Source organism: Paraburkholderia sp. IMGN_8 (assembly GCF_038050405.1).
Lineage (GTDB): Bacteria > Pseudomonadota > Gammaproteobacteria > Burkholderiales > Burkholderiaceae > Paraburkholderia.
Genome location: NZ_CP150901.1, coordinates 4,250,792 through 4,366,134 on the forward strand (window position 1 = coordinate 4,250,792; position 115,343 = coordinate 4,366,134).

Below are 115,343 nucleotides of genomic sequence, written 5' to 3' on the forward strand. Positions count from 1 at the left end.
GCTTCTGCATTTCACCGAACGGGACGGCGGAATAGAAGACCACAGCACCCTGTGAATCGCGGGTCAACTGCTTTGCCGCCTTCTTCAGGTCGTCCGCAAGGTCTGCGACTTTCCAGGAATCAAAGTCCGTCTGGTTCTTCTTACACTGGCAGTACGTCCTCTTGCCGTTTCGGCTTGCGACCACGACATCGTCAACGACGACAAACTCACCCGATACATCAAGTTCTGTCGAGTCTACGGTGACCCTTTCGATGTCGACGCCTGAAAGCATCCTGATTGCCCAGCGAGCCGCAATCAAAATTTCATAGTTGTCGCCACGGCTTGAGCGAACACTGGCCAGACTCATCGTTACCCCGGATCTTTCTTGATTATCGGACGCACCGTGCGCCACTGCGCGTGTTTCGATCTTGCAAGAGTTTATGTTACCGCCAAATATCGGCGTTAATCCTATTTAACATCATGCTACCGCAAGCGACATAGCCGGCAGTGGACTAGTCAACCAACGGCCGTACTACCGGTCGTCGCCGCCTGACGGAAACGCATCTCGGCAACCGTAAGCGGACCGAGCGACAGTTGGAGAAACCGAAAGGGGGCAATTAAGGAAAATGCGTCATGGGACAGTTGCAAAGTACCAGCGGCCGTTGAAAGAAACACACTCAAGGTTCTCCGATATCGCATTTCTGCTGACAGGCCAACCTCCGAGCTCCATTTTTCCACAAGCCGTTCTGGACCGGCGTCACCTTTGGCCTGTGCTTCTCGGTGAGCTGCAAGCGTTCTTTGAATCAATGGCCGTTGGCGCTCGTATGAGGTGCCTACTCCTCGTCTTCTGGAAGTTCGTCGATATAGAGAAGCGTGACGCTATAGCCGCCGAGCTGATGGAGCGTTTGTTCGAGGATTGTCTCGGGCAAGACCAGCCGTCGTTTTTCTTCGAGCCAGAGGTATGCAGGAACGTTGTCCCACACGATATCTCCGGCTTCCGCAGCGCTTTTGCGCGGAAGCGATTGGCCTTTTCGGACGCAAAGTGAATACGGGAACTCGGGTCCCTTGGTCCAGTAGCGCACGACGTTATTGTGTGCAAAGACGAACGCGACCGGGTAGTCCGACAGCGATTTGTATCTCCAGATGGTCGCCTCGACGCTAACGTCAAATTTTGAACTCAAGTCTACGACGTGCTCAAGCTCGGGTTCGCCGTAGGCGATCATCATCCGCTTGAATTCACGACGAGGCATGAGAAGCTCCGATGCGAACGTATTTGCCTCGACCTCTATGCCGGGTAGCTTTGAGCTCTGACCCATGGCCGACGAGGAGATGCTCATGTCGGCGGGCTTACATTCAAATCGCTCCTGCTTGTGCCAGGGAAGAAGAAAGTGCCCCAATTCGTGGCCAATCGTAAATCTGCGACGGCGAGGATCAGTTCCCGCGCGCACAAAGATTGCTCCTCGAGATTTCTCCGCGTTGGTGACAAGCATTCCGGCGAATCCGTCGCTATCAAGCTCGCTGATTGACTCTATTCCTGCGAGTCGCGAGAACTCTTCTAGGGGTACAGGGAATGGCACCGCTGGATTCTGCCGAAAGATTTCATCGGCGAGAGCATCCGGGGTCGCTTTGCCGTCGAGTTCCATCAAATCTAGCGTCACCGGGGAGGTCATCTTTGGTCTTTGTTGTCTTTGAAGTGCCTGATCATCTGCTTGACTGTGGCCCGATCTCTTTCTGAGAGGTCCTGGAGATCCCTGAAAAACACGGCCGCCTCGTCATTTTCCGATGGCGTTTCCCGGCCGGCGTCGAGAAGGAAATCGACGGTTACCTCAAAGTGCGCTGCTAACCTGCCAAGCAACTCGGCAGTCGGGTTGGAGCTCTTGCCTTTTTCGAGCTCCCATATGTGGGTTTTCGTTATCCCGACCGCGTCCGCTGTTGCCTGCAACGATTCGGCTTTTCGCAGACGTAACGTATTCAATTTTGCCCCAAGGGACATGGCAGCATCTCCACAGTGCTTTGGGTTGTCGGAATTCTAGTCATTATCCACCGTAAGATACATCCGAACGAATCCGTTGTCACCAGTTGCACGCTCGTGTCGTTAGATGTATCTTACGGAAATGGCCGGTTCATCCGCACGAACACCCACGTAAAAGCGGGTCTGGTGAGCCCCGAAGACCGATTCTCCGCGAATGCCCAGTTTTTATAAGGGTCATATCATCGTCGAGCAAACAGTCTTCGGAAGGATCTTTTCGAGAATGTGGCTTTCCCACTGGATCGTGTACCGGTGTGGCCCTGCAAACCTGTACAGGAGTTACCAGTGGCACAGCGTGTATTGTTTTATCCGGTGGGGAACGGTGATACCAGCCAGATTATTCTGGAGAACGGTAAGCGCCTGCTGTTCGATTTCCGTCATCTCTCGAAGACGGAAAGCGGCGAAGGGCCGGAAATCAACCTCAAGAAGCGCCTTCTCGATGAACTGAAAGAGGCAGGCCGCGATTACTTCAACGTGGTCGCGTTCACTCACGGCGACAAGGACCATCTCGAAAACAGCACGGAGTTCTTTGAACTTCGCCACGCTGCGAAGTACCAGGGCGGCAATCGGATCAAGATTGATACGCTCTGGGTACCCGCAGCGATGATTCTCGAGTGCGGCACCAACGACAATCAATCTTCCGAATTCGTCATCTGGAGGCAGGAGGCGCGGCATCGCCTTCGTGAAGGCAAAGGTATTCGCGTGTTTTCGAAGCCTGAGAAGCTCAAGGGATGGCTGGAAGAAAACGGCCTCACGCTCGAGTCTCGCAAGCACCTGATTACGGACGCGGGGCAACTCGTACCTGAGTACACCCTGGCGCAGGACGGTGTCGAGTTCTTCTGCCACTCGCCCTTCATCAAGCATGTCGATGAGGGTGATGACCTGCGCAACGAAGCGTCGCTGATTTTTAATGTCCGCTTCGTCAAGGGCGGCGAGCGGTACGACTATCTCGCAGTCGGCGACTCGACGTGGAACGTGCTCGAAGACATCGTGGCAACCACGAAATTCCACGGCAACATGGACAGGCTCGAGTGGGACCTGTTCAACATCCCACATCACTGTAGCGCTTACGCGCTAAGCGACGACAAGGGGGATTTCGAGACAGCACCCAAGCCGGGCGTGAAAGAGTTGTTGCTCAAAGGTAAGCCGGGCGCGTACATCGTCAGCTCAAGTTGCCCGATCTCCGATACGCGAGGGGGGCGCGAGCAGTCGCAACCGCCGCATATCCAGGCGAAGAAGTGTTACCAGACATACCTTCGCAAGGTCGGTGGGGCGAAGTTCCTTGTAACCATGGAAGAGCCCAACGGATTCAAGCCGGAGCCGATCGAATTCAAGATCGATACCTACGGCATGACGTGTAACGTTGCAAAAGCGTCCGCTGCAGCAATCGCGACGGCTGTGGCCGCACCCCGGGCCGGTTAGATGGAGACGGTCTACGCTGAGTTCGGCGCGCTCCTTCCGGGCACGGATGCCGGGCAGCTTCATACTGAAGGTGCCCGGCGGCTTCTTGCCGCCTCTGAGAAGAGCGATGCGTTCGATGTTATCGCGCTGCGTTCCTTTGAATGCGAGCAGGATGGAAAAAGCGTGCGTATCGCCGAGGGGATTGTCGTCGACTGTTGCGACGGGACCGTTCCGTCGCGCAATCCCGTCGGCATCAGGAACCGCGAGCGACTCCTTCTGATGTATCGGCAGGGAGGGGACATCCCGTACGAGGTTCGCGCATTGCGGACAGATTTTCCAGCCACATTGCATCAGAACCATGTTGGCCCTGGCGAGCCGCGCTCCTTGTGTCTGTACTTTGAACCGTGGAGCACGGTTGAGCGCGCGTGGACGCCTGAACGGCACCTCGCCCGCGTCGCATGGTGGCTCAGGGAAACGTCGCTCGGCACGCTGCACCGCAATGACCAGCCGTTGGAGCGGATGTACTTCGTTACTCCCTGGCATCTGGTGTTACCGCCGGATTTTTGCGAGCGGTCGCTTTCGTCGGACGAGGTGCTGTCGCTTCACGCGGCCCCATCGGAATCGGATAGAGTCGAAGTCATCATCGGGCAATTCCGGCCGAGGCATAGCACCGGGGAACCCGGGAACACTTTCACAGATGTTGTGCCGGTGGCCATCGCGCCGGTCGTTCACAGGCCCATTAGTGATTATCCTTCCAGTCTGGGAGCGCTAGAGGACCAGTTGGCCGAGCGCAGCTCCAGCGTAATCAGCGAACTGACGCGCGCAATCGAGAGCCACACGCCTACCTCGGGTCTGGAAATAAAAGCCAGGGGGATCGGTACCGTCATCGTGATACGCATGCCGGTTATCCCATCGGTCGGTGCCGAGCCCGAGCGCATTGACCTGCAAGGGGTCGTCGTCCGGGCCAGTCTTGCGCAGCTGGGTATTGCGTGTGGCGTACTTATCGACGGGAAAGACGGCAAAGCCTACGTTGACACAGTGATGCGGCTCGCATCGGCGACAGGTACGGCTCAGCCGGTTAGCGAAGCATGGCGGGATCTCGTTGTCGAACCGCTGGAGGTTCGCGTCGCGCCGACCAAGACAGACGCACGCGCCATGTCAGGGGTGAAGGATGGTGGCGCCGAGTTCGACGGCCTCATTGCGGGCGTCGGCGCCTTGGGTAGCGCGCTGGCGGACATGTGGTCGCGGGCAGGATGGGGTAGATGGACGCTGGTCGATGATGACGTACTGAGGGCACACAATATCGTGCGGCACCTTGGTCAGTATGAACACGTCGGACGGTCAAAGGCCGCTACCGTAGCGGGCCTGCTACACGGGAATTTTTTCCACGGTGTGGATCGAACGGCCGCCATTCATGCGAAGGTAACGGCAGGGGACGCGCGGGTTCATGCCGCAATCAAATCGGCAACCCTGCTGGTCGATGCTACGACTTCACTCAATGCGCCCCGGGACCTTGCCAGTAATGACGAGACGCCTCGCTCGGCGTCAACGTTCCTGACGCCATCAGGTCTCGGGTCAGTTCTACTGTTAGAAGACGGCACGCGCAATGTGCGGCTCTCGTCGCTGGAGCCGCAGTACTATCGCGCCGTGCTGATGAGCGATTGGGGCGCGGAGCACCTTGCCGGTCATTATGGCCAACTGTGGGTTGGAGGTGGTTGTCGAGACATTTCGGCGGTAATTTCGAACGAACTTGTGACACTGCATGCGGCGACCCTCGCTCGGCAATTGCGCCTGCACGTAGCAGCGCCCGATGCCCGGATGTGTGTCTGGAGTCTCGACGATGCGACAGGTCATCTTGCGGCAACTGAAATCCCAGTAAAAAAACCACTCTATAGCGATAGTGGCGGATGGCGGGTCGTTTGGGATGAAGGTCTGCACGAAAAATTGCGCACAATGCGCGATACGCGACTTCCTAACGAGACAGGGGGCGTTCTGTTGGGATACTGGGATCTGAAACTTGGTGTCTGCTTCCTCGTTGACGCGCTGTCAGCGCCCCTGGATAGCGTTGAGCAGCGGGCCGGCTTCATACGTGGGACCGCAGGACTGAAAGAGGCGCTTGAAGAATGTCGCCGTAGAACCGCCAACATTGTTGATTACGTCGGCGAATGGCATTCGCATCCTGATCGCGTTTCCAGTCGTCCGAGCACCGATGACCATGCGCTGCTCGACCATCTGGCGACCATCATGGAAAACGACGGATTGCCGAGTGTGATGCTTATCGTAGGCGACAGCGACACGACCATTTTGACGAACCCGGAGAAGCGTTGACTACGAGCACGGAAGGGCCGACGAAGCTCGGTCTAGCATTGTCAGGAGGGGGTGTCAGAGCCGCTGCATTTCACGCCGGTGTATTGCAGTATCTCGCTGAGCAGAGGCAGCTTGAGTACGTAAGCCACGTATCGTCTGTTTCCGGCGGAAGTCTATTCGTTGGGCTTGTGATGAGCCGCTCAAAATACGAATGGCCAACATCAGCGGCTTATCGGAACCACGTGTTCGGCGAAATCAGGGAGGTGTTGACGACAACCTCGCTGCAAACTTCGTCGCTTGTCCGCTTGCTCGCTAACCCACTGAACTGGCGATACTTCATGTCGCGCGCCAACATCATCGAGCAGGCTATCAGGTCGGTGTGGAAGATCGACGTATTGATGGGCGGGCTGAAACACACCCCGGTCTGGTCCATCAATGGCACTACAGGCGAGACAGGGGTGCGGTTTCGATTCAAAGGCGGGAGGATGGGGGACTATCAATCGGGCTATGCGTCGGTTGCGCACCTGAATCTGGCATCTGCGCTCGCTGTTTCGGCCGCATTCCCAGGCTTGATAGGGCCGCTTGCCATCCGACCACGGGATTTTCGATGGATGAAGCGCGAGCATTGGGATTCAAAAGATGGCGAGAAACCCTACGAAGTGCCACACGAACGTCTGCATCTATACGATGGTGGAATTTACGACAATCTCGGCATTGAACCTCTTTTCGACGTCGGCAGACAACAACTCAAGAAAAATGGTGACGAGAGTATCAATCGGCTGATTGTTTCCGATGCAGGTGCGGCGTTCCCTCGAAAGCAGATCCCACATCCGTTGAACCCGCACCGCTTCAGGCGGATTGCCGACATCGCGTTGGAGCAGACCCGAGCGCTGCGTGTCCGATGCTTTGCGAATTTCCTCCAGGCGAACGCGGGCGCGGGCCTGTATCTGCGCATTGGGGACGACGCCGAAACAGCCCTCGAGAAATGGAAAGAACGAACAAGCGCGGCGCTCTTGCTGGAACACAAGTGGCTCAGCAAGGAGTTCACGACTCGAGCCGCATCTGTACCGACTACGTTGGACAGACTAGACGAAACGGTGTTTGATCTCTTGGCTCGGCACGGCTACGAGACTGCCAGGTGGAATAGCGAACTCTGGAATTAAAAAGTGACCGCGAGAATACTCGCGGCTTTCGCATACGGGGATTGCAAGATGGATATCGAGGTCTTCTGCAAGCTGGCGATGGTCGCCGTCGGCGTCGCCGGGAACGTGAAGTTTCTCTATGACCGGTGAACCGGGAAGCGCGGGCGCCTGCGCGATGAATACAAGTTCGCTAAGGAATTCCTGGCGGATGCTTTGGATAAGTCCATGCATCCATTTCTCCGAGAGAAAGGCTACAAGGCACTGGCCGGCGATGAGCGTCTCATCGCAGACGAAGTGGAATACTAGCTGGAACCAAGGACGCGGCGCAAACGTATTTTCATGAGCGCGGCACCCGCTCCTGAAAATCGGGCAGCGTTGCGGGCGCACAACCCGCATATCCTCGCCGGTCGGCGGGGCTGTTCGTTCCGTTCTTCCCACCCGATTCGGAACGATGGGTTTTCAATACGGCGACGCCCAACATTCCGACGCGAATTTAGATGCCGAGGTTGCTGGCCCAGATGTCCGTGAGGACGCGAATTGCGAGGTCAACGCTATAGCGTTGAGGGTTGCTTACCAACTTGCGACATGCCTGTTGTAACGCGCCGACGAGAAGATCTGCGCGTAGCTGCACCTCCTCAATCTGCATTTCCTGTCTGCTCTTCATCATCCGGCAAAGCGCATCTGTTGCCAATCTGATTCCGACATCAATTTCTCGATACAGCTCTGGCTCGCTCGCGAGTGCCTGAAAACCGACAAGAAAGCGATCGCCGTTTTCGATCCAATGGCCGATGAATCGTCGAAGCCAGGACTCAAGGAATTCCCTGGTCGGGCTCCCGCAAGCAACGAACTCGTCGATGATGCTCTCGTTCTGGCGCTCCACCACCCGGATTAGGGAGCGCATGACTTCCAACTTGCTTTTGAAGTGAAGGTAAAAGGTCGCTCTTCCTACTCCGGCTTCCGCAACGATGTCGTCGGTAGTGGCCTCCGAATAGCCTCGGGCAAGGAAAACGCGAACGGCAGCGTCAAGCAGTCGCTCTTGGGTCATCAATTTTTGCTGCTCTCGTATCGATTGCTGCTTCTCGCCAGACGACATCTCACCGCGTCCCATACGTACGCGCCCCTTAGTCACACTGCCTCCTCTTGCGCCAGCCTATGAACGGCGCACGTTCGATTGAAAAAAAGAATAATGGACAATTAAGCCATTCGATATACACTTTGTCCATCAACGGGATTGAATGACTACTCAGCAGTCAGTCCGGCTATTGTAATCGAACTCGAGTATTGCCCCATCGTCAGCAAATTGGAGGAGACAAGGCGTGCATTTCACTCTTTATATCAACCCGCAGACTCCGGGCCCCGAGATGGACGGCGCAATCATGGATGCCGCCGTGGAGAATGCTATCCGGGCAGATCAGGCCGGATTTCGCGGCATCGCCCTGACGCACCATCACTTCAGTAACTACAACACCTACGGCAATTCGTTCGTTTTTGGCGCGTATCTGGCCAGCCAGATCAAGCGCGCCTGGCTATTGATGCAGGTCGCCGTTGCGCCGCTCATGCATCCGCTCGAACTCGTCGAGAACGCCAATCTGCTCGACCAGCTCTGGCGCGGACGCTTCATCATGGGCATTGGCAGCGGTGGGTCGCCACTCGAATTCGAAGGAATGGGCCGTGATCCCGCTTTACGAGGGAATCTCACAGAGGAAGTCATGGCTGTCGCGAATCGTGCCTGGGAGCACAAACCAGGAGATCCCCCCCTTGAGTACCGCACGCAACACAGCAGCGGTGTCATGAGAGGGCGCATCATGCCCGGGCCTTACCGGGAAGGCCGGCCTTTGATGGCGCGCGCGTCACTCAGTGACCATGGCTGGGCGGACGCAGGACGCCGAGGACAGCCGCTGTTTTTCGGTCGCAGCCCCGTGGAACGGGTCACACAGGCGATGAAAGTTTATGACGCGTCTCTCGCGGAAGCCGGTTGGAGCAAAGAGCAGGTGGAGTTCTGCAAGGATTGGACGACGATGCAGAAGACCGTGCTGATCGCCGATGACGACGACACCGCTCGCCAGTTGATCGAGGAGCCGCTCAGCAATTTGCACCGCCTTGGACAGGCTGCGTTCGCTGCCTACGGAGCCGAGCAACAAAAAGCGGTTACGGGCATCAGCAGCGACGATCCGGCGGCCTTCCGTAAATCATTCGTCGAAGGCGCCACAATCATTGGGTCGCCAGAGACGTTCATCGAAAATCTGAAACGATACGAAGATGCCGGTGTAAGGCATGTCGCTTTGCACATCAACTTTGGCTTCATGCGCCCCGAGATAACCCGTCGCACGCTCGACCTGTTCATCGACAAGGTCATGCCTAGATTTTCGTGAGGGAGGTGCAGCCATGCAAACCAATGAGGAGCTCCGCAACATCGAGTCTTTCCGTACGATCATCGATCGAATCATCAACGATGGCAACACGGACCTCTGTGAGCGCTATTTGCATCCGGACATGGCGATTCGGCGCTATGGCCTGACATCGCTGTCGGCTTTGCTGATTCCGAATCCTCCCCCTCCGGCGGCTGACGCAATCGCAGGATTTAAAGCCGGCCTCGCGCAGATTCGCGCTGCGTTCCCGGATTGGAGCCACACCATAGATCACGTCGTCGCAAAAGATGATTGGGTCTCCGGCACTTGGACGCTCAACTGCACGCACCTCGGCACCTTCATGGGGCTGCCTCCAACGCAGCGCTCCGTCAAAATGAATGAAGCGGGTTTTATGCGATTTGTTGATGGGCGGATGGTGGAGGGTTGGTTCATCGGCGACGAACTCGGGATGGCTCGGCAGCTTGGGGTGGAGTGCAGCGTACCCAAAGATTAGCTCGGGCACGTCATCAAAGATGGAAGATTCGTAGATTCTGAAATGAGGTTAATTGACTATCATGACCGGTAAAAATATTCTCGTCCTCGCGGGCTCGACGCGCCGCGAATCGTTGAACAGGAAGCTCGCATCGGCGGTGGCGACACAACTGATCGGAAAAGGGATGCACGTGACATTTCTTGACATAGCCGAGCACGATCTGCCGCTGTATAACGGCGATCTCGAGGTGCAGCATGGCATTCCTGATACAGCACATCGATTGCATGAAGCTTTTCGAACGCACCAAGGTGTGTTCATCGCAAGTCCAGAATACAACGCCAACGTTTCGCCGATAGTATCCAACGCAATCGCCTGGGTCTCGAGGGTGCAGAAGGACGGCGGTATCCAGTCTGCATTCGGCAATCCGGTATATGCGCTCGGAAGTGCTTCGCCGGGTGGCTTCGGAGGCTATCGCGGCTTGATGGCGCTGCGAAACATGCTTGAGTTGGGGCTTGGCGCGCGAGTACTGCCGGCCATGGTGACGGTCGGCATGGCACACGAAGCAATCAACGAGCATGGTCAAATTATTTCTCCCATGCCCCGTCAAATGCTCGATCGTCTGGTCTCTCAGCTAGATGAAGCGCTTGCGCACTGCGTGACGAATAACAGCCCGACGTCCGCGATCGCTTGATCCTATAAACCTCTCGCAACCAGTCGATGCGACCAGCGGCGGTACCACATGCCGCCGGTTCCAGATACCCGCTGCCTACCAGTCGCATAGTCTGCGCTAGCAATTTGTCTAGAGTTGCAGCCCCTGTCCTGCAGAGACATTTCCTTTGGGGCGCGGGACTGCAGCACGAACACAAAAACCGAAGTGGGTTAGCAGCCCCAATCTAGTCATTTTTTGGTGCTTTTAAATCGCAGCTTCGGGCAAAGTTATTTTGGCATATGGGCGTGCGGTTAAAAGGAGGCAGGCAGCGTTATCTTCATAGTATTTAGTACTACTACTAATATAAATGAGGCATAGAATGAGAACCAAGATCATCATTGGAGGCATGGCGCTGGCGGCAGGGCTATCTCCCGTAGCCGCGTGGTCATCGGAAGGCAATATATTCGGTGGCCCCGTAGGTGGGACGGATATTCGGAACGCAATGTTGCCCACGACGTCAGGTTTTTATGGAGCACTTGTCGGCGCGTATTCTTTCGCGAACCATCTCTATGGCGACAACTGGGCACAAAATAGTAAAGCCAAGGTAGACGCGCACGTATGGGGGGGTGCAGCAACTCTGATGTATGTGTATCCGTTTAAACTGTGGGGAGGTACGCTGGCGTCGAGCATACAGGGCCAGGTGACGTACGGTCACATGTCCGCGTTCGGGAAAAGCCAGTATTTTGAGGGGACCGGCGACATCTATTCGGAGCTCATTTCCTACAGCAAATACATCGGTCCGCTCTGGGGCGAACGCCCGGCCAATGGGCTGCCTTATTTGCCATACGGCCTGACGGTGAAGGCCGCTTACTCGATGATTTTCCCCACCGGGAAATACAACACCACCGACCTCCAGACAACAGGGCACAACGATTACTTTTACATCCCTAACTTCGCGGTGACCTACCTGACCGGCCCCAATGGTTTGGGAGATGGACTTGAATTCAGCGCCCACGTTTTTCTCGACTTCTCCTCTAGAAATAATAAAACAAAGTACTCTTCCGGCCCAGTAAATGATGTCGACATCGCAGTCAGTGAGCGCGTTGGACGCTGGCAGGCAGGGGTGGCGGGCTGTTACGCCACCCAATTGTCGGATGACACCATCAACGGTATCCAAGCGCCCCCGAACGGTAAGCGCTTGGCCTCAGTGGCGCTCGGTCCTGTATTGGCGTATGACATTCCCGACTGGAAGGCGAGTGTAAAGATCAAGGTGCAGTTACCTGTCGCGCAAAGAAACGCGTTGAACCTGACGAAGGTCATTGTTTCTTTTTCGAAGGCTTTGTAACGCTAAATGGCAACTGGCTCAAAGTTACGGGCCAGTTCATTGAGCCGATGTATCAACAGCCGGTGCATCGATTGCTATGTGCTCGCAAGAGTGTTCGTCGACGCCTTCTGCCTGCCGAAGTTGCCACCCTTCGCGCGAAGACATCGAAGTGCCCAGTAGCCTCTACGTAAGCGGCCCGCAAATCCGTCCTGACGGATTGGGTTGGGCGATGGTCCCAGGCGGGTGCCAGCGATGCGGCAGGTGCGTTTCTGGGCATCACAACGGAGCAATGTGTCGGTGCTTATCTTTGCAAGTCCCTATGATCCAGCAATTCGAATTTATATCCGTGTATAAATACTACTAATCCTTTGCAATCTTGATGCGTCTTTAAATTCATGCAAGCATCTTGACTTGTTCAGAATTGGCATGAGTGCGACTGTACGCCGATGGGTACGTATTGCTGTCGGAAATTTCTGCCGCGCCACTAGTCATGCTCTTGTGGCCGCTGGCTGCGACGTTGGCTCTTGCAAGCGGGCAAGCCAAATTGAGATCGTTGCGCTGAACACCGAGCGATTTTTGGGAGGCAGTAGTACGGCTGACCGCCGACCCATCTTGTCTCCGGGAGTGCGCCGTTACTTTCGGTTTCAGTGCCCGCAGAGAGTTGGCTCCCTGTTGCGCTATATCAACGTGTTGTCGTGGGAACAGTACGGGCGGATCTCAACTCCGCTTAAGCTTGATGGGGCCTCATGCGCTTGTCGTTGCCGTTTTTTATCCGTAGTCCGCATTCGGCCATTCCGCGCATTCTATCGCCTGTCGGAGTCGTCGTCGGAGCCGTTCTTTTGGCGCTCTTTATGTGCCTCGTCACGTCGTGGGTGCTCCTTGAATCCCGCGCTGACGCGCATAGTCGAGCCGAAGAGAACGCAAGAAACCTTGTGCTTGTAATTGATAGGGATATCTCACGCACCATTGAACTGTACGATCTGTCCTTACAGGCTGTGGTTGACGGTACTGCAGACCAGCAGGTTATGGCGTTACCACCTGCTTTGCGAAGCAAATTGCTGTTCGACCGGGCAGCGACAGGAAAATACCTAGGTTCCATTTTTGTTCTGGACGAGCACGGTAGCGTCGCTCTCGACTCGAAATCCACCGTGCCGCCGACCGGCAACTTCTCTGACCGGGACTATTTTTTGGTTCATCGTAGTTCTGCAGAAGCCGGCCTATACGTCAGCAAGCCCTACGGCTCGCGGTTGCGAAACGGCGCGCTTACCATTGCGCTAAGTCGAAGGGTCACGCGTCCTGACGGCACATTCGGAGGGATCGTCGTCGGTACATTGAGTATCGACTATTTTCGCGCGTTGCTTGATGGGCTGGCCGTGGGGAAGCATGGCACATCTGCGGTATTTGAGGCTAATGGGTCCATGATTACCCGCCTGCCGTACGATCCCGCACTTGTCGGGCGGGACATCCGAAATGCGCCAGCGTTTGCTAAGGCGATGTCGGCGCCTCAGGGAGCGTTTGCCGAAACGGCGTCTATAGACGGAGTTCGCAGGCTCTACGTCTATAAACATCTCTCCGGGCTTCCCATAATCGTTGCTGTTGAGCCAGCCGAGGCAGATATTTACGCTGAATGGCAACGGCGCGCCAGGCGCATAGCGGCGCTCGTGTTGGGTTTCACCATAGTCCTTATCATCGGTTCGATGCTTCTGGCAGGGGAGCTGGGACAACGACGGATTGCTGAATCCGAGTTGCAGCGGTTGGCGCACACGGATGCTCTCACGGGCTTGAACAACCGGGGAACGTTTGATGAAACACTTCAACTAGAGTGGCATCGGGCAGCGCGTACAGGACGCGAACTGTCGCTTCTCTTCGTCGATATCGACCAGTTCAAGGCATACAACGATTACTACGGCCATCCAGCTGGCGACGTTGTGCTGAAGGCGGTCGCGCGATGCGTGCTCGGCTGCGTAAGTCGGCCGGTCGATCAAGTCGCCCGATACGGTGGCGAGGAGTTTGTTGTAACGCTTCCCGACATGGGCGCAGCTGGGGCGATGTACGTAGCAGAGAAGGTCCGCAATGCTGTCTACGACCTCGGCATTGAGCATGCGCAGAGCCATTACGGGCGTGTGACAGCGAGTATCGGTGTGGTCAGCTCGCGAAATCGAACTTTCGACGAAGGTACCGCTCTGCTTGATATGGCCGACTCAGCGCTATACAGGGCGAAGTCGGCGGGTCGCAACAGAGTTTGTGAAGCAGAGCGCGTGTAGCTCATCCTCGGGATTGGCTATGGCGCCATAATCCTGCTTTACGGGTCATTGTCGCGTCGCCGTACCGGTTTCCCGACTGCAACGCTGCGGAGCGAGCTGCGCAGGAGGCGACGACATTGCCATTGGCGGCTACCGCGCGGTCCACGCCAGGAGGCCGAGGCGCGGGCATATCGCCGTTCGCACACCCCACCCCTATTGAAAACACACTTCAAGGTAACGATGGAAACCTGCTACTTTTGTGATAAGCCCTTCGACGGCGTCAAAGTGAAACGCCATGACGAGCACATCATCCCAAACGCAATCGGAGGCAAGCTGAAGTCATCGGAGTTCTTATGCGAAGGCTGCGGGGGAGAGCTATCCGTTTCAATCGATTCAGCATTCAATGAGCATCTACAGGTGTTTTCCGTTTTGCACGGGGTTTCGCGTGACAGAGGTGAGTCGAAGAAGGCTGCTGTAGAGGTGATTTCCCGCGTCACTCCGATGGGCGGCAAGAAATCGGTGACGTTCTCGTTGAATAGCGATTTCACCATCACCCCAGACCGTCCCATCTATTTTGTCGACGAGGACGAGCGACTGGCCACAATCTGCTGCTCAATTCCGAAGCAGGCGCAGACCTTCATGCAGAGCGCGGAAATAGGAAAACTACGCGATGACGGGTACAGGGTCGTTGTCGCGAGTGATATGGCGCAATTTGTCGTCCAATCAGCTTTGAGGGTCGACCTCGAAAGCATCGAAGTATTACGGGGGCTGGCGAAGATAGCCATCGAATACGCAATGCATTGCGGGGTTTCTATCGACGACCTTGTCGACTTCAGGGACCGGTTTATCAAGACCTGCGATGACGCGAAGTTGCGCAGAGCGGTCACGCAATACTATCCGACAACCGACGAGGAAAAGCTCTACGAGACGGGTAAATATCACCACGAGGATTGGTTTCCCAATCACCAGCTCTTCCTGTTTTCAAGCGGAAGAGACCTCTACTGCTACGTCGAGTTGTTCGGAGCAGTCCAGAAATATGTCCACCTGTCGTCCACGTATTCTGGAAATCTGGACGTCGAGAAGTACTTACAAAGAATCACTAGCTGGAATTTCGATCCCGCAGCCTGGCAAGGTGGACCGAAAGACCTCCATATTATGGCAGGCCAGTTTGACGTACCTTACGAGGGCAGATCGCTAGAGCAAGTGCAGAAGGACGTGCTTCACATGGCACAGACCCGGCCTTACGAATTGGATTCCGAGGCTCAGCTGGAAAAGGTCGAGGCGCTGGTGCACACGCTGATCGCCTACGCGATCTCCGACATTAAGGGGTTCGACGCAGTGGATGAGATGTTGCGAAAAGCTGCCGAAGCGAAATCTGGTTTGGGGTTCATGTTGGTGGATCGTCTAAAGCAAGATCAATTGCACGCCATGAAGTGGATCCACAAGGACTTCTCGTCGTTTCGTATCCAGTCGGAGGCCGATTCATGCCCCGCAGTGGCAGCGACCATCTCGCCGGAGAACCTTCAGCACTATGCAGCCTTCAGGCTGTATGAGACGCTATGCAGCATCGGTCGAGAGAATCAGATTGAATTTCTTTTGGAAAACTCGTGACACATGTGCCGGTTGGGCGCCGGCGCATGGTTGCGGCAACAATGAAGCGCACGCTCCAGCACGGGTAGCCGTCTGGCAGCAGCGAGAAACTAAGGCTCATGTTGCCAGAGCATCCTAGTGGATCCGACTCGCAGCGATGCTAGCGTCAGCACGCTCCTTTTGGCTGAATGTCATCACCGTGCGCGGCACCAAGCTCCAGGATACGGGCGATGTCTCGTGCGAAATCCTCTGCGCTTGAAATCCACTCCGGCGAGCCTACCCGGCTGTCAGACGGATTTCGCTTGCCCTGTGCCCTTCGGATTGTGGCGATACTTTGAGACAGGGCCTGGGCCTCGTGGTAAAGCGGATGTCCCGTTCCAAATGTAGTGTTTGTCATTTCTCTGATGTCGGCGAATCGCGGGAAAACTTTAGGGCGCAAGTTGCCTACGAAACTGGGCGTTTTGCATCTTAAATTTGCACGCTGAAGTGTCCGCTCATCTTCGAATTGGGGCTTCCAGCGATTCGCTCACCAGTGTCCCGGGTCTGGCACATGTTCGAATCGAGAGCGCGCTAGATGGACCGACGACGGAACCGCTCTGAGGGAGTAGTTGTTGACTGTCCGGAATCGGCAGAAAGCCGCCTCCGTAAGCTAGCGGATACCCCGCTGAGTTCCGTTCCGCCGTCGTACACAATCCGCTTTTATCAGCTCCCATTCAGTCCGCCGCATTGCGTATACGAGCGGAACGATCTGTTACCGTCGCAGTATCTATTCGCTTGACATAGGACAGCATACGATTCTACTCAGCGGCGCGTATGTGCGAGATATCGCAATGCGCGCAACTGCGCCGGGCAGCGCGAATCTCGCCTCAAGTGGCGTCCGGCGCAAAAACAGCAATCTCTTCAGGAGCGCATCGCGCGCGCTCTAACTTCAGCAAGCTATCACCAGAAGAATAGGTGGTAGCACACGTTTGTTCAAAGGAAATAGCATGAAAAATTATCTGGTCGCTGGAGCGACTGCGTTGGTGGCGTGCGTGTCGATGAATGCGCTCGCGATGGACACGTATCAGCTTGATCCGACACATACTTACCCGAGTTTCGAGGCCGACCACTTCGGTGGCATCTCGGTGTGGCGCGGCAAGTTCAAGACGAGCGCGGGCACGGTAACCCTTGATCGCGCGGCAAAGACCGGCACCGTCGACGTGACGATTGACACGACTTCGATCGATACCGGCAACGAAAAACTGGACCACCATCTGCAGACCAATGAATTTTTCGATGTGGAAAAGTATCCGACGGCTGTTTATAAGGGGACGAAGATTCGCTTTGCTGGCGACACGCCAGTAGAGGTAATCGGCACATTGACGATGCACGGCGTCACCAAGCCGCTCAATCTGAAGATTCAGTCTTTCAAATGTTTCCAGAATCCGATGCTCAAGCGGGAAGTGTGTGGAACAGACGCCTCAGCGACGTTTGATCGTGGAGACTTTGGAGTGGCCTATGGTAAGGACTATGGTTTCAATCTGAAAACCACGCTTCGTATCCAGGCTGAGGGCATCAAACAATAAGATGGCCCGCGTTGACAGCATCTTCCGGTAGTGGGTGAGGCGGTCGCAAATCTCGCGGCCGCTTCAGACGGAAGACGCGCCCGAATTGGCGCTCGATTCCTCGTCGGCTACGGGCACGCCGGAAACTGGTGCAGGCGTCGAATACCCGAAGTATCCGCATCAACAACGCTTCGCGGGTCGACGCGAAGCTGAGACATAGATGGCGCGCGCACCGAACTTGCTATCGAGCGGTCGTGGCCCGTCCTTCGGGTTTTTCCCGGACGATTACACCGTACCACCCTAGGCCGCGATAGCTCTCATAGCCGGGTGTCACCGCGAACGAGACCATGCGCCCGTCTAGAGCCTGGTAAAAGCCACTCTTCTTACCGTCAGTCTCGATTTTTAGATGTTCACCTAACGTGGCTTTGTCATCCGATGTTGCGATGACCCGGAAGGCCGAATCGACGATCATGCAGCGGGTTCGTTTCCATTCTTCGTCGGTCAGACGCACTCCCTTCACTATTGAGGAAGCTTGCGGTCCCCAGTCGAAGAATATTAGCAACGCTCCCAGCACCTGACCGTTCGCATCTCCATTCGCTCGAATTGCAGTTGCATACGTCGCGACCCGGGCACCCCTTAACATGGCCATGGCTTCGACGTCTGCTGCGATATAGTCGTCGCCATTCTGTGTTTTCATTGCGGCCTTAAGGCTAGCCATCTCTGCGACGCTCTTGCCTACTACTCCGTATGTCTCGGGGCGACCGTTGGCCACCACGGTGCCTTTCGCATCTACGATCCATAGATCCCGATAAACGGTGTAGCTACCGAGAATTACCGAGAGCCTTTGCGACGCGTAGCGCTGAACAGATACCTCCGGATTCGCAACGCAATCGACGATTGCCGAATCCGTTGCCCACCAGCGAACATCACACGAGCGTTCGTATAGGTTGCGATCAATGACGTCAATCATATTTAGCGCAAGGTCAGCGTATCGCTGACCTTCGTGCGAGCGAAGTCGCTCGATCATGCTATCTCCAAGGTCGGTCAACTTGGACAGTGACCCCGCCAGCTCCTTGTTCAATATTCCAGTTATTTCGGAGATGCGGTTGGAGACATGCTTCACCTGGTTGGCGACTACCGCGAATCCCTTGCCCGCATCGCCCGCACGCGCCGCTTCAATCAATGCGTTGAGGGCCAGGAAGGTCGTTTCCCGGTTGATGTCGTTAATGTCCGATATCTTGCCAATGGCAAGCTTTTTCACTTGATATGTGAGATCAACTATCTCTTGTGGATCCGACATGGATGCCCCGTCTAGGTTGCTCGTGCCTGCGAATAAGTAAGCTTTGATCCGGACGGGCAGGCCCCGTCACTTTGGTGACCAACACTCCAAGGTCCTCAGGTGCCGCAACGATGATGGAGAGCCAATTGTCTACGGACCAATTCAACGTCACGGCTTCAAAAAAATTCGCTCATGCCGGTCGGACCTCTGCCATACGGCGAAAACGCGTGGGGCGTGCGTTCCGAACCATACTATCTCTGCGAGCTCGCGACATACGTCTAGCAACTGCAGGCCCAACGCGGACATATGGAAAAAAGGTGCCGTAGCAATTCACATCGGCAGACGTATGCGTAGTGTATCAGCGGCATTTGACTTACAACGGGAAATGTCAAAATTCCCGGAAAAAACAACGATGAATGCCGTGCGCAGAGAATGAAGTTACCCGACATCGGCTGCACTGCGCTCGAGATTTCGTGGTGTTCAACGCGTGTCGGCGCCAGCAGATATTTGACGCTGGTAATCACAAGGCGAGCCTACGCTGAGTACGTTGAACGTAGAAAGTCATCGTTGTGATTGTCAGACTCATAGACGTAACGAACATTCTCAAGCACGCACTCTATTGGGTCGGCGGTGGGAAGTTAGCTTGCTCATGGTGCAACTTAGCTAAGCAAGTATCGATAGCATTCCAAACGTCTCTGTGGAGGATGCACACGACAAGGCATGCGATTTGTTGAATCTATCAGATGGTCTGGAATCGGTTCCGGGCCTGATGAGACGAGTGTATTCGCGCCGCGTGGGCCGCGATTGATAACGCAAACCACACATCTTCGAGGTTTGTTGCTGATTGATTGGCATGACAGTTGCTCTGTGTGCCCCGGCTTAATTGACGCAGGGCCGACAAGCACGTCGGGTCAAAGGTCAGCAATCAAAGAGGAGATTTCATGAAGCTCATCACCGCGATCATCAAGCCGTTCAAGCTGGATGACGCCCGCGCTGCTTTGTCGGCTGTTGGTGTCTCCGGCGTTACGGTGACGGAAGTCAAAGGATTCGGCCGTCAGAAAGGGCACACAGAGCTGTATCGCGGAGCCGAATACGTCGTCGATTTCCTGCCGAAGGTGAAGATCGAGGTTGCAGCCTCGGACGACATCGCCGACCAGGCAATCGAGGCGCTCGAACGGGCGGCACGCACTGGCAAGATCGGCGACGGCAAGATTTTCGTCACCCCGATCGAGCAAGTGATTCGGATTCGCACCGGGGAGACCGGCGCGGACGCTCTGTAACACCAAAAGATAGCGACACAGATAGCGATAAGAGGAACCGAAGATGCGTAAATTATTGATGTCCCTTCTAATGGCCGGTTCGTTGCTCGCGGGCGGTATCGGTGCCGCCCTCGCGGACGACGCTTCCGCACCCGCAGCCGCCTCGGCACCTGCCGATACGACCGCGAGCGCCCCGGCGCCTGATGCGTCTGCAACCGCTGCAGCAGCATCGGCACCGGCAACTGACGCGTCTGCGCCGGTCGCAACCGCCGCCGCCGCACCTGATGCATCGGCCGCATCCGCTGCCGCCGCACCGGCCGCCCCGACCGCGCCGTTCTCGGTCGACTCGTCGAAGATCAATTCGGGCGACACTGCCTGGATGCTGACCTCCACCGCGCTCGTGCTGTTCATGACGATCCCGGGTCTGGCGCTGTTCTACGGCGGCATGGTCCGCAAGAAGAGCGTGCTCGCGATCCTGATGCAGAGTTTCGCGATCACCTGCCTCGTGTCGATTATCTGGGTCGTGATTGGCTACAGCCTCGCCTTCACGCCGGGTAACTCGTTCATCGGCGGCCTCACGCGCTTCTTCATGGCGGGCATGAACTACATTCACGGCGACAAGGCGACGACGCTGACCGTCAGCCACCTAGCCCCGACGATCCCGGAAACGGTCTACGTCGTCTATCAGATGACGTTCGCGATCATCACCCCGGCGCTGATCACGGGCGCGTTTGCCGACCGGATGAAGTTCTCGGCGATGCTGATGTTCATGACGCTGTGGTCGATCATCGTCTACTCGCCGATCGCACACATGGTCTGGGAACCGAGCGGCTGGCTGGCTAGCGCGGGCATCCTCGACTTCGCGGGCGGCACGGTGGTGCACATCAACGCCGGTATCGCGGCGCTGGTCTGCGCGCTGGTGCTCGGCAAGCGCGTCGGCTACGGCAAGGAAGCGATGGCGCCGCACAACCTGACGCTCACGCTGATCGGTGGCGCGATGCTGTGGGTAGGCTGGTTCGGCTTCAACGCGGGTTCGGCAGTGGCGGCAGACGGCCGTGCCGGTTTCGCGATGTTCGCAACGCAAGTGGCAACCGCAGCAGCAGCACTCGCATGGATGTTCGCCGAATGGGCAACCAAGGGTAAGCCGTCGGTACTCGGTATCGTGTCGGGTGCCGTGGCAGGTCTGGTGGCGATTACGCCGGCTTCGGGCTTCGTCGGTATGGCGGGTTCGCTGGTGATCGGTATCGCGGCAGGCGTGATCTGCTTCTGGTCGGCAACGTGGCTCAAGCACAAGCTCGGTTACGACGATTCGCTCGACGCGTTCGGCGTGCACTGCATCGGCGGTATCGTGGGTGCGCTGCTGACCGGCGTGTTCGCGGTCAAGGACATCGGCGGCGCGGACGGCAGCGTCATCCTGCAAGCCAAGGGCGTGCTGACGACGCTGGTCTACAGCGGCGTGGTGAGCTTCGTCTTGCTGAAGGTCATCGACATGGTGATGGGTATCCGTGTGACCGAAGACGAAGAACGCGAAGGTTTGGATGTCGTGCTCCACGGCGAAGCTGTCGAGTGACAGTCTCGTAGCGTCCAGAAAGAAAGTAATTGACGTACGCGATGGGCGGTCCTTAAGCCTGATAGGCTTCAAGGATGGTCCATCGCCATCCCTACGCAGAAGCACTTTTTTGAGCCCGAACACTTTCGCACGGAAAGTGGACTGGGCGTTGCAGAGGTGGCTAGTCCGAATTGCTCTACGCGCGGATGAGCTCTCTACGGCAGCGGCGCAAGCATAATGGTCAGCACTTCGCCCAATGTAGCAATTGCAATGGCTAAATAGACCGGATTGGTACTGAGAAACCTGTGCAGATCAACTTCGGACTTGAACCTAAGCCAGACACCAAAAAATCCCAACGACAGTATCAAACCGGCGACGAGGCTAGATCCTAGCAGGATCCCCAGCCACTTTTCATGATACGACGCGGTTGTATTCCACGAGAATTCCGCGAGACAAATGAGCTGACAACTCAATGTCGTCAATACTCCAGGATGATACTGACGGAGTTTGTACATGGATGAAGGCGACCCCAGTGACGGTTGTCTGCATGGTTTTCGAACCGATCCGACGCCCCAGCTCGTGTCGTCACTAGCGGGCTTTCCGCACTCACTCGATGTTACGGCCTCTTCCAACCGAACTTGTCAACCATGTACGCATGGGCGATTTTTTGGTTGAAATCGACAGGCGAATTGAGAGGGAAATCTTGCCGTTTTTTATGCTTGCGTGGCTTACTATACCAGCCCGAAACGCTTACGTGAGCCTATCGCCTTTCGACCCGCTTCACTTGCAGCATTGAGGCAACGCACCGGAATCCGCGTGTAGCCGGACAACATTCCGAAGTGCGCGGTCGATCAACTCTCTAGCCGGCAACACTTTCTCGCTGCGCCGCCCGCTACCAATCGATATCCGCGCACAGGATTTTCAGCTCACCGCGAATAGGTACGGCAATTGAAAGAGTGACGCAAAAATGCGCGCCATTGCTTGAAAGATAGGGCTTGGTAATCTGTACCACACCCGGGTGTTCGACCGCGTTTTTAAAATATGGCCGCCGTTCCCAGCATGCTCCGCGTGGGTCAATCAAACCGAGAGATAGGCCGGGGGAGGATGCGCCTGGACCATTCACGTTTATGTCGCCGCCTATCTGTTCGCCTTGGGCGTTGAGTATGAAACATCGTACCGCGCCGTCGAGTCGCAAGAGGTCCTTGCAGGTAGACGAAATGTCTGCGCCTTCGATAGAACGGTCGGCCGCCGATTGAAGCGCGGTTGCGTAGGCTTCCAGCAGGACGGCCTGCTCGTTGTTCTTTTCCTCAGCGTGCGTCCGATAAGACTGCCACAGGTTTTCTATCACCGTTCGGGATTTGGCCTTGTCCACGCCACCCGGGGCCGGGGGAGCGAAAAAGAATCCTTGTGCGAAGTCGGCGTCGCACTCCATCGCGAGGAGAGCCTCCTGAAGCGTCTCCACGCCTTCAACTAATACCAACGCGCCAGCTTCATGAAGAAGGGAGATCAATGTAGGAAGAAGGCGTGCAACATGTGCTAGCCGAGCCGCTTGCTCTATCACCCTGCGGTCCAACTTGACAATGTCGGGCTGAAGTTGCCAAACCCGATCGATATTTGAGTGACCGGCTCCAAAATCGTCTAGAGCGATCAGGAAACCCTTTTGTCGAAAGGATGCGATGCCTTCAGTCAGCCGCTGCAAATTGCCATTTGGGGTCTCGAGCACTTCGAGAACAATGCGCTCTGGTGACAGGTGAAGATGTCTCAGACTGTCTTCGATCAGATGACGGTAAGCATCGGAGACTACAAACCCGTCAGGGCGAGTGTTGATGAAAAGCCATTCGTGGGCTGTCGCGACCCGCATGAAGTTTGACGCGTGCATCAACTGAACGCCGCGTTCAAGGTTATTCCAACGACCAAGGGAGGAGGAACGTTCGAATACCTCCAGCGGAGACACGCTATCGCCGGAACCGTCGCGCGCACGGAGAAGAGCCTCATATCCAATCGAGCAGCGGTGAGAAAGGCTGAAAATCGGCTGAAAAGCGCTTGTGAGTGTTAAATCGCCGAAATGTGCGACGGAGTGGTCCGAGGATTTGCAACCCCCAGGAAATTCCAGCAGATTGGAAGATGTCAATTTGATCATCTCTGTAGCGGCGGCTGGCGCAGAGCAGTTATGCACGGAGCCGGAGTAGTGAGCCCTTCTTTGTCCGAGCAATTTCCTAAACTCGGCGGCAGATGGGTCTTGTCGTCGGATGCGATGAGCGGCTGGTCTGACCGTCCATGTATCGAAAAAATGCCAAACAGAAAAGCGAGAACGTGATTCGTTCAAGCGCCCGCTACGCCTTCATGTTTCGATAACGATGTAGTGTGTTCTACAGTTTCCTAGCCCGCAGCCCCCGGCGCAGCACTTCCGTATTACCCGACTTTTCTCTATGTCGAATCAACTGGCCTTTACAGGCGAAAAGCGCGCCTGAGTTGGCTACTTATCAGCAGACCTTTCTTGGCAACCTTCGTGCCATAGGCCTCAGCCGTATCCGTGAACCTCGGGAGGCTTTGTCTGCCATAGCCTTCTAGGCCCCAAACGGATGTGTATTTTCAATCTGAACTTTTTTGGGCGTGGTTTGCGCCAATGCAATGCACCTCGCGTGCTGCAAGCTTCGTGGCAGCACGTTTAGAATCCTCACCAAATACTTCTCTCGTCTTGTCCAAGAACAGGAATGCAGCTCTGTCCCAGCCAAATCCCTCGCATAAATGCTGCCTGAGCAACGCTGTTGGCACTAGTCGAAACCGAAATTAGCTGCTAACTGAAGACACACCCATGACTGGCCGCGCAATGTCTGGCGGAAACACGCGCCACTTGCCGTCGTTGTGGAGGAAGAAATATAGCTCCAACGGACCTGCGGGGCGCAGCGCCTCTACGCAAACATAGCGCAAGCGGTTGGATGACATGCGACCGAATCGCGCCACTCGAGCTGGCATTGTCGAGGAGGGAGATATCCATTTTTCGACCATCAAACGCAATGAGTTGTTCATCGTGTACATCAGCTTCTCCACTTTATTCCTTAAAAACGATTCGTTGCAGTCCATCATTCGTTGCGACTAGTCGTGCTTTGAGGAACTTGGGTGGTTCCCTTCATGAATTCTGTACGGGGCAGCGCTATGACTGCGGTTCTTCTGGTCCGTTTCGAATCGCCGAGGAAAAGCGGATCGCGCTTGATAGGCAGCGCCACGTCTGGGGATAGCGGCGCTGGCGACGGAGTATGAAAAGGCGGTTCGGCGATAGAGGCAGTTAGCGGATCCTTCCCTCAGCACGTAGCTGTTCGCCGATTCTCGCAATTCCAGCTTCGCCGATGCTGAGGGCTTCCTTCGATGTATGTACGGAGTAATAGCCCAACACTAGATCGTGCGGATGCGGTATCGCTGACGCAACGATGAAATCAACATCATCCTCTGCGACAAATTCCAGCGGCCCCTCTGAAGCAGCGAATGCGGCAAACTCGTTTTGAAGGCGCGTGCCTGAGGTGACGAGAGTGCCGTTGTTGACGTGCGCCCAGGCGACGGTGTGTCCGACTGGTGGCTCGTAGCGCCACTGTTGTCCTGCATATAGGCGGACGTGCAGCAGGTTTATGCCTGGCGGAGCGCCGATTTCACTACGGCTATCCCCGTATTGTCCCAGGATGATTCTGGCGGGGCCGACATTCGGAACGCCCTCTGCCGGCAGGTATTGGCTGCAAGGTGTGCCATTTTCGAGGTTGTGCGGCAAGGCCGCCCAAATCTGATAGCCCCTAAATCGCTCCCGCCCGCTAGGGCCACCTTCGTGCCAGACACCGTTGCCCGCGCTCATCCATTCGACACTACCAGCGGAGAGCATCCCTGATGCTCCCGTCGTGTCCTCATACCGCAAATTTCCCGATAGAAGCACAGTGATTGTCGCGATACCCGAATGGGGATGAATCGGAAACAGCGAATCGTCGTTGGGCACTATGTCGAAATAGTCCAGGAACACGAATGGCTTGATGAGTGCGCCAATGTCAGATGGACTGACGATCCGCGTAACGGGACCGTGTCGACGTCCTGTTGAACGTGCCACAACGTTACGCGATTTCGAAGTAGGTGCATCGACGGTCAATTCACCTATCGAGCGAGCTTGCTCGGCGGCCGTGCGTGTCATTTGGGAAAGGGTAACAGGCGCCTCTAGGACGCCGCTCACAGGATGTTCCATGGATATTCGTTCAGAAGATGGAATTGGCCCAAGGTTAGGCGCCTGGTTTATTCGCGGGAGGCCTATATCTTTCGATGCTTAACCTCGTCGCGGGCGATAGATGCTCAAAGAAATATCCTTGGGCGAACTGAAGACTTTCAATTCTGCTGCGGATGAGGCACGTTTCTCCGCTGCCGGCCGAAAACTCCGGCGGGCTAAATCTGTCGTCAGCCAGACTCTCGCCGATCTGGAAGCGCAAGTCAATGTGCAGTTATTTGACAGGGGCAACCGTTATCCGCGACCAACAGAGCAGGGTTCCGCACTTTTCGTCGAAGCTCTGGAGCCGGACCGTTCAGTCGTCGGAAAAGCTATGCACGCCGATGGCGTCGCTCACGGGCGCTGCCGGGTCGTTTCGGGAGGTTTTCCCGCATACACCGTCAAGGCTGTACCTGGAAGTGCATGGCACAGTAGTTCAGTCACATATAGATCACGTTTGTAGAATTAAATTCTTTGTATTTATGCCTGACGTACCGGATACCCGCCACCGGCGCGACGTACCCAACGGCCTCAAAGACAGGCGTTATTTGCATGAGCGAGCTTGAACAGCTTGTGCAGCTAGTTCTGACGGATCGCTCGAAACTCACAGATGGCGAGGCGTTCGGAGTCTACTCACCACTGACCCGGTGGCCGGCTGACCTCGGTGCGAAGCACGCATTTCTCCGAACAGGATTCGGGTGGGAGCACATGCCGCTTGCAATGGTGCAGACCGATCTAGAACCCGGTGATTTGGTGCAGACTCGAGTCGAGAATCTGCAGCCACCCGCCCCGTTACTGGGAATGTTCGCGGTATATCCGAAGGACGCGACACCCAGGCCCGCCGGTCGTTGGTTCCTGGATCGGCTTAAACAGTGCAACTCCGAATAGCGCGGAGCAAGGTTCGCGGCGAAGAAGATAGACGCAAGCCTGATAGCCTGCCTCAGTAGATGTTGCCAGTTCAGACATTCGCGAATGAATTGAGGAAGTCGATGTAAAAAAAAAGGCCCTGTCCGGGAATCGGACGGGGCCTCACTAAGCTCGCTTCTCTTGGAGAGTTGCGTTGCTGACCTTAGCAAGCCAAATCGTGTCCATCAAGCCAAAAAAATATTCGCATTGTCAGGTGCGATCGTATTTTTACGCTTTCCTCTCGCATCTCTTTAAGACTACTCGCACGAAGAAATTCAGAACTCCGGTCGGGCAAGTAGTCCCACAATCGAACTCTACGCTCGACTTTTCTCAGTCAATTCCTCCGGCTCAGGCCTCGTTTGACAACGCTTTGTGACCCATGTGCGATGCGAACTCATCGGTGCGCATCCCGATTTGCCATGTCATCGTGCGTTATCAATACATCGGACTACAGGTCGAATCCACCGATAGCCGAGTCGATGCCCACCAACGCGATTGGGCAATGGGGCGGGGAAAGCGGCCAAACGCCGCGCCGCGTGCGTTGCTCACGGTGTCCCGATGTATGTAGGGAGCAAATAGGTCGACGGACTGCTGTGTTTGCATGTGTCGAAGTCGGCGCAGTAGCAGGGGGAGGCATTGCGAACGCCTGGCAAAAGAGTGAAGTAGTGGCAGGGTTTTCGATTTGATGTTGATTGGATAATCAAGATTGATCAATAGAAAGCGCAGTCCTATATTCGATTCCGTCAGGACGGGTACGCGAATCCCGTCCTTAACGACGGAGCATGGAAAGTGACTGAGAACCATGAAATTGGCCGCTCAATCGTGGCCAACGGCATCAAGACGAACTATCACGACATCGGCAAGGGGGACGTGACCTTACTGATTCATGGCTCTGGTCCGGGCGTGACTGCATGGGCAAACTGGCAACGAACGATTCCTGCGTTGGAGCACCAAGGCCGCGTCGTCGCGCCAGACATGGTTGGCTTCGGTTATACGGATCGGCTGGAAGACGGTACATACGGGCTCGACAAATGGGTCGAACACGTTTTCGCCTTCATGGACGAATTGGACATCGAATCGGCGAACGTCGTTGGCAACTCGTTTGGCGGCGCACTTGCGCTCGCGATGGCGTCGCGCAAGCCGCAACGCGTGAAACGGCTTGTGTTGATGGGAAGTGTTGGTGTGACGTTTCCGATTACCGATGGTCTCGACGCCGTGTGGGGCTACAAGCCGTCGCTCGAAAACATGCAGGGGATTCTCGAGTACTTTGCTTTCGACCGCTCGCGTCTTACCCCGGCATTGGCAGAAATGCGTTACCAGGCAAGCATCCGCCCTGGCTGCAGTGAAGCGTTCGCACAGATGTTTCCGGCGCCGCGCCAACGCTGGGTCGACGCGATGACGACCCCCGAGGAAAGCCTGCGTCAATTGTCCCACGAAACGTTGATTGTTCACGGTCGTGAAGACAGGGTTATCCCGACCAGCACCTCGTTGAGGCTCCACTCGCTGATCCCTAATTCGCAATTGCACATCTACAGTCAATGCGGGCACTGGACACAGATTGAGCAGGCGGACCGCTTCAACAGGCTAGTCGCCAATTTTCTGGCCGAAAAGTAGATGTAGTTCGCGTTTGCGCCGTCCACAGGGCGCTGCGTTAGGCAGTACAGGCCTCACAAAACCATATCAATGTCGGCGGACGCCCGTCCGGACGACAGGAGACCCAAAATGATTGACCTCCTCGACGTTTCATACGTTCGTCTTGGCACGTCGGACCTCGACAGTTCGGTTCGTTACGCTACAGAGGTTCTCGGCCTTCAGGTTGCACGCCGTAGCGGTAAGAGTGTGTATCTTCGCTCGGATGCCAGAGACCATACGCTTGTCTACACGGAAGGGAATCCAGGCGATCAGGTCAGCGGCTTTCAGGTCCGCACACCGGACGAACTCACGAACGCCGCAGCCGTGCTCGAAGCAGCAGGTGTCGCTGTCAAACAGGGGAGCGTTGGCGAGGCCGAGCAGCGGAGCGTCAACGACTTCATCACCTTTTCCGACCCTAGCGGAAACCTCATCGACCTGGTTGTTGCGCCACATCACAGCGGGCGCCGCTATTTTCCTTCGCGCGATGCGGGAATCACCGGCTTTAGCCACATCGGATTGTGTACGACCAATGCAAAGCGTGACGAAGCCTTCTGGACCACGGTGCTGGGGGCGCGCGTCAGCGACCGGATCGGTGACGCGGCTTTGCTGCGTATCGACGGTGTGCATCACAAAGTCGCACTGCTGCCGGCGCCGAAGGGCGGCGTTCAGCACATAAATCACCAGGTCCAAAGCATCGACGACATCATGCGCGCCTGGTACATCCTGCGGGAAAAGAACGTTCGGATTCGCTTTGGTCCCGGACGGCATCCGACATCCGGCGCCATGTTCCTTTATTTCGAGGGTCCGGATGGGATGGTGTTCGAGTATTCAAGCGGCGTGCGGGTTCTGACCGAGGAAGAGGATAAGACTCACCAGCCCCGCCAGTTCCCGTTTGAGCCGATCTCATTCTGCATGTGGGGTTCGAAGCCGGAAGGCATGGAGTTTCACTCGTGAATCCGGGACCGGCGGAAGCGAGCGATGCACAGCAACGGCTGCTGCGTGTTGCCTCGCGGGCGTTGGGGCGGGCCAATCTCGTCCACGCTTATGGCCACTGCAGCGTCCGGTTGGATGATGAGCACCTGCTGGCATGCGCCGCCATGCCAATGGGATTGGTGACAAAGGAGCCGGGAGTTGTAGTCCCCATCCGGGGGCCGCTACCCGCTGGAGTGCTTGGCGAGGTCTGTGTGCATCAGCAGATATATGCGCGACGACCTGAGGTGGGCGCTGTTGTGCGAAGCATGCCGCGTTATCTCATGAGCTTGTCGGCCGCCTCCATCACCCCTATCCCGCGCCACGGGCCTGGGTCATATTTTGCGCCAGGTGTTCCTCTCTGGAAGGATGTCCAGCTTGTGCGTTCGGCGAGTCAGGCACAGGGTGTGGTCGATACGTTAGGGACTTCCCGCGCCGTTGTAATGCGTGCGAACGGAGTCGTAGTCGTGGGTGTCACGCTTGAAGAAGCAGTCGCCATGACGTGGTTTCTGGAGGATGCGGCGCGGGTTGAGTACGAAGTGCGGGCGATAGGTGCAGTGGACAGCGCGGTTTTCAGTGAAGAGGACTCCCGCCAGCGCGCAACGACAGCCGGCCGAATCATTGAGCGCATGTGGGACTACCTGACAGCGGGCGATGCTGAAGTGGATGCAGGCACCTTGTGATCCTGATCAGAGAACGAAAAGAGATATGAACACACACGAAATCGGCACTGCGGCGAAGGCGCTCTATCAGGCTCTCGTTACCCGGAAACCCATTGCCCCGCTCACGGATTCCGTTCCGGAAATGAGCATATCGGACGCCTACGAGGTCCAGCGATTGATGATGGAACTCCGCCTTCGGGAGACTGGAGAACACATCGTCGGCAAGAAAATCGGCATTACGAGCCAGGCAGTGATGGACATGCTCAATGTGCGTCAGCCTGACTTCGGCCAACTCACTTCCGGCATGCAGTTCGCAAACGGCGCAACGATTCCGCTCGATGGATTGATCGCACCCAAGGCGGAGGGCGAAATTGCTTTTCTGCTCGGGCAAGACCTGAGTGGCCCCGGACTGACGAGCCAGGACATTCTCGACGCGACCGAATGTGTCATGCCTTGCTTCGAGATTGTCGACTCAAGGGTTCGCGACTGGAAGATACGGATTCAGGACACCGTGGCCGACAACGCATCTTCGGGCGCCTTCGTCATCGGCGAAGGACGCGTTGATCCTCGCTCGCTGGATCTCGCCGGAGTCAGGATGACGTTCGAACGCAATGGCGAAGAAATCGGGCGCGGGCTGGGTTCGGCCGCGCTCGGCCACCCATTGAATGCGGTGACATGGCTTGCAAATCAGCTGGGAGAACTCGGTGTTTCGCTCCGGGCGGGTGAGATCGTGCTGTCAGGTGCGCTCTCCGCAATGGTGGTGGCCCGAGCCGGTGATCGGATGCGAATCGAGCTGCAAGGCATTGGAAGCGCGGAAGTGGCATTCGCATAGGTGGTTCCGAAAAACGCGGCGTGCGGCTAAACAGCCGACGCTGACGAGATTCGAATTCCAGTTTGGAGTGGAGACAAGATGAACCAGCAAGAAAGAAAGCTGAAGGCGGCCATTATCGGTTCGGGAAACATAGGGACCGACCTGATGATCAAGATCCTTCGTCACGGAAAGCACATTGAGGCAAGCGTCATGGTCGGCATCGACGCGGCTTCGGACGGACTGGCGCGTGCGCGCCGACTCGGTGTCCAAACTTGCGACACTGGTGTTGAGGGTCTCGTTGGTATGGCGGTGTTCGAAGATGTCGATGTGGTATTCGATGCGACTTCGGCTGCCGCGCATTTACAGAACGAGGCGCTACTGCGGCGGGTGAAGCCCGGCATTCGCGTAATTGACCTGACGCCAGCCGCCATCGGCCCGTACTGTGTTCCGGTCGTCAACCTGGAAGAACACCTCCGGGCGCGGAACGTAAACATGGTCACCTGCGGTGGCCAGGCGACGATCCCAGTGGTAGCAGCGGTTTCGAGCGTCTCTCAAGTCCACTATGCCGAAATAGTTGCGTCCATCTCGAGCCGTTCAGCCGGACCTGGAACGCGGGCGAACATTGACGAATTTACCGAGACGACCTCGCGCGCGTTGGAAACAGTCGGAGGCGCGCGCCGTGGGAAGGCGATCATCGTGTTGAATCCCGCAGAGCCTCCACTCTTGATGCGCGACACCGTTTTCACGCTTTCAGAGGGCGGTAGTGAGGAGCAGATTGAGACCGCGATCACTCGTATGGTCGAGCGAGTGAATAAGTACGTTCCCGGTTATCGCCTGAAACAGCGCGTCCAGTTCGAACACATTCCAGCCGACCAGCCGATTAACGTCCCCGGCATTGGACTATTGAGCGGCCTTAAGACTTCGGCGTTTCTCGAAGTGGAAGGCGCCGCGCACTACCTGCCGGCCTATGCCGGCAATCTGGACATTATGACCTCAGCTGCTTTGGCCACGGCAGAGGCAATGGCCGCGCACTTGAGCAATAGCGGTGAGGCCAGCACGAAACAGGACGCCGCCACGGTGAGTACGCAATGAAAGACAAACTCTACATCTCCGACGTGACTCTGCGCGACGGCTCCCACGCTGTCCGGCACCGGTACACCATCGAGCAAGTCAGGAAAATCGCCAAAGCGCTCGATGCCGCGAAAGTCGATTCCATCGAAGTTGCACACGGCGACGGTTTGCAGGGCTCGTCGTTCAATTACGGCTTTGGCTTGCACTCGGACGTCGAGTGGATTGCGGCAGTAGCGGAGGAAGTGAGCCACGCCCGTGTCGCAACGCTGCTGTTGCCAGGTATTGGCACCGTGCACGACCTGCGTGAAGCTTACGACGCTGGCGCGCGCGTTGTCCGTGTTGCAACCCATTGTACTGAGGCGGATGTCTCGAAGCAGCACATTGAAGCCGCTCGAAATCTGGGCATGGAAGCGGTGGGCTTTCTCATGATGAGCCACATGACTGAGCCCTCCGAACTCGCCCGGCAGGCACTGCTTATGGAGAGCTACGGCGCTACGTGCATCTATCTCGTTGATTCCGGCGGCGCTCTCACGATGAGCGGCACGCGCGATCGGATGCGAGCCCTCAAGGGCGCTTTGCGGCCAGAAACAGAGACTGGGATTCACGCGCACCACAACCTTAGTCTCGGCGTCGCGAATTCCATTGTCGCTGTCGAGGAAGGTTGTAACCGGATTGACGCCAGTCTGGCGGGTATGGGTGCGGGCGCGGGCAACGCGCCGCTGGAGGTTTTCATCGCAGCTGCGAGTCGCCTTGGCTGGGAGCATGGCTGCGACCTTTACGCGCTGATGGACGCGGCGGATGACATCGTGCGGCCGCTGCAGGACCGCCCGGTCCGGGTCGATCGGGAGACGCTCGCCTTGGGCTATGCCGGCGTGTACTCGAGTTTTCTGCGACATGCAGAAAAAGCTGCGCAGCAATATGGCCTGAAGACTGTCGACATCCTCGTTGAACTGGGTCGCCGCCGGATGGTGGGTGGCCAGGAGGACATGATCGTCGACGCGGCGCTGGACTTACTTGAAGCGAAGCAGCCCGTTTCTGCGAGCTAGACCGGGCGAACAGAGCTTTATACAGAACGATATACAGAAAGACACGCAGGAGGCTTCATGGAACACATTTGTTCACATTTTGATTCACACCAGGCAAACGCCACGAGTCCCGTACGCTTTGTGCGGAATGTGCACGCAGCAGACCCCGCAGCCTTACGCGAACTGGTCGACCCAGGACGAGTGCACTCAGCGCTGTACACCTCGCCAGAAATCTTCGAGCTCGAAATCGAAAAGATTTTTCATAGCTCATGGGTCTATGTTGGCCATGCAAGTGAAGTGCCGGCAGCCGGTGATTTCCGCGTACGGCGGCTTGGCACGCAGCCGGTCATTATGGTGCGCGGGCACGACCACGTTGTGCGTGTTCTGATGAATCGCTGTCGCCATCGTGGCGCGGCAGTGTGCGAAGTTGAGGCCGGGCGGGAAAAATTCTTTCGCTGCTGGTTTCATGGCTGGACCTACGACAATACCGGGAAATTAGTCAGCGTGACCGACCCCGAGGGTTATGGCCCGTCGTTCTCGCTAGACGACCATTCGCTGACGGCGGCCCCGCGTGTTGCGGTCTATCGGGAATTTGTATTTGCGTCACTGTCATCCGACGTGCCACCTCTCGAAGAATACCTGGGACAGGCTGCGCAGATGATTGACCTGCTTGTCGACGCTTCTCCCGATCGGGAGATTGAAGTGAGCGCCGGTGTTCACAAGACCGTCTACAACGGGAACTGGAAGCTGGTGGGCATGGATGGCTACCACCCGCATTACGTGCACGCATCGGTTGTTTCGATGTGGCAACGCCAGGCGGACAGCGGTATCGGCGCCACGCACCGCGCCGATCCGTTCGATGGCAAAGCGAAGACCTTTACGCGAGATTTAGGCCACGGACACGCGATGCTCGATATGCGTGAGCATCGGGTGGAACACTTCTCGGACTATGAGAAATTTCTGCGCGGCGTAACAGGCGGCACTGAATACATAAATGCCTTGCAGGCACGCGACGGCGCGGACCACGCGAAGCTGCTACTTGCCATCGCAGGCGATCCGCATATCGGCGTGTTTCCCAACATGCAGATTATCAATAACCAGATCCGCATCATGGTGCCGCTCGAGGCCGGGCGCACAGAGGTATTGATGTTCCCAGTCTTGCTCAAGGGCGTGAGTGCTGAGATCAACACTATGCGGCTGCGTCAGCATGAGTCGTTCTACGGGCCAGCTGGGGCCGGTTCGCCTGACGATGCGGAGATCTTCGAACGGGTGCAGCGCGGGATGAATGCTCAGGTTGACCCATGGATCGATATCTCTCGGGGTATTGGGCGCGAGAAGGTCGAGTCAGACGGAACAATCATCGGCCATATCTCAGATGAAGTGCCGCAGCGTGGCCAGATGCGCCATTGGCTCAAATTGATGACGAAAGGGGCGGAAATTGAATAACGCAGACGCGACGGTTCTGGATGCGCATGGCGCGAGCGACATTCACTTTGGTGAGGTGGCACAGTTCCTCTTTCGTGAAGCCGAACTGATGGACGCGCATCGGTTTAACGACTGGCTCGATCTCTGGTGCAGTGACGGGCTCTATTGGGTTCCGTGCAACTCAGAAAATCTGGCTCCGGACAAGTCGGTTTCACTTATCTATGAAACGCGCAGCCAGCTTGATGACCGCGTGTTCCGGCTTAAAGGGCGTCACGCACATGCGCAGAACCCGCGCTCACGACTGATGCGGGTGGTATCGAACTTGGTGATAGAGGAGGCATCTGCGGAGTCCGTCATCGTGCGTTCGAACTTCGTGCTTGGCGAAGTACGCAGCGATCGCCAGGAGACGTGGTTCGGTCGTAACCGGCATGTGCTGTTGCGTGAACCGAATGGCCTTCGCATCAAGGAAAAAAAGGTCTTTCTGCTCAACAACGACAGCCCAATGAACAACCTCACTTTCCTGATCTGAGTCCGCGATGGAAAACCCAACGAACCCCGGAATCAATGGGACAAAGGTCGCCGGCATCGGCGACCTCCCTGACGGACCGTGGACAGAGCTTTGTGCCTTCTCCAAAGTGCCTGACGGCGAAGGCATTCAGGTGACTGTCGACGCGCAGGTGCTTGCTGTCTGGCGTGTAGGTGAGCAGGCTTTCGTAACTGACGACACCTGCACGCATGGCGAAGCTTCACTTGCTTGCGACGGCATGCTTGACGGGTTTTCGATTGTCTGCGGTTTGCATCAAGGCGAGTTCGATATTCGGACAGGCCTGGTGCTGGCGGCACCGTGTAGTAAGCCGATTGCTTCGTATCCGGCCTGTGTGCAAGACGGGCAAGTGCTGGCAAAGCTGGAACGTGTTCAGCCATCGTGAACTGCAACAACTGACGGGAAATTGCAATGATCAGGTCGGAGCAGAAGATGGACCCGCCGATTATCGCGACAATGATCGGTGATTCAGCCGGAATCGGGCCGGAAGTCGCGTTCAAGGCCGCAGTCAGTCGTGAACTTGCTGGCGTTTGCCGTCCATTGCTGATTGGCGACATCGCCTCTATTCGTGCAGCGGCAGCGCTCGCGACGCTGAGCGCCGAATTCGAGGTCATCAACACGTTCGATGCGGCGGCCTTCACGTCGGGCAAGATGGTAGTGCTTGACCCTGGCGATCTCGGTGCAGGCGACTACCGGATTGGCGAACCCTCGGCAGCAGCGGGGCGGTCAGTGGTGAAATGGATTGATCTCGCTGACGAACTCGCGCGGGATGGCTGCCTTGATGGCTGGATCATGGGGCCAGTCGATTCCACGTCGCTCAAGCTCGCCGGAGCTGTTGACAGCATCGATGACCTCCAGCCGGCAGGCACGTTTATGTTTCGTATGAGCGGCCGGCTGAGGGTCGTGCCGCTTACGGAGCACATCCGAATTCGTGATGTTGCTTCGACCGTGACGCGTGAAGCCGTCCTGAACCTCATTCAGCTTGTTGACCAAACACTACGTGCGTGGGGCATTGCAAAGCCGCGCATCGGAGTGGCCGGTTTGAATCCCCACGCGATGTTCGAGGAGGACGCGGACATCGTCAAGCCAGCGGTACAGGACGCGCAAGCGCGGGGAATCGACGCACACGGGCCAGGCGCGCCAGATTCGATATTCAGGCACGGCCTTGAGGGACGCTACGACGTCATTGTCAGCATGTACCACGACCAAGGACAGATTGCGTTGAAGTCGGCCGCTTTTGAAGGCGCGTGCACCATCTGTCTGGGCGTGCCCTACGTGCGTGCGACCGTACCACACGGAACTGCGATGGATATTGCCGGGCGTAACGTCGCACAGCACTACAGCATGCTGTCCGCATTCCGTACCGCCGCCGCCCTTGCCGCCGGAAGGGGCTTTCTGGCGTGACCTGCTGAATGGTCAAGGAGAATGATTCGTGGAAAACGACCTGAACGATGTGCGTGATTCGGATTCGCATGTCGTAGTGGTGGGCGGCGGGCAGGCAGCGGCAGCCGTTGTGCGTACGTTGCGGGCTGAGGGCCATCGTGGCGGAATCGCAATGCTGAGTGCGGAGCGATTCGGACCCTACGAACGACCGCCGCTTTCGAAAGGGGTACTGCTGGGCACCAAGGCGCCGGCTGACACGGTGTTGCTTAGCGCCGATCGCCTTGGGGAACTCGAGGTTGCAGTTCATTCTGGCGTAACGGCAGAACGTATCGACCGACCCAACCGGTTGGTTTACCTGGATAACGGAGAGTCGATCGGCTATGACAAGCTGGTAATTGCCACCGGTGGCCGCCCGCGCCAGCTGGAATTGCCAGGCAATGCGACAGGTGAGATTGCCTACCTGCGCACTATTGATGACGCGCTTGCAGTGCGTGAACGGATGACGCGTGCGGCCCGCGTTCTGGTACTGGGTGGTGGCTGGATCGGGCTCGAGACCGCTTGCTGCGCGCGAGAGTTGGGATTGGAGGTCTTGCTCGTCGAAGCTTGTGCGCGACTGTGCGAACGCACCGTGCCCCCTGTCGTTAGCGACATATTGCTGAGCAGGCATCGGGCAAACGGCATTGACGTCCGACTTGCCACGCAGATCCACGGCCTCGATGTTGTCGAAGGCGGCACGCTGCGAGCGGTGGTCGGAACCGAAGAACTCGAGTTCGATCTTGTGGTTGCCGGTGTCGGTATGGTTGCGAACGACGAACTTGCAGCGCGCGCGGGATTGCCGTGCGCCAATGGAGTCCTTTGTGATGCCGTGGGCCGCACCGTTGACCCTGACATCTTTGCTTGTGGTGATGTCGCAGCGTTCACGCATCGAGCAGGACCTGCGAGACCGGTACGCCTAGAGTCGTGGGACAACGCGGAGCGACAAGGAGCAGCGTGTGCTCTCGCGCTGCTCGGCAAGGAAGTCGGCTATCCCGGGTTGCCGTGGTTCTGGTCAGAGCAGGGCAATACGAACCTGCAAATATTAGGATTTCCCGACGCGTCGCGTACGCCCGTAACACGCCTGAACGGTGACAAATCGATTTTCTTCTGGTTGAAAGAAGGATTTATCGACGCAGCCATTTGTGTCGATGCGCCGGCAGAGATGCTGGTCATCAAGCGACTTGTTCAGAAGCGGGTTCCTGTCATGCCGGCGCAGTTGTGCGATCCATCGCTAAGTTTGAAAAGCCTGTTACAGACCACGCCTGCGACGGAAGTAGCGGCAAGTGGGTAAATTCAGGATGCGGGGCTGAGGAAGGCATTAGCCGTCCTGTCGCAGGTCATGACTTAAAGCTATCAAGAACAGAGGGATGGGCAATCTCGTTGCCCCTACTCTCACCAATGGAGACAAAGCATGAAAACGCTCAGAACGCCTCACGATTGGTCCGGCGCTGCCGCCCCACTAGACTCTTCTCAAACCAGATCCGCCAGCGGGAAACGGCTGTTCTTTGCCAGCTTTCTCGGCACCATGGTGGAGTGGTATGACTTCTTTCTGTACGGCTTCATTGCGCCGTTGGTGTTTGAAGAGTTGTTTTTTCCGAAACTCACGCCGCTCAGTGGCACGATAGCCGTCTACGCGACTTTCGCGGTTGGCTATGCCAGCCGCCCGCTCGGTGGTCTTATCTTCGGGCATTTCGGCGACAAGGTCGGCCGCAAATCCATGATGCTGGTCACGCTACTGATGATGGGCGTGGGCACGACGCTGATTGGGTTCCTACCAAGCTATGGCCAGATTGGAATCGCCGCGACATATGCTCTTGTGATTCTCCGATTTTTCCAGGGCTTCGCGTTAGGTGGTGAGTCGGCTGCAGCTAGTTTGATGGTCCTTGAGAACGCTGCTCAGGGGCGGCGCGGCTTTCTCGGGGCTGCATTGCAGAGCGCCGGTCCGCTCGGTGTATTACTGGCATCGCTAGCCGTATTCCTGGTTTCCCGCTTGCCTCACGAAACACTGTTGTCATGGGGATGGCGAGTACCTTTTCTGCTAAGTGCGGTCTTGGTCGTCATCGGGATTTATATTCGTTTGCGCGTCGAAGAGACCTATGCGTTCAAAAAACAGCAGGGCCAGCACGAACTCGCCCGCGTTCCGGTTCTCGAAACGCTCCGCAACTACAAATGGCCAGTCTTTGCGGTGCTCGTCGTGAGCATAACGGAAAGCACTTTTTACTATCTCACTGGTGTCTATTCGGTTTCCTTTGTCACAAAGACGATGCACATGCCGGGGTCGGTCGCTATCGGTGCGATTGCCTGCGCCAATGCGTTTGCACTCGTCTCAGTGCCGATTTACGGCGCGCTGTCTGACCGTCTGGGCCGCAAAGGCGTATATCTGATCGGGATTGTGGCTTCTGCAATCTATCTGCACTTCTTCTTTCAACTGCTGCTCGGGCGCTCACCGACTGTCATTGTGCTGGCAGTAGTGATTGCTGTAGGCGTGATTCACGCACCTATGTATGCGATGTTCGGCAGCTTCTACGGTGAACTCTTCCCGACACGTGTCCGTTTTACCGGTTTTTCAATGGGAAAGGCGTTTGGTACGGTGCTCGGCGGTGGGATCGCGCCGATGATAGCGGCCACGCTCGTGGCGAGGAATCATGGCGACCCAAGCGGTATCGGCGTCTACTACCTATGCCTCGCAGTCGTCGCTCTCGTAGTGATTCTGCGAACGCGGGAAACATGCAACGCTGATATCGCCGAGTAATTTCAATCGCTGTTCAACGATTTGATTTGTGCCATGCGCCGCTCAGCAGAGCGGTATGGCCAAGGCACCCGCTCGCCTGTAATCCTTGAGAGAGACCAGAAATGAAAAAAATATATCTTGATGCAGTGATGGTCGCAGGACTCGCGACCGTTGCTTCGGTCGCCAATGCGCAAAGCAGCGTAACGCTCTACGGCATTATCGACACCGGCCCCGCGTACATCAGCAATGTCGGTGGACATCGACTGATTGAGTCGGTGAGCGGTTTCATGCAGGGCAATCGAATCGGTTTCAAGGGCCGCGAGGAGCTTGGCGGAGATCTGGCTGCAATCTTCGTGCTCGAAAATGGGTTCGATGGCAACGCTGGCACTTTAAGTCAAGGCGGCCGTCTGTTTGGCCGACAGGCATTTGTGGGATTGTCGAGCGGAGCGTACGGAAAACTTACGCTTGGTCGCCAGTACGACACCAACTACGACTTCATGGCCGACACGGGCGCTGCGAAACTTTTTGCTGGGAACGGAGCGCACGTTTCCGATAACGACAATCTGTTCGGTACGGTACGTTTCCAGAACGCGGTGAAATACACCAGCCCGACGTTTGGCGGTTTGGCATTTGCTGCGATGTATGCAGCCAGCAACGCCGCTGGTGCGTTCGCCGACAATCGCGCATACAGCGCAACGGTAGCCTACCGGCGTGGAGAGCTCAAACTCGCGCTTGGGTACCTGCAGCTTAATCGCCCGAACTCAACTGATAACACTAACGGAGGGGCAGGCAGTGACTATCCGGCGCCGTTTAGTCTCTTCAAGACCAGTGCCGTCGGGGCGCGGACCGCCTTGGTGGACACGCAGCGAATCTATGACGCGACTGCTTCGTACGCGGTCGGTCCGACGCAAGAGAATCTGGTGTACTCCCATGTACAGTACCGTTATCTCAATGGGAGTCATCTCCGCCTGGACAACGCGGAACTGAATGGCACATGGCGTATCACGCCGGCATTCTCCGCAGGTCTCGCCTATATCTTCACAATTGGACGCTACGACGAAATCAACAAGACTCCCAAGTGGCATCAGGTTGACTTCGGCATTGACTACCTGCTTTCCAAGCGAACCGATCTGTATGCGTTCGCAATCTATCAAAAGGCGGCCGGCTCGGCGCGGAACGCCGCTATCTTTTTCGTTCAGCAATCGAGTTCGCAGACGCAAGCCGAAGTGACGTTTGGCATTCGGCATCTGTTCTAGGCCAGCGTGCTCTTGGGCCGCTCCTGTCTCGGAGCGGCCGATTTTCTGTGCTCAGCTAGATTGCAGGTCCTGTTGGAGAACCGACGAAGCGTGCGCGGGGCCGGAGCACAGTGCCAAACATCCGCTGCTCCTGGACGTGTGCCAGCCAGCCCGCGACCCGGGCGAGGGCGGCCAACGCCCCCGCCGTGTGTTTCGGCACGCCCATCGCTCGCGTTAGCACGACCGTACCCAACTCCTGTCGTGGCAACAAGCCGTGCAAGGCCTCCATCTTCTCTATAAACCTGTAAATTGACGTCATCTGCCGTGGTTGATCTGAGCGGCGCTTGGCCAGTTCGATCATGTAGCGTGCTCTCGGATCGCCGCGCGGGTAGAGAGGATGGCCGAAACCGGGAATCGCCATACCTCGTTCGTGCAAGGCAGTCGCCCGCCGCACCAGCGCGCTAACCGTACTCGCGCTATCGAAGAATTCGTCGACTCGGTCATAGAGCTGGCCCGTGAGCGTGCCCGTGCTCGCGCAGATTCCGGAGACGATGCAGCTATGAAGAGTACAACCAGTCGAGGACGATACTCGCACAGCGAAAGTAGCGGGCGACAGTTCGTGGTCAGCAAGCAGAATGAGAAGGGCCTCGATCCCTTCTCGGTTCTCGCTGGTTGGCTCGATCGAAAGCGCAGCTAATATCCCCTCCGATACCGTCTGGTTATTCCCCATTGGATGGTAGCGATTTTGATCTGACACCAGTCCGCAACAGCCAACCATGGTCTGGATTATCTGGCGGCCGGCGTTAAACATATGCCCTTCGTCCATTCTTTCCATTGCAGATTGCTTACTTCCGCCGATGTACAACGTGACCAGAGAAAACATGTCGAGAAGGCTTCCGTGTCGCAGGGACCACGAGGATTCAATTAGCCGGTTCAGTTCTGGCCACGGTTTGGCTTTTTTCCAAGTGACCGTGCCGTCATTCAATATACCTGTCCATAAGAGTTGCGCCACCGCCTCAAATGGTACGCGTGCGCGCACGAGGTCGACCGCAAGTCGCCCTCGATAGCGGGGACCATCTGGTGTTATCTCTGTAATGGACGTCGGGATGATCGGTTCGCCGAAGTTCATCGCCGAGGCCGCCACGGCGCCGTGGCCATGCCGGGCAAGAGAGCGGGCTTCAAGGCGTTTGAGATCGTCGCGCCAATAGAGACGCCCCTTGTGGCCGGGCTGCGAGATGCTTCGAATCAAGCCACGGCTGACATACGCATACAGCGTCTGCTGGCGGACGTTGAGAATTTTCATCGCTTCCGCAGCAGACGCGTAATCGGCGTTAGCCTTTTTGCGGGTGGCGTCGGCACCCGCGTGCTCCGGAGTCGGCCGTTCGATTTTCTCAGCCATATTGATCAGGTGTACAAGATTGATCATCATCATACTGTACGCCAGTGGTCTGGAAGCGGCAGCAACTCCTCGATCAGACAGCTTGCGGTCTCGCTGTGGCGGAAACCATCGGAAAGGTGGATAGCGCGCAACAATCGGTGCAAGTCGTGGAGGTGATCAGGCCGCACTGGACTGAGAGGGAACTGCGCAAGCCGATTGCACGAAGGCCGCTATAGAAGGTCCATGTGCTGTACCGGCTCCGGTTGTTTGGACACGCTGTTGTGGAAGGTTTCGGTGTCTTTTCGACCCGGATCGTTAAGGTTGCGTTAAGGCGGATTCGTTAAAAATCCGTACAGCGTTTCGGCGTCAAATTCGATATTGGAGGATTTTCATGTGTAGGTTTTATCAGATTGCTACTATCTTTACTTTGGTCGTTTCCTCAGTCGGTGCCGCGTCGGCAGCGGCGCCTCAGCCTAGTTACGTGACGACCGTTCAGCTGCACGACGGCAAGCGCGTGACATGCTCCGTCAATGAACCGGCATCAACACCATCGTCTTCAAACGACCAGCAAGCGTTGACCGCCAGCGAACGAAACGAGGCAGAGATCGTTGCTACGGCTGTCCTCCGGAGAATCCCCAGAAATCGGGGCGAGGCCGACATGACGGTCGTGCAATGCTCATAAGGAGAACGCACGGAGCGACATCCAATCTTGTGGATCGATGCTCGTCGAGTGTTTGCCGTTTGAGGGCGGATTGATCGGCAAGGTCGGGCGGAAGAGATTGAAGGCTTGGCCGATGTCCCTCCCGATGTCATAGAAGGGGACTTGGCTGAGTGGATTGCCTGCGTGACAGGCCGTCCGGTTTTCATTGCGTCAGCGCTGCCACATAAGCGGAAACAGACGCAATTTCGTCGTCGCTCAACAGCGGAACGATCTCAGACTCATCAACTTTCTCTTGCCCCCGCGCGTTCCGCTCTTCCATGCATGGAGTTGTGTTTCAACATACTCTTCATGCTGACCGGTGATGCGGGGGAAATCAGGCTCGATACCGCCTCCCGTTGCGCGATAGCATGAAACGCACGCTGACGCGCCGTTCGTACCACCGTGTCTATAGACAAGCTCGCCGGCGTTGACGAGCGCTGCGTTTGAAGTCGTACCCGGCGCAGGCGTTTGCGCCGCATCGAAGGCCGCGAGTGATTTCATTTCGTCCGGCGACAGGTCTTTGACCATCGCCTGCATGATTTCGTTATGCCGCAACGGCGCCACACCCGGACCGCCCTTGAACTGCGTGAGCTGTTTGTACAGTTACTGTTGCTGGGCGACACACTCGACGATGACCCGGTCAGCCAGCTTGGAAAATTTCTGCCCACGTGGTTCACGTGTGCCTCTGCTGTTTTCGATCATTCTCGGTGGTATCGCGGCAAACGTGCCGAACGGCTACACGGCTGGCCTCGGTCTGCTGGCACTGCGCATTCCGATCAACCGGATTACATCGCTGACCATCATTCTGGCAATCACAACGCCCGTAAACCAGAGGTACTTTGGGCCGTGCATGCGCTCGCAGTGAAGCGCAACAGCGGAGTCTGCCAAACGCAACGGCAGACTATACAGAATAACGAAAAATCAAAGGCAACAGCATGAGGTACACGTAAGTTTTTAAACACGATGGTAAGGTTTGCGCGGACTCAACGCTTACTGCTGCAATCCCGAGCTCAAGACGATCGCAGTGCCGACGTCAGGCTAGCCATCAGAAAGCTTTTGCTGCACACAAACGCCAGAACCCCGATGTCCTGTGCGGCCAACCGGAGTTCGGGAGTTACTGCGTGAGGCGCCTGACGACTAACTGTCGTTGCGTCTTTGCATAGTGGCGTCCGGCGCGGAGCGCCGAAGTGGACTTACGCGGCGGCAATCGCCTCGCGTGCGCTCGTGAGCGCTGCGCTCGCGGCATCCGGGCCCATATTCAGGCCTTCGGCGTAGATGAAGCTCACGTCGGTCATGCCGAGGAAGCCGAGGAACGACCTCAGGTACGGCGTCTGGCTGTCATTCGGGGTGCCTTGATACATGCCGCCGCGCGCCGAGACCACGAAAACCTTCTTGCCGTTCAGGAGGCCTTCTGGGCCGTTCGCAGTGTACTGGAAGGTGATGCCTGCGCGTGCGACCCAGTCGAAGTATGTCTTGAGCTGCGACGAGATACCGAAGTTGTACATCGGCGCGCCGATCACGATGATGTCCGCAGTCTGCAGTTCCGCGATCAGCGCTTCGCTGCGCGCGGCGATAGCCTGCTGCTCGGGCGTACGCTGCTCGGCTGGCGTGAAGAACGCGCCAAGGACAGCGTCGTCGAGGTGCGGCAACGGCTCGGCTTGGAGATTGCGCATGACAACCTTCGCGTCGGACTTCGATTTTCGCAGCTTGTCAGTCAATTCGCTGGCGAGTAGCGTCGACTGGGCGCCTTGCGAGCGGGCGGCGGAATTGATTTGCAGGATCGTGGTCACGGTGGTTTTGCCGGGTCTTGGGCGCACAATGTTGCGCAAGAGTTGCAGGATGGTGGTCATGGCGGCTTTGGGTCTTGGGCGCGCAATATTGCGCAAGTGGAGGCATTGTGTATTTCTTCCACGCCCGGAAAAAGTCATCCGCCGACAACGAATCGTTGCCGCAATAGAACAATAGACGGTCTTGTCGCAATAAGACACTCTGTTAATCTGATTGGATCGAAACGGTTGTGTGAGCGACGAATGAAGATGCTGGATCCGGGTGTTGCACGGGTGCTTATCGTTGACGTCGATCACAATGACCGGGAGTTAGGCACATTCGTGGCCATTCACGAAAAGTCGTCCATCCAGAAACGCGGGAATACTTGCGGGCACCTTTTGACTCTGGTGAATTCAGTCGCCGCGCCCACGACAGTTACGACCCCCATTTTTCAGGCCAATCGTTCCTCGAGGTTATCCGGAGCGGCCGACGAAGGAATCTACTGTTGCCTCCTCAAAGTTCGTTGCTTCAGGAAAAACAGTCAATCCCGCTGAATGGCATTTTTCTTTTCGGCATCTATCTTCAAACTTGCTTCCGTCAACTGAAACGTCGTCCCGCTACGTTTTGCTCGAGCATACAGGTTGATACGGCGCAGTATGGCAGTTGCTTACCGGAAAGGTCTAATACATACCCTTGAATCAGTGACGGTGTCACAACGAAGACGCTGTCTACAAAGACTTTGGCAGCCGTCACGATGGGCGCCAAACGGCGGGGGAAACGGAGTAACGAAAATGCTAAGCGAGAAGTTAGAATTTCCGGGACCTAACGGCCAAAAACTATCAGGACGCCTCGATAGGCCAGATACGCCTCCGCGCGCCTACGCGCTGTTCGCACATTGCTTCACCTGTGGAAAAGACATTGTGGCTGCACACCGGATTGCGCAGGCACTCACGGTGCACGGCATAGCTGTCCTTCGGTTCGACTTCACGGGAATCGGCGGAAGCGAAGGTGAGTTTTCCGAGACTAACTTTTCCTCAAATTGCCTTGACCTCATCGCCGCAGCGAATTTTTTGCGTACAAGCCATTGCGCCCCAACCCTTATGATCGGGCACAGCCTAGGGGGCGCAGCAGTTCTTGCTTCGGCGTCAAGCATCCCTGAAATTCGCGCGGTCGTAACCATTGCAGCGCCTAGCGACCCGGCGCATGTGACAGGCCATTTTGGCGCGCAGCTCTCGCAAATCGACGAGCTCGGTGAAGCACAGGTCCAGGTTGCTGGTCGAGTCTTCAAAATAAAACGCCAATTCATAACCGATGCGCACAAACACCGTCTAGCAGACCGCGTTGCGCAGCTGAAACGGCCTCTAATGGTCATGCACGCACCCGGAGATACAACAGTCGGAATCGAGAATGCCAACGCTATCTTTAAAGCTGCAAAACACCCTAAGAGCTTTTTCTCGCTGGACAACGCTGATCATCTGGTCACACAAAAAGAAGATGCGCTTTATATAGCAAATACCATTGCGGCATGGAGCGAGCGCTATCTGGCGGCGATCTAGAACGTCGCATGTCAATTGGTATGCGGAGGTCGTTGTGGCTATCCGCGCGTGCTTCAAATACCCGAGATTGATCCGAGCGTCGCCTACAGATCCAACCAAGCGAATCAATAGTCTCCGCCTCAAGCATTGCCACCAATGCAGCCGAGAACGGCCTTTAATAAGCTGTCCTTGCGAATGCCAACATGTATAAACCGTTCCTTATAGCCCCAAGTCGTCCTATCTCGAGTGTCAAACCGGCACCAGTAGACCGAGTCTCGGCAGGATAGACCATGGCGGCGAGTGCCTTCAAACTGGATTGACCGCCTAGCGCGCAACATACAGCTAGCAAGCCCCAGGCAAGGACAATGCGCTTTGGTTCCCGTATGAATGTTGCAGTTGCGAAAACGATGCGTTGTCCAGAGGGAGCGTATATGGTCCGTCGTTTCCCATTATTATTTGGGCGTTCCAAATACACGTCAATGCCTGAAGGAGCGTCATGGACCTTGCCTCAATCCGCCAATCCGCTTTTGCGATGCCCGTTCACAATCCGGCATACCCACGACCGCCGTTTCGCTTCCTCAATCGCGAGTACTTCATCGTTTCGTACGAGACAGACCCCGATGCGCTGCGAGCGGTCGTGCCGGAACCTTTGCGTCCAGAAAACGCCCTCGTGCATTACGAATTCATCCGGATGCCCGATTCGTCCGGGTTCGGCAACTACACGGAGAGCGGACAGGTTATTTCCGTGCGCGACCCACAAGGCAGGTTCGGCAACTACACGCATTCGATGTACCTCGATGACGAGGGCCCCATTGCAGGTGGCAGAGAGATTTGGGGTTTTCCAAAAAAACTTGCGCGGCCGCGCCTGGCCATCGACGGCAACGACACGCTGCTCGGCACGCTCGACTACGGCACGCAACGTATCGCAACCGGCACGATGGGCTTCAAGCATGTGCCGCTCGATATCGAGGCCGAACGCAAGAAGCTTGCGGACACTCCGAACTACCTGTTGAAGGTGATTCCGCACGTTGACGGTTCGCCGCGCGTGTGTGAACTCGTGCGCTTCTATCTGCGCGATGTGAGCGTGCTTGGCGCGTGGTCGGGTCCTGCCGCGCTCGAACTGCATCCGCATGCGCTCGCGCCGATCGCCGATCTGCCTGTCAAACGCGTTGTGGGCGCACGACACGTGGTCGCCAACCTCACACTGGATATAGGCGAAGTCGCGTTCGACTATCTGGCGTCCGCCGATACGATGAAGCTCGCAGCCAATCTTTAAACCCTGTCAGGAAGGAGCAGTTATGTCATTGAACAACAAGGTCGCCGTCGTCACCGGCGCGGCAAGCGGTATTGGCGAGCAATGCGCACGTAAGCTCGCGAGCCTCGGCGCAGCCGTCGTTATCGCCGACCTGAATCTGGGGAATGCGCAGAAGGCCGCGTCGAGCATCATCGAAGCAGGCGGAAAGGCGCTGGCGATCGAGATGGACGTGACGAATGAAGATGCGGTCGACCAAGGCATCGAGAACGTGGTCGAAGAGTTCGGCGGTATCGACGTGCTGGTGTCGAACGCCGGCATTCAGATTGTCAATTCAATTGAAGAATATGCATTCACAGACTGGAAGAAAATGCTCGCGATCCACCTGGATGGCGCATTCCTCACGACACGGGCGGCGATCCGGCACATGTACGCGGCCGGGCGCGGTGGTTCGATCGTGTACATGGGTTCGGTGCACTCGCATGAGGCATCAAAGCTGAAGTCGGCGTACGTCACCGCCAAGCACGGGCTGCTTGGACTCGCGCGCGTGGTAGCGAAGGAAGGTGGGCCGCGAGGAGTTCGCGCAAACGTCGTATGCCCGGGCTTCGTTCGCACACCGCTCGTCGATAAGCAGATTCCCGAGCAGGCCAAAGCACTCGGCATCTCCGAAGCCGACGTGGTGAAGAACGTGATGCTGAAAGAAACGGTCGACGGCGAATTCACGACGGTCGAAGACGTCGCGAATACGGTTGCGTTCCTCGCGGGCTTCGAGTCGGCCGCTCTCACCGGGCAGTCGGTCATCGTCAGCCATGGCTGGTCCATGCACTGAGAGGCCACATATGCGCAGCGATCTAAAGAGAATAGGCGGGCAGTCGGATGCGTTTGTGCTGCCGCACTACGACGAAATCGCGCTGGTGCTTCAGGGCGGCGGCGCACTCGGCTCCTATCAGGCCGGTGTGGTCGAAGGTCTGGTCGAAGCGGGTGTACAGCCGCACCGGATTGCAGGCATCTCGATCGGCGCGCTGAACACCGCGATCATCGCCGGCAACGCGCCCGAGAACCGCGTCGATGCGCTACGCGGTTTCTGGAACTCGATCTGTCATCCGCTCGACTGGGCAGGCAGCATCGGTTCATGGGCGCTGCCCGGACTCGGCATGCAGGATCTGGCGCGCAAGTGGGCGAGCATGTGGGCAGCCGGCCGGGCGCTCACCGAGGGGCAGCCGGGCTTCTTCGCGCCGCGCTTTCCGTTGCCCGTGGCAGGTCTCGGCAGGCAAAGCCCGAGCGCGGTGAGCTATTACGATACGGCCGCGCTGAAGGCGACGCTGCTGAAATTCGCGGACTTCGATCGTATCAACGACGGCGATATCCGCGTCTCGGTAGGCGCCGTCAACGTGCGGACAGGCAATCTGTGCTACTTCGACAACACGAAGATGCGTCTCAAGCCGGAGCATTTCACGGCTTCGGGGGCACTGCCGCCGGGCTTTCCGGCAGTCGAGATCGACGGCGAGTACTACTGGGACGGCGGCCTCGTTTCGAACACGCCGCTCACCGAGGTGCTTCGCGACGCGGAAAACAAGGATACGCTGGTCTTCCAGGTTGACCTGTGGAGCGCGCGAGGGAACGTCCCCGGCGACTTCCTCGATGTCTCCGAGCGCGCCAAGGACATCCAGTACTCGAGCCGTACGCGCGCAATCACGAGCATGCTGGCGGAACGGCAGAAGCACGCTCGCTTCATCAAGGAGCTCCTGCAGCAGGTTCCGTCCGCGCTGATTAAATCGAACCCGATGTTTCGTCGCGCCGAATGCGTGGCCAACGGCAGCGCGATCAACGTGGTCCATCTGATCTACAAGAACAAGCCCTATGAGGGGCACTACAAGGACTACGAATTCAGCGTCGACACGATGAAGGAGCACTGGGAAAGCGGGCTTGAAGACATTCGCGGCTCCTTCTCTCATCAGGACTGGTTCGATGTGCCGAGTCGCGAACAGGGATTCGTAACACATGACGTGCATCGCCCGGCCGGTTCGGTGCCGGAGGCCGAGCGGGACAAGCTTGAACTCGCCAACGACGCTGATAGAAAAGCCGTGGCGTGATCCGTAATACAGCGTGTCAGATTTCCTCCAAGAGAGACCCGATCCGATTGAGGCCCGCATGCCTGCGCGCTCGCAGTATTCAGATGCAGCGGTCCTGGCATTCCCGTGCGCATGTGCCCAGGCGAGACGGGTACCGGCCGCCTGCACCGTCACAATTTCTGCGTCGGGTTTGTTGCTTGCCACGACGTCTGTCACCGAGCGCAGCCGGTTGCAGCGCCTGCCGCGATCAGGACAAGCCTGGAACAGGAAGCGAGGCTTCGCGCGTTTTCACGCGAAGTGCGGCGAAAATATTCGCTGCGACAAGCAGACACCCGCAAGATTTCTTCTGCATGGAGATGCGCGCGATGGATAAGGATAAATTTCCGATACTTCCCGACTACAGATCGACTTTACAGTCAGAAAACGCATCAGGCACAAGCGATCGCGGCAAATATCGGCGATTCCGCACGAACGATTGTCGGCCAATTAGTGAACGCACTTTCCCGCTTTTCTCTGCAATTGTCCGGGTTCGCAGAAAGAAGAGCAATCTACCGTCGGCGGCGCTCAAGTGAGCGCGAGAAAGCGCCGGGAGTGAAGCTTAATAGTTGGCATTGGTTCCTGTAAGTACCGCAGCGTCAATCATCGTTCTGGAGACACGCAATGCGGCGAAGCTTGTTTGATGAAATTATGAAGTGCAATTTCAAGCATTTAAAACCTATGCTGGAATTGTTAAGATTTACGGCACTCGTAAGCTTGCCGCCCGCTGGCTTCGCTACGGGAGGCAACGTTCAAGTCCAGTTCCATGGGCGCTCAATAGGCATACGGCGGTAGAAAGAGTGGCGCCCATACGAACGGGCGAGGCACATCCGTGTTCAGGCATTCAATTCCGTCTGCCTGGTTTAAAACACCACAGTAGTTGAATGAGACCGCCTGTAGACGCGACTTGAAACGGAAAGCGTGGAGTGGAAAGGATATGCAAAGGAGAGTTATAAACCATGCGGACTTTCGTTTCTTGTGACAATTGCGTGGGTCGCTTGCCGTCAGATGCACGGCGGGCGGCCGGGAGCAGTACACGATGACGGCCCATTTGGCGTGGGCTTGCCAATGGGCGCTGATGACTGTGTGTTGTTTTGCCGTGATTTATGGTGCTTTTGCAGCTTTAGCCACGCCTGTCTTTGGTTCAGAGCAAAGCGGCGACGCGCCCATTGGCGTATCTCGACCGGTTCCCGCCGTCAGCGTGCTAAAACCGCTGCGCGGCACAGAGCCTCGGCTGTATGAAAACCTCGCCACGTTTTGTGAGCAGACACATCCGTGCTTTCAAATGCTGTTCGGTGTGTCATCACCACACGATCCGGCGATTGCCGTCGTTCGGCGTTTGCAGGCGGCCTATCCGCACGTCGATATAGAGTTGGCGGTCAATGCAAGCGTACACGGCAGCAACCTCAAGGTCAGCAATCTAATCAACATGGCTGGTCTGGCGCGGCATGACATCATTGTGATCGCCGACAGCGACATCGCTGTCGAACCGGACTACCTGGAGACGGTTTCAGCCCCGCTAGCTGATCCGTCGGTGGGGGTTGTCACCTGCCTTTATCATGGGCAGGGTGTCGGCGGCTTCTGGCCGCGCGTCGGCGCGCTTTTCATCAATGAATGGTTCGCGCCCTCGGTACGTGTTGCGCACGCCGGGGGCTCGCGCCGCTTTGGTTTTGGCGCCACGTTGGCGCTTAGTTGCGCGACACTCGCCCGTATCGGCGGGTTCGCTGCGATTAAGGACTCCCTCGCGGACGACTATTGGCTTGCCGAACATGTCCGCGCTCTCGGTCTTCGCACGGTTCTCTCGGAGGTGACGGTGGCTACCGACGTCATCGAACCTACCTTTGCGACGCTGTGGCAACGCGAAACGCGCTGGTTGCGCACCATCCGGTCAGTGAACCGGTCCGGTTTCGCGAGCCTCTTTCTTACCTTCACGACACCGTGGCTGCTCGCCGGCGCCCTGCTCACGCTGCATTTCCAGGCGGACTCGGGCGCCGCCTTGCATCCGTTCGCGGGTACGGCGATGGCGCTCACCACGGCTGTGGGTCTCGTTGCGCGTGTGATGCTGCACGTGCGTAGCGCGCGCTACTCGCGCTCTTTCTGGCGCGATCTTCCGCTTGTGCCGCTGCGCGACATCTTGCTGGCTGTTCAATGGTTCGCCGCTGCATTCGGTTCGAATGTGGTGTGGCGTGGCGAGCGCGTGCCCGTGGACAATCGCGTTGCGCAGCCACGCCCGGGGATCATGAAAGCCTCCGATGGCAGATAAGCACTTGAACACCCACCCAGCAAGAATCAATTCCATGGTGCATCATTCGCACAATCAATTACTAGATTTAATGTGATAGACAAAGCATTCATGAAAACACTATTTTTGCAGGCGCCGTCGTACGATGGCTTCGACGGTGGCGCGGGTTCGCGCTACCAGGCCAAGCGTGAAGTGCGGTCGTTCTGGTATCCGACGTGGCTCGCGCAGCCCGCCGCGCTGGTACCCGACAGCCGCGTACTCGACGCCCCCGCCGACGGACTGTCCGTTGAAGCCACGCTCGAGATTGCGCAGCAATATGATCTGGTGGTCATCCACACCAGCACCCCGTCTTTCCCCACCGACGCACTGTTTGCCGAAGACCTCAAGAAGCGCAAGCCGTCGCTGCTGGTCGGCATGGTCGGCGCGAAGGTCGCGGTCGACCCGCACAATTCGCTGACCGCCAGCGAGGCAATCGATTTCGTCTGCCGCGAAGAGTTCGACTTCACCTGCCAGGAAATCGCCGAAGGCAAACCGTTCGCGCAGATCAAGGGTCTCAGCTATCGCGCGGCCGACGGTTCGATCGAGCACAACGAAGCGCGCCCGATCCTCGAGAACATGGACGAGCTGCCGTTCGTCGCGCCGGTGTACAAGCGCGACCTGACGATCAACAACTATTTCATCGGCTATCTGAAGCACCCGTACGTGTCGATCTACACGGGTCGCGGCTGCCGCTCCAAGTGCACGTTCTGCCTGTGGCCGCAAACGGTGGGCGGGCACCGCTACCGCACGCGCTCGGTCGAGAACGTGCTGGAAGAAGTGAAGTGGATTCGCGACAACATGCCTGAAGTCAAGGAGATCATGTTCGACGACGACACCTTCACCGACTTCAAGCCGCGCGTCGAAGAAATCGCCCGGGGCCTGGGGAAACTCGGCGTGACGTGGTCGTGCAACGCGAAGGCGAACGTGCCGTACTCCACGCTGAAGATCATGAAGGAAAACGGCCTGCGCCTCCTGCTGGTCGGCTACGAATCCGGCGACGACCAGATTCTGCTGAACATCAAGAAGGGCTTGCGCACGGATATCGCGCGCCGCTTCAGCGAAGACTGCCGCAAGCTCGGCATCAAGATTCACGGCACCTTCATTCTCGGTCTGCCGGGCGAAACGCAGGACACGATCCAGAAGACCATCGAGTACGCGAAAGAGATCAATCCGCACACGATCCAGGTGTCGCTCGCGGCGCCGTATCCCGGCACGACGCTCTACAACCAGGCGGTGGAAAACGGCTGGCTCGAAGAGAACAAGGTGATCAACCTCGTCAGCAAGGAAGGCGTGCAGCTCGCGGCGATCGGTTATCCGCATCTGTCGCGCGACGAGATCTATCATCATCTCGAGAATTTCTACAAGCGCTTCTATTTCCGTCCATCGAAGATCTGGGAAATCCTGCGCGAGATGCTGACGAGCTGGGACATGATGAAACGGCGCCTGCGTGAAGGTGTCGAATTCTTCCGGTTCCTGCGCGCCCACCAGGCGTGATGGAGAGCGCACCCGGTGGCCGCGCGCAGCCGAGTCGGCAACCGCAGCGCAGGCTGATCATCACGGCGGATGACTTCTGTCTGCACCGGCGCGTCAACGAAGCTGTCGAGCTTGCGTGCCGGCGCCGCGCAAGGGTCAATCCAGACGGTGACGATGAAACGACCAGGAGATGGCCAACCAGTACGGCGAATTGCACGATTTGCATCGCAAGTTACACGCTGCTGCCTAGGTCATCACGAAGGCGATGGCAACCAGCGTAGGCACCACCTTTCGCGCCAACGTTCATTCCGAGCGTTATGAGGTCCGGAACGACGACATTCAGTCGCTTTCTGCGATGTCACGCAAACGGAACGCGGATGCCCGCAATACGGGTGTGGACTCACATCGTGTCGGTAACTATCAACGCGGGCTTCGACGACCGCATCAGCAATTACCTTCTTCGGAACAGGATTTTTCGTTGTGTGCAAAAATCGGCGCGCGCCGCTTACCGCCCATAACAACGACAGTTGGCCGTATCTATACAGGTGACGAGGAGTAGACAATTGATTCAGCGTATCTCCGCTTTTTTCACTCAGGTGGTGCATCGGGTGTTGCCTGACCCCCTGATTTTTGCCATTTTGCTCACTGGCGCCACCTTCGCGCTCGCGCTTGGTTTGACGCCGAAAGCGCCTGCAGACCTCGTGATGCTATGGGGCTCCGGATTCTGGAACCTGCTCGCATTTTCGATGCAGATGGCGATGATTCTTGTAACGGGACATGCGCTGGCTAGCTCGGGACCCGTCAAGCGAGTGCTTGTCGCGCTAGCGAGCTCTGCCCGGACACCCGGTCAAGGGGTTATGTTGGTGGCGTTTGTCGGCGCCGTTGCCTGCGCCATCAATTGGGGTTTCGGTCTCGTTCTGGGGACGATGCTTGCTCGAGAGGTTGCGCGACGCGTCAAGGGAACCGACTATCGGCTGCTCGTGGCGAGTGCCTACATGGGTTTCCTGACCTGGCATGGCGGCCTGTCTGGCTCTGTGCCGCTGGTCGCCGCCACCAAGGGCAATCCGATGGAGAAGACAGTCGGTCTGATTCCGGTTTCGCACACCATCTTTACGGGCTACAACGCGTTTATCACCATCGGCCTCATTATCCTTTTGCCAATCCTGGCAAGGCTCATGATGCCGAAACCCGAAGACGTGGTCACGGTAGACCCGGCCCTATTGCAGGACCCGCCGAGTGTAGAGCGCAAGCTTTCTCCCGACGCGACGTTCGCTGAGCGAATGGAAGAAAGCCGTGTACTGGCCGTCCTTGTGGCAGTGCTCTGCGCCGTATTCCTGGTCATCCGGTTCATCAACAAAGGGTTCGCACTTGATATCGACACCGTCAACCTGGTGTTTCTCGCAGCGGGCATTGTTCTTCACAAGACGCCCATGGCGTATGCGCGCGCGGTAGCTGCGGCAGCGAAGGGTGCTTCCGGCATCATGATTCAGTTTCCGTTTTATGCGGGTATCCAGGCGCTGATGGACCATTCGGGCCTGGCGGGCGTAATCACGAAGTGGTTTGTCGATATTGCCAACGTCCACACGTTCCCGCTGCTCGCGTTCCTCAGCTCGGCACTTATCAACTTTGCCGTGCCGTCCGGTGGTGGCCATTGGGTCGTGCAGGGCCCATTTGTTATGCCGGCTGCGCAAGCGCTTGGCGCGGACCTCGGCAAATCCGCGATGGCGATTGCTTACGGCGAGGCCTGGACCAATATGGCGCAACCGTTCTGGGCGCTTCCGGCGCTTGCCATCGCAGGGCTAGGCGTTCGTGACATCATGGGCTACTGCGTCACGGCGCTTCTGTTCTCGGGCGTTATTTTTGTGGCCGGAATGTACCTGTTCTGACAAAAGGCGGTCCGTCTCGAGGGGAGAGGGACCGCCAGGCGAGACTCATTAGGAAGCCTCGTGGATGTCTTGCGGATAGCTGAAAAGCGAGCCGCGCGCGGCTTTGACCACGGGCAGTTCCTGCGGTGTCTTATTGCGGCAAAACCAGAAGAAGTCCTTACGCTTGTGGCCGTTTAAGTACGAGCTCCGTCATCGCATCCTCGTGAATCATGACTTCTGCATTTGTGCAGGCACCAAGCCTACCGGACGGTTGATATACGGCATCCCCCCTAACAATACGGCGTCCAGTAATCGCGCAATGACCGTCTCGCTTTGCTCCAGTTCGCCGCCATGTCTGCTCCCCATAATGACACCGCCCCGGTTGAACCCAGCGCACAACGAGTGACCTACCGTTGTACTCGAGAATCCAGAGATGTGCGTCGTACTCGGCGGAAAATAGATAGGGTGCCGCCAAAGTGTCTTCTAGCTTTCCAACATCGCGTTGCATGACAGCTCCCACGCAGACGATCTTCCAACGCACTAGCCTGGCTGCCAAGCATTCTGGAACCGTCGGGGTTACCCGACAGTCGAGGGATCTCGCGATGCGCAACGACATTTACACAGTGATGACATTGCAGGAGGCGCTCGAACGCATACTTGCGACGACGGGATGAAGTCTTGAGGGACCTCGAGCTAGAGACTATGGGTGGGCCGTGGAAGTAAGTTGCTTGAAGTAAAACGAGCATGCGCATACGCGCTTCCCGAAAGGGGTGCGCGCATGGATGCACTCCACACGGCCCTTCTATTGGATCTAGGCAAATAGCTTGTTCGCAGTCTTTGCGATCAGTTCCCCTTGATGGCGGGCGCCGGCCAGTTCGTTTTCACTTGGCTGACGTTGACCTTGGCCACCTGCGACCGTCGTGGCGCCATACGGTGCTCCTCCCGTGATCTCATCCAGCGTCATTTGGCCTTGATGGCTGTACGGCAGACCGACAATGGTCATGCCAAAGTGCATCAGGTTGGTAATGATCGAGAAGAGCGTCGTCTCCTGCCCGCCGTGTTGGCTGGCCGTCGACGTAAAGGCACCTCCGATCTTGCCATTGAGCGCACCGCTTAACCACAGGCTGCCGGCCTGATCCAGAAATGAGGCCATCTGCGAGGATATGCGCCCGAAGCGAGTCGGTGTGCCGACGACGATTGCATCATAGTCGGCGAGTTCCGCGACTGTCGCGACTGGCGCCTTCTGGTCCAACTTGAAGTAGGCGCCTTTGGCCACCTCCAGAGGTACCGTTTCCGGCACACGCTTGACGTCGACCGTCGCGCCTGCAGCGCGCGCACCGTCGGCGATGGCATCCGCCAGCGCTTCCACGTGTCCATAGGAGGAGTAGTACAGCACAAGGACCTTTGACATTGCATGCTCCTTTCAATGTTGCCGGTAAAGCCGGCGGTTTGGAACGGTCACGCTTGGGGAAGCGCACTGTTCATCGGTGTCACACGACGATCATTTGGACGTCAGGCATTTTCAACTCAATCGCATATCCGTACCGACAGCAATGACCGGGATAGTGCTTGTGCTTGGTGTTCGACAATATTTCGAAGTGAGATGACTGAGGGCGCCATAGTGGGCATAGGCGTCAGTTTTCGTGTACGGTTCGCGTGCATCGAGAGTGCACTGTCGACCACATTTCCGTCGTTATTCCGGATGATCCGTAGCCGAGAGTGCATGATGGGGGTTGCCGTTGGAGTTAGCGTGGAACGGGGTTTGCGCTGGTAGCCAGCCGAGACCGGCTCGGCCCACTGACACCCATTGCCGATGCGCAGGCAGCTGCGCTTTCGCTTGCGTACCGCTCAAGAACGTCGCGGCAGGCAATGCGCCGATTGACTGGCGCCAACGATGGTTCGGACGACACTCGGATATTACGTCAGAAACAGGAACGCAGATATCTCCAGGGTCACAAAATACGATCGACTGAGAAGAACGATAAAGCAGAATTGAAGTTAACTATTAACCAGATTGGTGATTCAATAACCTTCGTATTTTCACCGTGGTCTAGGATGTAACCTTCATGGTGATCGTCTGTATCATCGGCATATAGGCGTCTCGGTTCGACCGGTACATTCGCGTCTCAGCGGAATACGTCGCTGCGGCGGCCGTTGCGGAATCGCTAGCGGATATCAATCTGAATCTTGGCAATATGAAGAAAGGGCTATGCCTCGCCGCCTTATTTACGCTGGCTGCAGCGGCTCACGCGCAAAGCAGTGTTAGCCTTTTCGGCATCATCGGCGCTGGGGTGACCTACGTCAGCAACGAGCACGGCCACACCAATGTGAAGTTCGATGATGGCATCTATGCACCGAACCCTTCAAGCAGCGCAACGCAAGCGATTGCGCGTATTGGTATCCACACAGCATTCTGAGATACGAGCTTACGAGTCTCGCTGGTTCTGTCGCGATAAGGCCATCTTGTTAGCCAAGGCTATCCCAGATACTAACGTTGGCTGGCACTCAGACTCCCAGTAGACCGGGCCGCACCAGCGGCGCAATTCAATCAGATATTGGCCTGCTCGACTGGAAACCCTTCCTTTCTCCATGCATCGATTCCCCCATGTAAGGGTCTCACGTGGGTAAAGCCTAGGCGCACGAAACGGCGAGCCAACAATGCAGCAGATATTTCGTTAGGGCAGGAACAGTACATCACTATCTGCTGGTCCCGTGGCCATTCAGCAACGCTCCGTCGCAGGTTGTCAATTGAAAGAACACGAGCGCCGGGGAGTCGAAACGGATCAATTCTTTGAATCGCCTTATTCCTTGCGTCGACGATGAGAAGCTCTGGATTCTCCGGCATAAGCCTATGCAAATCCGAGGGAGAAATTCGCGTCATCCGCAACGCGCTGACAAGAGCTCGTCGGCGCCACCACCTCAGCGCAAGATAAATACTTAGTCCGCCCTGAATAACCCGGAGAGCCTCGTGCGACGGAGCTTTTAGGCCGAAATGGTGTTGTGAGATTTGCAGGAACCTGGCACATTAACGCGAGAATCCTGCATTTTTCGACGAGGTGCAGATGGGCCCGAAGACACCTATGCCGGAACAAGATTTCTTCCGGCATCCGCTGCGCGAACAGATCAACCTGAAGCATCCGCTGGTGCGGTTGGCCGAGCTGATCAACTGGGAGCGGCTGGGCGCGTTAATGAGCGAGAGCTTCGTGTCGGGCAAAGGTCGACCGGCGAGCTCGCCGCGCCTGATTGCGGGGCTGCTGTATTTGCAGCACACATTCGATCTGTCCGACGAAGAGGTCGTCTGGCAATGGGTGGAGAACCCGTACTGGCAGGTGTTCACCGGTGAGACCTATTTGCAGACCGAACCGCCGATCGACCCGTCGAGCCTGACGCGCTGGCGCAAACGACTGGGCGAAGCCGGCGTTGAAGAGCTGCTGGCCGAGACGATCGAGGCGGCCAAACGTGCCGGTGTGATCAAGGCCGCGAGCGTGAAGCGGGTGATCGTCGACACCACGGTGATGGAAAAGGCGATCTCCCATCCAACCGATTCACGCCTGCTCGAGCGGTGTCGCGAACATCTGGTGAAGGCGGCCGCGCGGCATGGCCTGAAGCTGCGGCAGAACTACAACCGCGAGGCGCCGCGTCTGGGGCTGCAGATTGGCCGCTACGCTCACGCGAAGCAGTACAAGCGCATGAGGAAAGCACTGCGCACGCTGCGTTCACGCGTTGGACGGGTGATGCGCGATGTGGAGCGACAGGTCGCCCAGGTGGCAGACCCCGGCCGTGCTGCATTGATGGAGCTGATTGGCCGCACGAAGCGCATCCTGGCGCAGAAGCCGAAGGACAAGAACAAGCTGTACGCGCTGCATGCGCCGGAAGTCGAGTGTCTGGCCAAAGGCAAGGCGCGCAAGCCATACGAATTCGGCGTGAAGGTGTCGATCACGACGACTCACAGGGAAGGACTGGTAGTTGGCATGCGCTCGATGCCGGGCAATCCGTATGACGGTCATACGCTGGCTGAAGCGCTGGAGCAGGCGGCAATCCTGAGCGACGTCACGCCGGAAGTCGCCATCGTCGACCGTGGATACAAGGGTGTCGCCGTCGACGGCGTGAAGATCTACCACCCGGGCCTGCGGCGGGGTATCACACGCGGACTACGCGCGATGATCAGACGGCGCAGCGCAATCGAGCCAGCCATCGGTCACATGAAGACAGACGGAAAACTCGATCGGAACTGGCTCAAAGGTGCGCTGGGCGACGCGATGCACGCGGTGCTGTGCGGCGCTGGCCACAACCTCCGGATGATCCTGAGGAAGCTACGGCTTCTTTGCGTCTTTATTCTGGCTGCCATGCTTAACCGCCGCAATGCTGCGGTCCCATCGCCGTAACGCCGGTGGTCGGCAAAACGAATTGTTCAGGACGGACTACTTAGGGTCGCGAGGATTGCGAGAATGCTTGAACCGCACATGTCCAGTACGCGCACGACAGGATCCACAACGGAGACACCAAGAGTACCCAGTAATACACCCGTGCCCGTCCAGATTACGGCGCCGCATGCGTCGAGTACGAGGAAGGTCAATGGCCTCACATTGCTCGACCCGGCCATTAAAAGCGCGACAGTAGACATGCCCGGAATGAACTTTGACACCAGTAATATCCGTGCTCCCCAGCGTTCAAAGAAATGAGCCGTGTTACTCACGCAGCTGTCGCGGGACAACGAAAGTCGGCAGACGCCGCGCAGCAACTGCCTTCCAAACCGCCGACCGGACCAGAACCAGATAGTATCGCCGATAAGCGCGCCCAACACCGAGAGCGCGACCAGCGGCGAAACCGGTGTGTTCATCGCCACGGAGCATGCCCCAGCAATTACAAGAATAGGAAATGCGGGTATTGGCAGGCCAAGTGATTCGAGAAGGACGTTTGCAAAAACAACAGCCGCGCCATGGGTTAAGACCAAATCTCGCAGCATGGCTATTTCCTTCTCGATGGGAACGTGTGATGGATTTATCTTACATAGTTGTATCGATGTTAAGGTTGCAGTAATGGGAAACATCTTCGCGTCAGTCGCAACACATATTCACGAACGTCATCCCGCTGCCGTGGCCCAATGTGCTAGGGAAGGTCTACACACCCACTTCTCCTGTGCGTCGACTGTTTACAGCGCGTGTCGCATTCACACAGGCAAACATGCCGCAACTTTGAGCGGAGGTTTTGATCGGCCGTGGTGGCGCTCTTTTGCCTGTGCTCAGGGCGTCCAAGCCTTCGTGCTTCACGCTTTGCGCAATTGTCCCCAGGCGCGGTTCGTCCAGGCAGTATTTACCGTTGCGATCCTTGTCGTTAGAAATTGTATTGCAGATAGACTTCGCTGAAGTTGATGCCGGGATTGGGATGTTCTAGGCCGGCATTAGACAGATGTTGAAACCTGAACCCGGCCTGGTATTGCTGGCGTGAACCGAACTGTGCACCGACACCAACGATTTCTGCGAACTGGAACGACGACGAAAATGTTCGGTCTCCCGTCTCTCGCACATGCGAAAGCATCCGCACGCCCGCGCCCGCTTCGATATACGGGCGAACCCAACCCGAACTCTTGATGAAGCGGAACAAAGGTGTTAGCCCGAACTCCCAGATGTTCGGATGCGCGGCGCGGTCTTCCTGGATGTCCCAGTATGCAACATGCGCCTCCCCGACCAGCGTGAAGTGATATCCGCCGATTTCCCACCAGATTAGACCTGGATCCCAAACTAGGCCGAGATCTTCTTTTTTAACGTCATGATCGGCGACGCCGCCGGCAAACTGGACGCCGAACTGATCACCAGTGGCACCCGTGGAAGCAATTGCCAATGTGCAAAACACTGCAGCCCGGAAAACTTTGCATCGGAGATTACTTTTCTTTTTTTGCATGAAAGTTACCGATGAATCTAAGTTTTTGTTAGGGAACGTCTGCAAAACCCAGTTCCTGCGCGTTGGCTATTTGCAGCGCGTACCGCGTTCACACTGCAAACATGCCTAGCCTAGATCGCGGCATGTTCTGATCAGCCGGGGCGACCAGTATTTGCCAGTGCGCAAGGCGTCCACGCCTTCGTGCTTCATGCTTTGCGCAATTGCTTCTTCGCCGAAGTGGGTGCTGAAATCCGAGTGGTGCCGACGACTGATCCTGCCTTGAGCATCAATCCTTTGTCGATCAGAATATCATTGACCAACGCAAACATCTGGACAGCCGTACCGTGTGCTTCAAGCAGGTGACGAAACCGCAGAATAGTACTTTCGTCCGGCAAACGCGTCATGCCACCACCGAGCCCTGCAAAGTCTCAGCACAGAGCGGTATGTCATAGTGCGCTTCTTCCATCGCCGGGTCCGACAGCCCAAACCACCGCTGCATAAATTGGATCTGCAGCATGGTGGCAATCGGGAATGGTGGTGGACCTGTCTTACCCTTCGGGTAGTGCGGCTCGATCAGGGCAATCGGCCCCGTTCACGGCACCACGCGTCTCATCCCTTCGAGAAATTCCCGCTTGCGCGTGCGATTCGTTGACAGTTCCGGACCAAGACCCAGTCGTGTCATCGCGACTCTTCCTGATTAATCATCCTTTTCCCAGGATAGTCCACCCACACGTCAACATCAGGGTTTTTGCAGACCTTCCAGAGCTGAATTCGTTTGCTCGGTCGCTTGATACGTGCGCCCACGCCGGAATAAAACCGGAACGACTTTCGTATTTTCGTTCCGGTGGCGGCCGACCACAGATTGTGAAACCGGCTTTAGGGAAGACGGAATTAGACGATGGTCGTTTCCAGTTGGCCCAGACTCTCTATCCAGACTTTCATCACGTCACCGCGCTCAAGAAACGTTCCGGTCTCCATGCCAACGCCGGCTGGCGTTCCAGTAAGAATAATGTCGCCGGGGTATAGCGTAAGCCGCCCGCTAAGATAGGCGATTTGATCCGCGACCGAATAGAGATGGTTGCGGGTGTTCGAATCCTGCTTGAGCTCACCGTTCAACCAAAGTTTGATGCCGAGATTTTCCGGAGACGCGACGAATTCGGCCGGGGTGAAGTACGGGCCCAACGGACAAGCTCCGGTGAAACATTTGTGACCGATCCAGTCGAAACGGAAGGGTGAAGACGGATCAACTTGGTCACGGCGCAGGTTGTCTCGCGCTGAAAGGTCGTTGGCGACGGTATATCCGGCAACGTAGCTGAGCGCATCGTCCACACTTACGTTCTGTGCAGGACGGCCAATGATGACGGCCAGCTCAGCTTCCCAGTCAAGACGTTGCGTATGATCGGGATAGACCACATTTTGCTTGTGGCCAGCGAGCGTTGCACGACCGGCTTTGATGAAGTGCCACGGAGGAATGCCGTCCGCACGGGGGTCGAGCGTAAGCTGCATGTTGAACGCTCGGCCCATCGCCTCGACGTGATCGCGGTAGTTGGCACCAGCGGCGTATATTATTCCGGGACGGTTCAACGGGGCGGCAAACGACAGCGCGTTTGCATCCAGCTTGGCATTCGCACCAATTGAGCTGTCTTCTGAAACGGCTGTCGCAAGCGTCTTCAGTTGTTCGTGAGCTTGAGGCCATTGCTCCAACACGCTATCGACGTCGAGTTGGTTAATGTCGAAATCGACCGAGTTAACATTGCTCAGGTCGAGGCAACCGAGGTCAAAATGACCGCTTTCGGTCGCGATGCCTGCGCGGGGTTTGCCGGCAGCGTCGAGATAACTAAAAAGTTGGTAGCTCACAGGTCGTCCTTCAATAAAGCTTTGATTGCTGATTCGATAGGGTGAAGTTGCACGTCAGGCTTCCTTCCATGAGCAGCCATGGTTTGACTTCAACCTCGAATACGCCCTCTGCGATAAAGGGGTCGGCCTCAATGAGCTGTTGTGCGCCTTCCTGGCTTGATGCTCGCAGAATTGTCATGCCACCGTGTTCACCAGGTTGCCCAGGGCCAGTGAAGGGGCCCGAAAGAAAAATCTCTCCGCGTCGTTCTGCGCTGATAATCCATTCGATGTGGCGCGGTAGAACTTCTGAGACCCGCGTCAGGTCGCGCGGCTTGCGCAAGACTACGTACAGGGTTTTGTTCAACATCCCTTGGAGGACGGAGGAGAGATCGTTCATGAGTGGAACCTAACCGGCTGTCATGGCTAAACCTGCCCGCGCAAGGCGCAACGGACAGGCGTTCTGCTGATGCGTAGTACCGCAATCAATGCGGTTCTTCGAAGTTGACGATAAAGTCATCGGGTGCCGGCGACTGCGACCACACGGCGTTAAGTACCGCATGCACTTCTTGCGGGTTGGTTGCCATCGGTGTCCAGTCCGCATTTTCCGGGATTACGTCAATGTCCCAGAAGTACTCAACCAAGCTGTTCCACGGGTCGCGGATATAGTGAAAATAGTTGGAGCCCGGGCCATGCCGACCGAGACCGAAGCCGTCCTTGTAGCCAGCTGCGAGTAGGGCCTGCGCGCCCATCTCTATTTCGTCGATGTCGCCCACTTCGAAGCTGATATGGTGCAGACCGGTGTGTGGCCCTTTCGCAATTCCGATCATGTGATGATCTCCGCCAAAGGGCGAACGCATGAATGCGAGGATGTCGAGCGCTTTATCAGACACCAACAGGCCAAGCACTTTGCCGTAGAATTCGACCGCTCGGTCAACGTCGGTCGAGAACTTAATCAGATGACCGAGGCGGCGGGGGCGTGCCTTTTTTTGCGATGACGTAACGTCACATGCACGCGTGCCGATGCGACGATACCGCTGCGGCGAATTGATCTCTGCCGTCGGTGCGAGTGTCGATCCGGCATCCTCGGCCTCCTGCACGTTGATCCAGTCGCCGTCCGGATCCTTAAACCAGATGCCGCCGAAAGACACGTCGAACGGAGCATCCACGATTTCCACGCCGGCAGCTTCAAGTCGATCTCTGAGCGGCTGCAGGCCACCCTTATGTGTACCGAAAGACACGTACGCGAGACGCTTCGTCGGGCCTTCCATCAAACGGACCTGATCCTGGTCACGTCCTTCGCAGCGAAAGACGAGGTCCTTTCCAGATGCATGCGTTTGAAGACCAAAGCATTCATAGAAGGCTCGGCCGATTTCCAGCGACGGCACGGTCAGCCCAATGTGGTTCAAGTTGCGGATCATGTTGTTCTCAGCGAATGGGAGAAAAGGGCGCCGGCGTCAGCAGTTCAGTGCGCTGTTCAGCGACGAACGAACCTGCCTTGGCGAGGAAGGCGCGCCAGGCGTCTGAGCTGGAAAGCTCCTTGCGGCGCAGAAGTCGGTCCTCAAACGTCGAGAAGCCCCACAATTGCACCACGCGGTTTAGCTCGCCGGTCTCGGTAGTGAAATAGCCGACCAGATTCCCCAGCGCGGATGACTGAACTTCGAGACCTTCGGCCTCGTAGAGCGCCAGAAATTGATGGACGGTCCCAGGTTTAAGCGTGTAGGTTCGTTGTTCAATAATCATGAAAGAGTCCTGATATTCGATTTAGATTCTTCCTCGAGCAGCGTGATGACCGCCGAGATATCCTGGTCGCCAATGCCCTGCTCGACGGCACGTCGGTAGTACGGCAGGGCAGTGGCAAAGAGTGGTGTGGCGGAGCCGGAGTCGATAGCCAGTTCGGACGCCAGATCCAGGTATTTCTCGAGGGTGGTGAAGGGTCCGGGTGCCGGCTCAAAGCGACGGTCCGCCATCATTGGAGCGCGGATTGCAAACATCGTCGAGGCACCGGCGCTTTGCCGGATTGCCTCCACGACAAGATGCGGGTCGAAACCGGCACGAGCGCCAAGGTTCAAGGCCTCCGCCGCTGCGAGTGTATGGATCGCGAGCAGAGCGTTGGCGATCAGCTTCATATTCAGCGCCGCGCCGAATGGGCCAAGATGGAATTGGGTCGGGGCAATAGCGTCCAGCACAGCACGGCAACCCTCATACAATTCCTTTGAGCCGCCGACGAAGAGTGCTGCTTTCTTTTGACTGACCATTGGCGGAGAACCGCTGACCTCGCACTCCAGAACGGAGAGGCCGGCCTGTACCAGTCGCGCTTCCTGCGCCAACTTGAAACTACGTCGGTACGTGCTCAGTTCGATGACTGTCTTGTTCCGAACGCCTGATTTCAGCAGGCCGTCGTCACCGTCGAGCACCTGGAGTTGGGCACTTTCGCTTGGCAGGCAGAGCAGTAGAACCTCGGCCTCCTTCAGTACCTCAGCCGGACTCCCCAACGCGATTCCGCCCACTGCCGCGAAGGCTGCCGCACTGCTGCGCGGGAAACCGACGACGCGGAAGCCTGCGCTAGTCAGATTTGTTGCGATCGGGAGTCCGAGTTGACCGAGGCCAACTATACCCACTGTATTCACTTAGTGTCTCCTTACAGCCCTAGTGCTATGCCGATGAATTTTGAGCGTGGCTCGTCGCGCAGTCGAGTAAGCGGGAATTATTACAATCTATCAATCTCATTTATTCTTCGCGCAATCCAGCGCTGATGGGCGTCCTGAAGGCTTGAGGTTGACGCCCTGTCCATCAGGCGGGTTTACACTCAGTGCGGTAGCGTCGGCCCGCATATACAAATCCTGTTTATAGGAAGCCGATTCAGCCGCTATGCCGTGGCAGGCAGCGAAATTAGTTGGCGAGACGAGACAGAGGACAGGAGGCGTCGTGAAAGACCTCAATTTGCTATACGTGTTCGAAGCGCTGTGGCGTGATAGGTCCGTAACTATCGCCGCAGAAAATCTTGGTTTGACCCAGGCGGCTGTCAGTGCTTCGTTGAAACGGCTGAGAGCGACATATGGCGACAAGCTGTTCATACTTGTTGGGCGGCGCATGGAGCCGACTGCGGTTGCCATCGACATTTCCCAGCCGCTGATCGAATCGCTGAACCTTGTCCGCAAGACGACCGGGGTTCCTCAGCCCTTTTGTCCGGAACAGTCCCAACGAATGTTCACTATTCGTACCCGTGACATAGGCGAGGTTGTCTTCCTGCCTGCGCTTTATCGGGAACTCCAGGGCATCGCACCGGATATCAAACTGCAGACGCTCTTCACCAGGGTTGAGGACACGATTCCCGCGCTAGGCAACGGGCGACTCGACGTTGCCGTCGGCTATCTGCCGGCGCTGGAACGGGATATCCATCGCAAGCCGTTGTTCAAGCAGCGGTACGTGTGTGTGATGCGGAAAGGGCATCCGCTGGAAAAGGAGGCGATCGACGCGGAGACCATCGCCCGCGCTGACCACCTATTAGTGGAATTCGGGGGTACTGGCCATCTGCTGCTCGAGCGTGCGCTCATTGACGCCGGAGCTAGGGATCGAATCAAGGTGCGAATTCCCCAGTATCTTTCTGCACCACATTGCCTGCTGGCCTCTGACCTCGTGTGGATCGCGCCTGAAATACTCGCCTCGACGTTGAGTCGCTATTTTCCGCTCACCTATCGCCCGGAGCCGCTTGGGCTGGAACCATTTGAAATCGCGCTTTACTGGCACGACCGCTATCACCACGATCCCGCAAACCGATGGTTTCGCTCAATGATCGTCGGCCTGTTTAAGACGGCAGTCAAGCAACCGCTTCCTGCGGGCTCAGACCTTCAGTTCCTTTCGGAGCCATTTCAGTTCCAGGATCTTGAAAGCGCCGATCATGCGCCGGAGCGAATCTGGACAAAACGGAGCGGGCAGCGGCGGATTCGAGTTGTTGCGGCTACGTCGTAACGCCACAGCTAATCGCGGCCGCAACGCCCGACCTATTTCCGGGCTCCGCTGATAGTTGGCGGCGTTCGTGCCTCCTGGCGCGAGACGTCTGTCGATTGGACGGTCGGGCGACACCCGCACACAAGCCGCGCTGCGGCCACCGCAGTTCTTTGAATCGCACTGCCAATACTTGGGTAGGGTTTCTACCAGTTGCTACAGATTGTTAATCATTAATAATTAAGAACATCGAAAGACTCCTTCTTTTACAATCATCGGACACATCTATGTACTTGAAAAACGCTTGGTATGTCGCCGGCTGGGGCCATGAGATCCAGCGCTCGCTCACGCAGCGATGGATCATCGGTGAGCCGCTCGTGATGTATCGCACAGAGGCGGGAAAGGCCGTTGCCCTTGAAGACCGTTGCCCGCACCGGCGCGCAGCCCTCTCCAAGGGCAACCTCATCGGCGATACTGTGCAATGCGGTTACCACGGCGTCACGCTCAACTGCGCGGGGGCCTGTGTCGCGATTCCCGGACAGGAGCAGATTCCGCCTTCAATGAAGGTGCGTGCTTACCCCGTGGCGGAGAAGTGGCAGTGGGTATGGGTGTGGATGGGCGACCCTGAGGCGGCCGACGAATCCCTGATTCCGGACTTCCGGTATAACAGCGAGCCGGGCTGGTTGTCGACCGGCGGGTGCATTGATGTAAAAGCCAACTACCAGTTGCTGACGGATAATCTTCTGGATCTGACGCACGAAACATACGTTCACGGCAAAACCATCGGCAACTCCGCCGTGGTGGAGACGCCGATGACGCATCGGGTGGAAGGGCGCGAAGTCCATGTGGAGCGAATTATCAAGGACGCGCCGCCGCCTCCTTTGTTTGCTCGTGTGCGAAACCTGGACGGACACATCGACCGTTGGCAGGTGATCCGCTTCCAGCCTCCGGCGAATGTCTCTATCGATGCCAGAGGATATCCGGTCGGCACCGAGGATCTGGAAAAAGGCTTGCGGTGGTTCTCCATCAATACCATTACGCCGGTGGATGAGCGTACGAGCAAGTATTATTGGACAATCACGCGTTGTTTTGCCTTGGAGGACGAGGCAATCACCAAGCTGATTCACGATTCCATTCTGGCCACCTTTATGGAAGACGTGGAAATCCTTGAAGCTCAGCAGATCATGATTGAAACCGACAGCCCCACGAAAGCAGAAGTGGGGGTGCGGGCGGACAGCGGGTCTGTGGCGGCGCGACGCATTCTTGAAAAACTTGTGCGGCAAGAGTCAGCCGCAGCTACTCAATAAAGCCAAGTCAACACTATGGGCGACATTCTCTCTGCCGATTCGGTTCAGACCGTGAACTCATCGGTGCTCCATTTCCAGGCGCCTCAGTCCATCGGCGATGGCATCGCTTCAATTTTGCGTGACCGTATTGCCGGAGGAGTCTATGCGCCTGGAAGCTGGATCCGGGAGAGCGCTCTGGCGGAGGAATTCCCCGTCTCGAACGGCCCGATTCGCGAGGCACTGCAGACGCTCGTGAATGAAGAGTTGCTGGTGCGTGAACCTAGGCGCGGCGTTCGTGTCGTGGACCTCAGCGACGAGGAAATCGTGGAAATCTTCCAGATGCGCCTCGCCTTGCTCGAGTTCGCAGCTGAACTTACGGCACGGCGAGTGACTCGGTCGCAGCTAGACGTTGCGCGAGCTCTTTTGCGCGAGATGGATGTGGTGCTTGCCAAGCACGACATCGATGCACAAATGCCTATCGGCGGTCAGTTGAGCCATTGGATCTGTACAAGTTCCGGAAACGTCAGGCTTGCTCAGAATTGGAGCCGCCTGACGTACCAGACGCGAATGTATATCCACGCCTCGCTGCGCAAAAGCAAGCACCTTGAGAATGTCGGGCGGCTATGGCATGCCTTGGTCGACGCGATTGAAGGAGGGGATGTGTCGGGAGCTCGAATGGCCGTTCGAGGTCTGGTGCGCCGTACCCTCGAAGACTTGGGTCTCGAAGCAGATCTTTGATGAGGGTAGTCCTCCCGCGTGCCCGAGGACTACCTTCCAAACTCAGATACATCACGCACTGATGAGATTCTTCTCGCAGGTGCGCGGTCAATGCTGCGCCGTCGGCAGGGCGGATATTGCCTGACGGGAATTGTTGCCTAATTGGCGACTGTTGAGGTGGTCAAGTATCGCCGCCTCGGAGTACTAAGCATGGAAAATAGCCAGACACTTATCGTTTCCGACCTGGTGCAGCAGACAGCGAGAATTCGCGGATTTGTTCTGCGCCATCCTCAAGGCCTAGATTTGCCGGTGTTTGAGGCCGGCGCGCACCTGGACGTTTCAGTTCCGCTCGCCTCAGGAGAGGTCGTGCAGCGCTCGTACTCTATCGCGAGTTCGCCGGCGCATCGTGACTACTATCTGCTAGGTGTGTTGCGGGAGCATTCTGGTCGCGGCGGCTCTGCGGCGATGCATACGGGTGTGGCGGTTGGTCAATTGCTAACTTGCAGCCAGCCCAAGAACCAGTTCGGCATTTCTCCAGGCGCGAAGAACCATCTCTTGATTGCCGGCGGTATCGGAATCACGCCGCTTCTGTCCATGCTCCACGTTCTCGTGTCGGAGGGCAAGAGCTTCAGGCTCTGCTATTGCGCGCGGAGCGCTGAGGACGCTGCATTCCTGTCTGAGATTTCTGATCTGGCAGGGGACCGGCTGGCTCTCTATTTCGACGGCGGCGATGTGACTCGAGGCATTGACCTCGACGCAGAGCTGCGTGATGCCCCGGATGGGAGTGAGGTTTATGTCTGCGGGCCACGCGGACTGAACGAAGCAGTGATTGCCGCTGCCGCACGCGCCAGCTGGTCACCTGAGCGAGTGCACTTCGAGTTCTTCGGAGCCGCTGCGCCTGCGAAGGGCGACCAGCCGTTTCGCGTAATCCTGAAGCAAAGCGGGATGACTGTTGAAGTGGCACGCGACGAGTCCATCCTTGACGCAGTTATCCGTCACGACATTGAGCCGCTTTACGATTGCAAACGGGGCGAGTGCGGCCTGTGCGCAACCGCCGTAATCGAAGGCGAAGTTGATCATCGCGATTACGTGCTCACGGCCGCTGACAAATCCGAACGGAAACAGATGTGCATCTGTGTTTCGCGCGCCAAGCAGGGCGACCTGGTGCTCGATCTTTAAATGAAGGAAAAAGTGAAACTACTCGACGACAGCCTATTGCGCGACCGCGCATACGTAGGCGGTGAATGGATTCAGGCCGTGTCCGGGGCGACTTTTGATGTTGTGAACCCCGCAACGGGCGAACTTATCGGAAAGGCGCCGCATATGGCGGCGGTGGATGTTGAGCACGCCATCACCCAGGCCGAAGCTGCCTTTGGTGAGTGGAGCGCACGAACTGCGAAGGAACGCGAGGCGCCGTTGAAGGAGTGGGCGCGGCTGATTGTGGCAAATGCATCCGATCTCGCTGCCATCCTTACGCTGGAACAAGGTAAGCCGCTTTCAGACGCCAAAAACGAGGTGCTGTTCGCAGCATCGTTTGTCGAGTGGTTTGCCGAGGAAGCAAAACGAACCTACGGAGAGGTGATTCCGGGCTCCCGGCGCAATGTCACGTATGTTGCGATAAAGGAGCCTGTCGGCGTGGCAGCTGGCATTACGCCCTGGAACCTTCCGTGTGCGATGGTGACGCGAAAAGCTGCACCGGCTCTTGCGGCAGGATGCACGATGGTGCTCAAGCCGGCAGAGCACACGCCATTTTCCGCGCTCGCTCTGTGTGTTCTCGCTGAACGAGCCGGGATTCCTCGCGGCGTGCTGAACGTGGTCACGGCCGATCGTCCCGCTGCGGAAGAAATCGGTCGCACGCTGACGTCCAGTCATGCGGTCGGCAAATTGAGCTTTACCGGCTCGACCGCAGTGGGCAAGCGACTCGCAGCCCAATGTGCTGACACCATGAAGCGCGTTTCCCTGGAGTTGGGCGGGAACTCCCCCTTCATCGTGTTCGCCGATGCAGACCTTGATGTCGCCGTGTCCAGCGCTGTATTTGCAAAGTTCCGCAATGCCGGGCAAACATGCATCGCTCCAAATCGCTTTCTGATCGACGCGTCAGTTCACGACGAATTCGTGAAGCGCATGATCGCGGCAATTGGGGAGTTGAACCTGGGAGATGGATTCGAGCCTGGTGTGACATTGGGTCCGCTCATCAGCGAAGACGCGGTCCAGAAGGTCGAGAGGCATGTCGCTGATGCTCTCGCTCGCGGGGCCAAATTGCTCGTGGGCGGAAAGCGAGCCGACCGCAAAGGAAATTTCTTCCTTCCGACTTTGATGACGGGGATATCGCCAGAAATGGCAATGTCGTGCGAGGAAACCTTCGGGCCTGTGATGGGACTAGCAACTTTCACATCGGAAGATGAACTGCTGCAGCGCGCGAATGGAACTCGACTGGGCCTGGCGTCATACATGTTCAGCCGTGATGCTGCCCGCATCCACCGTACATCGCGCGCACTGCAAGCCGGCATTGTCGGTGTGAATACAGGGGCAATTGCCACTGAGGTTGCTCCCTTCGGCGGCTTCAAGGAATCTGGCATCGGTCGCGAGGGTGCACGTCAGGGCATTGATGAGTTTATGGAAACCAAGTTCATCTGCGAAGCGTTCCCAGGTTAAGCGGGTACGGCGCCGCGCGTGAAGGAAGCTTTGTCTGTGCAGTGTGCTGACACAGGCAAAGCCGGTGCCAACCAATAAGCTATCCTATCAACGGCAACTTCTTTGGATACTACCGCTATTTGTAGCCGATCTGTGTCACGCTCCTCAATTGCGAACAAGGCAGCCACCACTGGGCGCCCGGCGGAATTGAAGCGAGCGGAGCAGCAGCGAGCTCAGGAGACTCGGTCTGCGATACTTCACGCCGCACTATTAGAGTTCGCCGAGAAGGGCTTTGACGCTAGCAGCATTCGAAGCATCGCGGAGCGCATCGGACTGCAGCATGCTCTAATTACGTACCACTACCGTTCGAAAGAGGTTCTTTGGCAAACCGTAGCGGAACTTGGTTTCGCGCGCATGCGGGAGGAATGGGATGCGCATCTGGCTGACTCCGACGCAGTTAGCTCAGAAGAACGCTTGAAGCTGGCGTACGGAGCGCTGTTCCGCTTTGCTGTGAAGTTCCCTGAGTTTGACCGTCTCATGCGCTGGGAGATGTTGGGGGCCAGTTCGCGGCTCCAGTGGCTTGCCGATACAGTATCGAAGCCGCTGATCGACTGGCTATTGCCGCAGATTTCCGATGCACAGGCCAGAGGCGCGTTGCCAGAAGGCGAGCCGATTCTTTTCCATTACCTGATGATGAATCTGACGTCCTCGCTTGCGAGTTTTAGGCCTGAGTTGACTGTCACCAGCAAACTTTCGCCCTCCGATCCGACGGTCGTTGACGCGTATTGGCGGGCGGTTGAATCGATAGTATTTGAAAGGGTCCAGAGGTAGAAATTCGCATTCAAACAATGCAATTGACGGAGTGAACTCGGACAGCGTGGGACAAGTTGTGTCAAACGTGAGTAAGCAGGACCGTAGCTTCAGGTGAGATGAAGGAGAAATCGTGAATAGTGCGAAAAACACGTTGCGCATGGTGATCGAGCACTGGCTCTCCCCGGATCCTACGAACGGCGTTCGGGTCACAAAGTTCAGAAACAGGCGATCCAGAAACGAATGCTATGTACGCGTCGAGACATTAACGGCGGCAGGTCCTGTTGCGTTATTCTTTTTTCGTCACCATGATGGCGCGTGGCGCATATTCCCACCGAGTCGGGAACGACCGGCAATGCGCGCCACCTAAAATTCGACGAACTTTTAACTCGCCATACTAGTGCACCTGCCACATCACGGCAGCGCTGCGAATAGGAGCAGCACACTGATTGTGGCGCTCCCTGCAAACAACTATCTGATCGTGAGCATGCGCGGTTCATGAATTGTGAGTTTGCCTCGAACAGGCCGGCTCCGCTGAATGAAAAAGTGCGGTGGTCTTTGAGTGCATCCGGTCTTGCCGGCGCCGATCAGGCTTCCTGGCACCAGCCCAAGCGAATAGTTTCTCGCGTGCATCAACGCGTTGGCCACCCCGCATGAAAGGACTTCGGGCCAAATGTTGTGTGGCATCAAGCTTGGCTGAATCCGCTACTAGGCCTGTGAGCCACGGTAACTCAACCGCAGTGCGTGCCCCTGGGGCCTGATGGTCCCGGGGCTCTGACGGTTATCCCGACGTAATTAACTCCGCGTCGATCTTTTAGAAATCCTCGCGCCAGAGATCTAGCGCCTGTTGTACGGGGCGGTCGGAGTAGCTGAACAGCACCGCATCGCTGTCCGCTTCCAGACGATACGGCATCCAGGAGGGGCAGACGAACACGTCTTTCGGACCGAACGCCAACACCTGGTCTCCTACAATGCAGCGTCCATTTCCTTCGACAACGGCATACACCGTGGAGTCCGTCGCGCGATAGGATGCCCCACTAAAGCCTGCGGGCAGCAACTGCATGAAAGTACCGATTGTGGGCATCGCCCAGTCGCCGGTGACCGGGTTGGTATATTGCAGCTTGTGGCCCCAGACGGCATGCGGCGCTTCCTTTGCAAGTGTGTGGAGCGCCTCGCGTGTGCGGTCGTAGGGATACCAGAAAAGCGGAGAAGTGCGCGACCGTGACTTATATTCCACGGGCTTCATGGTGTTGCCGAAGCGGGCAAGATTGCTGCCCGCGCTCCGATCCGTTTGCTGACTCTCGCTAAGACCATCTTCACGGAATTGGGCGTCGAGCAGTTCCACGATTGGAATGTCGAGACCATCCAGCCAGACCATTGGCTCAGCAGACGTATTGCCGTGGTCGTGGAAGGTCCAGGAGGGGGTAATGACGAAGTCCCCCACGTGCATCGTTACGCGTTCGCCATCCACGGCCGTATACGCACCGTCACCGTTCATGATGAAACGCAGAGCGGATTGCGAGTGGCGATGAGCGGGGGCAACCTCCCCGGGAAGAATCAACTGCAGGCCCGCATAGAGGCTGTGCGTAATACGGGTACGCCCACGAAGGCCTGGATTCTCGAGCACCAGCACGCGACGTTCGGCCTCTTTGGCGGTGATGATTTTCCCGCTCTCCAGCAGCCACGGCCATACCGTATCCCACTTCCATAAGTACGGAACGCATGGTGTACTGGGAGTCGCCGTCACGACCGCATGCAGTACCTCCCACAGCGGCGCGCAGTTCGAACCATCAATTTTGTCGTAGAACGCTTTTCGGGCCTGCTGCGTCTCAACAATATTCCCGACCTGAGAAACACGGTTGTCGTTCATGCTGTCTCCTTCATTCCGGCGGTATCGGATGTGGTAGCAGTTACACCCGTGGTGCCGTCGGCCGCCCGAACCGCGACGCGGATTTGCCCCACTCCATCGAAAGCGCAATCGATGATGTCGCCGGGCAGCACCGGACCAACGCCCTCGGGCGTGCCAGTCAGCAGAATGTCACCAGGGTGCAGCGTGTAGAAGCTGGATGCGAATTCGATGAGCTCGGCAATGCCGAGAATCAGGTCCCCGGTATTTGCCTTCTGACGAGGCTGGCCATTCACTGTCAGCCAAAAATCGATATTTGAAGGATCCGCGACTTCATCTGCCGTCACCATCCATGGGCCAAGAACTGTATAGCTGTCGATGGATTTGCGGAGACTGCGCTCCTCGGGCCCTCTCGCGGTCATATCGAGACCGACGGCGTAGCCGGCGACGTAATCGAACGCCTGTGCCTGTGTGATATTGCGCCCTGTTTTGCCGATGATAACTGCGAGCTCGGCCTCGTGGTCGTTTCGGCGGTCTAGGTGTTGCAACTCGACGCCTGCCGCAGGACTTACGATCGAGCTGGTCGCCTTCAGGAACAGGCCAATTTTCTGAATCTCGGCGACCTGGTTGTTGTGGTGAACCTCAACCTGCGCTCGTGCCTCTTCAAGGTGCTTTTTGTAATTGACGGGCGCGGCGACCACTTTGCCGGGATTGGCTACCGGGCTGAGCAACCGGACGTCGGCGAGCGGGCGCACTGGGGCGGATGGTGCGATGTGCCTGATTTCATCTACCACCTGTGCCAGATTTGCAATCAATGGATCAATGGTAGGTAGCGGATAGCGATGGAGTGGCAGCACGTCGAGTGCGGCTGTAACGTCGCGTACCGAGTCTCCTTCGACGACACCAAGCCGGTCGTCATCGAATCGGCAAATTTTCATGGGAATCTATCTCCGTTATTGGTTGTGAAGCTGCGTTATCGCTTAAAACTGCGAGGCCGGTACGTTGAGCACGAGTCCATCAAGCGTCGGCCCGACAGAGAGCTGACAGCTGAGCCGACTGTTCGCCTCGACACCGACGGCGAAAGCCAGCATCTTCTGCTCGTGCTCGGTCTTTGCAGGCAAGCGATCGGCCCATGTATCGTCGACGTATACGTGGCAGGTTGCGCAAGCGCAGGCGCCGCCGCAGTCCGCGTCGATACCGGGAACGTTATTGGCCACGGCAACTTCCATAACTGACATGCCATCAGGACCCTGATAGACAAGCTCTGCGCCGTCGGCCGTGCGAAAGTGGATGTGTGTCATGAATATCTCTCAAGTTCTGGCAGGTTTTTGCGGCTGCCTGTTACGTCTGGATGGGTTATGGATGCAGCGGCAGCGATGCGTTCGCCAGGCGGGTTGTATCCAGCGGGGTGGACGCCTGGATAAATCCTTTGCCTGCCATGAAATCGGCCACTGCGTCTAACGCCTCAACAGCTAGCAATCGGCCCTGCCGGAGATACCAGACGGACTGCGTTGCTTTGCCAGAATCCTGCTCGGCAGGTTTGCGTACGATGATCTCGTCATGGCCGTGAGCTATGCCAGCCACCTGGATTCGATGCGAATACTGGTCTGACCAAAACCAGGGCACGCTCGCAGGCGGAGTCTTCTTGCCGGCAAGTATGGCCGCCGCGTTCTTGGCCTGGTCTACGGCATTTTGTACCGACTCCAGCCGAAGTCCAGGTCCATAAATCTCATGCGTTTGCTCAGTGCAATCGCCGATTGCAAAGACGTGAGGGTCGTTGGTTCGCGCATTCGCGTCTACGAGGATTGCGCTTGCACAGGCGATATCGGCTGCTGCAGCAAGTTCGATATTAGGTATTGCGCCAATACCTACCACGAGCGCGTCGACCGCCAGTAACCCTGCGTCTGTGCGGATTGTTAGCCCGCCAGGCGCTGCCTCGACGGCTGAGATTGAGCACCCGAGGCGGATATCGACGCCGTTGCTGGCATGCAACGCGTGTACGGCTGCCGATGTGGCCTCGCCAACGGAGCGTTGCATGACGCGAGGGGCTGCCTCAAGCACGGTTACTTCTTTCCCGAGTTGTCGTGCTGAGGCGGCCACCTCCATACCAACGTAGCCAGCGCCTACGATTCCAATACGTCGATAACCAGAAAGCGCCGTCTTTAAAGCCTGCGCATGTGCGAGAGAGCGCAGATAGTGAATTCTGGGCTCACGCTTTGGCAGTCCTGGGAAGATGCGTGCACGCGCGCCGGTAGCAAAGACGAGGCTGTCATAAGATATGCGCGTCCCGCCGTTCAGAATCGCTTCGCGCGCTGAGCGGTTGACCCACTCGACCCGTTCACCGAGACGCAACTCACAGCGTAATGTCTCGTAGAAAGATGCTGGCCGAAGATGAAGTGACTCGTCAGTGCTTGCACCTTTCAGATAGCCCTTGCTAAGCGGAGGACGCTGGTAAGGAAGAGTGCGTTCATCGCTGACGATGGTGAGCGTACCGTCATAGCCCATCTGCCGGACCGAGGCAACGAATTGACATGCTGCCTGACCGCCGCCTATGACAAGAATCCCGCGTTCGGTTGTCATGGCGTTACACCAGCGTTACTGGCATGGTACGAATGCCACGGAAGCGAGCGTTCGGGTTAAAGCTCAAGCCTTCGCGCAGGTCGAGCTTCGGAAAGCGTTTGGTGATGGCCGGCAGAGCGATGCTGGCTTCCAGCCGCGCCAAGGGTCGACCGAGACACACATGAATGCCGGCCCCGAACGCAAGGTGGGGATTGGGACGGCGACCCAAATCGAATTTTTCCGGGGAGTCAAATATCCGCTCGTCGCGGTTGGCGGACGCTTGAGCGACGATGACCTCCGTGTTGGGCGCAATCATTCCGCCGCTAGGAATCTGCACCTCACGCGTGGTCCGGCGGCCCTGGAGTTGCAGAGGGCTAGCGTAACGGAGGCATTCCTCGATGCCCATAGTAACGACGGAGGCATCGGTGGCCATGCGCTCAAACTGGTCACGGTTCTGAATTAGCGCGAGCGTTGAAAGACCGATGAGATTGGTGGTTGTCTCGTGACCGCCGTTAAGCACGAGAATGCACATGTGCAACATCTCGTTCTCGCTGATCTGTTGACCACTCTTTTCCGCTTTCACGAGGGCACTGATGATGTTGCTAGGCGTATCTTCAACCGGTCGGGCGCGCCATTCGTTGACGTAGTCAAGTAGGTAGGCCTTGAATTCCGCAGTTGCCTTGTGTCCGGCAGCGATCGCCTCAGCAGACACGGCTGGGTTCAGCGGGAAAAGGACCTGGGCACCAAGATCGCGGATGCGCGGGCCGTCCGAGCGCGGAACGCCGAAAATGTCGCAAATAACCTGGATCGGGATACGAGAAGCAAAGTCGGCGACGTAATCGACGTTGTTGTTGTCCTCAAGTTCGTCGAGGAGTGTCGCCACAATCTCGTGCACGCTAACCCGCAGTCGCTCAATGCCGAACTGGGTGAAGAAAGGATTTACCACCTCACGGAGACGGTCGTGATCCGGCGGATCGCGAAAGAGCATGCTGGTAGTGTGCTGTTCCAGCAGCGGACCTTCGCCAAATTTTTCGCGGTATGCCGCCTCCCGATTTACCACGCCGGAAAGGTCTCGCCAGACAGCCTTGACGTCATCGTAGCGAGTGAGTAGAACCGACCCGTCTGAGTTGACGTGCGCTGGCTCGTTGTCCCGCAGGTGTTTAAAGAAGGGATAAGGATTGTCGTAATACGTTTTCGGCAGCTGAAAGAGGTCAAAATCCTCTGTGGCCGAATGGACCCGCTTCTCCGGAGGCGCGGAGTGAACCTGTTGGATCGCCATGAATCTGTCTCCTATGTATTTTCTACGGACATCGCACATGCGGACCGCATCCGAGCCGCGAAGTCACGGGGTCGACACGCAGAGCCTCTCTTTCAGCAAGAACCGATACGCATCGAAAGAAATGCGGCTAAGCTACCGCGATCGGTTGCGGCCTACCTTCGACATGTAGCGGCAGAGTGCATCCCGTGATCATTGGTTGTATGGTGATGCACACGAGAGTATTTAGAAATAGAAGGTGGTGAATAGGATCTATAGACCAGCCTGATAAAGGTATGCAGATGGAACTTCGAGACATCGACTTGAATTTGCTTGTCGTGTTCAATGAATTGCTTCACCAGGGGCGTGTATCGGCGGCGGCGCGCACTCTAGGAATGTCTCAGCCCGCAGTTAGTAACGCCCTGAGCCGTCTGCGGAAGTTGCTTGGGGACGACGTGTTCCTTAACACATCAAAAGGCATGGTGCCTACGCCTCTATCGGAGAGGCTCGCAGAGCCGATAGCGTTCGCGCTCGGGACAATCCATGACACGCTGAATTCGAAGGCGGAGTTTGACCCGGCGACGAGTGCGCGCAACTTCACAGTCGCGATGACCGATATCGGTGAAATATCGTTTCTTCCGGCGTTGATGAAGAGGCTGTCTGAGGTAGCACCCGGGATCACCTTGAGCACGGTACGAAACACTGCGGTGAACCTTCGCGATGAGATGGAAAACGCAAGGACCGACCTCGCGATTGGTTTTTTGCCGGACCTGAAGACTGGCTTCTTTCAGCGACGGCTGTTCAGTCAGCGCTATGTATGCCTCTTTCGAAAAGGGCATCCGCTTGCTGAGCAGGGGATAACCCTGAAGTCTTTCTGTGCCGCAGAACACGTGGCGATTGTTGCCGCAGGAACCGGGCACGGCATGGTTGACGAGTTTATCCAGCGCGCAGGGATTACGAGGAAAGTACGGCTGCAAGTACCTCACTTTGTCGCCGTCGGGCACATTCTGCAGACAACCGACCTGATCGCGGTCGTGCCGGAAGCCTACGCGAAGCGAACGTTAGAGCCGTTCGATTTGGAGGCTGCCGTATGCCCTGTGAAAATCCCGCAGATAGTAATCAACGTGCTTTGGCATGGCAGACATCACCGGGAACCAGGCAATCAGTGGCTGCGGCAAACGATATTCGAGGAGTTTTCCTCATGACAGGCGCGATTTCTGATCTCATCTGACTTGCCGGTCTAAAGACGTCGCGTTAGCGACCGGGAAACGCTGTCTTTCAAGACTGCCGCGCATTTGTGTCTTCGTTGCCTTGGGCGCTCCGTCGATGTCACGAAGACGTTTGCCGCAATCCCTCCTGCCCCCCAAGGCCACCCCTCGCGCGATTTCTTGCGTGTTCCACGCGCTGCTTTGCACAAGCACCGGTGATACTAAACAATAATTGAAACGCTATGGATAGAACTTAACTGGCAAGACACAATCGCCTCACGGGAGCTTAGGAGAGGATCCATCTGTTGCCCGCGTTCTATAAGGTCAAAATTACTTCCTTGACGAAGATCGCAGGCTGAACGTGAAAAATCCGAGATTTATTCATTAATATAATTAGGAATACTGCTAAATATATTAATTTTTTCACCGCTAGGGATGGTGTTCAAAACTCAGTCAACGTGGAATGTTCAGGACTGAGGTTGCCTGGCACAATGAGCGCATGAAACAGACCGACCTGAATCTTGACCTGACGAACCGGCGCACGCGCAAGCGCGCGCTCCTGGATGAGATGGAGCGCGTGGTGCCATGGAACGAATTCGTGGCGCTGATAGAACCGCACGCGCCGACCAAGGCGACGGGTCGCCGGCCATTTCCGATTGAAGCAATGTTGCGCATCCACTTCCTGCAACAATGGTTTGGCCTGAGCGATGTCGCGATGGAAGAGGCGCTGTACGACGTACCGCTGTATCGCGAATTTGCCGAGCTGGGCGGCATGAGCCGATTGCCGGATCGGGTCAGTATCCTGCGCTTTCGGCATCTGCTGGAACAACACCGGTTGGCCGAGCAATTTCTGGTGACCGTCAACGCCCAGCTCAGTGCGAAGGGCTACATGCTTAAGGAAGGGACGGCGGTTGATGCCACACTGATTGCCGCGCCGAGTTCGACCAAGAACAAGGGCGGTGAGCGCGATCCCGAAATGCATCAGACCAAGAAGGGAAATGAATGGCACTTTGGCATGAAGTGTCATATCGGCGTGGACGCCGACTCGGGTCTCGTGCACACGGTAGTGGGGACGGCTGCCAACGTCAACGATGTGACGCAAGCGCATGCGCTCGTGCATGGTGACGAACGCGAGGTGTTTGGCGATGCGGGTTACCAAGGCGTGCAAAAGCGCGAGGAAATGCAAGACGTCAAGGTCAACTGGCACATCGCCATGCGTCCAGGTAAGCGTCGTGCCTTGAACAAGGACACACCGCTGGGCCAACTGCTTGACGAACGCGAAAGGCTGAAGGCACGTATTCGTGCCAAGGTGGAGCATCCGTTTCGCGTTATCAAGCGCCAGTTCGGCCATCTCAAGGTGCGTTATCGTGGATTGGCGAAGAACACGCAGCAATTGCAAACGCTGTTCGCCTTGAGCAATCTTTGGATGGTACGCCGCCGAATTCTGCAGGAATTCGTGGTATGAGTGCGTCCGGATTCGGCTCAGACGAGCCGAAGCACAGACCGCGCGACTCCATCTATGCTGAATAGAACACGGAATTCGCACGTTTCGTCTCATTGATTTCACTTGGCGATACTTACGTTGTCAGGTCGGTGTCGCCGAGCGTGTTTTGAACACTATCCCTAGGTTCTGAAATTCATTTGGAACCTCGATCAGACCTCAAATTTCTCGCAAATCTTGACGAACCCCACGGAATCACGCGATTTTTCCGCGATGAGTCGAACGATTGCCTTGTGAGAAATCGGTTGATGAAAGTCGGGAAAAATCGCATGCGGTAGGTAACGGCGGTTGAATCAGCAAATAAAAAATGGAGACTGGCAGGCGATGAAGCATAAATACATTATCGCGGCAGCGATGGCGTTGTGCGTTGGCTCTGCGCACGCGCAAGTGGCGGAGCAGCAGCAAGATCAGGGCCATCCCGGTATCCAGCAGGCGGAGCGGCGTGTCGAGGCAGAGAAAGACGCACGGCAGGGAGTCGAGCTACCATCAACCATCACCTTGTACGGCATCATTGACACCGGTGTGGAGTATGTGACGAACGTTGGGCCACGTGGAAAGAGCTTGGCGCGCATGCCAACGAACACCGCAGGCGTCCCGTCGCGATGGGGCATTCGAGGGCAAGAAAATCTCGGCGATGGACTGCTTGCCATTTTCGTCCTTGAGTCGGGATTCGCTCCCAATAATGGCACCCTTGGACAGGGTGGCCGTCTTTTTGGACGGCAGGCTTTTGTGGGGCTCTCAGGGCGATGGGGCACGCTGACACTCGGGCGGCAATACACCATGCTCGCGTGGGGATTGATTGACGCGGATCTGCTGGGTCCGGCTGTTTTTGCTTCTGCATCAATGGACAGCTACCTTGCAAACGCGCGTGCAGACAATGCAATCGCATATCGCGGAACGTTTAGTGGCGTGACCGTCGGCGCGATGTACAGCTTTGGCCGCGATGGTGCAAATGGCGGACCGAGTCCTGCGGGAACGAACTGCGCAGGCCAGAGTGCGGGTGATTCGCGCGCTTGTCGTGAATGGTCCGCGCTGCTGAAATATGACGCATCGTCCTTCGGGGTGGCATTGGCAGCTGATCAGATTCGCGGTGGTCCGGGTGCGTTCGGTGGGCTTACGAGAAGCTCGTTGAGCGATACTCGTTTGTCCGCAAACGGGTACTTCACTGTCGGAAAATTAAAGGTCGGCGGTGGCCTTCTTCATCGGAACAACGAAGGTAGTGCTGCGACGCCAAAAAGCGATTTGTGGTACCTCGGTGCCGCCTATACATTGACGCCAAGCTGGATTATTGATGGTGAAGCCTTCAGGATTACGTTCAAGAACAGCGATAACAAGGCGACGATGGGCGTCGTGAGAGCCACCTACGTCCTTTCGAAGCGTACGACTGTCTACGCAATGGGCGGTCGAATCTACAATGATGGTTCTCTTGCATTGTCAATCAGCGGCGGCGGCCCGGGAAGCACTCCTCCGCCCGGCGGCGCTCAAACCGGCGTAATGATGGGCATGCGACACACTTTCTGATGCGTCGACGGTCAGCCTGGTTCAGGGAGTAAACATTGGCCTTGAGCCAGGCGGGGACGAACAAGTTCGAACGATGAGACTGCGGAACCAGGCATTTGCACTGTCTTTGTGGTACCGGTCGTGCCAGTAGACGCCGATAGGCAGGTCTTCAATCGGATATGGGCATTCGCGAAGTATAAGCGGGTAGTTCTCGGCCGCGCTTCGTGCGACTGTTTCTGGCGCAATCCATACGAGGTCAGAGCGGGAAACGATATGTGCGGCAGGCATGAATTGAGGAAGTCGTACTTTGATGCGCCCGCGCGCGCCCGCGTCAATTAGCGCTCGTTCAAAGATCAGCCTTTCGCTGCCTTCGTATTCCACCAGCACGAACTGAAACTCTTCCAGGATTCGTTCTGACAACTGTACTGCGGCGGCGGGATGCGAACTCCTCATCACGAGCACGTGCCGCTGCTCAAACAGAGGCGCATAGTGGAAATCAGTCTTGAGAGCGGGCAGATAGCCTAGTGCGACGTCGATGTGGCCTTTTGCCAAGCCGGCAAAGGTATCTTCATGCGACAGGAAGGTGCCGCGCAACTGCGCTCGTGGAGCTTCGCGGTCAAGTCCCTCGAGGATGCTAGGGAAGCAAACAACCTCACCCACATCACGTGTGCGAACAGTAAATGAGCGTCTTATTGTCGACGGGACAAATACTTCGCATTGCTCTGTTGTCCCCCGGATGGATTCCAGGGCGTCAAGAAGGGCCGGGGCAATCGAAAGTGCAAATGGTGTTGGCTCCATACGACGGCCAACCAGAGTGAAGAGCTTGTCGTTGTACTGCTCGCGTAACCGCTTGAGTGAGTTGCTCACTGCAGATTGCGATACACCTAGCGCTTCGGCGGAAGCGGAGACGGACCGATTTTTGCACATTGCGTCGAACACAAACAGCAGGTTGAGATCTTTTAGCAAACTTCATTCTCCGTGATGTTGCGGTATCACGCTCAGTGCATCGACGTAGCCGAGACGTCATTGCATACTCGTTTCATGCAGTTCGCGCCGGCAGCACTGCTCAAACGCCGTGGCGAGGACAGAGTCCGTGCTAGCTAAACGAAAAACAAGGAGGAGACGATGACCTACGCGTTGAACAAGCGGTTCCATGTGGCCCTTGTGTTGCCCCTTACCGAAGCCGGGAGGCCCGATGAAGAGGGCATTCGACGACTAGTGCAGCATTTTGTTCGTAACCCTGATTTTAAGAGACGAGGTGGCCTCGTTGCAAATGCAGAGGCTGGCGACGTATTTTATCTGTCGCGTATCGAGAAGCGCCGCGTGCTCGAAATTATCCTCGAGGAGGCGGACGGGCAAGTTCCCGTTCTCGCCGGGACGTTCGGTTGGACGACGGAAGATTGTGTTGACACCGCCCGCGATGCTAAAGCAATTGGAGCAAACGGGATCTTTGTGATTCCACCGGGTGGCTCGATGGACGTGACTACCAGCTGGGACGCCGTGAAATACCCAGAGGTGTGGTTAGATCAGATTCGTCTTCAGGATCGGGTCGTTGACCTTCCAATTTTCACTCATCCTGTGGCCGCGCCCAGTAGTCGCTATGGCATCGGGCTGCCGCTTGAGGCGACCCTCGCCATCTGCGCCGCAGTGCCAAACATCGTCGGATGGAAGATGACGTACAACTACGAGGGACATCGCGCGATTTCCCTTGCGCTCAAGGAGCGTGCGCCTCATGTCGCGGTGCTTGGCGCCGCCGCGCAGTACTTCCACGAAAACCTCGCCACTGGTGCCTTTGACGGAACCATATCGGGATCCTGGTGCTATGCCCTCGAACCGATGCTTCAGCATATCGATGCGTGGGAACGGAAGGATCTGGAAACTGCGAATTCCGTGTGGAATGCAGGCTTGCGAGACCTTCACGACTACATCTATGCCGAGTGGGGGCGGCTGCACGTTCGTTACAAGATTGCTTCCTGGCTTCGTGGTCTTGTTAGCTCACCAGCTATGACTGCGCCGATGCCGATTCCGCGTCAGCAAGAAGTAGAGGCAATCTCGATCCGCCTTTCGATGTTAGGGCTGGAAACTCTGCCTCTTGCGGACGCTACCCGGCAGCTAGAGCTGTTGGCTAGCAGGCGGGCTAGTGTTATCTGATACCGGATAAAGAATGGCTGCTTCTGCCGGCCAAAAAGACGAGCGACTTTAACTGTGGAGACTACACATGCACTTCTCCGCTTTGCCAAGCGGGAAACCGATCTCTCCTTCGGCAGGAAAAATGGCGGTCTCGCGGCTTCTCTTGCGGGCGCGCATCGCGTTTGGATTTGCTACCTTTTTCGACGGGTTCGATGTACTGACGATTGCCTATGTCATGCCCGTCATAGCGCCGTTGTGGCATCTCAGTGGCAGTCAAATCGGAGCTCTGATATCGGTGGGCTTTCTCGGCCAACTGATTGGCGCGCTTTTCTTCAGCCAGCTCGCAGAAAGACTGGGGCGTGTTCGGACCGCTCTGGCCACGATAGCACTATTTTCTGTGGCTAGTCTTGGCTGCGCAGGAGCTGGTGGCTACCACTCGCTGTTCGTGATGCGGTTCATACAGGGAATCGGACTCGGAGGCGAGATGCCAGTTGCTGCGGCATACATTAGCGAAATTAGTCCTGCGCGTGGGCGCGGCCGCTTTTTCATGCTCTATGAACTCATCTTTCCGGCTGGGATGGTCGGGGCCGGTGTCGCGGGAATGATGTTGGTTCCTACATTGGGCTGGCAGAGTATGTTTATCTTGGGCGCCATCCCGGCCCCTGTGCTTTTCGCCATCAGACGCGGGTTGCCTGAATCACCGAGATGGCTTGTCTCAGTCGGCCGGTTGGAGGAAGGAGCAGATGTGCTGAAGCGGCTCGGAGCCGACCCGTCGGCTTTTCCGGCCCAGCCGCTTGCGACAGAGTATGTCGCAACGGCGGCGGTCGATTCCGGCCGCGCCAGGCAAGGCGCGTGGCGAGAGCTGTTTAGAGGGCGGTACGGTAGGCGCACCGCAGTCGTTTGGGCTCTGTGGAGCTCGACGTACTTCATTACTTATGGTCTCACGGCGTGGTTGCCGACCATCTATCGTAGCCATTTCAACCTCCCGCTAAAACAGGCTCTAGGCTTCAGTGTCGCTACCGGCATCGCTGGCTTGGTGGGTGCTGCGCTTTGTGCGCTTCTGGTGGACCGCGTTGGTCGGAAAGTCTGGTTTACGTGTGCTTTTCTGTTGGGAGCTTTGGGGCTCATTGGTCTGGCGCTCACGGGCCTAAGAGATGCATGGACCACGCAGCTTCTCGTAGCATTCAGCTATCTGTTCATCGCCGCGAACGCAACGCTGCTATATCTATATACCCCGGAGATATACCCGACACGAATCCGTGCGTTTGGGGTCGGTATCGCCACGGCTTGGTTACGAATTGCGTCAACGGTGGCTCCGTTGCTTGTCCCGCTGGTGCTCAACGGATATGGCATACGCGGCGTCGTAGCGCTATTTGGTACCGCCGCCTTACTGGGTGCAGCGGCCTCGCTATTTACGACCGAAACAGCTGGCATCACACTTGAGGAGCTATCGCCCTGATACTCCTGACATCTACATGGCCACGTTCATTCCCTGAGCCATTCCGAGATATCACGTTCCTGAAAATATCAGTGCAGGCGTCTTGATCTCGAGTTCCACGCGAAAAAGCCGCTTCGTTCGAGGCGAGTTCGAGATCCGATATGGAGCAGGCATTCGTTACTCGGTTGCTGGAAGCCGAACTCAAGGCACCGATATCGCATCGCAAGTCTTACCTTCATTGACGCGTTGAAGGCGCCAGTTTGTGACCTGATTTGGTGTGCGTTCACGTTGGTTGGACATCGAACGGCTGAGTCATAGCCGGCGTGTTGGGATTTGAACGAGATAGCAATGAACGAAATGTGGCCCTGCCCTCCGGAGTCAAATCTTGACGATTTTCAACTGTGCGACAACGTTGCGTATCTAATAAGCCGGACGCGTGCGACCATGTGGAACATGGTCACGCAGCAGACCCTGGCTGTAGCCGGCGTGACAAGTATGCAGGCCACAACGCTCGTCATGGTCAACAGCGGGCGGTGCCTGACCGGTACCGATCTTGCGCGAGAGTTCGCGATTAGCGCCAGCGCAGTGACTCGTCTGATCGATCGGCTGGAAAGACGTGGACTGCTTAAGCGAATACGGAGCGAAAAGGATAGGCGCTTTAGTCGCGTAGCTTTGACCGACGAGGGGCAGGTACTTGCTCAAAAGATTCCCACAATATTCGCGGAAGTCTTCGATTCTATCCTGACCGTTCTTAGCGAAGAGGAGGTTGGTTTCCTGAAGGGCCTCCTCCGTCGAATCATTCTACGGTCGCAAGATGTGGCAGGGAAATTTTAAGTAGGCGATGTTACGGACCGGGGACTTGCCGACACCGTTACGTAAGCCTTGACGGGGCCCCACGGGGCTCCTTGAGCTTACCTGTAAAAAAGATGAAGTTCGCGGGCAAGGTCGGTTATTTGCGGAGAACCACCGCTTTTCCGTTCGAACCGGAAGTCGCTGTGACTCGCGGCTTCAGGCAGTAGTAATTGTCCCAGTGACCTTGAACGCGGAAACAGCTTCCGTGAGATTGCTAGCTTGGTGTTCGAGCGACTGCGCAGCAGCTGCCGATTGCTCCACCAATGCTGCGTTCTGAAGCGTAACCTCATCCATCTGGTCTATCGCAACATTTATCTGCTGAATGCCACGGCTTTGCTCTTCAGAGGCGGTCGCAATCTCGCCAACAATTCCAGAGACGTGCTGTATCGCAAGCTTCATCTCGTCGACCCGTTCACTGACTCCGACTGCACGGAGCGAGCCGTCACGGACCATTTCGACAGACGACGTGATCAATTCCTTGATCTCCCCGGCCGCCGCCGACGAGCGTTGCGCCAGGTTTCGGACCTCGCTGGCGACCACGGCAAAGCCGCGCCCCTGCTCGCCGGCGCGAGCGGCTTCAACAGCCGCGTTCAATGCGAGGATATTGGTCTGGAATGCAATCCCCTCTATAAGGCCGATAATTTCGGAAATCTTGCTCGAACTGTTGTTCATTAAGTGCATCGTCCTGAGCATTTCTTGAACAGCTTCGGCACCCTCGTCAGCAATTCTCGAAGTATTGACTGTCAGTTCATTGGCTTGGCGCGCATTTTCGGCGTTCTGCCTCACAGTCTCCGATAGTATTCCTATCGTCGCAGCCGTCTCTTCCAGCGATGCCGCGTGCTCTTCCGTTCGGGATGACAGGTCGATGTTCCCAGCGGCGATTTCCTTAGTCGACGTTGAAACCGAATCGGCAGAACGGCGCACACTGACGACCGTATCTTCGACACGGCTCATCAACTGGTCGAACGCTGTAGCCGCGAGTCCAAACTCATCCTTTCGAGGGCTTGCAGTTCTCTTGGAAAGATCCAGCGATTCGGCAATCTCCATCATTTTGTTTCTCATACGGCGCAACCCGCCGCAAACGACAGTGTGCAGGCGAAAGCCCGTCCATACTGTCGTGACAATTCCGAATCCCATGACGAGGCAGGACACCAGTATGGACCGTGCGTACCGGCGACGAGCGTCGATCCCATATTCGTCCACTTGCGCACTGTTGTATCTCACGTGCCTCTTCAACTGGGCGTCCACCGCAACGGCGGCGCTGTTCAACTCGCCACCGGGCAGCAAGCTGCTGCGGGCGTCGTTGATGTGACCGCCTCGAGACTTCTCGAGAAAGCTCGACAGCGCAGCTCGATAGGCCATCTCGCTGGTGGCGCCAGATTCAATCACTGTCTTCTCTGTCGAGTCACTTTGGTCATCTTCGTGCCGGTATTTAGCTACGGCATCGTCAAGCGTCGCCAGCTTACTGGCCATGACAGTTTCCACTTGCGCCTTCTCGTCGACCGTCTCTGCAAGAAGGTGTTGGTAGGAAAGAGATTCAAGCGCATGAAGTGTTTCCTGCGTCGAGTTAAGGTCCGATAACCGGGTTAGGAAAGTCGTCTGGGCAAAGGAGAGATGTTGCTGGTCGACGCGGAGAGCCAGCATTCCATATGTGCCGGTGAACAGGATTCCGACAACAGGGAGAATCATAGCGACGAGCAGGCGCCTGCTTACGGTTATATTCATTTTACTAAGCTAGAATCTGCATTGCGGGAAAAAAGAACGACGACGTCCACTAATCCTTCGTGTGCTCGCGTTCTTCCCGATGAAGGCTTCGACGCGTGAGTGCTAGGCAATATCACCGCGCGTTTCATAAATTGCGGGGCCAACGCTGTCGAAAAGGCCCCACTCATTGCCGTCAGATGCGACGTCGCACGGTAGAAATTACGGATTTGCCGGAACTGTGACAGGTTGGCTTGGACCGAACCCGCATCCGAAGGCAGCCAAGGAAGCGAGTACCGCTGGGATTGAGAACAGAATGAATAGTGTGCTTAACGGCATGTTGGCCGCAAGAAGCACACCGCCCATCATCGCTCCAAAGATCGAGCCGAGCCGACCCACACCCAAGGCCCAACTTATTCCCGTTACTCGACTTTCAGTTGGATAAAACTGAGCGGAAAACGCGTTGGCGCCAATCTGTGATCCGTTAATGAAGAAACCTACACCTGCGACAGATGCGGCTAGCCAGAGACCGTGAACCTGTCCGAGACTGATGATGAACGGCGCGGCCGCTGCGTATGAGATACCGAGCACGACCGGTGGCCGAAATCTGTCCATTAAGCGGCCAAGTGTCAGCGCGCCGACTGTACCGCCGATTTGATAAAGAGCTGCGACACGGGAGGCGTCCGTCAAGGTCATGCCGGCGTTATGGATAAGCGTCGGGAGCCAACTGGTCATGAGGTACACGATCAGCAGACTCATAAAAAATACGCACCAGAGCAGGAGCGTACCGTTGCGGAACCCCTTTGCGAATAGCTGACGCACTGGAGAGCCGGACGTTTTAAATTCATTTAGTGTGAACTCAGTGTGTGGACCGAGTTCAATCGGATTGATTCGACGGAGCAGGGCAGCGACCCTGACACGCGACGTCTTGTTCGCGACGAGATAGCGTACTGACTCCGGCATTAAGGCGATCAGGACAGGCATCAGGGCCAACGGGAGGATGCCTCCAAACAGGAGAACACTGCGCCATCCGTAAGCGGGCACCAGTTCCGCTGCAACAAGACCGCCGCAGCCGGAGCCTAGAGTAAAGCCGCAGAACATCACGGTGGTCACAAACGATTTGCGCTTTTCAGGGCAGTACTCGGAGGTAAGCGCAATAGCATTTGGCATTGCGCCACCAAGTCCAATTCCAGTGACGAAACGCAGCGCGATCAGCGCTCCGATTGTCGGCGCGTAGGCTGCCATGATGCTGGAAATTCCGAAGAACCCCACGCACACGATCAACGTTTTCTTTCGCCCGACCTTATCTGCCATCGGCCCAAATGAAAATGCACCGACCATCAGGCCAGCCAGGCCGGCGCCGAACAGGGTCCCTAGCGTCGATGGGCCTACCGCCCACTCATGTCGCAAGGCGGGCGCAATGAATCCGACGCAAGCTGTGTCGAAGCCGTCGACCGCGACAACACAGAAGCAGAGAAAAACTACGAGCCACTGGAAGGGCGAAAATCGTTGGGCGTCGAGCCACGCACGGACGTCTACTGCCGCTGAATTGGATTGCACTGCTGTCTCCTGACGCATTTTTTTGAAACCCGTGATGATGCTGTGCGAGAAGCACCGCATCATGGCCAGGGAATGCGACGATCCGTGCACTCCGGCCAGTCCGGGCGACGACATGTCACTGATAAGGTGTCGTCGAGCGGAAATTACGTTTGAAAGAAAGTGCAGTCAATGCAGCCAGATTTATAGATGGGAATTACTTGCGTTGTTACCGGCGGCAAGCGAAGCTTCGACCGTGCGGACAAGCAACGACTAATTGAGGCCGGCCTGCAACCGGGCGCATCGCTGTCGGGCGTGGCCCTGAAGGCTGGGGTGAATGCCAACCAGTTGTGCAAATGGGTTCGGCTGCGCGAACAGCCAAATGCCCCTATGAGGGATGGCATGGTCGCTGCGTCGTCAGCCTTCGTGCCGGTCGTTGCGATCGATGGCCGGGCCCCGGTGTTGGCTCCGGCACCTGCACCGCTACTCATACCTGAACCGGAGAGGCCGCGTCTGTCGCCACGAGGGGCGCCGGCGGCGCGGCTGTCGGCTCAGTTGCCCAACGGCGTGAAGCGTGAGCTCGGATGTTCGGGACACGCAAATATCTACAGCACGACACCAGATAGCGCTGGGTGCTATGGTCAGGCGTTTGCGTGCTTGCCGTAGCGCGCTTCGATTGATTTTTCTTTCAGCCCACTGGTTCTTTTAAACTTTCGGTCTGCGCTCTGGTCACCATTCTGGAAGCTCGATCGTTGATTGAGCGCCGTGCGCACAAATCGCCGCGACAAACTCGGCGACCGTCATTTGATAGCGGACTTCTCGACGAATGCCCGGCGTATTGCGGTCGATATCGGTCAGCACGACAGCGCTACCGTCTATCGACGCTTCCAGGCGTAACGTGCGAATCTCGCGCGTGGATGTGGCGTCTGTCACTGACATGAGCGTCATCGTGCCTGTCGCGCCTTGGCTGGGCATGGTCAAATCCTTTAGTTTTCCAGGTCAGCGCAGCGTCGGTGACGCGCTGTGCGAATTTCGTTGAAATCGATGTGGTGAGTTCGCTATCTGCAGTGGGAGAATCGTACGCAATCGTTGAATTGGGTTGCACTACTGTCTTTTAACGCATTTTTTTGGAAGCCGTGATGACGCTGTGCGAGAAGCACCGTGTCATGACCGGGGAATGCGAAGATCCATGCCCTCCGGCCAGTCCGGGCGATGATATGTCACTGATAAGGCGCCGTCGGGTGGAAATTACGTTTGAAAGAAAACGCAGTCAATGCAGCTGAACTTATAGATCGGAATTACTCGCGTTGTAGCTCAACGTCGAATCCGTCGTGGCGCCTTAGTCAACATGAATACGACTTCTGAAGAAGCTCGAAGTCATGGAAAACAGATGGTGCCTGCACGAAGAACGACTGATAGGAAGTGCAGAACTGTACGATACCGTCATGATTGGTATTCGTAGCATCAGGGAACCAGTCGAGTCCGCACCCATTTCGGTCCGCTAAGTTTCCATATACTGCGATCATGCAGTCGATCGTCGTCTGAACCTTCCCATGTCTCAATGAATGTCGGACGAAGCCATAGGGAACTCACTTTTTTCGCCTCGAACGGTGTCAATCCGGCGTCTATATTGCGTCGCAGCGTCGCGACTTCTTCGAGCAGTTGCTCGCGGGAGGCCAGTGGTGTGCTTTGAGGGCGAACGTTCTCGTGGTAGACATCTAGGACCCTGCTCGCTTCGGGCTTCATGTGCCAGGTGACGCGTTCTTCCTCGCCGCAGCGAATTTCGTACGTGCCACGGATACGATACTGAAATAGTTGAACCGGCCAAAATCCGGCGAGCTCCCATTTGCTGTTCGACATCAGATGCGTGATTTTGGGGCTGCCGCCACTGACGGAGATAGAGATGCCTGCGCGGGTGAATGAGCGTATTGTCACGAACCTCGTCATCGGGAAGCTTTCCGCGTCCACGGTAATCAATGCGGCAAACCGCACGCGGGCGTCTTCAAGGGCCAAGCCTTGCTGGTACTTGTCCAACAGAAATTCCAGTCCGTCGTCCATTTTCTAATCCGTCACGCGAGAAGGTAGATATGTGCCAGACGACTGCTTTGGTCGATCCGGCCTCATGCCAGGTTGCGCGGCTCAGGTAGCCTGCCGACAGCTTTCGAATGATGCCAGCCCTTCCCGGGCTGGAGCGGCCACGTCTCGGTCACTTCCGTCACGCAGATCCGATTTGCCGCTTGCGCCAGGATGCACAAGCGCACCTTGCAAGCGTTCACGGACCCGTAGAGAAGCACCCGGCACGCCATGCGCCAGCGCCCAAGGCATTGTCGGACGCTGGCCCTGTTTTTGTTAGCACGGACATGTCGGCCTGCGATTGACGAGGGATATCGCTTCCTCCGCGTTCCGTCCCTGCCTCTTACGGAACCCTTGCGTAGGCGATGTTCGGTTGCTAATCGAGGATCCTTGATGCGAGAAGGCCGCCGTCTGCCAGCAGGTTGGCGCCGACGACCCATGCGCTCTCCGTTGTCAACAGGAATGCGATAACCGGGGCGATGTCTTCTGGGCGCCCAACGCCACCCGCGCGATGGATGGCGTCCTCTACATTTGCTGAGCCGAGGGCGGTGCGGAAATCATTAAGGATTGGCGTATCGGTCGGACCCGGGCTTACGCAGTTCATTCGGATCCCCGTCGCGCGGCGCAGTGTGACTGCACGGGCCATCGTCCAGACGATGAGCGCTTCCTTAAAATACGGATAGGCTTGCGCGTCTGAGACCGGGTTGCTCTCGAGCCAGCGTAAGCCGTCCGCGAAGTTCGCGGTGCTTCCGAGGTCGACGTGAATTTTTTGCCTTTCTCGCCAGTTTTGCCCAGCCGTGGACGCGACGTTGACGATAGAGCCCCCCTTCACCATCTTCGGAATGACGGCTTCAGTTAGCTGCCTCAGACCAAGGTAGTTGATTCGCGCGACCCGGTCGGATCCCACGGTCCCCGGGACGCCGGCTACGTTGCACAACCCGGTCAGCGTGTCGGGCAGCTGCTGGGCCGCAGCATTGATTGAATCCGGGTCAGCCAGGTCAATCTGCACGAACCCGGCAACAGGAAAGTCCGGCTTGTTCCTGTCCAGAGCGATAACGCTTGCGCCGCGTGAGCTCAGCAGACGTGCTGTTTCAGCGCCGATGCCGGATGCGGCTCCGGTAATAGCGACAGTCATTGTCGCTGCGGATGATGCAGTTGCCATATTTTCCTCTGAGTAAAGCGTAATCGGGCCGACAAATCAGGAGTCGGTCGACAGGTAGCTGGACCTGCGCCTTCGAACGAGATGCGTCGTCTCCGGGTTGAATCGTTGGTTTTGCGGGTTATATGTAGAGCAGCAGTCAATGCGGTCGCGCGCGGCACCGCTCAGAACCTTACTGGTGAACGGGATTGTTCGCTCAAGCAATCGCACAAATCCACACACTTTCATTGATAGGAAACTTTCAACGGCATTTATGGGATTGGCGGGGAGTCGGGGTGGGGATGCTTGGGAGGCGTTTCAGGTCACCGAAACATATAGATGGAAATTATTGTCTGGAATAAGGCGAAACAATGGTTTCAGTTCGATGGGGACTCTAGAATCCAATGGCATCGTCGACGATGCAGGTCGATGAGTTAGCTATTTGTTTAAACCGGAGACAGCAATGATTAGCGTGAGTCGCAAACTGGAAGTCAATCCCGCCGATGGTTCGGAGGGCATCAAGTTGAATCGCCAACAGGTATGGGTCGGATTGGTACGCAAGGCGGAAAACGCAGTGCCATACGTGGAGGCGATCACAAGTTGCGTGGTGGTGCAGCAGCAGCCTGAGCGGCTGATTCGCGAAGTTGTCCTGCACGGCGAAACTCTACAAGAACTTATCTTGTTCTTCCCGGAAGAGCGCGTCGAATTCGTGCGCCTGTCAGGTCAAGCAAAGGGATTGATCAAGAATATCATCGAAGAAGACACGGATGGAACGCTGCACTTGCGCTTCACCTTCGACATGGTGCTTGAAGGTGTGGACGCGGGCAGTGAAAAGGAAAAGGAGTTTGCAGCGGGCATGGAACAGGCCTACCTGGGCGCCGTCCGTACGACGTTGCGCCGAATTCGCGAGGAAGTCGCCGCGAAGGCGTGATTTCCGCAGGTCAGAGGTACGGTAGACAACCTTACCTCAGAACAATTGGAGACTCGTATGGCACGAAACGTTGAACCCATGTTTTCGGCAATCGACGCTATGGACGTCGAAGGCTTTTTGTCGAACCTCGCAGAGAACGTTACTTTCCAGTTCGGCAACGCGCCAGCGCTCGTCGGACGCGAAGCAGTAAGAGAAGGAGTGGTCGCCTTCTTTTCCAGTATCGCAGCACTGCGTCATGAGATGACGGGCAAGTGGGAAGCCGACGAGATCACGATCTTGCGCTTCATGACCTATTACACGCGTCATGACCACAATGAGGTCGAGGTTCCGTGCGCGGTCATCCTGCATCACGCCGAGAACACGCTGATCGATGACTACCGAATCTACATCGACCTTGCACCTGTGTTCGCACCGCCCGTGGGTGGTGAGCAGGTCGCTGCAGCTCACTAACGGGGCGCACATGGATAAGCTACTCGACGGGAAGGTAGTAATCGTCACGGGCGCGGGGCGCGGGATCGGTCGCGCGGCTGCGTACGCGCTCGCCGACGCAGGTGCGACGCTGGCTCTTGCGGATCTGGACGAGGATGGTGCGCGGGAGACGGCGGAGCACGCGCAGCATCTGGGCGTGAAGGCTATCGTTGTCAAGACGAATGTCGCTCGGGAGCAGGATGTCGCGACACTCGTGGAGCGTACCGTAGGAGAGTTCGGGCGCCTCGACGGTGCATTCAACAACGCTGGCGTCGAGCAAAGAAATACGCCGCTCCACGAATTGTCGGAAGCGCAATGGAACACCGTTATCGACATTAATCTGAAGGGCGTCTTCTTTTGCCTCAAGCATGAGATTGCGGCCATGCTGAAGACCGGCGGCGGAGCGATTGTAAATACGTCCTCGGGATTGGGGCGGGTGGCGATTCCGGGCGCGTCGGAATACTGCGCGTCAAAAGCAGGGGTGCTCGGTCTTACGAAGAGCGCGGCGATCGAATACGGAGCGAAGAATATTCGCGTGAACTCGATTCTCCCAGGGGTAATCCGCACGCCGATGATCGACTCGCTTGTCAGTCAACCTCAATTCGCGGACTTGCTGCCCGCTCTCGAAGCCCGTCATCCAATTGGGCGACTGGGTCAGCCGAGTGAGGTCGCGGACGTGGTGGTCTGGCTGCTTTCGGGCCGGTCGTCGTTCGTTACTGGAGGTGAGATTGCCGTGGATGGAGGGTACCTGGCAATCTGACGGCACCAACGGTTACTGTCTGTAGTCAATACGTCCCGAAACCTTGTCTGATTGAGGTTTTCGGGACGTTGTACTTCTGCCGTGATCGTGCATTGCCCCTGGGGTTTTGGTCCATTCGCGTCACGCCCGCCCGGATACCGCTTCCTGTTAGTGAGACGATGGGAAGCCAGACCTGATACCTGCTATCCAGTACAGGTTGCTTCGCCTCCGCGCGGATGGCGGCGCTCTTCCATTTGACCGAGAGATGCGCTCGGACTACATGTAGGGTGATCTCTGTCAGTCGGGCAGATCAATAGCAGAGAAGACCGCCGCAACGAAGGGGGGATGACGATACGTTGAGACGTTGGACCTGCATCGTCATCCACCTTCCGGTATGCAGAAATGGCTGGCCATTCGCCGCCATTCTGCTCACGTCATTCCGTATCGGGCTGGCGAGACGGATGGGCGTCTCGGAATGCATCAAGCGCTTCGCAGTTCCGTTCAATTGCTGCCAGCGTCGGATACTCAGCAATATCGACACCAAACCGGCGAGCGTTGAAAGCTTGCGGCACAAAACAGCAATCGGCAATGGTCGGCTTATCGCCGAAACAGAACGCGCCGCGCGTCGGCGAGGTGCTCAACTGCCGCTCGAGGGCCGTCAACCCCGTGTGAAGCCAATGGGTGATCCACGTTTGCTTCTGCGTTTCGTCTAGTCCAAGCGTACCTGTCAGAAACTTGAGCACACGTAGATTGTTCAGGGGATGCATCTCGCACGCGATATATTGCGACAACTCGCGTACAGCGGCGCGGTCTTTCGATGCGTACGGCAACAGCGGCGTTTGAGGGTGCGTTTCCTCCAGATATTCGAGGATCGCAAGCGATTGCGACACACGGCTGACGCCATCGTCAAGCATCGGTACAAGGGCTTGAGGATTCAGTGAGAGGAACTCTTCCGAGAATTGTTCGCCACCATTTCGATTCAGATGGATTGGCAGATACTCGTACTCGAGTCCCTTCAGGTTGCAGGCAATGCGAACCCGATACGAGGACGAACTGCGGAAATAGTTGTATAGCTTCATACCTGTTTGTCCTTTTATAGCGAACCCGTGCGCTTCAGCCGGCCGTCTTTAGTTCATCAAGCGTGTAGCCTGCGACAGCTTTGTACTGGCTCGTGATGTCGGTCAATTCCTGCGGTGAAATCACGTTATGGATTGACTCGAAGGGCTGACCGCTTGTCCTTTCATGGACTACCTGGAGGATTTTGTCGGGCGGAGCTTTGCGGTTCGTAAGCACGACAGCGTTGGTCGCCTGGCGACGCTCGTCGTCGTATGAATCCAGCGCAGTTTGATTGACGCCAAATTCCTGGAATTTGGCGGTCAACACGTCAGCATCGACGATTGCCTGGCCGGCGCCGTTGGAGCCGCGTGGAACCATCGGGTGTGCTGCATCGCCCAAAAGAGTCACTCGGCCGAATGTCCAGCGCGGCAATGGGTCCTGGTCAACCATTGGGAACTCGAGCACATTGGTGGTTGCCTTGATCATTCCGGCGACATCGAGCCAGTCGAAGTTCCATTTCTCGAACGCCGGATAAAACTCCTCAAGGCGGCCTTGCCCGTTCCAGTCCCGCTTCGCGGGCTGCGGAGCATTCAGTTCCGCCACCCAGTTGACAAGCTGATTGCCGGCTTCGTCGACGTTGTTGCGAATCGGATAGATGACCATCTTGCCCACACCCGGAACGAGCGCGCCGGCCCGTACCATCGTCGCGCCGCTGAGGAACGGCTTCCATTTCACAGCACCCCGCCACATGTTGATACCGGAATATCGCGGAGCACCTTCATCGGGATAGAACTGCTTTCGAATCGCCGAGTGCAGGCCGTCGCACGCGATTACCACGGAACTTCGAACGGAGCTTGCATTGCCAGCCGCATCGACGAAGTTGCACTGTGCGCCGTTCGCATCGGACTCCGCCCCGACACATTTGCGGTCGAGGACGACCGCATCAGCTCCAAGTCGCTCAAGGACGACTTCCAGCAACGTCAGCTGGAGATCTCCTCGATGAATCGAAAATTGCGGCGTGTCGTATCCAGCGGCCGTGCCGACGGCCTCGGAATGGATCAGTTGACCATATTGATTGAAAAACGACGCTTCCTGAGTTAGCACGCTCTTCGCCGCCAGGCGGTCATTGACACCGAGTCGACCAAGTACGCGCGTCGCGTGGGGGAGCACGTTGATGCCTACGCCAAGTGGTTTGATCTCGGGAGCGGCTTCGTAGACTCGGCATTGAATGCCTGCGTCGTGCAGCGCAAGCGCCAAGGTGAGACCGCCAACGCCGGCGCCGACGATCAGGACGTCACAATCATTTCTCATGTTTCTTCCAAGTGTCCAAGGGTGGATGTGACGCCCGATAAAAATACGCAGACGTCTGCGTATATTCTAGTTTTCGTGTCCTGAGAATGTCAAGGATGATCGGTGCAGCTCCCAACAGCCCTGACTTTGCGTCATACAAGAGCATCTTCGTAGCGATCAAAAAATAAATGGCAGACGTCTGCGTAAATGACTATGATAGCGATAAGCCTTGCCTGAACCTGTCTGTATCTGGTGCAGTCAAGGAACCAGGCACGGCGCCCAGGGGACTGTCTTAAGAGCGGTTTTCCGACGCGCCTTTGTGTTTTCGCGATGCGTGCTAGCGGGTGCACGTTGTGTGGTGCAGGTTCGTCACAGTGAATGATTGGGGTATGACCTGGGTTTTGACTGTGCAGACCGATGTGTCTACCCGAACCAAGGGGCTGTTGCTGAGCTGATGCTTGGGCATTTCCGCGCAGTACGCATGGTGACGCCGCACCCGGGGCGTCTTTGGTGTGCTGAGTGCCAGCTCTACGTGGACTGGCAACTGCCGTCAACACATCGGCGGTGGGTAGCTCGGGCTTACAAATAGAGACTTTTAAACATGAATATTTCGACAGAAGTCGGCATTTCCCGGAAAGCGTTCTACGACGAAATCCGGGACATCAATCTGAGTCCGCTGTGGGAGGCTCTGCATAACCTCGTTCCGTCGAAGCCGAATGGGCAGTGCGTGCCGGAACTGTGGAAGTGGGACGATGTGGCCCCTCACATTGAGCGTGCGGGGCGGCTCATTACGGCGGAAGAGGCCGTCCGCCGGGTTTTGGTGCTGGAGAATCCGGCACTACCTGGCCAATACAGTGTGACGAACTCCCTGTATGCCGGGCTGCAACTGATTCTCCCGGGTGAAACTGCTCCGCCACATCGGCACGTACAAAGCGCGTTGCGATTCATTGTGGATGGCAAAGGCGCTTATACGGCGGTAGACGGCGAGCGGACCACCATGTCGCCAGGGGACTTCATCATTACGCCGAGCTGGACCTGGCACGATCACGGGAACGAGGGCATTGATGGCGACATTCAACCTGTAGTGTGGCTTGACGGGTTGGACATACCGATGGTTCGATTCTTCGACGCTGGATTCCAGGAGAGCAGCGACGAACGTTCGCAAACGGTTACGCGAGCCGAAGGAAATTCGTTCGCGAAGTTCGGTTACAACATGGCGCCGGTGAACCATGTCGTGTCCAGCGCCACATCGCCGATCTTCAGCTACCCGTATGAGCGCACGCGAGAGGCGCTTGACACGTTGTACCGCCAGCTTGAGATCGATTTGTGGCATGGGGTCAAGTTGCGATACGTCAATCCGGCAACTGGCGGCTGGCCGATGCCCACCATTGGGACCTTCATGCAGTTGATCCCGAAGGGGTTCAATACCAAGCCATTCCGCTCAACAGATGGAGCAGTCTTTTCCGTGGTCGAAGGGAAAGGTCGTGTCAAGGTCGGCGAAAAGGTCTTTGAGTTCGGCCCCAAAGACCACTTTGTTATCCCCTCTTGGCATACGTACAGTTTCGAGGCGGATGAGGAGTTGGTTCTGTTCAGCTTCTCGGATCGTCCGGTACAGGTCGCCCTGAACATCCTGCGTGAAGAACGCCTTGAGCCTTGAGCGCCGGCGGCGCGGCAACCACCGATGACTTCAGAATTCTTTCAAGCGAGCAAACGATGAGCTATCTGTTTTCCCCATCCCCGACCGTTGGCGTTCCTGTTCTCGGCGGCGATCAACAATTCCCGGTCCGACGTGTCTATTGTGTCGGTCGTAACTATGCAGCGCATGCGCGGGAGATGGGCTTTGACCCTGACCGTGAACCGCCGTTTTTCTTCTGCAAGCCCGCCGACGCTGTCGTGTACGTTGCAGCAGGGGAAACAGGTTCCTTTCCCTATCCGTCAGAGACCACGAATTGTCACTACGAGGTTGAACTCGTGGCGGCAATCGGCACCGGCGGGAAAAACATTTCTGTGGAATCTGCTCTTTCCCATGTCTACGGCTATGCACTCGGGCTAGACATGACACGGCGTGATTTGCAGATGGAGATGCGTAAAATGGGACGCCCTTGGGATATCGGCAAGGCGTTCGATTTTTCGGCGCCGATTGGTCCGATTGTGCCTGCCGACAAGGTTGGTGACCTTGCGGAGGCGATACTCACGCTGGACGTGAACGGCGAACGCAAGCAGCAGGCTAAGATTGGCCAACTAATTTGGTCCGTGGCGGAGACAGTCGCTTACCTTTCGCGTTACTTCGAGTTGGTCCCGGGCGACCTCATTTATACTGGTACACCCGAGGGAGTCGGCGCTGTCGTTGCTGGTGACACGATGGTTGCCGGCCTGTCGGGATTCGACGATCTGTCTGTCAAGGTCGTCTAACGCTCCGACGACGATTCTGGCCGGGTTTGTCTGGCCAGAGTCGGCCTCTTGTCCACAACCTGTCTTGAGCGGCTGATTCCAAATGCCGGTTTCCATCTCATGAAAGCACAGCGAGCAGAACCAGACAATTCGAGCGACGCGCTCGAGCAGCTTTATTCCCGTCCTGGGTTCATGATCCGTCGCGCGCACCAGATTTCGATCGATATTTTTATCGAGGCATCTCGCGCTCTTGATATCACGCCAAGCCAGTACGGCGTAATGTTTGTGCTGCGACACTCCGGCCCGTCGAGTCAGATTGGCATCGCGCGTTTGCTCGGGCTGGATCGCTCAACCACTGCGCTCGTTGTGAAAAATTTGACGGAAAGAGGTCTTCTGACGAAAGCCCAAAGCGAGACCGACGCGCGCAAGACGGAGATTATGTTGAGCGCAGAAGGTCGGCGGGTATTGCGGCGCGCCGATGTTCTGGCTGACCGGTCCAAGGAGGCGCTCATGGCGGCTTTCTCAAAAGACGAGGCCGCACAGTTTGTGTCGTTGCTGAGCAAATTTGTAGCGCACTTCAACGACACGACTCGTGTGAGTATTTCGAATGGTGCAAGTGAAGTGACGTTGGCCAGCGAAACTTGAGCGGGCCGAAAATTTGACGACGTGCTGGATAGCCGGCACAAGATCGCGGTTTGGTTTTACGGTGCGCGGTTGTTTGCGCCGGCTCACTCGACCGGCTTCACTTGCAGCAGTTCAAATACCTGTTGAAGCACGCCCGTTTGCCGCCACGTTATATACCGTCCATAGACTGTTTGCTGTGGCGGAAAACGGGAGGGCAGTCTGTGCCATTTCTCGCCCGCTTTTTGTATCCAGAGGATTGCGTCCAGTGTGGCTCGATTGTCGCGAGGAGGGCGTCCGCGCGACGCGCTCAGATCGCCGAAACAGATGTTTGATGAGTTCCCACTTGGAATCCGAAAGATGAAAATCGAGCATTGATATCTCCGGTCGCTCCCCAGCGACATGGGGCAACCCACCGGCATAAGGCTGTGATGCAAAGCTACAAGCCGAGGAAATATCATGCAATGCCTGCTCGTGAATACACACAATTCATATATCGAAGATTGGTGGCGCTTCGTTCATTGGGACGCACCGCGCCATGTGTGACGCTGCGGAAGCACTCAGCCGCGTTGCGCTGTGAGTGGGGATTGAGTGGCGGCAGAACAGGAAGCGGATTTCACTCCGCGCGAATGGCCAAATTCAGTTTCACAACGGACCGTCGCGCGAACCCGTCATCGAAGCTGCCTTTTTGTGAGCGATTGCGTGAAATGGAGCGCTGCGATGGACATCCTGAAATTGGCGAAAGACGCGGGCATGCTAGTGGTGCTGGACGGCCGCATCGGAAAGGAAGAGTACAGAAGTGTTCACGGATCGGAGCAGGCGTTCCGTCGGTTTGCCGACGCATTGTGTGAGTTGGCCGAGCATGAAGTCCTCAGTGAAAGTACGCGATCGAAATGATCAATTTGTCGCTCGATTGAGATGCCCGGACGGCGCTCTTTTCGGCGAGTCGATCGCTAGCAGGAGAATGACACGATGTCTTCCAAAACAGTTGTCAACCAAGGTGAACAAGGTGCACTGGGTGGCCCGGTGAATCCGAACACCGATTCAGATACAGAAGTCCGCCAGGAGACCCGACGCAGATCTTCGGCGCCGCCGGCCACCCATAGCTGGGCGTGGGCGCGAGATCGTGACCGATATGACTGGATGGATTGGCACAGTTTCTCTGACTATCAAGGCTAGGCAATGCTGGTGCGGCGAGACAATTGGAGTCGTCCTTCCCGGTTAATGTGGTCCGTTTGGCTCGCGCACCGCTCGGCCTTCGTCAGGCACTGCAGCGTGCTGACGAAGGCAAAGCAATTAACGGAGTGTCTCGGGCAGTCGTTCGCGATTCAACGCGCGTTCCCGTATGGCGGGGAGATCGGTCGGGGCAGCGTGCAAATCAAGTCGTCTCCCTGCTTTGACAATCTGGCTAGGAATGTCGTGACCTAGCAGCGAGGGCAGGCGGGTCGACGCCAGAGTCAACGCTTCGAGATTCACGCCAGTGTTGTAGCCCATTAGTTCAAGCGCATGCACGATTTCCTCGCTGCAGACATTCCCACTGGCACCCGGCGCATAAGGGCACCCGCCAATGCCACCGATCGAGGCATCGAAGCGCCTCGCACCAGAGCCAATTGCCGCGAGAACGTTCGCGAGACCCATTCCGCGAGTGTTGTGAAAGTGCAGGGTTAGCTCGGTGCCAGGCCAGTGCCGTGCAAACAACTCCGTTAGCCGCGCTACCTGACCTGGATAGGCCATGCCCGTTGTATCGCAAAGCGTCACGCCGCGTGCGCCTGTTTCTTCGATGAAACGGCTCGACCATTCAAGCACCGTTTCCTCGGAAACGTCGCCTTCCATCGGACAGCCGAACGCGCAAGATAGTGAGATGTTGACCGGAATCTTCACAATGTCTGCAAGGCGGGAAACCTGCCGAAGACTACGATATGACTGCTCTCTGGTCATGCGGAGATTAGAAAGATTGTGACTCTCACTGGCGGACATCACCAGATTCAGTTCGTCCGCGTGTCCGTCAATGGCCCGCTCCGCGCCTCGCACGTTTGGTACGAGCGCCGCGTATGTGACACCGGGCGCTCGTTCAATTTCGCGCATGACTATTTCGGCATCGCGCAGAGCGGGGATGGCTCGTGCGGAAACAAATGCAGTAACTTCGATTTTGCTCAGACCGGTTTGGGACAGGGCGTTAATGAGGCTAATCTTCTCTGCGGTTGGAACGAAGGCTGATTCGGCCTGAAGGCCGTCTCGAGGGCCGACTTCATTCATGTAAATCCGTTGATGGTTACCGTTCCAGATGCTCATGCGACAGATCCTTTTGCGCGGAGGTCGGATATCTCCTGATCCGATAGTCCGATTTGACGCAGCACCTCGTTCGTGTCGTCGCCAAGTTTAGGCGCTGAGGACCGGATGGAGCCCGGCGTGCCCATCAATTTCGGAACGATTCCCGGAACGTCGATTGCATCGCCATCCCGTGTCACCTGGCGCAATATCATGTCGCGCTCTCGATAGTGCGGGTCTTCCGAGATGTCCTTGGCCGTATAAACCTTGCCGGCTGGGACGCCTGCTGCCGTGAGTATCTCGAGGGCAGTTGCGACGGTGCGTTCGACAGTCCAGGTCTCGATAGCCAGGTCCAGTTCAGCCACTCGCGCAACGCGCCCCGCATTGTCCGCGAGATCTGACTGTGATCCGAGGTCTTCGCGGCCGATAGCTGCCATCAACCGTCTGAAGATGCTGTCACCGTTTCCGGCAATCAGGACAAAGCCGTCTACGCACCTATACGCATTCGACGGTGCAATGCCGGGCAATGCGCTGCCCGCCGCATCGCGGACGGCGCCGAACGCGCTGTATTCCGGAATCAGACTTTCCATCACGTTGAATACAGCCTCGTGCAGCGCGACGTCGATGACCTGTCCCTTGCCGCCGTTGACATCACGGTGATACAGCGCCGTCAGAACGCCGACCGCCCCGTGCAGCGCCGCGAGCGTGTCGCCTATCGAAATACCGCAGCGAACGGGGACGCGTCCTGGCTCACCAGTAAGATGACGCAGGCCACCCATTGCTTCTCCGATAACACCGAAACCGGGTAGGTCACGGTACGGCCCCGTCTGCCCGTACCCCGAGACGCGCAGCATAATCAGCCGAGGGTTGATTGCCGAAAGCTGTTCATATCCCAAACCCCAGCCTTCGAGCGTTCCAGGGCGGAAATTTTCAATCAGCACATCGGCGTCCGCAATCAACTTGCGAGCGATTTCCTGTCCTTCCTCCCTGCGCAGGTCGAGTGCAATCGAGCGCTTGTTCCTCGATTGGACTTGCCACCAGACAGACGTGCCATCCTTCATCATTCTCCAGTTGCGCAGTGGGTCACCTGCCCCGGGAGACTCGATCTTGATCACATCCGCGCCGAATTCGCCAAGCGTTTTGGCGGCAAATGGGCCTGCAATGAGCTGACCCATTTCAATCACGCGAACTCCGTGTAGCGCGACTGGGGAGGTTGGGAGGGGAAGTTCGGCACTCATGTTCGTGATTTTCCTCGACGTTTCTGTGACTCGCGATGCGCGCGAAACATATGTTTGACGGACGCTTACGCTTCCGGAGTTCAACCGAAAAGCCACGGCTCATCGATACAGCGGGCCTGTTCGTACGCCCGTATCCGGTCTGCCTGTTGGAGCGTCAACGTGACGTCGTCCAGACCATGAAGCAGTCGGTGCTTGCGCTCGGCATCTATTTCAAACGCAATGGCATCTGAGCCTTCTGGAATGACCTGCTGAGAGGCGAGATTCACCGTTATCCGAAGCCCTGGATGGTTCTCCGCCAGGTCGAACAGATGCTGTACCGTCGCAGCTTCCAGCACGATTGGCAAAATGCCATTCTTGAAACAGTTGCCATAGAAGATATCGGCGAAGCTCGGTGCTATCAATGCGCGAATACCGAAGTCCGACAAGGCCCATGGGGCGTGCTCGCGACTGGAGCCGCAGCCGAAGTTGTCGCGCGTCAGCAGCACCTGGGCGCCCTGGTAGCGTGCGAGGTTCAGCACGAATTCGGGATTTACCTGCCGGGTTGACGCATCCTGCCCCGGTTCGCCATGATCCAGATAGCGCCACTCGTCGAACAGGTTAATTCCAAACCCGGTGCGACGAATTGATTTCATGAACTGCTTCGGCAGGATCGCGTCTGTGTCAACGTTTGCTCGGTCGAGCGGTGCCATTGGCGAATTGACTTGGGTAAACGGTTGCATTACGAACCTCTTTTGCGAACGTCGACGAAGTGCCCGGCAATAGCGGCGGCAGCGGCCATCGCCGGACTCACGAGATGGCTGCGCCCCCCGGGTCCCTGTCGACCCTCGAAATTTCTATTCGACGTGGAAGCGCAACGCTCGCCTGGGCCAAGGCGGTCGTCATTCATTCCCAGGCACATTGAGCAGCCGGGCTCACGCCATTCGAAACCGGCTTCCTTGAATACAACATCAAGCCCCTCGGCCTCTGCCTGGGCCTTAACGAGTCCCGATCCCGGGACGACGAGGGCGAGTTGGATGTTAGACGCGACTCGCTTGCCCTTCGCAACTGCGGCAGCTGCACGTAGGTCTTCAATGCGGCCGTTTGTGCACGAGCCGATGAATACCTTGTCGAGCGCAATGGTTTGGACCGGAGTGCCAGGCTCAAGGTGCATGTAGGAAAGGGCTCGCAGCATGTCTGCTCGCTTGACAGGGTCCTGTTCATCCGATGGATACGGAACGTGACCGTCGACCGTAGTGACCATCTCGGGGGACGTCCCCCAGGTCACCATCGGTTGCACTTTCCCGGCATCAATCTCCACAACCTTGTCGAAGTGCGCACCTTCGTCACTGACTAGCGTGCGCCAGTAGGCGACGGCCGCGTCCCAATTTTCCTCGCGCGGGGCAAATTTGCGGCCCCTTATGTAGTCTATGGTTGTATCGTCGACGGCTATCATGCCGACTCGGGCACCTGCCTCGATTGCCATATTGCACAACGTCATCCGTCCCTCCATTGACAACGCCTGAATGGCTGCGCCTGAAAATTCGATTGCGTAGCCGGTGCCACCCGCAGTACCGATCTGCCCAATCAACGAGAGGACCAGATCTTTTGCCGTGACGCCGTCGGGCAACTCACCGTTGACGCGCACAAGCATGGATTTCATCTTCGCGACCGACAGACATTGAGTCGCCAGCACATGCTCTACCTCAGAAGTGCCAACACCAAATGCCAGCGCTGCGAAAGCGCCGTGGGTGCTCGTGTGGGAATCACCCGCCACGACTGTCATGCCAGGCAGTGTCGCCCCCTGTTCCGGACCAACGACGTGAATGATTCCCTGGTTTGGGTTGGTCAGGCCGTAGGCGGTGATGCCGAACTCGTTGCAATTGATGTCGAGTTGTCTGACCTGGGTTCGTGACATGGGGTCTTCAATCGAATCGACGCTCACCCGCTCAGACGCGATAGTAGGCACATTGTGGTCGGCCGCCGCCAGCACAGTCTCTGGGCGCCAGGCCTTTCGGCCCGATAATCGAAGTGCCTCGAAGGCTTGGGGGCTGGTCACCTCATAGACGAGGTGCCGGTCGACATAGAGAAGTGAGGAGCCACCGACGGTCTCGGTAACGACATGCCGTTTCCACAGCTTTTCAAAAAGCGTGCGGGGCAGGTTCTCGTGTTCCATTCTGTATCTCCGGATAGTCTGGGGCGCCCTTTTGGCGGCATGCATCTCGTCGCATCAGAAGATCGGACACCGTATTGACGGTGCACTGGACCGGAGGCGGGTCTTGCGATTGTCCGTGTCAAGACGTGCCGCAGGAATCCGGTTATTTCAGAACGAGCCTTCGCGAAATACGAAAGCCACGTCGGGAAAATACCTAGACCCTAGTCTGGACTTATCGCGCCAGGAGCGTCGCCAACCAGATGTCCTACCAGCAGTCGCGCGGGTTTTTGCAGCGCGGTGAGATCGCGCGCGCCGATTATCAGTTGGCGCTCAGCCCACAGCTCTGTCAGTTTGATCTTTCGTAAGCCCATAGATCGTAGGTGAGGGCGTACCGCAGCTTCAGGCAGCACGGCAACTCCGAGACCTGCCGCCACCATGAGGCACATGGCGTCGAAACTGCGCACCTGAATACGAAGCTTTAGCCGCTTGCCGGCGGATCTCGTCGCAAGCTCAAGTCGCTCTGCAAGTGAAGTCTCGCGCGCGAGGCTGACAAAGTCGAAATCAAGCGCTTCGTCGAAGGAGATTGATTTCTTAGCCGCAAGCGGATGCCCATAAGGGACGACAAGTACCAGCCTGTCCTTCCGATAAGGAATGGTCTGTAATCCAAGTGTCGGTATCCCATCAGCGAATATGCCGAAGTCCGCACGGCCATTGGCCACGGCCATGGTGACCTGCTCGCTATTCTGTTCCTCCAGTTCGATGCGAATGTTGGGGTTTGCAGCTGTGAAGGCGGCTATTTCGGTCGGCAGGAACTGGGTGATGGCGGACGTGTTTGCCCACAATTTGACAACACCAAAGACACCGGCGGCGTAGTCAGACAGATCCGCTGCGAGCAGATCGACGTCAGCGAGGATACGTTGTGCGTGGCGATGCAGTGCGTCGCCTGCAGCAGTGAGCGTGATGCCACGCGAGTGGCGTTCGAAAAGCTCGGTTGCTACCGCTGCCTCGAGATCGGCGATGCGTTTGCTAGCTGCGGCAACGGCGAGGTGCGCGAGGTCCGCGCCCTTGCTTATGCTCCCGCTCCTCACGATTAACGTGAAAAGCGACAATGAAACCAGGTCCAACCGATGCAGATTCATGTTCAATGCTCGGGCGTTGGCAACGCGCCAATTATGACTGCTGTTTGCAGAGAGAGTTTTTTGAAAGCCACAGAGAACGATGAGAACTTGATTTCGAAGGGAATCGATTCGTTGTCAGATTTGGTCTCCTTAGTCCTGTAAAGATTGATGAAAAAATTCCCGTTGAGGCAAGTGCCAATCTTGAAAGCCGACGCTTAAAGACGGGGCCGCCTGGTACGTCTACCGCGTCACAGGAAGGTGTCTTTGACGGGGCAAGATTTGATCTAATTGCGACGCTGCAGCGTCTTGCAAACCTAAGAAAAAATCTCTTGAAGCAAGCGTTAACCCGAACTCACGGGATCCCAGAAAACCCTTATTTGATAACGCGCATTTATATCTTGGAACAACGGCGCATCCATCGACACGAGTACATCAACGCGCAAGAATGACCACAGACTTCGCAATTTAGCCCGATCGTGGAATGTCTGTGGATACGTCGTCCAAGCCTCCTTTATCAGGAGGGTTGCCGGGCGTGCTTCATGTATGCGGGTTCGCATATCGTCCCTTGAGAGGGCCGTGATGTCATGGGTGAACGCCTGTTTGCTATTGCCCCGATCAGCTGAACTCGGGACTACCAACCAACCCAACTAGAAATCATGCAACGATTTGCAAGAACCGTGCTCTCAATCCTCCCGCTGGTGATTATCGGAGGCTTGCTGTACGCAGCATTTTTTGTGAAACCGACGGTTGGCGCGAACCGCGTTCAGCCTCCGGCGGTTCAGCGCGGTGAATTCATCTACGGCATCGCGTCGTCACCATCGGGCGTCGTCTTGGGCGCGGGAAGCGGAGGAAAGATCTGGCGTACCGTTGACCTCGGTAAATCGATGACAGTTACGCAATCGCCGACTACAGCGAATTTGCAGGACATCGCTGCATGGAGCAACAGCGAAGCTGTGGCGGTGGGCGATGCAGGAGCGGTCATTGTGACGAGGAACTCCGGTCAATCCTGGACGCCAGTCAAAGTGACTTTGTCTTCAATCGCGAACAAGCTGATTCGGGTACGCATCTTTGATGATGGCAACGCGTGGATTGTTGGTGAAATGGGAGCGGCGCTCCGGTCGACTGATCGCGGCGCGACGTGGAATCGCATGACGCCCGAAGAAGATAAAGCGTGGAACGACGTCTTTGTCAGCGGGGACAGAGTCTGGCTGGTGGGCGAGTTCGGGCGTATTAGCGAGTCGAAAGATGCAGGCCACACCTGGACCAATATTGCAAGTCCGGTGAAGAGCAGCCTCATGGCGATCACATTCCGCGACGAGCAGCACGGTGTCGCAGTCGGTGTCGACGGCGCGGTTGTTACCACTATTGATGGTGGCGACACGTGGACAGCGGTTCGTCCGATGTCTACCGGTCATCTGTTTGATCTTGCTTGGAATGGAAAGCAATGGCTCGCGGTTGGAGAGAGGGGTGTTCTCCTGATTGGCGATGCGACGGTCACGAACTGGCGGGTGTCGCGGGTATCGCCCGACAATCGTCAATGGCACACCAAGATCATCCGTGAAGGGCAGCAATACCTTGCGTCAGGCGGCTCGCTGGACGTTGTTGACGCACGATAAGAATTCGCCAGGCGCGCCGATTTTCGCCTTTGAGCGGTGAACAGGAGACGAGTGTGAAGGACACGATTTTCAATGCATTGGAGAGCTTCGTCGAGTTCTGTATTCGACGTCGCATTTGGGTGGTCGCGATTCTCGGCTGTGTGACGGCGCTTATGAGCGTATTCGCATTTCAGGTCTCGATGAAGACTGACCTGGACGACCTGATGCCCCGCACGCATCCATACATTGGGATACACGAGCGCTTCAAACAGAGCTTTGGCGGCTCCAACATAGTCAGCATCATGCTGGAAGTGAAGCAGGGCGATATCTTTAAAAAGACGACACTGGAAAAGATTCAGAAAGTGACGCGCGAGTTGCAGCACGTCAACGGCGTGAACCAGTATCAGATCGTTTCGCTCGCATCCAAGAAAATCAAGGACATTCGTGGTTCGACAGACGGCATCGAGTTCGTGCCGTTGATGTGGCCTGACGTCCCGAAATCGGAGCAGGACATCGCGAGTCTGCGTAACGCCGTAATGAACAGCCCTCTGGTCTACGGGTCGTATGTTTCCCGAGATCTGAAGGCCGCGTTGATTACGGTCGACTTTTACGACAGTTCTGTCGACTATGAAACTGCATTTCGCCAGGTCAGCGCAATTGCTGACGGCGTCAAGGGTGATGGCGTCGAGGTGCATCTTACCGGTGCGCCGATATTGTTCGGATGGGTCAATCACTACCTGCCGGAAACACTGCTGATCTTCCTCCTGACGGTTGGTTTCCTGATTGTGCTGCTGTTTGTCAGCGCCCGCACCTGGCGTGGCACGGTGCTCCCGCTGTTAGCCGGTGTCGTCAGCGCAATATGGGCACTCGGCACGGCGCGGTTAGCGCACTTCAACGTCGATCCGCTGGTCATCGTAGTTGCATTCCTGATTACGGCCCGCTCGATCTCGCACTCGGTACAGCTGGTAACACGGTTCGACGACGAAATCACATCCGGCGAAGAGAGTGCCCGAGCGGCTGCGAAGGCAAGCATGTTGGCACTGTTGAAGCCGGGGATGCTTGGCGTCATTGCCGACGCCGGCTGCATGATTGTGGTGTTGTTGACGCCTATCGCGCTAATGCAGAAGGTTGCAATTATCGGAACGGTCTGGGTTTTGACGATTGCATTGAGCGCAGTCGTCCTGACGCCCGTTCTACTATCGTGGATCAAGCATCCGAAGCGATATGCACACCCTCTTGATATTTCACCAATCTTGCAGCGGATTCTCGACATATGCATCCGCATCGTAACTACGCGCTGGCGCTATACGGTCCTGATTGGAGCCACCGCAATCTTCGTCATATCGGGTGTCTACGCGTTCAACCTAACGGTTGGGGATGCAAATCCAGGGTCGCCAATTCTGTGGCAGGAGTCGGTCTATAACAAGGATGCCGAGGCGATCAATCGCAGGTTCCCAGGAGCCGACCGGATGTTCGTGGTGTTTGCCGGCAAGCAGGCCGGGGCGCTGAAGGACCCTCTTGTATTAAGCAACATCAATGAGTTCCAGAAGTTCATGGGCGCGCAGGCAGAAGTGGGAGCCAGTCTTTCCATCGCCGATGTCATCCCCGTTGTCAACAGGACATTGCATGAGGGAAATCCACGCTATTTGGCCTTCGGAAAGAACAAGGAGGAAAACGGTGAGTTGGCGTACATGCTGCAAAGCGGTTCTGAACCCGGTGATATGGACCGCTTCGTCGACCCTCAGTACCAGAACGGTTCGGTGACGCTGTTCTTCCGCGATCATCAGGGGCAGACAATTCGTACTGCAATTGCTCGCATCAAGGAATTCTCGCAGGCGCACCAGATCGACCAGGGTGAATACAAACTAGCTGGCGGAATGGTGGGCGTACTTGCTGCGGTCAATGAAGTACTGTTGTCTGGACAAGTGGAAAGTATTGCCTTCGCCCTTCTGGTGCTAGTGGCCTGCTGTGCTGTGGCCTATCGTTCGATGATAGCCGGCATTTTCTTTATGGTGCCGGTAGTGCTTGCCAATACGCTGACCTTCAGCATCATGGCGGCTAAAGGCATTGGCATGAACATCAACACAGTTCCCGTAGCAGCACTTGGCATTGGACTTGGCGTCGATTACGCGTTCTATATCGTCGACGGAATCAAGGAAGACCTCCACCATCACGGCCACAACGATCTGACGCGAGCCATCACGCGCTCGCTGAACACTGCGGGGCGTGGCGTACTCATCACAGCCTCGACCTTGATTGTGAGCGTCGTGCTGTGGAGCTTCTCTTCGCTCAGATTTCAGGCGGAAATGGCGACGTTGATGGCAATCTGGCTGGCCATCTCGGCAGGCAGCGCGTTATTCATCATGCCAGCGATGGTCTATGTCTTCCGTCCAAAATTCGTGGTCGGCACGTCACACCATGCAAAACCCGTGACGACGCACGCGGGCTATACGGTCTGAAACGAGAGCAGGTGTTGTAGTAGTAGAGGGGACACAAGACGTGTCTGACAAATATAAATAGGACTACTAGGAGAAATAAGTGAGAAATTGGAGGAGAAAGAGGATTGACTCGCTCAGGATTGCAGCGCTCGTGGCCGCATCCGGTTGCTCGGGCTACGCATTCTCGGCGGATCCGCCAGCCGACCCGGTGAGTGATGCCGCCTCGAGTGAATACTCCTTCCGGATGGGGGGATTCGTTAGAACTTGGGCAGCGATGAATCTGCAGAATCATCCGGAGACGGGAGGTGGTCAGGGAGAACTGTCAATGCTGCGAGGGTCCGTCGAGTTAAACGCGGACGCGAAGACGGGACCTTTTCGCTGGACTGTGGTTGGACGCGCAGACCGAGAGGTACTTACGTCCTACGGGAAGCAGTTGCAGGATCAGGTCCGAACAAACTCACCCGGTGGGCCCGGGAGCAGCATGCTCGGCCTCTACGACCAAACCCAGCTTCGTGAGTACTACGTTGACTTTGACGTTGGGCCACGCGTGCATTTTCGCCTGGGTAAGCAGGAGGTTGCTTGGGGGGAGACGGACTTCTTCCATCCGACAGACCTGATCAACGGATATGACTATCGCTGGCGCTCTTTCCTGGAGCGAGACAACGACGAGTTGCGAAAGCCACTCATCATGGCGAATGGCAACTTCGATGTTCCAGCCCTGAACGGTTCACTCCAACTGCTGGTCCGCCCCGGTATTGACCAGCTAGCCGACATCGGCAACACGTACGATCTCTCGGGCGGTCGTTGGGCGCAGCAGCCGAATAAGGGCATTGATTTTCTCGCCCCCGGCGGCCTGACGACAAATTATCGCCATCGCTACGGCAATGCGACCGACGTCACGGGTGGAGCGCGATGGACAGGTATTTGGGGTTCTGCCAACTACGCGATCTCCTATTTGAATACTTATCACCCGGACCCGATCGTGAACTCGGCTTTCGTGCCGTGGGGTGAGAAGCCAAAGGGCAGGCTTGGCGACTTCATTTTTCCGAAGATGAATGTGTTTGGCGCCAGCATCAGTAATGAGATTCCGGCAATCGGTTCAGTCGTGGCGGCTGAGGTGGCCTATCAGAACAACGTTGCCTACAACGTCGGAAGCAATTTCCTGGACGGTGCGTTGCCCGGCTTTGGCGGCGTTATGACGAAGGATGTCGTCGTTACGTCTCTGCGTATCGACAAGCAGCTTCGCCTAATGCAGCTGTTAGGTACGAGCGAAGACACTCTCACGTCGCTCCAGTTGTTCGATACGTGGATTCAGAACTTTCACGATTCCGATGATCTGGTCTATCAGGCGGGTTACGGGAAGAAGGCAAAACGCCATACGACGCTGCTGACGGGATTCTTCACGCTGAACTACATGAATAGCCGGCTTAACCCTGGGCTCGCGGCAGGCATGGACGTGACCAATGGCGACGCGTTCGTCATTCCAAGCGTCGAATACAAGGTCGGCAATCATTGGCGCTTTCTGGCCGAGGCGGACATCTTTTTCCCACGGCATCAGAAGTATCCCGGGCAGATTGAACAATCGATGGGCCCGCTTGGCGGCTTTGCCAACAACGATCAATTCATGATTCGAGCGACATACCAGTTCTGACTCGACAAGGAGACATACGATGAATAAGTTTCACAAGGTTGCGCGTCAAATCGTTTCCCTATCGCTGCTGGTCGCAGCGACCGGGGCGATTGCAGGGGAGGTTCCATCAGGTACCGTTGTTGATAAATCAAACATTGACGCGGTAAAGAACGACACGTTCGACGGACATACTATTGCGAGCCTGCTTACCGACAAGGTTGAGTGGCAGATTCGGAACTGGAACCTGAAGATTACCCTCGACCATGCCAAACCCATTCCGGCGGAGCCGCGCCTTGTCGAGGCGACAAAAACCTATTCGAATCAAGTGAAGTTTGATTCCAAAAGCAAGGAAGTCACAGGCTATGTCGCCGGCGTGCCATTCCCTGACATCCAGGCCAGTGATCCGGACGCGGGATTCAAGGTGATGTGGAACTTTTACTACGCGCCACGCGAAGGGGACACCGTCTACAACGATTCTTTTATTCTCGGGATCAATGGCAATAGCGGTCTCGAAACCAAGCAGGCGTGGATCTATCAGCGGTATTACTTCAAGAATCGGCTGCTTGACAAGCAACCTACGGTGGGTGACGGATCTGTAGCGGCCAAGACATTCCTGCTGGCCCAGTACCCAGAAGACATCAAGGGCATCGGCACATTCACTGTTCGTTCTGATTCTGCCAAATTCGAGGATACCTGGGCGTATCTGAAATCTGCGCGGCGTGCGCGCAGGCTGTCGGGCGGCGCATGGATGGATCCCATCGGTGGCTCGGACATCCTCGGCGACGACAATAACGTATTTAACGCACGGCCGAGTTGGTACAAGAATTTCAAGCTGGTTGGCAAGCGCTGGATTCTGGCAGTGACCGACGGGAAGAAGGACAACCGAGTCGCCTCCAAGTCGGGGACACCTGACGAATTCCCGACTATTGACCTGAAAAATCCCCCTTACTGGAACCCGCTTCAAAAGTGGCAGCCTCGCGAAGTTTACGTCATTGAGGCGACGCCGCCGGACGAGCATCCGTATAGCAAGCGCGTCATGTACGTCGACGTAGACACCTTCCGACCGTGGTACTCAGAAAACTACGACAAGAAAGGCGAGTTCTGGAAGTTCACGATGTCCGAGATGCGCTCCGGCGTATCGGAGGGTGGCCAGAAAGTGCTGATCTACACGGGATTCGACGTTATCGACTTCAAGGCGCGTCACGCCTCGATTGTTCCGATCATGGGCCGTTCGGACCCGGGTGGCATAACGGAAGACCACTGGTCGCTGAGTAACCTTGAGCAGTTGGCGAAGTAAGCCACTAAAGCTACGGCGCTCGTGTGCTAAGCGCCGGAAGGAAATTGTGTATATGTCTTTCATGCGCGACCGTTACAAAGAGGGCTCGCTATGACTCGTCCTTGGATCGACACCCTGAAGCATGCTGTCGGCTACGGTTCTGTTCACGATGTACCTAAGCTGCCACTCGGCTTCATCGACGTATTCGAAAGCTACTTCGTTCCGGCAAATGGCCTCAACCTGCACGCAGTCATAGGCGGAAAGGGAGCTCCGCTTTTACTGCTCGCCGGGTGGCCGCAGAACTGGTTCGCCTGGCGGTACATGATGTTACCGCTTGCAAAGTCATTTACCGTCATCGCGGTCGATCCGCGCGGCGTGGGTCTTTCGGATAAGCCGACGAGTGGCTACGACTCCAGGACGCTGTCGGCTGACATGTTCGCGTTGATGGATACCCTCGGTTATGGGCGTTTCGCCATGGCCGGCCACGATATCGGCATGTGGACAGGCTTCGCGATGGCTGCTGACCAGCCAGGCCGGATTGAGCGCATCGCTTTGGGCGAAGCAATTATTCCAGGCGTATCAGATTCGCCACCGTTGCTTTCGGACGATCGCTGGCTGAGCGACTTGCTTTGGCATTTCAATTTCAACCGTGCTCGCGAGGTCAACGAACGTCTGGTGGAGGGTCGTGAGGAAATCTATTTTGGCCATCAATTTTCCAGCAAAGCCGGGTCGCCGGATGCGGTTCCAGCCTACGCCCGATCCTTTTACATTGAGCAGCTCAAGCGCGACCCGCAAGCATTGCGCGCCAGCTTCGACTATTACCGGGCCATCGATGAATCAATCCCCCAGAACCGCGAGCGGCTCACGAGGGCCAAGCTTACCTTGCCGGTGTTGGCTTTCGCCGGCGAACTGTGCTGCGGCGGCCTCGTCGAGGTTGAGCTAAGGACCGTAGCCGAGAACGTGCAGTCGGCGATTATTGCCGGCGCCGGTCATTACCCTGCTGAAGAGAAGCCAGAAGCCACTCTCAAATCGCTACAGGACTTCTTCGCGCCTTACGGTGACAGCTACATCTAGGCGCGGTATCTATGGCGCTACTCATCAAAGATGACGCAGGCAGGACCCGCCCGCGTGCCTGCGTGTAGCAGCACGGTGGTCGGCAAGTTTAGTAGGGCGGCGCCGTTCCGTTGCGCGTGGCATTTACGTGGCCGGGAGTACGACCACCTCAGTCACTCGTGACGCTGTGGTCGTACTCTGGAATACAGTAAAGATAACCTGGTGTCGGCTGACATTGAAAACGAGGTAAAGCAGATGGAAGCTGTGAAATCGAACGGTGCTGTTTCCTTGATTCAGATTGCACTGAACACAATTGACCTACCGGGTTCGCTTCGCTTCTATGCGGAAATATTCGGGTTTGTGAATGGAGGAGGGATACCGATATGGGGCGGTCCCATGCAGTTACAGGGTCTTGACTCCAGTGCGCGCGGAATGATGTGGTGGCTCGTCGGGCAGCAGAAATTCTTTCAGCTTGAGATATTTCAGCATACCCGCCCCGAACAAAGGCTTCAGCCCGCTGACTGGCGGCCTTCTGATCACGGCTGGACGCGGTTTGGCATTTCAGTGTCCGATATCGACTCTGTGCGGACTGGACTGGCCCTCTGGGGCATTACACCCCTCGGAGAATTGACGGACGCGAATGGAACGTGTCGTCTCGCATTCCGTGATCCATTTGTCGGGGCAATCGTAGAGGTCATGGAATTGCCCAATGAGGCTGGCACTAACCGCAGTAATAGTACCGACGCAGCTGTAGTCTACGCGAGCTTTTCCGTGGCCGATCTTGAAGATGCTCGCACGTTCTATGGAGAGGTCCTGGGCTTCGCTCTTACAGCTCGGGACAGCTTGCACGGACCAGAGCATGAAGCGCTCTGGGGCCTCGCCGGCGCAAAGGTTGATGGCTTTGTCGTCGAATGCGGTCAGGTTCGAGTTGAGGTGGTGCATTACGCGGAGCCAAACGGACGACCGAAACCCGCGAACTACCAAATCTGCGATCAGGGCATTATGAACGTTGCACTCGGCTCCCGGGACATTGCAACAATCGAGGCACTTGTGCAGCGAGTACGTGCGTTTGACATACACACGACGCCGCCATTCG

At 56.8% G+C, this 115,343-nt stretch carries 100 protein-coding genes and 2 pseudogenes (2 of these 102 running past the window's edge); 63 read left to right on the forward strand and 39 right to left on the reverse strand.

All coding sequences use genetic code 11. The annotated features are described in order from the left end of the window. From WN982_RS40160 to WN982_RS40170, 3 genes are all read right to left on the reverse strand, one after another. A protein-coding gene (locus tag WN982_RS40160) for an ATP-binding protein (protein WP_341317487.1) crosses the window boundary here: on the reverse strand, positions 1–346 show its start. 4,214 nt of this gene lie to the left of the window's left edge; only the first 346 of its 4,560 coding nucleotides appear in the window; it begins with the start codon at positions 344–346; its stop codon lies beyond the left edge, outside the window. A gap of 466 nt (positions 347–812) precedes the next feature. Continuing rightward, entirely contained in the window at positions 813–1,649 is an 837-nt protein-coding gene (locus WN982_RS40165; RefSeq protein WP_341317488.1) for an ImmA/IrrE family metallo-endopeptidase, read from the reverse strand. Further along, the gene (locus WN982_RS40170) at positions 1,646–1,972 is read right to left on the reverse strand and encodes a helix-turn-helix transcriptional regulator (RefSeq protein WP_341317489.1); all 327 of its coding nucleotides are present in this window, start codon (positions 1,970–1,972) and stop codon (positions 1,646–1,648) included. Before WN982_RS40170 ends, WN982_RS40165 begins: the two co-directional genes overlap by 4 nt. A gap of 321 nt (positions 1,973–2,293) precedes the next feature. On the opposite strand from WN982_RS40170, the gene WN982_RS40175 reads away from it, so the two are divergent. Genes WN982_RS40175 through WN982_RS40190 form a run of 4 tightly spaced genes read left to right on the forward strand, consistent with a single transcriptional unit; the run spans position 2,294 to position 7,008 of the window. Then, positions 2,294–3,430, forward strand: a complete 1,137-nt coding sequence (locus WN982_RS40175; RefSeq protein WP_341317490.1) for a hypothetical protein — start codon at positions 2,294–2,296, stop codon at positions 3,428–3,430. Continuing rightward, positions 3,431–5,737, forward strand: a complete 2,307-nt coding sequence (locus WN982_RS40180; protein ID WP_341317491.1) for a ThiF family adenylyltransferase — start codon at positions 3,431–3,433, stop codon at positions 5,735–5,737. Next, a complete protein-coding gene (locus WN982_RS40185; protein WP_341317492.1) occupies positions 5,734–6,879 on the forward strand; it encodes a patatin-like phospholipase family protein in 1,146 nt (381 codons plus the stop codon). The genes WN982_RS40180 and WN982_RS40185 overlap by 4 nt, the downstream gene beginning before the upstream one ends. Before the next feature lie 3 nt (positions 6,880–6,882). Beyond that, positions 6,883–7,008 (forward strand): hypothetical protein, encoded by a 126-nt coding sequence (locus WN982_RS40190; RefSeq protein WP_341317493.1) that lies wholly within the window; start codon positions 6,883–6,885, stop codon positions 7,006–7,008. A gap of 343 nt (positions 7,009–7,351) precedes the next feature. Here WN982_RS40190 and WN982_RS40195 read toward each other — a convergent pair whose 3' ends face one another. Beyond that, the gene (locus tag WN982_RS40195; RefSeq protein WP_341317494.1) at positions 7,352–7,987 is read right to left on the reverse strand and encodes a TetR/AcrR family transcriptional regulator; all 636 of its coding nucleotides are present in this window, start codon (positions 7,985–7,987) and stop codon (positions 7,352–7,354) included. 187 nt (positions 7,988–8,174) lie between these two features. On the opposite strand from WN982_RS40195, the gene WN982_RS40200 reads away from it, so the two are divergent. The 7 genes from WN982_RS40200 (at position 8,175) to WN982_RS40230 (ending at position 17,070) form a co-directional block, all read left to right on the forward strand. Next, a complete protein-coding gene (locus WN982_RS40200; protein ID WP_341317495.1) occupies positions 8,175–9,230 on the forward strand; it encodes an LLM class flavin-dependent oxidoreductase in 1,056 nt (351 codons plus the stop codon). 13 nt (positions 9,231–9,243) lie between these two features. Then, positions 9,244–9,720 carry an ester cyclase gene (locus WN982_RS40205; protein ID WP_341317496.1) on the forward strand — a complete coding sequence of 159 codons (477 nt, stop codon included), beginning with the start codon at positions 9,244–9,246 and terminating at the stop codon, positions 9,718–9,720. Positions 9,721–9,781: 61 nt separating this feature from the next. Next, a complete protein-coding gene (locus WN982_RS40210) occupies positions 9,782–10,390 on the forward strand; it encodes an NADPH-dependent FMN reductase (RefSeq protein WP_341319575.1) in 609 nt (202 codons plus the stop codon). A gap of 337 nt (positions 10,391–10,727) precedes the next feature. Further along, positions 10,728–11,693 (forward strand): transporter, encoded by a 966-nt coding sequence (locus WN982_RS40215; RefSeq protein WP_341317497.1) that lies wholly within the window; start codon positions 10,728–10,730, stop codon positions 11,691–11,693. A gap of 725 nt (positions 11,694–12,418) precedes the next feature. Then, entirely contained in the window at positions 12,419–13,936 is a 1,518-nt protein-coding gene (locus tag WN982_RS40220; protein WP_341317498.1) for a sensor domain-containing diguanylate cyclase, read from the forward strand. A 219-nt stretch (positions 13,937–14,155) separates the two neighbouring features. Further along, the gene (locus WN982_RS40225) at positions 14,156–15,526 is read left to right on the forward strand and encodes an HNH endonuclease (RefSeq protein ID WP_341317499.1); all 1,371 of its coding nucleotides are present in this window, start codon (positions 14,156–14,158) and stop codon (positions 15,524–15,526) included. A 965-nt stretch (positions 15,527–16,491) separates the two neighbouring features. Then, entirely contained in the window at positions 16,492–17,070 is a 579-nt protein-coding gene (locus WN982_RS40230) for a YceI family protein (RefSeq protein WP_341317500.1), read from the forward strand. Between the two features lie 220 nt (positions 17,071–17,290). Here the strand turns inward: WN982_RS40230 and WN982_RS40235 are convergent, their stop codons facing one another. Then, positions 17,291–18,349, reverse strand: a complete 1,059-nt coding sequence (locus WN982_RS40235; RefSeq protein WP_341317501.1) for a methyl-accepting chemotaxis protein — start codon at positions 18,347–18,349, stop codon at positions 17,291–17,293. A gap of 920 nt (positions 18,350–19,269) precedes the next feature. Between WN982_RS40235 and WN982_RS40240 the strand changes: the two genes are divergently transcribed. Next, positions 19,270–19,608, forward strand: coding sequence for a P-II family nitrogen regulator (locus WN982_RS40240; protein WP_341317502.1), 339 nt, complete (start codon positions 19,270–19,272; stop codon positions 19,606–19,608). 43 nt (positions 19,609–19,651) lie between these two features. Further along, on the forward strand, positions 19,652–21,157 hold the full coding sequence (locus WN982_RS40245) for an ammonium transporter (RefSeq protein ID WP_341317503.1): 1,506 nt from the start codon (positions 19,652–19,654) through the stop codon (positions 21,155–21,157). An 871-nt stretch (positions 21,158–22,028) separates the two neighbouring features. Here the strand turns inward: WN982_RS40245 and WN982_RS40250 are convergent. The 3 genes from WN982_RS40250 to WN982_RS40260 form a co-directional block, all read right to left on the reverse strand. Continuing rightward, positions 22,029–23,276, reverse strand: a complete 1,248-nt coding sequence (locus WN982_RS40250; RefSeq protein WP_341317504.1) for an EAL domain-containing protein — start codon at positions 23,274–23,276, stop codon at positions 22,029–22,031. Between the two features lie 650 nt (positions 23,277–23,926). Then, positions 23,927–24,175, reverse strand: a complete 249-nt coding sequence (locus WN982_RS40255) for a hypothetical protein (RefSeq protein ID WP_341317505.1) — start codon at positions 24,173–24,175, stop codon at positions 23,927–23,929. A 247-nt stretch (positions 24,176–24,422) separates the two neighbouring features. Further along, positions 24,423–25,355: a pirin family protein gene (locus tag WN982_RS40260; RefSeq protein WP_341317506.1), complete on the reverse strand. Its 933-nt coding sequence runs from the start codon at positions 25,353–25,355 to the stop codon at positions 24,423–24,425. A 100-nt stretch (positions 25,356–25,455) separates the two neighbouring features. Between WN982_RS40260 and WN982_RS40265 the strand changes: the two genes are divergently transcribed. The 14 genes from WN982_RS40265 to WN982_RS40330 all read left to right on the forward strand — a co-directional run bounded on the left by WN982_RS40265 (position 25,456) and on the right by WN982_RS40330 (position 39,821). Beyond that, positions 25,456–25,833: a LysR family transcriptional regulator gene (locus tag WN982_RS40265; protein WP_341317507.1), complete on the forward strand. Its 378-nt coding sequence runs from the start codon at positions 25,456–25,458 to the stop codon at positions 25,831–25,833. 1,232 nt (positions 25,834–27,065) lie between these two features. Next, the gene (locus tag WN982_RS40270) at positions 27,066–27,890 is read left to right on the forward strand and encodes an alpha/beta hydrolase (protein WP_341317508.1); all 825 of its coding nucleotides are present in this window, start codon (positions 27,066–27,068) and stop codon (positions 27,888–27,890) included. A gap of 108 nt (positions 27,891–27,998) precedes the next feature. After that, positions 27,999–28,862, forward strand: a complete 864-nt coding sequence (locus WN982_RS40275) for a VOC family protein (protein ID WP_341319576.1) — start codon at positions 27,999–28,001, stop codon at positions 28,860–28,862. Then, positions 28,859–29,560: a class II aldolase/adducin family protein gene (locus WN982_RS40280; RefSeq protein WP_341317509.1), complete on the forward strand. Its 702-nt coding sequence runs from the start codon at positions 28,859–28,861 to the stop codon at positions 29,558–29,560. Before WN982_RS40275 ends, WN982_RS40280 begins: the two co-directional genes overlap by 4 nt. 25 nt (positions 29,561–29,585) lie before the next feature. Then, the gene (locus WN982_RS40285; RefSeq protein WP_341319577.1) at positions 29,586–30,371 is read left to right on the forward strand and encodes a fumarylacetoacetate hydrolase family protein; all 786 of its coding nucleotides are present in this window, start codon (positions 29,586–29,588) and stop codon (positions 30,369–30,371) included. 78 nt (positions 30,372–30,449) lie between these two features. Further along, on the forward strand, positions 30,450–31,442 hold the full coding sequence (locus tag WN982_RS40290) for an acetaldehyde dehydrogenase (acetylating) (protein WP_341317510.1): 993 nt from the start codon (positions 30,450–30,452) through the stop codon (positions 31,440–31,442). Beyond that, entirely contained in the window at positions 31,439–32,467 is a 1,029-nt protein-coding gene (gene dmpG / locus WN982_RS40295; RefSeq protein ID WP_341317511.1) for a 4-hydroxy-2-oxovalerate aldolase, read from the forward strand. The genes WN982_RS40290 and dmpG overlap by 4 nt, the downstream gene beginning before the upstream one ends. A gap of 57 nt (positions 32,468–32,524) precedes the next feature. After that, positions 32,525–33,892 carry a Rieske 2Fe-2S domain-containing protein gene (locus tag WN982_RS40300; protein ID WP_341317512.1) on the forward strand — a complete coding sequence of 456 codons (1,368 nt, stop codon included), beginning with the start codon at positions 32,525–32,527 and terminating at the stop codon, positions 33,890–33,892. Next, entirely contained in the window at positions 33,885–34,400 is a 516-nt protein-coding gene (locus WN982_RS40305; protein ID WP_341317513.1) for an aromatic-ring-hydroxylating dioxygenase subunit beta, read from the forward strand. The genes WN982_RS40300 and WN982_RS40305 overlap by 8 nt, the downstream gene beginning before the upstream one ends. A 7-nt stretch (positions 34,401–34,407) precedes the next feature. Further along, on the forward strand, positions 34,408–34,800 hold the full coding sequence (locus WN982_RS40310; RefSeq protein WP_341317514.1) for a non-heme iron oxygenase ferredoxin subunit: 393 nt from the start codon (positions 34,408–34,410) through the stop codon (positions 34,798–34,800). A 47-nt stretch (positions 34,801–34,847) separates the two neighbouring features. After that, on the forward strand, positions 34,848–35,819 hold the full coding sequence (locus WN982_RS40315) for a 4-hydroxythreonine-4-phosphate dehydrogenase PdxA (RefSeq protein WP_341317515.1): 972 nt from the start codon (positions 34,848–34,850) through the stop codon (positions 35,817–35,819). Positions 35,820–35,847: 28 nt separating this feature from the next. After that, positions 35,848–37,125 carry an FAD-dependent oxidoreductase gene (locus WN982_RS40320; RefSeq protein WP_341317516.1) on the forward strand — a complete coding sequence of 426 codons (1,278 nt, stop codon included), beginning with the start codon at positions 35,848–35,850 and terminating at the stop codon, positions 37,123–37,125. A gap of 120 nt (positions 37,126–37,245) precedes the next feature. After that, positions 37,246–38,586 (forward strand): MFS transporter, encoded by a 1,341-nt coding sequence (locus WN982_RS40325; protein ID WP_341317517.1) that lies wholly within the window; start codon positions 37,246–37,248, stop codon positions 38,584–38,586. A gap of 101 nt (positions 38,587–38,687) precedes the next feature. Next, a complete protein-coding gene (locus WN982_RS40330; protein ID WP_341317518.1) occupies positions 38,688–39,821 on the forward strand; it encodes a porin in 1,134 nt (377 codons plus the stop codon). A gap of 55 nt (positions 39,822–39,876) precedes the next feature. Here WN982_RS40330 and WN982_RS40335 read toward each other — a convergent pair whose 3' ends face one another. Then, the gene (locus WN982_RS40335; protein WP_341317519.1) at positions 39,877–41,232 is read right to left on the reverse strand and encodes a citrate synthase family protein; all 1,356 of its coding nucleotides are present in this window, start codon (positions 41,230–41,232) and stop codon (positions 39,877–39,879) included. An 862-nt stretch (positions 41,233–42,094) separates the two neighbouring features. Beyond that, positions 42,095–42,415 carry a hypothetical protein gene (locus WN982_RS40340; RefSeq protein WP_341317520.1) on the reverse strand — a complete coding sequence of 107 codons (321 nt, stop codon included), beginning with the start codon at positions 42,413–42,415 and terminating at the stop codon, positions 42,095–42,097. A 142-nt stretch (positions 42,416–42,557) separates the two neighbouring features. Here WN982_RS40340 and WN982_RS40345 point away from each other — a divergent pair, with 142 nt between their 5' ends. After that, on the forward strand, positions 42,558–42,743 hold the full coding sequence (locus WN982_RS40345; protein ID WP_341317521.1) for a hypothetical protein: 186 nt from the start codon (positions 42,558–42,560) through the stop codon (positions 42,741–42,743). A gap of 328 nt (positions 42,744–43,071) precedes the next feature. On the opposite strand, the gene WN982_RS40350 is transcribed toward WN982_RS40345, so the two are convergent. Further along, positions 43,072–43,668 (reverse strand): NAD(P)H-dependent oxidoreductase, encoded by a 597-nt coding sequence (locus tag WN982_RS40350; protein ID WP_341319578.1) that lies wholly within the window; start codon positions 43,666–43,668, stop codon positions 43,072–43,074. A 768-nt stretch (positions 43,669–44,436) separates the two neighbouring features. Between WN982_RS40350 and WN982_RS40355 the strand changes: the two genes are divergently transcribed. The 7 genes from WN982_RS40355 to WN982_RS40385 all read left to right on the forward strand — a co-directional run bounded on the left by WN982_RS40355 (position 44,437) and on the right by WN982_RS40385 (position 54,180). Further along, entirely contained in the window at positions 44,437–45,201 is a 765-nt protein-coding gene (locus WN982_RS40355; RefSeq protein WP_341317522.1) for an alpha/beta fold hydrolase, read from the forward strand. A gap of 475 nt (positions 45,202–45,676) precedes the next feature. Next, positions 45,677–46,456: an acetoacetate decarboxylase gene (locus WN982_RS40360; RefSeq protein ID WP_341317523.1), complete on the forward strand. Its 780-nt coding sequence runs from the start codon at positions 45,677–45,679 to the stop codon at positions 46,454–46,456. 22 nt (positions 46,457–46,478) lie between these two features. After that, positions 46,479–47,261 (forward strand): 3-hydroxybutyrate dehydrogenase, encoded by a 783-nt coding sequence (locus WN982_RS40365; RefSeq protein ID WP_341317524.1) that lies wholly within the window; start codon positions 46,479–46,481, stop codon positions 47,259–47,261. Positions 47,262–47,271: 10 nt separating this feature from the next. Beyond that, positions 47,272–48,525 (forward strand): patatin-like phospholipase family protein, encoded by a 1,254-nt coding sequence (locus WN982_RS40370; RefSeq protein WP_341317525.1) that lies wholly within the window; start codon positions 47,272–47,274, stop codon positions 48,523–48,525. Between the two features lie 1,054 nt (positions 48,526–49,579). Then, positions 49,580–50,803 carry a bacteriohopanetetrol glucosamine biosynthesis glycosyltransferase HpnI gene (hpnI, locus tag WN982_RS40375; protein ID WP_341317526.1) on the forward strand — a complete coding sequence of 408 codons (1,224 nt, stop codon included), beginning with the start codon at positions 49,580–49,582 and terminating at the stop codon, positions 50,801–50,803. A gap of 90 nt (positions 50,804–50,893) precedes the next feature. After that, complete coding sequence (hpnJ, locus tag WN982_RS40380; RefSeq protein WP_341317527.1) at positions 50,894–52,315, forward strand: hopanoid biosynthesis associated radical SAM protein HpnJ; 1,422 nt, start codon at positions 50,894–50,896, stop codon at positions 52,313–52,315. A 542-nt stretch (positions 52,316–52,857) separates the two neighbouring features. Beyond that, on the forward strand, positions 52,858–54,180 hold the full coding sequence (locus WN982_RS40385; RefSeq protein ID WP_341317528.1) for a TIGR00366 family protein: 1,323 nt from the start codon (positions 52,858–52,860) through the stop codon (positions 54,178–54,180). A 157-nt stretch (positions 54,181–54,337) separates the two neighbouring features. Here the strand turns inward: WN982_RS40385 and WN982_RS40390 are convergent, their stop codons facing one another. Together WN982_RS40390 and wrbA are read right to left on the reverse strand one after the other, a co-directional pair. Further along, positions 54,338–54,775 (reverse strand): DUF3331 domain-containing protein, encoded by a 438-nt coding sequence (locus WN982_RS40390; protein ID WP_341317529.1) that lies wholly within the window; start codon positions 54,773–54,775, stop codon positions 54,338–54,340. 195 nt (positions 54,776–54,970) lie between these two features. Further along, positions 54,971–55,570: an NAD(P)H:quinone oxidoreductase gene (gene wrbA / locus WN982_RS40395; RefSeq protein ID WP_341317530.1), complete on the reverse strand. Its 600-nt coding sequence runs from the start codon at positions 55,568–55,570 to the stop codon at positions 54,971–54,973. 784 nt (positions 55,571–56,354) lie between these two features. Here wrbA and WN982_RS40400 point away from each other — a divergent pair. Together WN982_RS40400 and WN982_RS40405 are read left to right on the forward strand one after the other, a co-directional pair. After that, positions 56,355–56,519: pseudogene (locus WN982_RS40400) on the forward strand (porin); the annotation flags it as partial. A gap of 702 nt (positions 56,520–57,221) precedes the next feature. Next, positions 57,222–58,544, forward strand: coding sequence for an IS5 family transposase (locus WN982_RS40405; RefSeq protein ID WP_341312674.1), 1,323 nt, complete (start codon positions 57,222–57,224; stop codon positions 58,542–58,544). Between the two features lie 26 nt (positions 58,545–58,570). Here WN982_RS40405 and WN982_RS40410 read toward each other — a convergent pair whose 3' ends face one another. The 8 genes and pseudogenes from WN982_RS40410 to WN982_RS40445 all read right to left on the reverse strand — a co-directional run bounded on the left by WN982_RS40410 (position 58,571) and on the right by WN982_RS40445 (position 64,502). Continuing rightward, positions 58,571–59,125, reverse strand: a complete 555-nt coding sequence (locus WN982_RS40410) for a DedA family protein (protein ID WP_341317531.1) — start codon at positions 59,123–59,125, stop codon at positions 58,571–58,573. Between the two features lie 368 nt (positions 59,126–59,493). Continuing rightward, positions 59,494–60,060, reverse strand: a complete 567-nt coding sequence (locus WN982_RS40415) for an acyloxyacyl hydrolase (RefSeq protein ID WP_341317532.1) — start codon at positions 60,058–60,060, stop codon at positions 59,494–59,496. Between the two features lie 206 nt (positions 60,061–60,266). Then, positions 60,267–60,721: pseudogene (locus tag WN982_RS40420) on the reverse strand (transposase); the annotation flags it as partial. A gap of 209 nt (positions 60,722–60,930) precedes the next feature. Continuing rightward, entirely contained in the window at positions 60,931–61,896 is a 966-nt protein-coding gene (locus tag WN982_RS40425) for a fumarylacetoacetate hydrolase family protein (protein WP_341317533.1), read from the reverse strand. A 10-nt stretch (positions 61,897–61,906) separates the two neighbouring features. Next, positions 61,907–62,272 carry a YciI family protein gene (locus WN982_RS40430; RefSeq protein WP_341317534.1) on the reverse strand — a complete coding sequence of 122 codons (366 nt, stop codon included), beginning with the start codon at positions 62,270–62,272 and terminating at the stop codon, positions 61,907–61,909. 85 nt (positions 62,273–62,357) lie between these two features. Beyond that, entirely contained in the window at positions 62,358–63,293 is a 936-nt protein-coding gene (locus WN982_RS40435) for a VOC family protein (RefSeq protein ID WP_341317535.1), read from the reverse strand. Positions 63,294–63,300: 7 nt separating this feature from the next. Further along, on the reverse strand, positions 63,301–63,615 hold the full coding sequence (locus WN982_RS40440; protein WP_341317536.1) for an NIPSNAP family protein: 315 nt from the start codon (positions 63,613–63,615) through the stop codon (positions 63,301–63,303). After that, positions 63,612–64,502, reverse strand: a complete 891-nt coding sequence (locus WN982_RS40445; protein WP_341317537.1) for an NAD(P)-dependent oxidoreductase — start codon at positions 64,500–64,502, stop codon at positions 63,612–63,614. The genes WN982_RS40440 and WN982_RS40445 overlap by 4 nt, the downstream gene beginning before the upstream one ends. 298 nt (positions 64,503–64,800) lie before the next feature. On the opposite strand from WN982_RS40445, the gene WN982_RS40450 reads away from it, so the two are divergent. From WN982_RS40450 to WN982_RS40475, 6 genes are all read left to right on the forward strand, one after another. Next, positions 64,801–65,844, forward strand: coding sequence for a LysR family transcriptional regulator (locus WN982_RS40450; protein WP_341317538.1), 1,044 nt, complete (start codon positions 64,801–64,803; stop codon positions 65,842–65,844). Positions 65,845–66,107: 263 nt separating this feature from the next. Beyond that, the gene (locus WN982_RS40455) at positions 66,108–67,127 is read left to right on the forward strand and encodes an aromatic ring-hydroxylating dioxygenase subunit alpha (RefSeq protein WP_341317539.1); all 1,020 of its coding nucleotides are present in this window, start codon (positions 66,108–66,110) and stop codon (positions 67,125–67,127) included. 15 nt (positions 67,128–67,142) lie between these two features. Beyond that, positions 67,143–67,844: a GntR family transcriptional regulator gene (locus WN982_RS40460; protein WP_341317540.1), complete on the forward strand. Its 702-nt coding sequence runs from the start codon at positions 67,143–67,145 to the stop codon at positions 67,842–67,844. A 189-nt stretch (positions 67,845–68,033) separates the two neighbouring features. Then, positions 68,034–69,002 (forward strand): 2Fe-2S iron-sulfur cluster-binding protein, encoded by a 969-nt coding sequence (locus WN982_RS40465; RefSeq protein ID WP_341317541.1) that lies wholly within the window; start codon positions 68,034–68,036, stop codon positions 69,000–69,002. Then, positions 69,003–70,478, forward strand: a complete 1,476-nt coding sequence (locus tag WN982_RS40470; RefSeq protein WP_341317542.1) for an NAD-dependent succinate-semialdehyde dehydrogenase — start codon at positions 69,003–69,005, stop codon at positions 70,476–70,478. It abuts the gene before it with no gap. Positions 70,479–70,580: 102 nt separating this feature from the next. After that, positions 70,581–71,288 carry a TetR/AcrR family transcriptional regulator gene (locus WN982_RS40475; RefSeq protein ID WP_341317543.1) on the forward strand — a complete coding sequence of 236 codons (708 nt, stop codon included), beginning with the start codon at positions 70,581–70,583 and terminating at the stop codon, positions 71,286–71,288. A 793-nt stretch (positions 71,289–72,081) separates the two neighbouring features. On the opposite strand, the gene gtdA (WN982_RS40480) is transcribed toward WN982_RS40475, so the two are convergent. Genes gtdA (WN982_RS40480) through WN982_RS40500 form a run of 5 tightly spaced genes read right to left on the reverse strand, consistent with a single transcriptional unit; the run spans position 72,082 to position 76,951 of the window. Next, the gene (gtdA, locus tag WN982_RS40480) at positions 72,082–73,137 is read right to left on the reverse strand and encodes a gentisate 1,2-dioxygenase (protein WP_341317544.1); all 1,056 of its coding nucleotides are present in this window, start codon (positions 73,135–73,137) and stop codon (positions 72,082–72,084) included. Next, positions 73,134–74,051, reverse strand: coding sequence for a fumarylacetoacetate hydrolase family protein (locus WN982_RS40485; protein ID WP_341317545.1), 918 nt, complete (start codon positions 74,049–74,051; stop codon positions 73,134–73,136). Before WN982_RS40485 ends, gtdA (WN982_RS40480) begins: the two co-directional genes overlap by 4 nt. Before the next feature lie 42 nt (positions 74,052–74,093). Further along, entirely contained in the window at positions 74,094–74,414 is a 321-nt protein-coding gene (locus WN982_RS40490; protein ID WP_341317546.1) for a 2Fe-2S iron-sulfur cluster-binding protein, read from the reverse strand. Positions 74,415–74,469: 55 nt separating this feature from the next. Beyond that, positions 74,470–75,693, reverse strand: a complete 1,224-nt coding sequence (locus WN982_RS40495; RefSeq protein WP_341317547.1) for an FAD-dependent oxidoreductase — start codon at positions 75,691–75,693, stop codon at positions 74,470–74,472. A 4-nt stretch (positions 75,694–75,697) separates the two neighbouring features. Beyond that, on the reverse strand, positions 75,698–76,951 hold the full coding sequence (locus tag WN982_RS40500; RefSeq protein WP_341317548.1) for a cytochrome P450: 1,254 nt from the start codon (positions 76,949–76,951) through the stop codon (positions 75,698–75,700). Positions 76,952–77,229: 278 nt separating this feature from the next. On the opposite strand from WN982_RS40500, the gene WN982_RS40505 reads away from it, so the two are divergent. The 3 genes from WN982_RS40505 (at position 77,230) to WN982_RS40515 (ending at position 81,157) form a co-directional block, all read left to right on the forward strand. Continuing rightward, a complete protein-coding gene (locus tag WN982_RS40505; protein ID WP_341319579.1) occupies positions 77,230–78,132 on the forward strand; it encodes a LysR family transcriptional regulator in 903 nt (300 codons plus the stop codon). A gap of 502 nt (positions 78,133–78,634) precedes the next feature. Then, entirely contained in the window at positions 78,635–79,600 is a 966-nt protein-coding gene (locus tag WN982_RS40510) for an IS5 family transposase (RefSeq protein WP_341314750.1), read from the forward strand. 324 nt (positions 79,601–79,924) lie between these two features. Continuing rightward, entirely contained in the window at positions 79,925–81,157 is a 1,233-nt protein-coding gene (locus tag WN982_RS40515) for a porin (protein WP_341317549.1), read from the forward strand. A 21-nt stretch (positions 81,158–81,178) separates the two neighbouring features. On the opposite strand, the gene WN982_RS40520 is transcribed toward WN982_RS40515, so the two are convergent. Then, complete coding sequence (locus WN982_RS40520; protein ID WP_341317550.1) at positions 81,179–82,102, reverse strand: LysR family transcriptional regulator; 924 nt, start codon at positions 82,100–82,102, stop codon at positions 81,179–81,181. Positions 82,103–82,261: 159 nt separating this feature from the next. Here WN982_RS40520 and WN982_RS40525 point away from each other — a divergent pair, with 159 nt between their 5' ends. From WN982_RS40525 to WN982_RS40535, 3 genes are all read left to right on the forward strand, one after another. Then, the gene (locus WN982_RS40525; RefSeq protein ID WP_341317551.1) at positions 82,262–83,287 is read left to right on the forward strand and encodes a dihydrodipicolinate synthase family protein; all 1,026 of its coding nucleotides are present in this window, start codon (positions 82,262–82,264) and stop codon (positions 83,285–83,287) included. 67 nt (positions 83,288–83,354) lie between these two features. Continuing rightward, positions 83,355–84,725, forward strand: coding sequence for an MFS transporter (locus tag WN982_RS40530; protein ID WP_341317552.1), 1,371 nt, complete (start codon positions 83,355–83,357; stop codon positions 84,723–84,725). A gap of 327 nt (positions 84,726–85,052) precedes the next feature. Further along, entirely contained in the window at positions 85,053–85,538 is a 486-nt protein-coding gene (locus tag WN982_RS40535) for a MarR family transcriptional regulator (protein ID WP_341317553.1), read from the forward strand. 174 nt (positions 85,539–85,712) lie between these two features. Here WN982_RS40535 and WN982_RS40540 read toward each other — a convergent pair whose 3' ends face one another. Then, entirely contained in the window at positions 85,713–87,281 is a 1,569-nt protein-coding gene (locus WN982_RS40540; RefSeq protein WP_341317554.1) for a methyl-accepting chemotaxis protein, read from the reverse strand. Between the two features lie 198 nt (positions 87,282–87,479). Then, positions 87,480–88,817 carry an aromatic acid/H+ symport family MFS transporter gene (locus WN982_RS40545; RefSeq protein WP_341317555.1) on the reverse strand — a complete coding sequence of 446 codons (1,338 nt, stop codon included), beginning with the start codon at positions 88,815–88,817 and terminating at the stop codon, positions 87,480–87,482. Positions 88,818–89,003: 186 nt separating this feature from the next. Here WN982_RS40545 and WN982_RS40550 point away from each other — a divergent pair, with 186 nt between their 5' ends. Beyond that, on the forward strand, positions 89,004–89,459 hold the full coding sequence (locus WN982_RS40550; RefSeq protein WP_341317556.1) for a transposase: 456 nt from the start codon (positions 89,004–89,006) through the stop codon (positions 89,457–89,459). A gap of 63 nt (positions 89,460–89,522) precedes the next feature. Here the strand turns inward: WN982_RS40550 and WN982_RS40555 are convergent, their stop codons facing one another. The 3 genes from WN982_RS40555 to WN982_RS40565 all read right to left on the reverse strand — a co-directional run bounded on the left by WN982_RS40555 (position 89,523) and on the right by WN982_RS40565 (position 92,001). Beyond that, a complete protein-coding gene (locus tag WN982_RS40555; protein WP_341317557.1) occupies positions 89,523–89,768 on the reverse strand; it encodes a hypothetical protein in 246 nt (81 codons plus the stop codon). A 489-nt stretch (positions 89,769–90,257) separates the two neighbouring features. Then, positions 90,258–90,851 carry a pyridoxamine 5'-phosphate oxidase family protein gene (locus WN982_RS40560; protein WP_341317558.1) on the reverse strand — a complete coding sequence of 198 codons (594 nt, stop codon included), beginning with the start codon at positions 90,849–90,851 and terminating at the stop codon, positions 90,258–90,260. 391 nt (positions 90,852–91,242) lie between these two features. After that, positions 91,243–92,001: a coniferyl-alcohol dehydrogenase gene (locus WN982_RS40565; RefSeq protein ID WP_341317559.1), complete on the reverse strand. Its 759-nt coding sequence runs from the start codon at positions 91,999–92,001 to the stop codon at positions 91,243–91,245. Positions 92,002–92,467: 466 nt separating this feature from the next. Between WN982_RS40565 and WN982_RS40570 the strand changes: the two genes are divergently transcribed. From WN982_RS40570 to WN982_RS40580, 3 genes are read left to right on the forward strand one after another with little or no spacing between them, the layout of a single operon-like run. Then, a complete protein-coding gene (locus tag WN982_RS40570; RefSeq protein ID WP_341317560.1) occupies positions 92,468–92,935 on the forward strand; it encodes an SRPBCC family protein in 468 nt (155 codons plus the stop codon). A gap of 57 nt (positions 92,936–92,992) precedes the next feature. Next, positions 92,993–93,385 (forward strand): nuclear transport factor 2 family protein, encoded by a 393-nt coding sequence (locus tag WN982_RS40575; protein WP_341317561.1) that lies wholly within the window; start codon positions 92,993–92,995, stop codon positions 93,383–93,385. Between the two features lie 10 nt (positions 93,386–93,395). Then, entirely contained in the window at positions 93,396–94,163 is a 768-nt protein-coding gene (locus WN982_RS40580; protein ID WP_341317562.1) for a glucose 1-dehydrogenase, read from the forward strand. A gap of 413 nt (positions 94,164–94,576) precedes the next feature. Here the strand turns inward: WN982_RS40580 and maiA are convergent, their stop codons facing one another. Further along, positions 94,577–95,221, reverse strand: a complete 645-nt coding sequence (maiA, locus tag WN982_RS40585; RefSeq protein WP_341317563.1) for a maleylacetoacetate isomerase — start codon at positions 95,219–95,221, stop codon at positions 94,577–94,579. A 34-nt stretch (positions 95,222–95,255) separates the two neighbouring features. Further along, entirely contained in the window at positions 95,256–96,509 is a 1,254-nt protein-coding gene (locus WN982_RS40590) for a flavin-dependent oxidoreductase (RefSeq protein ID WP_341317564.1), read from the reverse strand. A gap of 580 nt (positions 96,510–97,089) precedes the next feature. Here WN982_RS40590 and gtdA (WN982_RS40595) point away from each other — a divergent pair. The 4 genes from gtdA (WN982_RS40595) (at position 97,090) to WN982_RS40610 (ending at position 100,397) form a co-directional block, all read left to right on the forward strand. Beyond that, the gene (gtdA, locus tag WN982_RS40595; RefSeq protein ID WP_341317565.1) at positions 97,090–98,145 is read left to right on the forward strand and encodes a gentisate 1,2-dioxygenase; all 1,056 of its coding nucleotides are present in this window, start codon (positions 97,090–97,092) and stop codon (positions 98,143–98,145) included. A 56-nt stretch (positions 98,146–98,201) separates the two neighbouring features. Then, positions 98,202–98,900 carry a fumarylacetoacetate hydrolase family protein gene (locus tag WN982_RS40600; protein ID WP_341317566.1) on the forward strand — a complete coding sequence of 233 codons (699 nt, stop codon included), beginning with the start codon at positions 98,202–98,204 and terminating at the stop codon, positions 98,898–98,900. 48 nt (positions 98,901–98,948) lie between these two features. Continuing rightward, complete coding sequence (locus tag WN982_RS40605) at positions 98,949–99,524, forward strand: MarR family transcriptional regulator (protein WP_341317567.1); 576 nt, start codon at positions 98,949–98,951, stop codon at positions 99,522–99,524. 696 nt (positions 99,525–100,220) lie between these two features. Next, entirely contained in the window at positions 100,221–100,397 is a 177-nt protein-coding gene (locus tag WN982_RS40610) for a hypothetical protein (protein WP_341317568.1), read from the forward strand. A gap of 399 nt (positions 100,398–100,796) precedes the next feature. On the opposite strand, the gene WN982_RS40615 is transcribed toward WN982_RS40610, so the two are convergent. From WN982_RS40615 to WN982_RS40635, 5 genes are all read right to left on the reverse strand, one after another. Continuing rightward, positions 100,797–101,792, reverse strand: a complete 996-nt coding sequence (locus WN982_RS40615) for a hydroxymethylglutaryl-CoA lyase (protein ID WP_341317569.1) — start codon at positions 101,790–101,792, stop codon at positions 100,797–100,799. Next, a complete protein-coding gene (locus WN982_RS40620; protein ID WP_341317570.1) occupies positions 101,789–103,006 on the reverse strand; it encodes a CoA transferase in 1,218 nt (405 codons plus the stop codon). The genes WN982_RS40615 and WN982_RS40620 overlap by 4 nt, the downstream gene beginning before the upstream one ends. An 80-nt stretch (positions 103,007–103,086) precedes the next feature. Then, the gene (gene leuD / locus WN982_RS40625) at positions 103,087–103,725 is read right to left on the reverse strand and encodes a 3-isopropylmalate dehydratase small subunit (protein ID WP_341317571.1); all 639 of its coding nucleotides are present in this window, start codon (positions 103,723–103,725) and stop codon (positions 103,087–103,089) included. Continuing rightward, entirely contained in the window at positions 103,725–105,158 is a 1,434-nt protein-coding gene (leuC, locus tag WN982_RS40630) for a 3-isopropylmalate dehydratase large subunit (protein ID WP_341317572.1), read from the reverse strand. Before leuC ends, leuD begins: the two co-directional genes overlap by 1 nt. 200 nt (positions 105,159–105,358) lie before the next feature. Next, complete coding sequence (locus WN982_RS40635) at positions 105,359–106,276, reverse strand: LysR substrate-binding domain-containing protein (RefSeq protein WP_341317573.1); 918 nt, start codon at positions 106,274–106,276, stop codon at positions 105,359–105,361. 635 nt (positions 106,277–106,911) lie between these two features. On the opposite strand from WN982_RS40635, the gene WN982_RS40640 reads away from it, so the two are divergent. The 6 genes from WN982_RS40640 to WN982_RS40665 all read left to right on the forward strand — a co-directional run. Further along, positions 106,912–107,871, forward strand: coding sequence for a YCF48-related protein (locus WN982_RS40640; RefSeq protein ID WP_341317574.1), 960 nt, complete (start codon positions 106,912–106,914; stop codon positions 107,869–107,871). A gap of 53 nt (positions 107,872–107,924) precedes the next feature. Then, positions 107,925–110,309, forward strand: a complete 2,385-nt coding sequence (locus WN982_RS40645) for an MMPL family transporter (RefSeq protein ID WP_341317575.1) — start codon at positions 107,925–107,927, stop codon at positions 110,307–110,309. Between the two features lie 460 nt (positions 110,310–110,769). Further along, a complete protein-coding gene (locus WN982_RS40650) occupies positions 110,770–111,939 on the forward strand; it encodes a DUF1302 family protein (RefSeq protein ID WP_341317576.1) in 1,170 nt (389 codons plus the stop codon). 19 nt (positions 111,940–111,958) lie between these two features. Continuing rightward, entirely contained in the window at positions 111,959–113,215 is a 1,257-nt protein-coding gene (locus WN982_RS40655) for a DUF1329 domain-containing protein (protein ID WP_341317577.1), read from the forward strand. Between the two features lie 90 nt (positions 113,216–113,305). Continuing rightward, a complete protein-coding gene (locus WN982_RS40660) occupies positions 113,306–114,268 on the forward strand; it encodes an alpha/beta hydrolase (RefSeq protein WP_341317578.1) in 963 nt (320 codons plus the stop codon). Positions 114,269–114,502: 234 nt separating this feature from the next. Then, on the forward strand, positions 114,503–115,343 hold the 5' portion of the coding sequence (locus tag WN982_RS40665; RefSeq protein WP_341317579.1) for a VOC family protein. Its footprint extends 131 nt past the window's final position; the window shows 841 of its 972 coding nt (coding positions 1–841); the start codon lies at positions 114,503–114,505; its stop codon lies beyond the right edge, outside the window.

Coding starts and splice junctions, on each gene's coding strand:
- WN982_RS40165 (WP_341317488.1), bottom strand. CDS start 1,649: ATGACCTCCCCGGTGACGCTAGATTTGATGGAACTCGACGGCAAAGCG.
- WN982_RS40170 (WP_341317489.1), bottom strand. CDS start 1,972: ATGTCCCTTGGGGCAAAATTGAATACGTTACGTCTGCGAAAAGCCGAA.
- WN982_RS40180 (WP_341317491.1), top strand. CDS start 3,431: ATGGAGACGGTCTACGCTGAGTTCGGCGCGCTCCTTCCGGGCACGGAT.
- WN982_RS40205 (WP_341317496.1), top strand. CDS start 9,244: ATGCAAACCAATGAGGAGCTCCGCAACATCGAGTCTTTCCGTACGATC.
- WN982_RS40210 (WP_341319575.1), top strand. CDS start 9,782: ATGACCGGTAAAAATATTCTCGTCCTCGCGGGCTCGACGCGCCGCGAA.
- WN982_RS40215 (WP_341317497.1), top strand. CDS start 10,728: ATGAGAACCAAGATCATCATTGGAGGCATGGCGCTGGCGGCAGGGCTA.
- WN982_RS40220 (WP_341317498.1), top strand. CDS start 12,419: ATGCGCTTGTCGTTGCCGTTTTTTATCCGTAGTCCGCATTCGGCCATT.
- WN982_RS40225 (WP_341317499.1), top strand. CDS start 14,156: ATGGAAACCTGCTACTTTTGTGATAAGCCCTTCGACGGCGTCAAAGTG.
- WN982_RS40230 (WP_341317500.1), top strand. CDS start 16,492: ATGAAAAATTATCTGGTCGCTGGAGCGACTGCGTTGGTGGCGTGCGTG.
- WN982_RS40235 (WP_341317501.1), bottom strand. CDS start 18,349: ATGTCGGATCCACAAGAGATAGTTGATCTCACATATCAAGTGAAAAAG.
- WN982_RS40240 (WP_341317502.1), top strand. CDS start 19,270: ATGAAGCTCATCACCGCGATCATCAAGCCGTTCAAGCTGGATGACGCC.
- WN982_RS40245 (WP_341317503.1), top strand. CDS start 19,652: ATGCGTAAATTATTGATGTCCCTTCTAATGGCCGGTTCGTTGCTCGCG.
- WN982_RS40250 (WP_341317504.1), bottom strand. CDS start 23,276: ATGATCAAATTGACATCTTCCAATCTGCTGGAATTTCCTGGGGGTTGC.
- WN982_RS40255 (WP_341317505.1), bottom strand. CDS start 24,175: ATGTACACGATGAACAACTCATTGCGTTTGATGGTCGAAAAATGGATA.
- WN982_RS40260 (WP_341317506.1), bottom strand. CDS start 25,355: ATGGAACATCCTGTGAGCGGCGTCCTAGAGGCGCCTGTTACCCTTTCC.
- WN982_RS40265 (WP_341317507.1), top strand. CDS start 25,456: ATGCTCAAAGAAATATCCTTGGGCGAACTGAAGACTTTCAATTCTGCT.
- WN982_RS40275 (WP_341319576.1), top strand. CDS start 27,999: ATGATTGACCTCCTCGACGTTTCATACGTTCGTCTTGGCACGTCGGAC.
- WN982_RS40285 (WP_341319577.1), top strand. CDS start 29,586: ATGAACACACACGAAATCGGCACTGCGGCGAAGGCGCTCTATCAGGCT.
- WN982_RS40290 (WP_341317510.1), top strand. CDS start 30,450: ATGAACCAGCAAGAAAGAAAGCTGAAGGCGGCCATTATCGGTTCGGGA.
- dmpG (WP_341317511.1), top strand. CDS start 31,439: ATGAAAGACAAACTCTACATCTCCGACGTGACTCTGCGCGACGGCTCC.
- WN982_RS40300 (WP_341317512.1), top strand. CDS start 32,525: ATGGAACACATTTGTTCACATTTTGATTCACACCAGGCAAACGCCACG.
- WN982_RS40310 (WP_341317514.1), top strand. CDS start 34,408: ATGGAAAACCCAACGAACCCCGGAATCAATGGGACAAAGGTCGCCGGC.
- WN982_RS40315 (WP_341317515.1), top strand. CDS start 34,848: ATGGACCCGCCGATTATCGCGACAATGATCGGTGATTCAGCCGGAATC.
- WN982_RS40325 (WP_341317517.1), top strand. CDS start 37,246: ATGAAAACGCTCAGAACGCCTCACGATTGGTCCGGCGCTGCCGCCCCA.
- WN982_RS40330 (WP_341317518.1), top strand. CDS start 38,688: ATGAAAAAAATATATCTTGATGCAGTGATGGTCGCAGGACTCGCGACC.
- WN982_RS40335 (WP_341317519.1), bottom strand. CDS start 41,232: ATGATGATGATCAATCTTGTACACCTGATCAATATGGCTGAGAAAATC.
- WN982_RS40340 (WP_341317520.1), bottom strand. CDS start 42,415: ATGCAGGCGATGGTCAAAGACCTGTCGCCGGACGAAATGAAATCACTC.
- WN982_RS40355 (WP_341317522.1), top strand. CDS start 44,437: ATGCTAAGCGAGAAGTTAGAATTTCCGGGACCTAACGGCCAAAAACTA.
- WN982_RS40360 (WP_341317523.1), top strand. CDS start 45,677: ATGGACCTTGCCTCAATCCGCCAATCCGCTTTTGCGATGCCCGTTCAC.
- WN982_RS40365 (WP_341317524.1), top strand. CDS start 46,479: ATGTCATTGAACAACAAGGTCGCCGTCGTCACCGGCGCGGCAAGCGGT.
- WN982_RS40370 (WP_341317525.1), top strand. CDS start 47,272: ATGCGCAGCGATCTAAAGAGAATAGGCGGGCAGTCGGATGCGTTTGTG.
- hpnI (WP_341317526.1), top strand. CDS start 49,580: ATGACGGCCCATTTGGCGTGGGCTTGCCAATGGGCGCTGATGACTGTG.
- hpnJ (WP_341317527.1), top strand. CDS start 50,894: ATGAAAACACTATTTTTGCAGGCGCCGTCGTACGATGGCTTCGACGGT.
- WN982_RS40390 (WP_341317529.1), bottom strand. CDS start 54,775: ATGTCGTTGCGCATCGCGAGATCCCTCGACTGTCGGGTAACCCCGACG.
- wrbA (WP_341317530.1), bottom strand. CDS start 55,570: ATGTCAAAGGTCCTTGTGCTGTACTACTCCTCCTATGGACACGTGGAA.
- WN982_RS40405 (WP_341312674.1), top strand. CDS start 57,222: ATGGGCCCGAAGACACCTATGCCGGAACAAGATTTCTTCCGGCATCCG.
- WN982_RS40410 (WP_341317531.1), bottom strand. CDS start 59,125: ATGCTGCGAGATTTGGTCTTAACCCATGGCGCGGCTGTTGTTTTTGCA.
- WN982_RS40415 (WP_341317532.1), bottom strand. CDS start 60,060: ATGCAAAAAAAGAAAAGTAATCTCCGATGCAAAGTTTTCCGGGCTGCA.
- WN982_RS40430 (WP_341317534.1), bottom strand. CDS start 62,272: ATGAACGATCTCTCCTCCGTCCTCCAAGGGATGTTGAACAAAACCCTG.
- WN982_RS40435 (WP_341317535.1), bottom strand. CDS start 63,293: ATGATCCGCAACTTGAACCACATTGGGCTGACCGTGCCGTCGCTGGAA.
- WN982_RS40440 (WP_341317536.1), bottom strand. CDS start 63,615: ATGATTATTGAACAACGAACCTACACGCTTAAACCTGGGACCGTCCAT.
- WN982_RS40455 (WP_341317539.1), top strand. CDS start 66,108: ATGTACTTGAAAAACGCTTGGTATGTCGCCGGCTGGGGCCATGAGATC.
- WN982_RS40460 (WP_341317540.1), top strand. CDS start 67,143: ATGGGCGACATTCTCTCTGCCGATTCGGTTCAGACCGTGAACTCATCG.
- WN982_RS40465 (WP_341317541.1), top strand. CDS start 68,034: ATGGAAAATAGCCAGACACTTATCGTTTCCGACCTGGTGCAGCAGACA.
- WN982_RS40470 (WP_341317542.1), top strand. CDS start 69,003: ATGAAGGAAAAAGTGAAACTACTCGACGACAGCCTATTGCGCGACCGC.
- gtdA (WP_341317544.1), bottom strand. CDS start 73,137: ATGAACGACAACCGTGTTTCTCAGGTCGGGAATATTGTTGAGACGCAG.
- WN982_RS40485 (WP_341317545.1), bottom strand. CDS start 74,051: ATGAAAATTTGCCGATTCGATGACGACCGGCTTGGTGTCGTCGAAGGA.
- WN982_RS40490 (WP_341317546.1), bottom strand. CDS start 74,414: ATGACACACATCCACTTTCGCACGGCCGACGGCGCAGAGCTTGTCTAT.
- WN982_RS40495 (WP_341317547.1), bottom strand. CDS start 75,693: ATGACAACCGAACGCGGGATTCTTGTCATAGGCGGCGGTCAGGCAGCA.
- WN982_RS40500 (WP_341317548.1), bottom strand. CDS start 76,951: ATGGCGATCCAACAGGTTCACTCCGCGCCTCCGGAGAAGCGGGTCCAT.
- WN982_RS40505 (WP_341319579.1), top strand. CDS start 77,230: ATGGAACTTCGAGACATCGACTTGAATTTGCTTGTCGTGTTCAATGAA.
- WN982_RS40510 (WP_341314750.1), top strand. CDS start 78,635: ATGAAACAGACCGACCTGAATCTTGACCTGACGAACCGGCGCACGCGC.
- WN982_RS40525 (WP_341317551.1), top strand. CDS start 82,262: ATGACCTACGCGTTGAACAAGCGGTTCCATGTGGCCCTTGTGTTGCCC.
- WN982_RS40530 (WP_341317552.1), top strand. CDS start 83,355: ATGCACTTCTCCGCTTTGCCAAGCGGGAAACCGATCTCTCCTTCGGCA.
- WN982_RS40535 (WP_341317553.1), top strand. CDS start 85,053: ATGAACGAAATGTGGCCCTGCCCTCCGGAGTCAAATCTTGACGATTTT.
- WN982_RS40540 (WP_341317554.1), bottom strand. CDS start 87,281: ATGAATATAACCGTAAGCAGGCGCCTGCTCGTCGCTATGATTCTCCCT.
- WN982_RS40550 (WP_341317556.1), top strand. CDS start 89,004: ATGGGAATTACTTGCGTTGTTACCGGCGGCAAGCGAAGCTTCGACCGT.
- WN982_RS40555 (WP_341317557.1), bottom strand. CDS start 89,768: ATGCCCAGCCAAGGCGCGACAGGCACGATGACGCTCATGTCAGTGACA.
- WN982_RS40560 (WP_341317558.1), bottom strand. CDS start 90,851: ATGGACGACGGACTGGAATTTCTGTTGGACAAGTACCAGCAAGGCTTG.
- WN982_RS40565 (WP_341317559.1), bottom strand. CDS start 92,001: ATGACTGTCGCTATTACCGGAGCCGCATCCGGCATCGGCGCTGAAACA.
- WN982_RS40570 (WP_341317560.1), top strand. CDS start 92,468: ATGATTAGCGTGAGTCGCAAACTGGAAGTCAATCCCGCCGATGGTTCG.
- WN982_RS40575 (WP_341317561.1), top strand. CDS start 92,993: ATGGCACGAAACGTTGAACCCATGTTTTCGGCAATCGACGCTATGGAC.
- WN982_RS40580 (WP_341317562.1), top strand. CDS start 93,396: ATGGATAAGCTACTCGACGGGAAGGTAGTAATCGTCACGGGCGCGGGG.
- maiA (WP_341317563.1), bottom strand. CDS start 95,221: ATGAAGCTATACAACTATTTCCGCAGTTCGTCCTCGTATCGGGTTCGC.
- WN982_RS40590 (WP_341317564.1), bottom strand. CDS start 96,509: ATGAGAAATGATTGTGACGTCCTGATCGTCGGCGCCGGCGTTGGCGGT.
- gtdA (WP_341317565.1), top strand. CDS start 97,090: ATGAATATTTCGACAGAAGTCGGCATTTCCCGGAAAGCGTTCTACGAC.
- WN982_RS40600 (WP_341317566.1), top strand. CDS start 98,202: ATGAGCTATCTGTTTTCCCCATCCCCGACCGTTGGCGTTCCTGTTCTC.
- WN982_RS40610 (WP_341317568.1), top strand. CDS start 100,221: ATGGACATCCTGAAATTGGCGAAAGACGCGGGCATGCTAGTGGTGCTG.
- WN982_RS40615 (WP_341317569.1), bottom strand. CDS start 101,792: ATGAGCATCTGGAACGGTAACCATCAACGGATTTACATGAATGAAGTC.
- WN982_RS40620 (WP_341317570.1), bottom strand. CDS start 103,006: ATGAGTGCCGAACTTCCCCTCCCAACCTCCCCAGTCGCGCTACACGGA.
- leuD (WP_341317571.1), bottom strand. CDS start 103,725: ATGCAACCGTTTACCCAAGTCAATTCGCCAATGGCACCGCTCGACCGA.
- leuC (WP_341317572.1), bottom strand. CDS start 105,158: ATGGAACACGAGAACCTGCCCCGCACGCTTTTTGAAAAGCTGTGGAAA.
- WN982_RS40635 (WP_341317573.1), bottom strand. CDS start 106,276: ATGAATCTGCATCGGTTGGACCTGGTTTCATTGTCGCTTTTCACGTTA.
- WN982_RS40640 (WP_341317574.1), top strand. CDS start 106,912: ATGCAACGATTTGCAAGAACCGTGCTCTCAATCCTCCCGCTGGTGATT.
- WN982_RS40650 (WP_341317576.1), top strand. CDS start 110,770: ATGCTCGGCCTCTACGACCAAACCCAGCTTCGTGAGTACTACGTTGAC.
- WN982_RS40655 (WP_341317577.1), top strand. CDS start 111,959: ATGAATAAGTTTCACAAGGTTGCGCGTCAAATCGTTTCCCTATCGCTG.
- WN982_RS40660 (WP_341317578.1), top strand. CDS start 113,306: ATGACTCGTCCTTGGATCGACACCCTGAAGCATGCTGTCGGCTACGGT.